The 114,366-nt window shown below is 54.8% G+C and carries 114 protein-coding genes, 1 tRNA gene and 1 pseudogene (1 of these 116 only partly in view); 62 read left to right on the top strand and 54 right to left on the bottom strand.

The window, feature by feature from the left end; genetic code table 11:
* On the bottom strand, positions 1-115 hold the 5' end (the start) of the coding sequence (locus ABSE13_RS04805) for a class I SAM-dependent methyltransferase (protein ID WP_424027359.1). The gene continues 818 nt to the left of window position 1, outside the view; 115 of the gene's 933 nt are visible here — the first part of the coding sequence; the start codon lies at positions 113-115; its stop codon lies beyond the left edge, outside the window.
* 26 nt (positions 116-141) lie between these two features.
* Between ABSE13_RS04805 and hmgA the strand changes: the two genes are divergently transcribed.
* Positions 142-1,416: a hydroxymethylglutaryl-CoA reductase (NADPH) gene (gene hmgA, locus ABSE13_RS04800; RefSeq protein WP_424027358.1), complete on the top strand. Its 1,275-nt coding sequence runs from the start codon at positions 142-144 to the stop codon at positions 1,414-1,416.
* A gap of 43 nt (positions 1,417-1,459) precedes the next feature.
* Here hmgA and rimI read toward each other — a convergent pair whose 3' ends face one another.
* Positions 1,460-1,945 carry a ribosomal protein S18-alanine N-acetyltransferase gene (gene rimI / locus ABSE13_RS04795; RefSeq protein ID WP_424027357.1) on the bottom strand — a complete coding sequence of 162 codons (486 nt, stop codon included), beginning with the start codon at positions 1,943-1,945 and terminating at the stop codon, positions 1,460-1,462.
* A 190-nt stretch (positions 1,946-2,135) separates the two neighbouring features.
* Here rimI and ABSE13_RS04790 point away from each other — a divergent pair, with 190 nt between their 5' ends.
* The 9 genes from ABSE13_RS04790 (at position 2,136) to ABSE13_RS04750 (ending at position 11,725) form a co-directional block, all read left to right on the top strand.
* Positions 2,136-3,404, top strand: coding sequence for a DUF1015 domain-containing protein (locus tag ABSE13_RS04790; RefSeq protein WP_424027356.1), 1,269 nt, complete (start codon positions 2,136-2,138; stop codon positions 3,402-3,404).
* 45 nt (positions 3,405-3,449) lie between these two features.
* Positions 3,450-4,322, top strand: coding sequence for an ATP phosphoribosyltransferase (gene hisG / locus ABSE13_RS04785; RefSeq protein WP_424027355.1), 873 nt, complete (start codon positions 3,450-3,452; stop codon positions 4,320-4,322).
* Between the two features lie 225 nt (positions 4,323-4,547).
* Entirely contained in the window at positions 4,548-5,135 is a 588-nt protein-coding gene (locus tag ABSE13_RS04780) for a hypothetical protein (RefSeq protein ID WP_424027354.1), read from the top strand.
* 1 nt (position 5,136) lies between these two features.
* Positions 5,137-6,213, top strand: a complete 1,077-nt coding sequence (locus ABSE13_RS04775) for a hypothetical protein (protein ID WP_424027353.1) — start codon at positions 5,137-5,139, stop codon at positions 6,211-6,213.
* Positions 6,207-6,719: a DUF7288 family protein gene (locus ABSE13_RS04770; protein ID WP_424027352.1), complete on the top strand. Its 513-nt coding sequence runs from the start codon at positions 6,207-6,209 to the stop codon at positions 6,717-6,719. Before ABSE13_RS04775 ends, ABSE13_RS04770 begins: the two co-directional genes overlap by 7 nt.
* Positions 6,707-7,087, top strand: coding sequence for a hypothetical protein (locus tag ABSE13_RS04765; RefSeq protein WP_424027351.1), 381 nt, complete (start codon positions 6,707-6,709; stop codon positions 7,085-7,087). Before ABSE13_RS04770 ends, ABSE13_RS04765 begins: the two co-directional genes overlap by 13 nt.
* Positions 7,088-7,118: 31 nt before the next feature.
* Entirely contained in the window at positions 7,119-7,526 is a 408-nt protein-coding gene (locus ABSE13_RS04760) for a hypothetical protein (protein WP_424027350.1), read from the top strand.
* 5 nt (positions 7,527-7,531) lie between these two features.
* Entirely contained in the window at positions 7,532-8,356 is an 825-nt protein-coding gene (locus tag ABSE13_RS04755; protein ID WP_424027349.1) for a DUF7289 family protein, read from the top strand.
* Between the two features lie 243 nt (positions 8,357-8,599).
* Entirely contained in the window at positions 8,600-11,725 is a 3,126-nt protein-coding gene (locus ABSE13_RS04750; RefSeq protein ID WP_424027348.1) for a VWA domain-containing protein, read from the top strand.
* A 64-nt stretch (positions 11,726-11,789) separates the two neighbouring features.
* On the opposite strand, the gene eif1A is transcribed toward ABSE13_RS04750, so the two are convergent.
* Both eif1A and ABSE13_RS04740 read right to left on the bottom strand, forming a co-directional pair.
* Complete coding sequence (eif1A, locus tag ABSE13_RS04745) at positions 11,790-12,098, bottom strand: translation initiation factor eIF-1A (RefSeq protein WP_424027431.1); 309 nt, start codon at positions 12,096-12,098, stop codon at positions 11,790-11,792.
* Between the two features lie 126 nt (positions 12,099-12,224).
* On the bottom strand, positions 12,225-12,956 hold the full coding sequence (locus ABSE13_RS04740) for a LysE family translocator (RefSeq protein ID WP_424027347.1): 732 nt from the start codon (positions 12,954-12,956) through the stop codon (positions 12,225-12,227).
* A gap of 49 nt (positions 12,957-13,005) precedes the next feature.
* On the opposite strand from ABSE13_RS04740, the gene ABSE13_RS04735 reads away from it, so the two are divergent.
* Positions 13,006-13,140 carry a hypothetical protein gene (locus tag ABSE13_RS04735; protein ID WP_424027346.1) on the top strand — a complete coding sequence of 45 codons (135 nt, stop codon included), beginning with the start codon at positions 13,006-13,008 and terminating at the stop codon, positions 13,138-13,140.
* A 52-nt stretch (positions 13,141-13,192) separates the two neighbouring features.
* On the opposite strand, the gene ABSE13_RS04730 is transcribed toward ABSE13_RS04735, so the two are convergent.
* The 4 genes from ABSE13_RS04730 to ABSE13_RS04715 form a co-directional block, all read right to left on the bottom strand.
* Positions 13,193-13,275 (bottom strand) — tRNA-Leu (locus ABSE13_RS04730).
* Between the two features lie 170 nt (positions 13,276-13,445).
* Positions 13,446-17,357, bottom strand: a complete 3,912-nt coding sequence (locus ABSE13_RS04725) for a DNA-directed DNA polymerase II large subunit (protein ID WP_424027345.1) — start codon at positions 17,355-17,357, stop codon at positions 13,446-13,448.
* Positions 17,358-17,504: 147 nt separating this feature from the next.
* On the bottom strand, positions 17,505-18,041 hold the full coding sequence (locus ABSE13_RS04720) for a HEAT repeat domain-containing protein (RefSeq protein WP_424027344.1): 537 nt from the start codon (positions 18,039-18,041) through the stop codon (positions 17,505-17,507).
* A gap of 71 nt (positions 18,042-18,112) precedes the next feature.
* On the bottom strand, positions 18,113-19,231 hold the full coding sequence (locus ABSE13_RS04715; RefSeq protein ID WP_424027343.1) for a DUF1646 family protein: 1,119 nt from the start codon (positions 19,229-19,231) through the stop codon (positions 18,113-18,115).
* A gap of 154 nt (positions 19,232-19,385) precedes the next feature.
* On the opposite strand from ABSE13_RS04715, the gene ABSE13_RS04710 reads away from it, so the two are divergent.
* Genes ABSE13_RS04710 through ABSE13_RS04700 form a run of 3 tightly spaced genes read left to right on the top strand, consistent with a single transcriptional unit; the run spans position 19,386 to position 21,910 of the window.
* Positions 19,386-19,616 carry a hypothetical protein gene (locus ABSE13_RS04710; RefSeq protein ID WP_424027342.1) on the top strand — a complete coding sequence of 77 codons (231 nt, stop codon included), beginning with the start codon at positions 19,386-19,388 and terminating at the stop codon, positions 19,614-19,616.
* A gap of 9 nt (positions 19,617-19,625) precedes the next feature.
* The gene (locus ABSE13_RS04705) at positions 19,626-19,946 is read left to right on the top strand and encodes a hypothetical protein (RefSeq protein ID WP_424027341.1); all 321 of its coding nucleotides are present in this window, start codon (positions 19,626-19,628) and stop codon (positions 19,944-19,946) included.
* 38 nt (positions 19,947-19,984) lie between these two features.
* Complete coding sequence (locus ABSE13_RS04700) at positions 19,985-21,910, top strand: V-type ATP synthase subunit I (protein ID WP_424027340.1); 1,926 nt, start codon at positions 19,985-19,987, stop codon at positions 21,908-21,910.
* A gap of 65 nt (positions 21,911-21,975) precedes the next feature.
* Here the strand turns inward: ABSE13_RS04700 and ABSE13_RS04695 are convergent, their stop codons facing one another.
* The 7 genes from ABSE13_RS04695 to ABSE13_RS04665 form a co-directional block, all read right to left on the bottom strand.
* Entirely contained in the window at positions 21,976-22,668 is a 693-nt protein-coding gene (locus ABSE13_RS04695; RefSeq protein WP_424027339.1) for a V-type ATP synthase subunit D, read from the bottom strand.
* A gap of 4 nt (positions 22,669-22,672) precedes the next feature.
* Complete coding sequence (locus ABSE13_RS04690) at positions 22,673-24,103, bottom strand: V-type ATP synthase subunit B (RefSeq protein ID WP_424027338.1); 1,431 nt, start codon at positions 24,101-24,103, stop codon at positions 22,673-22,675.
* Positions 24,100-25,839, bottom strand: coding sequence for a V-type ATP synthase subunit A (locus tag ABSE13_RS04685; protein ID WP_424027337.1), 1,740 nt, complete (start codon positions 25,837-25,839; stop codon positions 24,100-24,102). The genes ABSE13_RS04690 and ABSE13_RS04685 overlap by 4 nt, the downstream gene beginning before the upstream one ends.
* Before the next feature lie 5 nt (positions 25,840-25,844).
* Positions 25,845-26,165, bottom strand: a complete 321-nt coding sequence (locus tag ABSE13_RS04680; RefSeq protein ID WP_424027336.1) for a V-type ATP synthase subunit F — start codon at positions 26,163-26,165, stop codon at positions 25,845-25,847.
* Positions 26,158-27,207: an ATP synthase A1 subunit C gene (gene ahaC, locus ABSE13_RS04675; RefSeq protein WP_424027335.1), complete on the bottom strand. Its 1,050-nt coding sequence runs from the start codon at positions 27,205-27,207 to the stop codon at positions 26,158-26,160. Before ahaC ends, ABSE13_RS04680 begins: the two co-directional genes overlap by 8 nt.
* 2 nt (positions 27,208-27,209) lie before the next feature.
* Positions 27,210-27,800 carry a V-type ATP synthase subunit E gene (locus ABSE13_RS04670; RefSeq protein ID WP_424027334.1) on the bottom strand — a complete coding sequence of 197 codons (591 nt, stop codon included), beginning with the start codon at positions 27,798-27,800 and terminating at the stop codon, positions 27,210-27,212.
* Positions 27,801-27,873: 73 nt separating this feature from the next.
* Positions 27,874-28,098 carry an ATPase gene (locus ABSE13_RS04665; RefSeq protein WP_424027333.1) on the bottom strand — a complete coding sequence of 75 codons (225 nt, stop codon included), beginning with the start codon at positions 28,096-28,098 and terminating at the stop codon, positions 27,874-27,876.
* Positions 28,099-28,427: 329 nt separating this feature from the next.
* Here ABSE13_RS04665 and ABSE13_RS04660 point away from each other — a divergent pair, with 329 nt between their 5' ends.
* Entirely contained in the window at positions 28,428-28,757 is a 330-nt protein-coding gene (locus ABSE13_RS04660) for a hypothetical protein (RefSeq protein ID WP_424027332.1), read from the top strand.
* A gap of 44 nt (positions 28,758-28,801) precedes the next feature.
* Here ABSE13_RS04660 and ABSE13_RS04655 read toward each other — a convergent pair whose 3' ends face one another.
* The 7 genes from ABSE13_RS04655 to ABSE13_RS04625 form a co-directional block, all read right to left on the bottom strand.
* On the bottom strand, positions 28,802-29,548 hold the full coding sequence (locus tag ABSE13_RS04655; protein ID WP_424027331.1) for a class I SAM-dependent methyltransferase: 747 nt from the start codon (positions 29,546-29,548) through the stop codon (positions 28,802-28,804).
* A 257-nt stretch (positions 29,549-29,805) separates the two neighbouring features.
* Entirely contained in the window at positions 29,806-30,969 is a 1,164-nt protein-coding gene (locus ABSE13_RS04650) for an aconitase X (protein WP_424027330.1), read from the bottom strand.
* A 4-nt stretch (positions 30,970-30,973) separates the two neighbouring features.
* Positions 30,974-32,209: a UbiD family decarboxylase gene (locus ABSE13_RS04645; RefSeq protein WP_424027329.1), complete on the bottom strand. Its 1,236-nt coding sequence runs from the start codon at positions 32,207-32,209 to the stop codon at positions 30,974-30,976.
* A complete protein-coding gene (locus ABSE13_RS04640) occupies positions 32,202-32,756 on the bottom strand; it encodes a UbiX family flavin prenyltransferase (RefSeq protein ID WP_424027430.1) in 555 nt (184 codons plus the stop codon). Before ABSE13_RS04640 ends, ABSE13_RS04645 begins: the two co-directional genes overlap by 8 nt.
* Positions 32,757-32,850: 94 nt before the next feature.
* Positions 32,851-33,294, bottom strand: coding sequence for a hypothetical protein (locus ABSE13_RS04635; protein ID WP_424027328.1), 444 nt, complete (start codon positions 33,292-33,294; stop codon positions 32,851-32,853).
* Positions 33,295-33,322: 28 nt separating this feature from the next.
* Complete coding sequence (locus tag ABSE13_RS04630; protein WP_424027327.1) at positions 33,323-33,799, bottom strand: hypothetical protein; 477 nt, start codon at positions 33,797-33,799, stop codon at positions 33,323-33,325.
* Positions 33,800-33,963: 164 nt separating this feature from the next.
* Entirely contained in the window at positions 33,964-35,169 is a 1,206-nt protein-coding gene (locus tag ABSE13_RS04625; RefSeq protein WP_424027326.1) for an HD domain-containing protein, read from the bottom strand.
* 39 nt (positions 35,170-35,208) lie between these two features.
* Here ABSE13_RS04625 and cofD point away from each other — a divergent pair, with 39 nt between their 5' ends.
* From cofD to ABSE13_RS04605, 4 genes are all read left to right on the top strand, one after another.
* Complete coding sequence (gene cofD / locus ABSE13_RS04620) at positions 35,209-36,111, top strand: 2-phospho-L-lactate transferase (RefSeq protein ID WP_424027325.1); 903 nt, start codon at positions 35,209-35,211, stop codon at positions 36,109-36,111.
* 109 nt (positions 36,112-36,220) lie between these two features.
* On the top strand, positions 36,221-37,129 hold the full coding sequence (locus tag ABSE13_RS04615; protein ID WP_424027324.1) for a PEGA domain-containing protein: 909 nt from the start codon (positions 36,221-36,223) through the stop codon (positions 37,127-37,129).
* 179 nt (positions 37,130-37,308) lie between these two features.
* Positions 37,309-38,496, top strand: coding sequence for a HEAT repeat domain-containing protein (locus tag ABSE13_RS04610; protein ID WP_424027323.1), 1,188 nt, complete (start codon positions 37,309-37,311; stop codon positions 38,494-38,496).
* 172 nt (positions 38,497-38,668) lie between these two features.
* Positions 38,669-39,646: a cation diffusion facilitator family transporter gene (locus ABSE13_RS04605; protein WP_424027322.1), complete on the top strand. Its 978-nt coding sequence runs from the start codon at positions 38,669-38,671 to the stop codon at positions 39,644-39,646.
* A 75-nt stretch (positions 39,647-39,721) separates the two neighbouring features.
* Here the strand turns inward: ABSE13_RS04605 and ABSE13_RS04600 are convergent, their stop codons facing one another.
* Positions 39,722-40,306, bottom strand: a complete 585-nt coding sequence (locus ABSE13_RS04600) for a hypothetical protein (protein WP_424027321.1) — start codon at positions 40,304-40,306, stop codon at positions 39,722-39,724.
* A 161-nt stretch (positions 40,307-40,467) separates the two neighbouring features.
* On the opposite strand from ABSE13_RS04600, the gene ABSE13_RS04595 reads away from it, so the two are divergent.
* The gene (locus tag ABSE13_RS04595) at positions 40,468-41,568 is read left to right on the top strand and encodes a hypothetical protein (protein ID WP_424027320.1); all 1,101 of its coding nucleotides are present in this window, start codon (positions 40,468-40,470) and stop codon (positions 41,566-41,568) included.
* Positions 41,569-41,659: 91 nt separating this feature from the next.
* Here ABSE13_RS04595 and ABSE13_RS04590 read toward each other — a convergent pair whose 3' ends face one another.
* Positions 41,660-42,160, bottom strand: coding sequence for a hypothetical protein (locus ABSE13_RS04590; RefSeq protein ID WP_424027319.1), 501 nt, complete (start codon positions 42,158-42,160; stop codon positions 41,660-41,662).
* 393 nt (positions 42,161-42,553) lie between these two features.
* On the opposite strand from ABSE13_RS04590, the gene aspS reads away from it, so the two are divergent.
* Positions 42,554-43,846, top strand: coding sequence for an aspartate--tRNA(Asn) ligase (aspS, locus tag ABSE13_RS04585; protein ID WP_424027318.1), 1,293 nt, complete (start codon positions 42,554-42,556; stop codon positions 43,844-43,846).
* Positions 43,847-43,906: 60 nt separating this feature from the next.
* A complete protein-coding gene (locus ABSE13_RS04580; RefSeq protein ID WP_424027317.1) occupies positions 43,907-44,812 on the top strand; it encodes a methionine synthase in 906 nt (301 codons plus the stop codon).
* 88 nt (positions 44,813-44,900) lie between these two features.
* Here ABSE13_RS04580 and ABSE13_RS04575 read toward each other — a convergent pair whose 3' ends face one another.
* Entirely contained in the window at positions 44,901-45,536 is a 636-nt protein-coding gene (locus tag ABSE13_RS04575; protein WP_424027316.1) for an RAD55 family ATPase, read from the bottom strand.
* A 93-nt stretch (positions 45,537-45,629) separates the two neighbouring features.
* Entirely contained in the window at positions 45,630-47,171 is a 1,542-nt protein-coding gene (locus tag ABSE13_RS04570) for a class I adenylate-forming enzyme family protein (protein ID WP_424027315.1), read from the bottom strand.
* Positions 47,172-47,329: 158 nt separating this feature from the next.
* Between ABSE13_RS04570 and ABSE13_RS04565 the strand changes: the two genes are divergently transcribed.
* Entirely contained in the window at positions 47,330-47,659 is a 330-nt protein-coding gene (locus tag ABSE13_RS04565) for a hypothetical protein (RefSeq protein ID WP_424027314.1), read from the top strand.
* A 158-nt stretch (positions 47,660-47,817) separates the two neighbouring features.
* On the opposite strand, the gene ABSE13_RS04560 is transcribed toward ABSE13_RS04565, so the two are convergent.
* Positions 47,818-49,257 carry a hypothetical protein gene (locus tag ABSE13_RS04560; RefSeq protein WP_424027313.1) on the bottom strand — a complete coding sequence of 480 codons (1,440 nt, stop codon included), beginning with the start codon at positions 49,255-49,257 and terminating at the stop codon, positions 47,818-47,820.
* Positions 49,258-49,426: 169 nt separating this feature from the next.
* A complete protein-coding gene (locus tag ABSE13_RS04555; RefSeq protein ID WP_424027312.1) occupies positions 49,427-51,844 on the bottom strand; it encodes a CDC48 family AAA ATPase in 2,418 nt (805 codons plus the stop codon).
* 42 nt (positions 51,845-51,886) lie between these two features.
* On the opposite strand from ABSE13_RS04555, the gene larC reads away from it, so the two are divergent.
* Entirely contained in the window at positions 51,887-53,125 is a 1,239-nt protein-coding gene (gene larC, locus ABSE13_RS04550; RefSeq protein WP_424027311.1) for a nickel pincer cofactor biosynthesis protein LarC, read from the top strand.
* Between the two features lie 79 nt (positions 53,126-53,204).
* Here the strand turns inward: larC and ABSE13_RS04545 are convergent, their stop codons facing one another.
* The 4 genes from ABSE13_RS04545 to ABSE13_RS04530 all read right to left on the bottom strand — a co-directional run bounded on the left by ABSE13_RS04545 (position 53,205) and on the right by ABSE13_RS04530 (position 55,826).
* Entirely contained in the window at positions 53,205-53,654 is a 450-nt protein-coding gene (locus ABSE13_RS04545; protein ID WP_424027310.1) for a P-II family nitrogen regulator, read from the bottom strand.
* On the bottom strand, positions 53,651-54,007 hold the full coding sequence (locus ABSE13_RS04540) for a P-II family nitrogen regulator (RefSeq protein ID WP_424027309.1): 357 nt from the start codon (positions 54,005-54,007) through the stop codon (positions 53,651-53,653). Before ABSE13_RS04540 ends, ABSE13_RS04545 begins: the two co-directional genes overlap by 4 nt.
* Before the next feature lie 256 nt (positions 54,008-54,263).
* Complete coding sequence (locus ABSE13_RS04535) at positions 54,264-54,593, bottom strand: P-II family nitrogen regulator (RefSeq protein ID WP_424027308.1); 330 nt, start codon at positions 54,591-54,593, stop codon at positions 54,264-54,266.
* Between the two features lie 15 nt (positions 54,594-54,608).
* Positions 54,609-55,826: an ammonium transporter gene (locus ABSE13_RS04530; protein ID WP_424027307.1), complete on the bottom strand. Its 1,218-nt coding sequence runs from the start codon at positions 55,824-55,826 to the stop codon at positions 54,609-54,611.
* A gap of 594 nt (positions 55,827-56,420) precedes the next feature.
* Between ABSE13_RS04530 and radB the strand changes: the two genes are divergently transcribed.
* From radB to ABSE13_RS04515, 3 genes are all read left to right on the top strand, one after another.
* Entirely contained in the window at positions 56,421-57,098 is a 678-nt protein-coding gene (gene radB / locus ABSE13_RS04525; protein WP_424027306.1) for a DNA repair and recombination protein RadB, read from the top strand.
* Positions 57,099-57,211: 113 nt separating this feature from the next.
* On the top strand, positions 57,212-58,912 hold the full coding sequence (locus tag ABSE13_RS04520; protein WP_424027305.1) for a PAS domain S-box protein: 1,701 nt from the start codon (positions 57,212-57,214) through the stop codon (positions 58,910-58,912).
* A 145-nt stretch (positions 58,913-59,057) separates the two neighbouring features.
* On the top strand, positions 59,058-60,389 hold the full coding sequence (locus tag ABSE13_RS04515) for a PAS domain S-box protein (protein WP_424027304.1): 1,332 nt from the start codon (positions 59,058-59,060) through the stop codon (positions 60,387-60,389).
* Positions 60,390-60,451: 62 nt separating this feature from the next.
* Here the strand turns inward: ABSE13_RS04515 and dapF are convergent, their stop codons facing one another.
* Together dapF and ABSE13_RS04505 are read right to left on the bottom strand one after the other, a co-directional pair.
* On the bottom strand, positions 60,452-61,270 hold the full coding sequence (gene dapF / locus ABSE13_RS04510; protein ID WP_424027303.1) for a diaminopimelate epimerase: 819 nt from the start codon (positions 61,268-61,270) through the stop codon (positions 60,452-60,454).
* Between the two features lie 133 nt (positions 61,271-61,403).
* The gene (locus tag ABSE13_RS04505) at positions 61,404-62,366 is read right to left on the bottom strand and encodes a ribose 1,5-bisphosphate isomerase (protein WP_424027302.1); all 963 of its coding nucleotides are present in this window, start codon (positions 62,364-62,366) and stop codon (positions 61,404-61,406) included.
* A gap of 70 nt (positions 62,367-62,436) precedes the next feature.
* On the opposite strand from ABSE13_RS04505, the gene ABSE13_RS04500 reads away from it, so the two are divergent.
* The 12 genes from ABSE13_RS04500 (at position 62,437) to ABSE13_RS04445 (ending at position 73,270) form a co-directional block, all read left to right on the top strand.
* Complete coding sequence (locus ABSE13_RS04500; protein ID WP_424027301.1) at positions 62,437-63,258, top strand: HAD family hydrolase; 822 nt, start codon at positions 62,437-62,439, stop codon at positions 63,256-63,258.
* Between the two features lie 72 nt (positions 63,259-63,330).
* Complete coding sequence (gene atwA, locus ABSE13_RS04495) at positions 63,331-64,944, top strand: methyl coenzyme M reductase system, component A2 (protein WP_424027300.1); 1,614 nt, start codon at positions 63,331-63,333, stop codon at positions 64,942-64,944.
* Positions 64,945-64,952: 8 nt separating this feature from the next.
* Positions 64,953-66,482 carry a methyl-coenzyme M reductase-associated protein Mmp3 gene (mmp3, locus tag ABSE13_RS04490; RefSeq protein WP_424027299.1) on the top strand — a complete coding sequence of 510 codons (1,530 nt, stop codon included), beginning with the start codon at positions 64,953-64,955 and terminating at the stop codon, positions 66,480-66,482.
* Positions 66,479-66,937 carry a methanogenesis marker 6 protein gene (locus ABSE13_RS04485; protein ID WP_424027298.1) on the top strand — a complete coding sequence of 153 codons (459 nt, stop codon included), beginning with the start codon at positions 66,479-66,481 and terminating at the stop codon, positions 66,935-66,937. Before mmp3 ends, ABSE13_RS04485 begins: the two co-directional genes overlap by 4 nt.
* Before the next feature lies 1 nt (position 66,938).
* A complete protein-coding gene (locus ABSE13_RS04480; protein WP_424027297.1) occupies positions 66,939-67,385 on the top strand; it encodes a methanogenesis marker 5 protein in 447 nt (148 codons plus the stop codon).
* The gene (locus tag ABSE13_RS04475) at positions 67,382-68,620 is read left to right on the top strand and encodes a methanogenesis marker 15 protein (RefSeq protein ID WP_424027296.1); all 1,239 of its coding nucleotides are present in this window, start codon (positions 67,382-67,384) and stop codon (positions 68,618-68,620) included. Before ABSE13_RS04480 ends, ABSE13_RS04475 begins: the two co-directional genes overlap by 4 nt.
* The gene (locus ABSE13_RS04470) at positions 68,621-69,205 is read left to right on the top strand and encodes a methanogenesis marker 17 protein (RefSeq protein ID WP_424027295.1); all 585 of its coding nucleotides are present in this window, start codon (positions 68,621-68,623) and stop codon (positions 69,203-69,205) included.
* Complete coding sequence (locus tag ABSE13_RS04465) at positions 69,202-70,140, top strand: methanogenesis marker 7 protein (RefSeq protein ID WP_424027294.1); 939 nt, start codon at positions 69,202-69,204, stop codon at positions 70,138-70,140. Before ABSE13_RS04470 ends, ABSE13_RS04465 begins: the two co-directional genes overlap by 4 nt.
* Positions 70,140-70,652 (top strand): carboxymuconolactone decarboxylase family protein, encoded by a 513-nt coding sequence (locus ABSE13_RS04460; RefSeq protein ID WP_424027293.1) that lies wholly within the window; start codon positions 70,140-70,142, stop codon positions 70,650-70,652. Before ABSE13_RS04465 ends, ABSE13_RS04460 begins: the two co-directional genes overlap by 1 nt.
* A gap of 159 nt (positions 70,653-70,811) precedes the next feature.
* Positions 70,812-71,339, top strand: a complete 528-nt coding sequence (locus ABSE13_RS04455) for a hypothetical protein (protein ID WP_424027292.1) — start codon at positions 70,812-70,814, stop codon at positions 71,337-71,339.
* Between the two features lie 177 nt (positions 71,340-71,516).
* Complete coding sequence (locus ABSE13_RS04450) at positions 71,517-72,059, top strand: hypothetical protein (RefSeq protein ID WP_424027291.1); 543 nt, start codon at positions 71,517-71,519, stop codon at positions 72,057-72,059.
* A gap of 71 nt (positions 72,060-72,130) precedes the next feature.
* Positions 72,131-73,270, top strand: coding sequence for a transglutaminase domain-containing protein (locus ABSE13_RS04445; protein ID WP_424027290.1), 1,140 nt, complete (start codon positions 72,131-72,133; stop codon positions 73,268-73,270).
* Positions 73,271-73,316: 46 nt separating this feature from the next.
* Here the strand turns inward: ABSE13_RS04445 and ABSE13_RS04440 are convergent, their stop codons facing one another.
* Positions 73,317-73,682 carry a hypothetical protein gene (locus ABSE13_RS04440; RefSeq protein WP_424027289.1) on the bottom strand — a complete coding sequence of 122 codons (366 nt, stop codon included), beginning with the start codon at positions 73,680-73,682 and terminating at the stop codon, positions 73,317-73,319.
* Positions 73,683-74,302: 620 nt separating this feature from the next.
* On the opposite strand from ABSE13_RS04440, the gene ABSE13_RS04435 reads away from it, so the two are divergent.
* Positions 74,303-75,328, top strand: a complete 1,026-nt coding sequence (locus tag ABSE13_RS04435; protein ID WP_424027288.1) for a helix-turn-helix domain-containing protein — start codon at positions 74,303-74,305, stop codon at positions 75,326-75,328.
* Between the two features lie 9 nt (positions 75,329-75,337).
* Complete coding sequence (locus ABSE13_RS04430) at positions 75,338-75,838, top strand: PIN domain-containing protein (RefSeq protein WP_424027287.1); 501 nt, start codon at positions 75,338-75,340, stop codon at positions 75,836-75,838.
* Positions 75,839-75,849: 11 nt separating this feature from the next.
* On the opposite strand, the gene ABSE13_RS04425 is transcribed toward ABSE13_RS04430, so the two are convergent.
* The 3 genes from ABSE13_RS04425 to ABSE13_RS04415 all read right to left on the bottom strand — a co-directional run bounded on the left by ABSE13_RS04425 (position 75,850) and on the right by ABSE13_RS04415 (position 77,322).
* Positions 75,850-76,050 carry a hypothetical protein gene (locus ABSE13_RS04425; RefSeq protein ID WP_424027286.1) on the bottom strand — a complete coding sequence of 67 codons (201 nt, stop codon included), beginning with the start codon at positions 76,048-76,050 and terminating at the stop codon, positions 75,850-75,852.
* Positions 76,051-76,447: 397 nt separating this feature from the next.
* Entirely contained in the window at positions 76,448-76,807 is a 360-nt protein-coding gene (locus ABSE13_RS04420) for a hypothetical protein (RefSeq protein ID WP_424027285.1), read from the bottom strand.
* The gene (locus ABSE13_RS04415) at positions 76,804-77,322 is read right to left on the bottom strand and encodes a hypothetical protein (RefSeq protein WP_424027284.1); all 519 of its coding nucleotides are present in this window, start codon (positions 77,320-77,322) and stop codon (positions 76,804-76,806) included. The genes ABSE13_RS04420 and ABSE13_RS04415 overlap by 4 nt, the downstream gene beginning before the upstream one ends.
* Before the next feature lie 191 nt (positions 77,323-77,513).
* On the opposite strand from ABSE13_RS04415, the gene ABSE13_RS04410 reads away from it, so the two are divergent.
* The 4 genes from ABSE13_RS04410 (at position 77,514) to ABSE13_RS04395 (ending at position 82,216) form a co-directional block, all read left to right on the top strand.
* Positions 77,514-77,750 carry a hypothetical protein gene (locus ABSE13_RS04410; RefSeq protein ID WP_424027283.1) on the top strand — a complete coding sequence of 79 codons (237 nt, stop codon included), beginning with the start codon at positions 77,514-77,516 and terminating at the stop codon, positions 77,748-77,750.
* A gap of 738 nt (positions 77,751-78,488) precedes the next feature.
* Positions 78,489-78,815 carry a hypothetical protein gene (locus tag ABSE13_RS04405; RefSeq protein WP_424027282.1) on the top strand — a complete coding sequence of 109 codons (327 nt, stop codon included), beginning with the start codon at positions 78,489-78,491 and terminating at the stop codon, positions 78,813-78,815.
* 66 nt (positions 78,816-78,881) lie between these two features.
* Positions 78,882-80,717: an asparagine synthase (glutamine-hydrolyzing) gene (gene asnB / locus ABSE13_RS04400; protein ID WP_424027281.1), complete on the top strand. Its 1,836-nt coding sequence runs from the start codon at positions 78,882-78,884 to the stop codon at positions 80,715-80,717.
* A gap of 149 nt (positions 80,718-80,866) precedes the next feature.
* Entirely contained in the window at positions 80,867-82,216 is a 1,350-nt protein-coding gene (locus ABSE13_RS04395) for a mannose-1-phosphate guanylyltransferase/mannose-6-phosphate isomerase (RefSeq protein WP_424027280.1), read from the top strand.
* Between the two features lie 66 nt (positions 82,217-82,282).
* Here ABSE13_RS04395 and ABSE13_RS04390 read toward each other — a convergent pair whose 3' ends face one another.
* The 8 genes from ABSE13_RS04390 to ABSE13_RS04355 all read right to left on the bottom strand — a co-directional run bounded on the left by ABSE13_RS04390 (position 82,283) and on the right by ABSE13_RS04355 (position 90,761).
* Positions 82,283-84,121 carry a YgiQ family radical SAM protein gene (locus ABSE13_RS04390; RefSeq protein WP_424027279.1) on the bottom strand — a complete coding sequence of 613 codons (1,839 nt, stop codon included), beginning with the start codon at positions 84,119-84,121 and terminating at the stop codon, positions 82,283-82,285.
* Positions 84,122-84,162: 41 nt separating this feature from the next.
* A complete protein-coding gene (locus tag ABSE13_RS04385; protein WP_424027278.1) occupies positions 84,163-84,750 on the bottom strand; it encodes a PPC domain-containing DNA-binding protein in 588 nt (195 codons plus the stop codon).
* A 152-nt stretch (positions 84,751-84,902) separates the two neighbouring features.
* Positions 84,903-86,729 carry a DUF2207 domain-containing protein gene (locus ABSE13_RS04380; RefSeq protein ID WP_424027277.1) on the bottom strand — a complete coding sequence of 609 codons (1,827 nt, stop codon included), beginning with the start codon at positions 86,727-86,729 and terminating at the stop codon, positions 84,903-84,905.
* A gap of 13 nt (positions 86,730-86,742) precedes the next feature.
* Positions 86,743-87,312, bottom strand: a complete 570-nt coding sequence (locus tag ABSE13_RS04375; protein WP_424027429.1) for a LemA family protein — start codon at positions 87,310-87,312, stop codon at positions 86,743-86,745.
* An 86-nt stretch (positions 87,313-87,398) separates the two neighbouring features.
* Entirely contained in the window at positions 87,399-88,370 is a 972-nt protein-coding gene (locus ABSE13_RS04370) for an EF-Tu/IF-2/RF-3 family GTPase (RefSeq protein ID WP_424027276.1), read from the bottom strand.
* A gap of 165 nt (positions 88,371-88,535) precedes the next feature.
* A complete protein-coding gene (locus ABSE13_RS04365; protein WP_424027275.1) occupies positions 88,536-89,885 on the bottom strand; it encodes a hypothetical protein in 1,350 nt (449 codons plus the stop codon).
* 130 nt (positions 89,886-90,015) lie between these two features.
* On the bottom strand, positions 90,016-90,363 hold the full coding sequence (locus tag ABSE13_RS04360) for an EamA family transporter (RefSeq protein WP_424027274.1): 348 nt from the start codon (positions 90,361-90,363) through the stop codon (positions 90,016-90,018).
* On the bottom strand, positions 90,360-90,761 hold the full coding sequence (locus ABSE13_RS04355) for a DMT family transporter (RefSeq protein ID WP_424027273.1): 402 nt from the start codon (positions 90,759-90,761) through the stop codon (positions 90,360-90,362). Before ABSE13_RS04355 ends, ABSE13_RS04360 begins: the two co-directional genes overlap by 4 nt.
* Before the next feature lie 287 nt (positions 90,762-91,048).
* On the opposite strand from ABSE13_RS04355, the gene ABSE13_RS04350 reads away from it, so the two are divergent.
* Entirely contained in the window at positions 91,049-91,708 is a 660-nt protein-coding gene (locus ABSE13_RS04350) for a class I SAM-dependent methyltransferase (protein WP_424027272.1), read from the top strand.
* A gap of 44 nt (positions 91,709-91,752) precedes the next feature.
* Here ABSE13_RS04350 and ABSE13_RS04345 read toward each other — a convergent pair whose 3' ends face one another.
* From ABSE13_RS04345 to ABSE13_RS04335, 3 genes are read right to left on the bottom strand one after another with little or no spacing between them, the layout of a single operon-like run.
* A complete protein-coding gene (locus ABSE13_RS04345) occupies positions 91,753-92,505 on the bottom strand; it encodes a polyprenol monophosphomannose synthase (protein WP_424027271.1) in 753 nt (250 codons plus the stop codon).
* The gene (locus ABSE13_RS04340) at positions 92,495-93,448 is read right to left on the bottom strand and encodes a GDP-mannose 4,6-dehydratase (RefSeq protein WP_424027270.1); all 954 of its coding nucleotides are present in this window, start codon (positions 93,446-93,448) and stop codon (positions 92,495-92,497) included. The genes ABSE13_RS04345 and ABSE13_RS04340 overlap by 11 nt, the downstream gene beginning before the upstream one ends.
* Before the next feature lie 25 nt (positions 93,449-93,473).
* Entirely contained in the window at positions 93,474-94,727 is a 1,254-nt protein-coding gene (locus tag ABSE13_RS04335; protein ID WP_424027269.1) for a class I SAM-dependent methyltransferase, read from the bottom strand.
* 281 nt (positions 94,728-95,008) lie between these two features.
* Between ABSE13_RS04335 and gmd the strand changes: the two genes are divergently transcribed.
* Positions 95,009-96,058, top strand: a complete 1,050-nt coding sequence (gene gmd / locus ABSE13_RS04330; RefSeq protein WP_424027268.1) for a GDP-mannose 4,6-dehydratase — start codon at positions 95,009-95,011, stop codon at positions 96,056-96,058.
* A gap of 76 nt (positions 96,059-96,134) precedes the next feature.
* On the opposite strand, the gene ABSE13_RS04325 is transcribed toward gmd, so the two are convergent.
* The 3 genes from ABSE13_RS04325 to ABSE13_RS04315 all read right to left on the bottom strand — a co-directional run bounded on the left by ABSE13_RS04325 (position 96,135) and on the right by ABSE13_RS04315 (position 99,742).
* Positions 96,135-97,241: a GtrA family protein gene (locus ABSE13_RS04325; RefSeq protein ID WP_424027267.1), complete on the bottom strand. Its 1,107-nt coding sequence runs from the start codon at positions 97,239-97,241 to the stop codon at positions 96,135-96,137.
* A gap of 16 nt (positions 97,242-97,257) precedes the next feature.
* Complete coding sequence (locus ABSE13_RS04320) at positions 97,258-98,784, bottom strand: glycosyltransferase family 39 protein (protein WP_424027266.1); 1,527 nt, start codon at positions 98,782-98,784, stop codon at positions 97,258-97,260.
* 103 nt (positions 98,785-98,887) lie between these two features.
* The gene (locus ABSE13_RS04315) at positions 98,888-99,742 is read right to left on the bottom strand and encodes a nucleoside 2-deoxyribosyltransferase (RefSeq protein ID WP_424027265.1); all 855 of its coding nucleotides are present in this window, start codon (positions 99,740-99,742) and stop codon (positions 98,888-98,890) included.
* Between the two features lie 30 nt (positions 99,743-99,772).
* On the opposite strand from ABSE13_RS04315, the gene ABSE13_RS04310 reads away from it, so the two are divergent.
* Positions 99,773-100,264, top strand: coding sequence for a DUF367 family protein (locus ABSE13_RS04310; RefSeq protein WP_424027264.1), 492 nt, complete (start codon positions 99,773-99,775; stop codon positions 100,262-100,264).
* Positions 100,265-100,340: 76 nt separating this feature from the next.
* Here ABSE13_RS04310 and ABSE13_RS04305 read toward each other — a convergent pair whose 3' ends face one another.
* Positions 100,341-100,931 carry a DUF308 domain-containing protein gene (locus tag ABSE13_RS04305; RefSeq protein WP_424027263.1) on the bottom strand — a complete coding sequence of 197 codons (591 nt, stop codon included), beginning with the start codon at positions 100,929-100,931 and terminating at the stop codon, positions 100,341-100,343.
* 141 nt (positions 100,932-101,072) lie between these two features.
* Between ABSE13_RS04305 and ABSE13_RS04300 the strand changes: the two genes are divergently transcribed.
* The 6 genes from ABSE13_RS04300 (at position 101,073) to cgi121 (ending at position 107,372) form a co-directional block, all read left to right on the top strand.
* Entirely contained in the window at positions 101,073-102,104 is a 1,032-nt protein-coding gene (locus ABSE13_RS04300; RefSeq protein WP_424027262.1) for a type II glyceraldehyde-3-phosphate dehydrogenase, read from the top strand.
* 25 nt (positions 102,105-102,129) lie between these two features.
* Positions 102,130-103,071 carry a tyrosine--tRNA ligase gene (locus ABSE13_RS04295; RefSeq protein WP_424027261.1) on the top strand — a complete coding sequence of 314 codons (942 nt, stop codon included), beginning with the start codon at positions 102,130-102,132 and terminating at the stop codon, positions 103,069-103,071.
* A gap of 94 nt (positions 103,072-103,165) precedes the next feature.
* A complete protein-coding gene (locus ABSE13_RS04290) occupies positions 103,166-103,894 on the top strand; it encodes a serine protein kinase RIO (RefSeq protein ID WP_424027428.1) in 729 nt (242 codons plus the stop codon).
* An 80-nt stretch (positions 103,895-103,974) separates the two neighbouring features.
* Positions 103,975-104,520, top strand: coding sequence for a KH domain-containing protein (locus ABSE13_RS04285; RefSeq protein WP_424027260.1), 546 nt, complete (start codon positions 103,975-103,977; stop codon positions 104,518-104,520).
* A 152-nt stretch (positions 104,521-104,672) separates the two neighbouring features.
* Complete coding sequence (locus tag ABSE13_RS04280) at positions 104,673-106,838, top strand: ATP-dependent DNA helicase (protein ID WP_424027259.1); 2,166 nt, start codon at positions 104,673-104,675, stop codon at positions 106,836-106,838.
* Between the two features lie 3 nt (positions 106,839-106,841).
* On the top strand, positions 106,842-107,372 hold the full coding sequence (gene cgi121, locus ABSE13_RS04275; RefSeq protein ID WP_424027258.1) for a KEOPS complex subunit Cgi121: 531 nt from the start codon (positions 106,842-106,844) through the stop codon (positions 107,370-107,372).
* A 77-nt stretch (positions 107,373-107,449) separates the two neighbouring features.
* On the opposite strand, the gene ABSE13_RS04270 is transcribed toward cgi121, so the two are convergent.
* Entirely contained in the window at positions 107,450-107,956 is a 507-nt protein-coding gene (locus ABSE13_RS04270) for a MogA/MoaB family molybdenum cofactor biosynthesis protein (protein WP_424027257.1), read from the bottom strand.
* Between the two features lie 553 nt (positions 107,957-108,509).
* Here ABSE13_RS04270 and ABSE13_RS04265 point away from each other — a divergent pair.
* The 8 genes and pseudogenes from ABSE13_RS04265 to ABSE13_RS04230 all read left to right on the top strand — a co-directional run.
* Entirely contained in the window at positions 108,510-109,802 is a 1,293-nt protein-coding gene (locus ABSE13_RS04265; protein ID WP_424027256.1) for an ORC1-type DNA replication protein, read from the top strand.
* 6 nt (positions 109,803-109,808) lie between these two features.
* Complete coding sequence (locus tag ABSE13_RS04260; protein ID WP_424027255.1) at positions 109,809-110,300, top strand: Lrp/AsnC family transcriptional regulator; 492 nt, start codon at positions 109,809-109,811, stop codon at positions 110,298-110,300.
* Positions 110,301-110,309: 9 nt separating this feature from the next.
* On the top strand, positions 110,310-111,467 hold the full coding sequence (locus tag ABSE13_RS04255) for an aminotransferase class I/II-fold pyridoxal phosphate-dependent enzyme (protein ID WP_424027254.1): 1,158 nt from the start codon (positions 110,310-110,312) through the stop codon (positions 111,465-111,467).
* A 103-nt stretch (positions 111,468-111,570) separates the two neighbouring features.
* Positions 111,571-112,584, top strand: a complete 1,014-nt coding sequence (locus ABSE13_RS04250; RefSeq protein ID WP_424027253.1) for an adenylosuccinate synthetase — start codon at positions 111,571-111,573, stop codon at positions 112,582-112,584.
* Positions 112,581-112,763 (top strand): methytransferase partner Trm112, encoded by a 183-nt coding sequence (locus tag ABSE13_RS04245; protein WP_424027252.1) that lies wholly within the window; start codon positions 112,581-112,583, stop codon positions 112,761-112,763. The genes ABSE13_RS04250 and ABSE13_RS04245 overlap by 4 nt, the downstream gene beginning before the upstream one ends.
* Before the next feature lie 11 nt (positions 112,764-112,774).
* Positions 112,775-113,344, top strand: a complete 570-nt coding sequence (locus tag ABSE13_RS04240) for a DUF7524 family protein (RefSeq protein WP_424027251.1) — start codon at positions 112,775-112,777, stop codon at positions 113,342-113,344.
* A complete protein-coding gene (gene cbiB, locus ABSE13_RS04235) occupies positions 113,326-114,267 on the top strand; it encodes an adenosylcobinamide-phosphate synthase CbiB (RefSeq protein ID WP_424027250.1) in 942 nt (313 codons plus the stop codon). The genes ABSE13_RS04240 and cbiB overlap by 19 nt, the downstream gene beginning before the upstream one ends.
* A pseudogene (locus ABSE13_RS04230) lies at positions 114,264-114,366 on the top strand (pyridoxal 5'-phosphate synthase lyase subunit PdxS); the annotation flags it as partial. The gene cbiB and the pseudogene ABSE13_RS04230, both read left to right, overlap by 4 nt.

Below are 114,366 nucleotides of genomic sequence, written 5' to 3'. Positions count from 1 at the left end.
TAAGCGAGGCATCGAGCGCGCCCTCACGTATCAGCGCCTGCCTCGTCTCCTCTCCCTGCCGGGCCGGCACCCGGACGCCCCATTGCGAGACCGTCATCCTGACCACGTATATCATATCAGTATAGGTGCTAACCATTAATCATGGCTGATGATGCGGAGCGCAGCGCCGGGCAGGGCAGCGCGAAGTCAGGTCACGACAGGGACAGGGATACTATCATTCACCAACGGATCAGGGATGGGACACTGAAACTCTACGAGCTCGAGAAGGAGCTCTCTCCGATCGACGCGATCCGGGTGCGGCGCGAGTTCATCCAGGAGGAAACGGGCACAACACTCGAAAACATCGGCATCCTCTCGATCGATGTCGAACGGGTGGTCAAGCGGAACTGCGAGAACATGATCGGCGTTGTGCAGGTGCCGCTCGGGGTTGCCGGGCCGATCCTCGTCAACGGGGGCTATGCAACCGGGAATTACTGGCTCCCTCTCGCAACCACCGAGGGAGCACTCGTCGCCTCGGTCAACCGCGGGTGCAGCGCGATCACCAAAGCCGGCGGGGCGGAAGTACGGGTTCTCCACGATGGCATGACACGGGCACCGGTCTTCTCGACCGACAGTGTCGGCCACGCAGCGCAGGTCGGCGACTGGGTGAAGGTGCACCGCGAGGAGCTCAGGATAGCAGCCGAGAGCACCACCTCCCATGGGAAGCTGATGGATATTGTCACATTCGTTGCCGGGACAAGCGTCTTTGTCAGGCTCGAATTTGATACCAAAGATGCGATGGGTATGAACATGGTGACCATCGCGAGCGCCAAAGTAGCAGACCTGATTGCGCAGGGAACAGGCGCAAAGCTCATCGCCCTCTCGGGCAACATGTGCACCGATAAGAAACCCGCAGCAATCAACAACATCATGGGGCGTGGCCGGAGCGTGGTCGCAGGTGTTGCCCTCACTCACGAGCTGATCAAAGAGGTCTTCAAGACCGATGCAAAGACTATGTTTGAAGTGAACTACCGCAAGAACCTTGTCGGCTCTGCCCGGGCCGGCTCCATGGGGTTCAACGCCCATGCAGCAAATGTCACGGCTGCTATGTTCATTGCCTGCGGCCAGGACGCGGCGCACGCGATCGACGGGAGCACCTGCATCACCACGGTCGACCTCACCGAGACGGGCGTGTATGTAGCCGTTACCCTTCCCTCGCTGCCGGTCGGTACTGTTGGCGGCGGGACCGCTGTCGATACGCAGCAGGAGTGCCTGAAACTGCTCGGGGTCGCCGGCAGCGGGACACCTCCGGGGACCAATGCAAAGAAACTCGCAGAGATCATCGGAGCCGGCATCCTCGCCGGCGAACTCTCCCTTCTCGGGGCACTCGCCGCCCAGCACCTTGCCCGCGCCCACCAGCAGCTCGGAAGGGGATAATTTTTTCCCCATCCTGTAACACTTTTTTGAAATAATCCCTTGTTCAGAACCGGAACCATTTCATCATGACGAGAGCATCCTCGCCATTTGCATAATACTGGTCCATGCCAAACACCGGGCGGTACCCCATGCGCTGGTAGAACCGCTGCGCCATTGTATTGGACACCCGGACCTCCAGCTGGATACCGGTCCCGAGTTCCAGCGCAACCTGGTGCTCAAGCCGGTTTACGAGGAGTTTTCCTATGCCTTTGCGCCGGTAACGCGGGTTTACACCGAGGTTGCAGAGATGGCCGTAGATATTCTCCCCGGTATCCTCAAGAGCCCCGACGACGAAACCCTGGACAGCGCCGTCACAGACTGCAACAAAATAGGTGGAGGGGTAATATGCGAGCGCTTCGATGAAGACCGTTTGGTCCCATGGGTCGATGAAGGATTCCTTCTCGATGGCGACGATAGCCGGTATATCGGCCGGCATCGCTCTGCGGATGAGCGGTAACGGGAAGGTGGCAAGATCGTGCGGCCGGATCATCTGGGGGTCCCCTTGTGCCCTGCTGGAATATGCATGAGCACCCGGGACAAAAAATGTTTGCCCCCGGGGCAATTGGAGAGGGGGAAGAGGCTTACGGATTTGCAGGCATTCCCGTCCTGTCTTTGGATATATATGGGATCAGCCCCAACAATGAGAGCAACTTGCGTACCGTTTCGGGGCGTTGTCTCTCATGGTGAAGATCTATCGTTTTGCAGGTGTGCGGCCTGTTCCCTCGGCCGCCCCGGAGATCGCAGCAGTGCCGTACGATGTCGTGACCGCGGAAGAGGCGAGGGTGGCCATAGCAAAGAACCCGAAGAGTTTCCTCCGGGTGAGCCGGTCCGATGCCGAACTCCCCGGTATTCCCCCGCACGACGACCGGGTCTATCAGCGGGCGCACGAGAACTTCGAAGCCCTGAAGCGCGACGGGCTCATGAAACAGGACACTGAACCAGGGTTGTACCTCTACCGCGTGCAGCAGGGCGGCGACACATTCCTTGGCCTCTGCTGCTGTCTTGACGTGGACGATTACCGGAAGAACAACATCCGGCGGCACGAACAGACCCGGTACGACAAGGAGGAGGACCGGACCCGGCATATCGAAGCAGTAAAGGCCCACAACGGCCCCGTGGTGCTCCTCTACCGGAATTCCGGTGATCTCTTCTCTTCGATCGAATCACAAGTGGCAAAAAAACAACCGGTTGCCGAAGTCCGGACGGAACAGGGTATTCTCCACCAGATCTTCCGGATCACTGATCCTGACGTGCTCTCCCGGCTCGAACACCGGTTCTCCTCCGTTCCTGCCCTCTATATTGCTGATGGGCACCACAGGGCAAAGGCGTCCGTGAACCTTGCGGACCGGATCATCGCTGCGGGCAGGATCCCGGACCCGGAGGTCTGCCGGTTCATGGGCGTGATGTTTGCCCACGATCGGGTAAAGATTCACGGGTACAGCCGCCTCCTCACGGATCTTGGGAGTTATACACCGGAAACATTTCTTGAGACACTTAAAAAGTCGTTTGCAGTGCAGCCGTACGGGGCGCTGGATGGCTGCGGGTACAATATTCCCCCGAAGATTGTCCGTCCCGAACGGTATCACGTAGTCCACGTCTATCTTAGCGGGAAGTGGTATGAGTGTACCCGTCCGATCGCGCCAAGTGTCTCCCCCCTTGAAGCGCTCGATGTCGCCGTACTCCAGACGCACGTGCTCGAAGGGATGCTCGGCATCACCGATCCCCGCGGGGATACCCGGCTCCAGTACCTTGGCGGGGCACGGCCGGTCTCGGATCTCCAGAAACTGGTAGACAGCGGGGAGTTCAAACTTGCGTTCGCCATGCAGCCGGTCCGGGTGGAGACCGTCCTTTCCATAGCAGATGCCGGCGGCGTCATGCCCCCAAAGTCCACATGGTTCGAACCCAAACTGCTCAGCGGTCTTGTGATCCACACGTTCGACAAGCCGTAACTCTTCCGATCCCTTAATCGTTTTTTACAGCGTTGGTGTTATGGTATGATCACCATCGCACTCCCGAAAGGCAGCCTCGAGACCCAGACGCTCCAGCTCTTCAAGGAAGCTGACCTCGAGGTCAGGCGCACCGACCGGGACTACAACCCCCGCATTGCCGATCCCCGTATCGGCAAGATCAAGATCCTCCGCCCACAGGAGATCCCGACCTATGTCGAGAAAGGGTACTTTGATCTCGGCATCTCCGGGCTCGACTGGGTGCACGAGACGAACTCGGACGTGGTGGAAGTTGCCGACCTCTCGTACAGCAAGACCGGCGAGGGTAATGTCAAGATCGTAGTGGCAGTGCACCGCGACGAACCGATCGGGAATGTCAGCCAGATCCGGCCGGACAGCCGGGTCACAACCGAGTACCCCGAGCTCACCCGGAAGTTTTTCGAGCGGCTGAACATCCCGGTCCAGCTCTTCCACTCGTACGGGGCTTCGGAGGCAAAGGTTCCGGACCTCATGGACGTAGTCGTGGACCTGACGGAGACCGGCACAACGCTGCGCAAGAACGGGCTCAAGATCATCGGCCAGATCATGGAGTCGCATACGGTGATCATCGCCAACAAGGCGAGCTGGAGCGATCCGGAGAAGCGGCGGGAGATCGAAGAGATCAGGACGCTGCTATTCGGTGTCATTGAGGCCCGGCACAAGGTACTCCTGACTATGAATGTCCCGACCGGGTCGATGGAGGCGCTTGTTGCTGCGTTACCGGCAATGAAAAAGCCGACTGTCAGCCGGCTCCACGGGATCGATTATTACAGTATCCAGACCGTTGTACAGAAAAGTGCGGTCAACGAGCTGATCCCGAAACTCAAGCAGTGCGGGGCGGAAGATATCCTCGAGATCCCGATTTCGAAAATCGTTCCCTAATGCCAAAAATCCCAGAAATCCTTTTTATTATATGCGCGAACCGGGCACAGCCCGGGAAAACCGGGTAAATCCGGTACTTACTAATAAACATTCCCAGACCGCAATTCGTCCAGCGCGTGCCCCGATAGATGAAATCTGGATTCCGGGTCAGAAAAACACCAATATTTATATCAGGTATTCGCCAATAAGGCATTAAGGAAGAATATGCACAGATATCGTCCTTTGATGATCACCATCGCTCTCCTCTTTGCGATATGCCTTTTCAGCGCATGCGTCTCCCCTCTGGGTCCTGTAAATCAAACGCCGCAGATGCCCACGCCCAATGCATCTCCGAAAATTGACGTAGGCATTACATCAATAAATATAACACCAGATCTGAGCCCCATCAGTTTTGACGAGGCGAAAGGTAAACTGAAATCCAGTGAGTCACTGTCCTTAAATCAATTCCAAAAAGAGACAAGGATTTTGTTCATCCAAGGGGGCAATCTTGATGAATCGGGAAATGCCGAACGATGGGTTTTTGGTATTAACAAGGGGGATACCAATGAACTGAGGGTCTATGATCATTCAGGCTGGACGATCATCGCCTGGAACAATTCCATCTCTGCAGACGAGATAGATTTGGACCACGTAGTATCTCCCGCGGCCATATTTGATCAAAACAAGGATCAGATCCTCGAAAGCTCTCCTTCAACAATTACTGCCCAACGGGACATTGAACTGAGAAACGGAACCTATACACTCACCATAACTTCCGGGAGCACTTCAGAAATCCTGATGTTCAATGCAACTACAGGTGCGGCGATTGAATAATATGAGTGATGAAACAGGAAATCTCTCAATGGATTTTCTTATCGGCTTTACGATATTCCTGCTTGCGTTCATCTGGGTAGCATCCATGATTTCCGGTATCATGGTGGGTCTTCAGTCAAGTCACATAGATTATGATGCAGTTGCTTACCGGACCGGAGTAATACTTGTAGAAGATCCCGGTTGGCCGGCGTCTCCGCCATGGGAATTCTACGAGGATGCCCAAAAGTATGAAATATCCCGGTTCGGTCTTGCGATCTCAAAGGATGCCCCCGGAATCCTCTCTCAGGACAAAATCAACCGGTTCTTCTGCTCATCGTTTATTTATCCTGATGACTATCATTCCCGTGCAATTTTCGGGGATTATCCCTACAGCTTCAATATTTCTGTTACAGATATGGGAACGGGCACGGGTCAATCCATAGGAGAGGTTCTCCCTGACGGGTACGGTTATATCCGCCGGCTCGTAAAAATCAAAAGTAACAGCAATGCCACGATCGGCTCATCATATATCCTTGCGCACAAGTATAACAACACCGCCATACCCTCGGATTATAATGTCACCCACCATGAATTTTCGATTCTCATAAATAGTACCAATCTACAGGGAGAGATGAGGAATCCGGCGTACCAGATAGATCCATCGAGGGATCAGATCATGATCAATGTAACTGATCTTCGATCAACGATATTCCCGGCACCGCCCACTGCTTCAGCTTCATCAGTCAATATCCGACTGACTAGTATCAATGTCTACAAACTGGATGGGGGTACACTATCCATGGTTCGTACGTTCAATACACCGTATATCGACGGCAATAGTACGATTACAGTACCTCCTGTTGTGGTTCAGAATAATATATCCCTGATAATAAATCCCCGCGTCTTCGATATTATGCAGGCAGGTTATTCCCAGGTGTATTTTAATCTCAGTTTCGATATGCAGGATAGCTTGGGAGCTCCAATAAAAAGTTCATTTTTAAATAATTCGCTCTCAAGCCCATTTGATTACAATTACAATCCTGCAAATGTCACCCAGCCCCAGCTGAGGGACGCTGTCGTGGAGGTGGCAACGTGGTGAACGATAAGGGGCAACTGTATACCATAGAGGGGGTTGCCGCCGGGCTCATCATGCTTTTAACTGCATATATGGTCGTAGGAGGAACATCGATTTACACTCCCGGGGATGCACACATCAGTGATATGCAGCTGGAAGGGCTGGGGAGCGACGCGTTGATACTGATGGACATCGCTCCGAACAGCTCTGTGATGGAAAGCCCGCTCCAGCAGATGATCGAGAACGATTCTTATGGTGGGGGACAGTTCAGGAACATGTTCATGAATTATACCAATGCTTCCGGATACGGCCCGAAGCATGACATTCAGTTTTCTGCAAATTATACGTACGTGGTGCCCGGTACGGGTACGATCATGAGTACCGCGATCAATTCCTCGCGTAACCTGACCGGAGGAGAGCATGCGGTCCGGGTGACAAGATGGGTGATCGTGAACAAGAAACTGCCCCCGGTCGGGGGGACTCTTGAGAACCGGGCGGTACTTGTGGAGGTGCTTCTGTGGCGCGACTGAATGATGATGCCCAGTGGATCATCCTGATGGGGTTTCTGGTAAGCTTCAGCCTGTTCTTTCTGGCACTGGTCATCAACCAGTCAACGGTAGTTGGACAAACAACTGCAGAAAGTGTTATTGAATTCCCAAAAAATGATATCAGGGACATCAACCATGTGATCAAAGAACATGCTGGAATTAACGGCGCGATTGGTGACCCGGTATATCATGACATCATAAGTCTCTCTATACAACGGAAAGACGCAGTCGTCAATTATACATTAAGTACCACTTTCACACGATCATCAACAGAGGATGAGCGTAATTATTCCATGATACACTACAACAACGGGGTGACGGCTTATAGTGAAAACTGGACCTCATACTAAGTTCCCCCATACAGAGTCCGGGGTAGCGAATTTGATCGAGTACATCATGGTGAGCGGGATTCTCATGACCCTTCTTGTAGTAATGCTGCTGCTGGTGAACTCAATGTTCATGGAGACACCTGCCGACACCCTGACCTATGTCGCTTTCACGGATATCGGCAACGGCGTTTCCACCCGGATTGTTGATGTGTATGCCCTTGCACCCAGTGATGGCTCGATTACTACTAACTTTGACATCCCGGAAGATGTGGCTGGAAAGGATTATTTCGTTCTGATCGGACAGGGAGATAACCCGATAGATCAGGATGTGGAAATATCCCGGGATTTCATTGATATCCATGTTTCGCTCGCCGGTATCGGGGCATCCCGCGGGGTAGCGGGTAATACAACAGGCAGGGGATTGAACAGGATCAGTTATAATTCGGGTGGGTTTTCTTAATGGCGATGAGAAAGTACAGTTTATCAGAGAGGGGCGTTTCTGAAGCGATAGGATTCATCCTCATCTTCAGCATGGTGATCGCAGGAATAGGGTTGGTAACCCTGTATGGATATCCCATGCTCATGCAGCAACAGTCGAGTGCAAACGAACAGATCATGGAAAAGAACATGATTGTCCTGCAAAACGATGTGAAAAGTCTTGCATACAAGACCGTGCCTTACCAAGAAACATCACTTAAGGTAGAGGGGGGGTCACTGACGGTTTATAATACAACGTCCATTCCGGCGGTCTTAAAGATTGATATTACGAATTGTGGGGCCACTCAGTATGTGAGTGCGTTCCAGTCTGGCGATTTACGGTACTCATCGGAAAGTGCAGGCACCGACATATCCCTCCAGAACGGTGCTGTGGTGATGCGCCCGCAGGTTTCGCCGGGGTCCGTTAATGGATCCGTTATGCTTGCAGAGCCACGATGGTTTTATGATAACCAGACGAACACGATGGTGATCAATCTTATAGGAGTCAATAATACTGGAATCATGTCACGGACAGGCATCAGCACGGTGGACACTGCATTAGGAGAAATTAATTACACATATGTCTCGCCGGTTAATGGGCCCCTGTGTGTAGTATACACTCCTGATCCCGGTCAGGATTATTCTGTTGCCTGGGATAATTATTTCATGGAAAACCTGAACAATCCCCCGGATATCAGTGTTTCACGGAGCGGAACACCGGGTAACGGGGCACAACTCACCTATACAGTATCGATTTCCCAGCCGATGACGCTGGTCATCAAAAGATATGATGTAGTTATCAAATCACTCTGATGCATTCCCTTTTTTACGGACATCAGCACGTTCCTGATACGCTCCGGTCGGATTTCTTCTATTCAAAAATAGAGGAAGACCGGTTTCGAACGAATTTGCTTACAATACCAAGAACGGGAGGGAAACATTCAGTTTACGGAGAATTATTGGTTATTTTGAGAATGCAACAAAGATATGGGGCGTTTGGACAATACAAAATAATATATATCATAACATACTATTACCTTTTCCAAGGTTGTTGGTATGATAGTGAAACGTGAATTTTTGATCCTGCTGAGTCTTCTCCTTCTTATAGGCCCGGCGACAGCGTATTACGCCTCCAGTACCAGTTTCGCCCCAAGTGATCCAAGTACAGTCTGGATTATTGCCGATACAGGACAACAGAATGTCATCTACCTGGTTGCAACGAATGCCACATATGGCCCCGTTAAAAACGCACAGGTCTCCTTTACCATCGATAAACCCCTGTTGGGTACAATAAGTCCGGCAATAATTAGTACCGATAATCTCGGGAAGGCAAACTGTACATTCACGGTTAACAGTACTCAGCCGACAAGTGGTACAGTAACGATAACCGCAACTCTGGTTACTACAGAGGATTTGACAGGCGCGACCTATCATACTAACCTGACCTGGCAACAAAAAATTGATCATAATGTTCCCTATAATGCCGTTTTTACCTATCCCAATCAGGTGGCTCTTGAGAGTATAGTTCCGGTTCAGATAGCATTTTTCGACCGGTGGGGCAACGTTATTGATGACAAGAGACCCGGGCCCGCCCACAACGTAACCCTCCATGTAAACGGACCATCGCCACCGAATAATTGCGGTTTTACGAATTACGGGCTTGTTCACGATCAAAACCTCAACCTCAATTCAGGCGGGATCGTGAACGTCAATATCACACCTGCAACAAAACCCGGCTGGCATTACATCCTTATGGATCCTATGGGTAGTATTCCCGAACAGATGAAACTGTTCAACACGGTGGCAAATGGGGTACCGTTTAACATGACACAGTCGTTCAGCCCTGACGGCAGCCCGTATGCAACAGTCCTTGCCGACGGGACAAGCCGGTTCACGTATTATTACACCCTTACAGACAAATACGGGAACCCGACTCAGAATCAGGGGATCTTGATCAACGCCACAGACGGGAGTCAGACACTTAATTACACTATGGAAAACGGGCAGGTCTGGTCCTACTTTGGACCCAAGTCATTTACCGGTCTCTTTACGATCAACGCGACCCCGGTGGGGAATTCATCGCTGGCGCTTTCAAAGGTCGTCCGGTTTTACAATACATCTCCCCAGAACATCGATGTCTCGGCTAATCCACAAAGCATGCCAAGCCGGGATGCATCTCCAGCAATTTATTCGAATATCTCGGCAAAAATAACAGATATTATGGGCAATGGGGTTGCCGGGGAAGTGGTGACATTCACGCTGCATGGAGTGACAGACTCTCCTGTTTCTGCCAATGAGACAAAGAATGCTTCCTTTTCAAGCAGCAGTACAGTATTGACCGCAACCGCTGTTTCCGATGTAAATGGTTTTGCAACGGTGAAACTGTATCCTGCCAAATTTGCAACAACAACCGAACCGGGATATAATCAACAGGTTACCGGCACGGGTACTGTCACTGCTGACTGGGACGGCAACCAGCGAGACATACAGCTCACATGGAAGAATTACCCCTATCTCAGTGCCGTTGTTGCCGTGAACCCTCAACAGGTCAAAGTGGGTGACATTGTAAATGTCTCCATCATCCTGACGGGGGATGGCTGGGCGTTAGTACCGCCACCTGCAGATGTAGTGCTAGTAACAGATCTGTCGGGAAGTATGGGGGAGAATATGGCCCCGAGCGGAACCAAAATTACCAATGCAAAAGCTGCGCTGAAACAATTCGTGGCCCTGTCAAACGGTAAAGTGAATATCGCTCTCGCATCGTACGGGAACTCCCCCTCTCCCTCCAATGAAGCTATGCAACTGTGGAATATACAAAGTGCCAATGCAAGTGCACATCCCTTCAATCCATATGGTAGTGTTACGGATCGGGCTAGTACAAAACCCTCTAATACCGGGGCCTCAGACGCCATGATTGATCGGGACTTGACGACAAGTTCAACAAATCTCAATACCACAATTGGTAATTACAATGATCAGGCATCTACAGATATTGCCGGCGGCCTGAATGCCGGCCTCCAGGAGTTAAATACCAAGGGATATCCCGGCCACAACCAGACGATTGTCCTCATGACCGATGGTATTGCCAACATGGCTCCCATCAACGCGACATTCCCCCTGAAATCATACCAGCCGTCGGATTATAATGGAGGAACAGACACCAGTGTTATCGCAAAAACTGCCGCTATCAACATCGCAACGAACATCAAGAACCAGCATATCAAGATATATACCATAGGGTTTGGAAGCGATGCTGATACTGCGACGTTAACAGCAATTGCATCGCCGGGATGCTATTATACAGCCAGTGACGGGACCGCACTGGCTCAGGTATACACAACGATTTACGGGCAGGTTTTTACCGACGCCAGTGTGAATACCGTTACATCTCTGGACTTTGGAAATTTAATTGTCAATAACAATCCTCCTGCTGCGGGTAACTATTTCAGTTATATTGCCAACACAACTGCGCCGGGCTCGACCCTGCTGGATAAATATAACATAACACCTAATGGGGCAATCAACCAGCACCTCAGTCCGGGAACCGACCCTGTTTCAGGGTTTCCCTACGGAATCGGCCCGATCATCATCAACCAGTCGGATTACTATAACGCTAACAACCAGCAGCTCCAATTCAACATCGGAACCATCAAAGTGAACGACACATGGAAGACTGACTTCCAGTTGATGGCATTAAAAGAGGGCAATATTCAGATATTCGGCCCGGATTCAAAAATCTGCTTTACAAACGGTAATGCCGGTAATAGTTGCATGGCACTCCCCAATCTTTCGGCCTCTATTTCAATGAACCCGTTAAATCTCGGCGTATCACAGTCAACCATGACGGTAGTCGGCCTCACCCGCACGGATGGGGGACTGACCGACCTGGTTAAGAGTACGTTACCGGTTACCTGGACCACAAACTACAACGGTAAAGATCTGATTACCGAAGAGGTAAGTTATATCCATGATAACGATCCCCCGGTAAAATTCGATGTGAAGACTTTCGATCCCACTACTGGTGTAATCCCCCCAATGGCTTCAACACTGGATATGGAGACACTTCCCTCGGGCGGCTACACGATCCAAGTGCACGCCTACACGAATGATGCTACGAATACAGCAGAGGTGGGTCCCTTCTCATATACCACGGTAGGCAGATCGTTCATAAAACTCCAATAACCTTTTTTATCCGGGAAAAATACAACGCCATTGCCGGGGCATTATCACACCAGCAAAAATAAGTTCAGAGATATTTATTGCGCCGGAGCCATTCGACCTGCGGCCCGGTATACCGGTACACGATATCGCATTTCTCATCCTGGAAGTTCCACGGGATTACAATAAGGACGTCCCCTTCCCGGATCCAGACTTTCTTCTTGATCTTTCCCTTGATCCTGCCCATCCTTGTCACGCCGTCAAAACAGCGGACCCGGATATGGTTTGCCCCCATCATCAGTTCGGCACACCCGAACATCTCCCGATTGCGTTTCTGGGGCAGTTTGACCCTGATAATCTCATCGCCCGGAGGTGCTCCCGGTTTCTTCTCTGTCAGTACAACCTCTCCTGTTCCAACGGTTTTTTAAGGATTTTATGTGCTTAATTGTTGGTGCGAGAGAAAATATATTTATTCCTTCGCCGGAGATAAGGCCATGCGAATGTCTGCCGCCAGCCATTCCGCTCAGTACAGCATCCCCGCAAGAGTGAGGAGGATACTGAGTAACATGACGGCTCCGATGCAGACAATGAAGAGACCGGATATCCGGTTGATGAGGACCAGGTGCCCGGTGCTGATCCGGGACCTCACGGAACCAAGGACACCGCACAGGATAATCCACCATGCCACGGAACCTGCCAGGAAGCCGCCTACGAACTCGGCAGCAGCAACCAGCGTAGTCCCTCCGATTACAAAGCCGAAGCCGGGCAGGGTGACCATGAGGAAGATGATGGTGAGCGGATTTGCAATCGCGATCGCAACCATGGAGAGGTAGTCTTTTGCATAACTCTCGTGCGGGCTCTTGTCGCCCTCCTCCCCGGGTCGGGTGAGGAAGATCCTGATCCCGACGAGGATCAGGACGAGCCCGGCAAAGAAACGAAAGAGATCCTGCCAGGAGAGAATGAACCCGGAGATCGCGGTGAGGCCGAGGAAGGCAACCGCTGCATAGACCGCATCGGCAGTCGCAACCCCGATCCCGGAGAGGATCCCGTGGAGGCGCCCATCATTGATCGACCGCTGGATGCACATAAGGGAGAGGGGGCCGACCGGCGCTGAGAGGATGAGGCCGATGATGATTCCCTGCAGGACGAGGCTGGCATCCACGAAAAAACTCCCGGAACAGTTCGCTGTTTTACCTGTTGAGGTTCCCTCAACATCAATGTTGCATTGCGGCACCCGGCCCTGGACACGGGTCAATACACATAAATGCCAACACTTGATAATTCATGGTATCGGAGGATAAATAATGGCTGAATCCAAGATTCCGACGTGTGACAAGAACCACGAACCGACCGAGATGCGGCGGGTGTGGGCCGATGGCCATGGCGATGCGGTATACCAGTGCCCGATCTGCGGCAGGAAGTTACAGGTCAGGGAATAACTGCCGGCAGTTCCCGCTGCGCTTTTTTAAAAAGAGTATGAACAATTTCTGATGCGAGAAGCAGGAGTCGAACCTGCGAACGCCTGCGCGAATCGATCTTGAGTCGATCACCGTTGACCACTTGGTTATTCTCGCTTCCGTAGTATATTGGATTTAAGGATAGTAAAAGGCTTTGAGTGGAGAGGAAGCTCCCCTGTGAGCCTGATCGGCTCTCATTTTTAAGATCACCGGGATGATCCCTTCCTGATGCCCCGCAGTCGCAATTTGGAAAAAAGTGTAACAGGCCGTGAACCCGGATGCCACGTTCACATGAAGTCCGCAAGGCCGAGCTGCTCATGCTTCTCCTCACCGAACGTGGAAGTGATCGCGAGATCGATTACCTCGACCCGCTGCTTGGTGTACTCCGAGATCTTGTATTTCCGGCAGATCTCCCGGGACATCTCCAGGTACTTCTTCACCGAGCCCTCGTGCACGGTCGGGATGATAGGGCCGTTGCAGGGGCCCTTGCCCCGGAACTTCGTGCACTTTCCGGCGAGCGGCATCCGTCGGTAGCTCGTGTTGCACTTCGTGCACCGGAACTTCTGCTTGGAGAAGGCGGAGAGGTTGCCCATCAGGTCACGGATGAAGTGGGTGCTGAGCACCCGTTCCGCCACATCATCGGCATCCACGGCCCGGATCTTCTCGGCAAGAACGAGCTCCGCCTCGAGCTTGTCGGTCATCGTCTTCATCTGGGTGTACATCGATTCAAGCGGTCCCGCGGAGATGTCCGAGGTGTCGTGCGTGAACTGGAAGCCTTCAAGCTGCGCCGGGGTGCCGAGCCGGCGTTCGACCCGGTCGATCAGCCCGGCGATGGTCTTGGGCTCGATGAAGGTGAGTGCCCCCAGGTAGAGCTCGATCGGGTACTTTTCGCAGACGTCGACGTTGAGCGCCTCCTTGTCGATCTCAGCCGGATCGATCCGGCTCGTCAGCACCAGCGGGGCGTCCATGGAGCCACCCCGGTTCTGTGGCAGGAACGAGCGCGAGAAGTTGATCAGGCCGTCCAGGAGGAGCATGATGCAGTCCTCGTCGCCATCGCACTGCCCGGTGAAGATCCCGTTCGCCACGACCGTGTGGTCATCAGCGACCGTCAGGCAATAGACCCGCTCCTCGGGTGCCGGGACCGGCTCCGCTACCCGGATCGTGTCGGAGATCACGCACGACCCCTCGTAGACCGGCACGGCATCGCCGGGCTTGAGTTCCATTGCCTTGATCTTCCGGAGGTAACCGGTGTCCCAGCAGAGCATTGCGTGGTCGGGGGTGACCACGAGCTCCTTCCCCCGGGAGGTGACAAACCGGATCAGGTGTGCAGGCGCCCGGTGGATCGAGACCGTAGTGATCTTCTTTAAGTGTATCTGGCCGTTTGTGTCCACGGTCCGGGTATAGAACAGCCGGCCCGGGTCCGAGTAGTAGGTGCCGAGCCGGTCGAGGCCGGGCCGGCTCAAATCGAAATTCTCCAGCACGAACTTCCGGATCGGGGACTTCGTCCACGTCCGCCCGTCATAGATCTCGATACTGGTATCACCAAAGAAGCAGTTCCTGCGTTTTGCAGCATGGAAGAACGGGTGGGCATACCCCACGTTGGCCCGGGTGAACCCGACGATCCGGGCAAGAACGCCGGCGCTTGTGTGCGGGGCGAGCCCGATGACGAGATGGCCCACGAGATCAGCCGGCTTCTTAATATTGTAGAACGGTTCAAGGCCATAGCACTTGACGAGCAGGTCGTCCATAAACTGCGCCACGTTCACCATGTACTCGGCGCAGGAGTCTGATACAAGGAGGTCTTGCGGGTGCATCTCCACCACCTGCGAGCCATTCTGGAGATCGTAGCCCTTCGTGTCCTTTGTATACCCGAGCGACCGCATCTGCTCAACCGAAACCCGGACCTCGTCGGGACGGATGTGCGTGAGGGGCAGGTCGATCATATCGAACCGGGTGGTGCCGTCCTTGAAGACGAAGATGTTCTGCTTCGCCCGGAGGATCCCCTTCTCCATCGCCTCCACGGTCTTCTCCCGGGAGATCATGCCCTTGACACCCTTCACGAGCGCCACGCTGTCAGCCTTCATACCAAGCCGCTCCATTGCCTTGGCGTACTCGCCCTTTACATTCAGGGAAATCCGCTGGATGCAGGCGGCCGGGGCATTGCAGGCCGGGCACCGGTCCTGGGAGATCTCCCGCCCGCACTTCGTGCAGGTGAAGACGGCGGTCGTGTGCCCGCCGCATTCGCACCGGTTCAGGTACGTGATCTCCCCGCACTGCGAGCAGCGCCGGCGACCGACCTCGATCTCGATGATCCCGCCCTCTTTCTGGAAGTCGATCTCCGTGTCGTTTGCATCCACTTCTGCGGTATGGGCGGAGGCGGACTGGAACGAGCGCCGTGCTCCTCCGGAGTCGCCGAGCGGGAAGAGGACATGGGGCGGCGGGTTCATTTTCCGGGGTTTCGACTTCCCTGGCCTGCCCATCCTGCCACCAATCCGGGTCCCGGACCGGGATCGCATTCTCAGGCCGGAGAGGTGCATGGCAAGCGCGAGCGGGTCCGCATAGGCCGGGGCTGTCTGCCAGGAGTCCAACTTCTTCAGGTCATCGCCAAGCCCGAGGCCGGCGATGAGTGCCCGGTACGTCCGGACAAGGACCTTCCCGTTCCGGACCTCGTGCGGGAGCAGAAGCAATTCGAGCGCCTCCTTTGGGCCCGGGTCCAGCGGGAAGGTGAGAACACCTTCGGTAACAGCACCCGTTGTGGCAATCGTCTCTGCAAGCACACGGAATTGGTCGGCCGTGATATCATCCCAGAACCAGGTCCAGGCCGGGTGGAGATAGCTGCCGTCCCGTGCGAGTGCAAGCGCGTCCTCCTCGCTCTGCGGGATCTTCACGCCGTCGCCTACATCCAGCTGCCACCATTCCTCACAGTAGCCTGCGGGAATGAGCGGGTGGTTGTTTTCGAGGAATTCACCAAACGAGATCAGGAGCTCGCCGACATCGAGGATCTTCTCGATCCCCTTCTCAAGCCGCTTTGCGGTCTCCTCGTCATCGATCCGAAGCACGTCGCCGTTATAGAGCCGGACGGTTGGCCCCTCGATCGTGTCGACCGGCACGACACCGCAGGCCTTGCCCGGCCGCTCGGTCTTCATCTGGGTACCGGTGGCAAGGAATTCGCCAAGGACATAGAGGGTTGAGGGGTGCATCCCCGCAGCAGCAAACCCGGTGTTCCGCGACCTCCCGTACCGGAGCCGGAAGCCCCCTTTGCGCATCGGGTACGCAAAGACGGGCCGGCCTCCAATCAGGTCGCGGAGGTACTTGTCGAGGGGTTTAATGCCCACTGACTTATCGTCATCGCCGGCCTTTGCCCCGGCGATCAGCTTGTCGAGCCAGTCCCAGCCCTCCATCTTCATCTTCTCGACCCGGCTCTTGAGCTTCCGGGCCTTGCCGGCAATGCCTTCCCCGATGACGAGCGCCATGCCGCCCCGGACGGTATTGGTCTCCACCCGTTCAAGGTTGCGGTGGCCCGAGACCTCTTCCTGCTCGGTCGCTTCACCGTCGATACAGACCGGGCAGTTCTCGATGATGAGACGGATCTCCGCCTCGCTCGGCAGGTACTGGAGGTTCATGATCGAGTTGTACTGCCGGATCTCCTCGATGTACCGCTCCACTTCCTCCTGCCGGGGTATATAGCGGCTGATGCCCAGTTTCTGCCGGACATAGTCTCCGACCAGCACCGACAATGCCTGTGCCGTGCCACCGGCACTCCGGATAGGGCCGGCATAAAAGATCATCAGGTACGAAGTCCCGTCGTCATTCCTGCCAAGGCCGATCTTTGCGATCCCTTCCGTGGGAGCGGCCACGACGCCTTCGGTGAGGAGCGCCATCGCCACCCGGATTGCGTGGTCGAGCACCTCGTCGTTGTTCTTCTCCCCGAACTTACGGGCAACAAAATCGTCGCCGATCCGGAGCGCCACTTCCTCCCGGGACATCTGCTGCTCGAGCTCCCGGATCCGTGCCGCAACACCCTTGATATTGAGGAGCGCCTCCACCCGGTCCGCAAGGTCGCTTGCGATCGGGATCTCAACGTCCATGGTCGGGTCGAGCCCGCGGGACCGGGCCTCTTTTGCGATCGCGATTGCCCGGTGCAGCTCGTCCATGAGGGACTTCTCGTACGCCTCCATCATGGGTGAGCATATCAGCATAGGGGTACGGTTGCGCGGGAGGGGATATATCTGTTCGGTTCAGGGCGAAAGAGCAGGAGAAAACCAGGTATAGTGAAAAAAAGTGAACTTTTCCGGTATTACAACAGAACTGATGCCAGCCTGAGGAGCGGTAAGACCCTGCCCTTCTTACTCATCCTTCTCTGCATTCTCCACGATCGTCGGCACCCCGGTCTCCCCCATCTGCCAGAGCGTCAGGGTGGCACAGGACCGGATGATCTCATCGGCATCATTGAGCCGCTGCCGCAGGGGCTCGACAGCAGGCGTGCCGATCCGGCAGAGCACCTGCGACAGGAACCCCCGCAGTTCCCGGTCGTCGCTCCCCATTGCCGTGATCAGCTGCCCGATTGCCGGGATGCCGATCTCGCCGAGCGCTGCTGCCGCATAGCGCCTGAAATCCCGGCTTCCGTACTCCTGCATCGCCTCGATCAGCGGGATAATTGACGATTCGCCGATCTTCGCAAGGGCAACTGCAGCGTACCAGCGCCGGTCATTGTCCTCTGCATCCAGAAGCGCCTCAATGAGGGGTGCGATCGCAGGCGTCCCGGTCTCCTTCAGGGCCGCGATGGCCTCATGCCGCTGACCGATCAGCGGTGACCCGAGGGTTGCGATCTGCTCCCGGATCTCCTCCTCGGTCACGTTCGTCTTCCCACCGGTTTTTGCCATACCTGATACTGATCTGGACACTCCACCCTCTTTGTTTTTTCCTTTTTTATGGCAGTGTCACAAGAGGGGGATTACGCAAGGCCCAGCCAGCCGGGCACAAACAGGATGACGAAAAAGACGAGCATCAGCGCCATACCAAGGGGGATGCCGGTCCTTGCCCATTCGCTGCTGCTGATATCGAGCTTGCCGGCGGCGATGATATTGGGGATGTTGCCCGGGATCAGCATGCCGCCTGCAATCAGCAGTCCCATGAGGGCGCTCGTGATCTGCTGGGAGGCAAGTGCGGGGCTGATCTCTGCTGCGGCAAGGGTCGCATTGTCCAGCACTGCCGAAACGATGTTGATCCAGTACAGCCCTGCCGATGGGATCGCGATCACGTATTCAAGGATGAGCGGCTTGAAACCCTCACCGAGGAAGACGAGTGCCATGATGAAAAGGTAGACCTTGCCGGCCCGGAGAAAGATTTCGGGGATCGTCTCCCGGTCAATCGTGCAGGAGAGCGTGGCATCCCCTTTGTGGCTCCGGGAGAAGAGGATGACCCCGACAACACCGAGGAGGATGACTGCCGGGACAACATACCAGCCCAGCTTATCGAAGAGGTACGTGAACCCTGCATGATAAGGGGCGCCCTCGAGTTTTGCTACCACGATGGTAGTGAGCGGTTCGCCAAGCGGGGTGAGGCCGGCGCCAATGCCGATCGCAAAGCAGGCAACGACTGCGATCTCCGTCCTGGCCTTCTTCACGACCGGGAGGGCGTTGACTATCTCGACCAGAATGATCGCCGCGAGGATCGCGGAGATGATGCTTGAGACAAGGCCAAGGATGACAATAAGGCAGAAGACGATTGCCTGAAGGGAGAAACGGCCGACCAGGCCGGTGATTGCCTCCTGCATCCGGTGGTAAAAGAGATGGATCAGGAGCCCGACCACGAGTACGATCTGGACGATACCCACCGGAATCCCGAACAGGTTCGTGACATTGATCGGGGAGAGGAGCGCCTCCCCTGCGACCGCCAGACTCCAGCCGGTCTGCTCCCCGGGGATGGCGATGAACCCTGCGATCGTCAGGGCCGCAACCCCGCACACAAAGAGGAAGGCCTCGAGGTTGTGCTCTATACACTTCACCCGGAACGGGAGGATGAGGACGAGCAGGAAGATCACGAGCAGCCCGAGGTTTGCCAGCACATCCATGTCCCTCACCTTTGAAAAACCCGGCTGTATTTTGGCCGGTACCTGACAGAATTGTGGATGTCCGGAACATTAATGGATTCCTTTTGGGATTTTCCCCCACCAGCCGGTCATGCAGCACAGGAAAGTATTTAGCCTACATCCGATTACAGACCACATGAGTAACGGTACCCCGATACGGGGCCGCATGATTATGGTGCAGGATATTGAAAAAACCGTCCGGGCACTGCGGGAGGCAGCACTCGGAAACTGCCGGAAGCGGATCGCAGCGGCTGCGGAAAGACGAAAGGTGGCAAGCCCCGGTGATCCCCGGCACGGTGAGGAGGGGCCGGGCAGCAGCACCTGCTACGGCGTGACCATGATCCTGAAAAGCAGGCACAACCTATAGGTGACCGCGATGGCTGAGGAGAAAACACTGCTGCAACAGATACGCGAGAAGGAGCAGGAACTTGCAGTCGAGGTAGACAAGGTAAAGGCGGAGACTGATACCGCGATCACGGCGGCCAGGACCGAGGCAGAAGACCTGATCTGCACTGCCGACAAGGCGGGGAAGACAACTGCCGAGCAGGTGTACTGGAAGGCACGGGGAGCGACCGCGGACGAGATCGCGGATCTGAAACGGGAGGCTGAACTTGCACGGGACACCTCAGGACTTCAGAGTGAGAGGAACCTCGCGCCCGCGGTGGAGAGGATTATCCGGTACGTGAAAGGGGAATAGCCGGGCCAGCCCGGCACGGGGTTTTCATGCTCCAGGTGATGAAACGCATCCAGGTGGTCGGGCCAAAAGAGGACTTGGGCCGGGCCGTCGACATCCTCTACCGGGCGGGAACGATCCATCTCGAGAATGCCACACGGCTGGTCCCGCAGAAAGAGATTGGCCTTGTCCCGGGGGAAGTGGAGCAGGCACGGGACATTGCCGATGTGCTCAGCGCGATCGATGCGATTACCGGCACCCTGCCGGTAGTGGAAGACGACCCCGTGAGGCAGGCAGCCGTCAGCGCCACGATGGATGCCCGGTCCCACCGGGAACTCGTGTCCCGGGCACGGGAGATCATCCGGGAACTCGAAACCACCACACGGGAACTTTCTGCAAAAAAGAGCGAACTCGCCCTCTCGGTAACTGCCCTGAACCGGTATGCAAAAGTGCTGGACATCATCCACCCGATCGAGAAAGAACTACCGGCCCTCGAAGGGTTCGAGGTCACGATCCTCCTTATCCAGCAGGAGCACAGCGACGTTCTCGGATTGATCCGGCAGGAGATTGCAACGATCACCGGGGACCGGTTCGAGATGATCTCGACTACGGTAGATGCCGAAACCCTCGCCGCCATCATGGTCTTTCCCAAGTCGTATTCCGGGCAGGTGCACACATTCATCTATTCCGTGAACGTGAACGAGGTCCGGCTGCCAAAAGAGTATGCCGGCAAACCGTTCTACGAGATGTATGCCATGATCGAGGAGAGCCGGCTACGGGCTAAGGAGGAGATCCGTGCAATCGATACACAGCTCATGTCCCTCTCCTCGATATGGTACCAGGAACTCGTTGTCATAAAAAAACACCTTGAGGATGTTCATGCGGAGCTTTCGGCATATGCAAATTTCGGACTCTCGGAGTACACGTTTGTCATCATGGGCTGGATCCCGAAGAAGTACCTCAAAAAGACCAGGAAGGCCCTGCATGATGCGTTCGGGGACCGGGTGGTGATCAACGAGCTGAAGACGAGGGCAGAAGATATGGAGGACGCGCCGGTCTTTTACGACAATCCCCGGTGGGTGAAACCGTTCGAGTTTATCATGCAGCTTGTCGCCGCGCCCCGGTACCGCGAAGTCGATCCCTCCCCAATCCTCGCGATCTTCTTCCCGCTGTTCTTCGGGATCATGGTCGGCGACATCGGGTACGGCATCCTGATCCTCGCCATCGCGCTCGCGATCCGGCACCGGTATGCAGCCGTCTCGTTTGCAAAGAACCTTGCCGACATCCTGATTATCTCCTCGATCCCGACAATCTTCTTCGGTTTCCTCTTTGGGGAGTTCTTCGGCGATCTCGGGGAGACGATGGGCTGGATCCAACCGGTGACCATCATTGGGATCAGCTGGAACCGGGTGGACGCAATGATCCCGATGCTCGCCTTTGCCATCACGCTCGGCGTCATCCACGTCTTCCTCGGGCTTGCGATCGGCATCCGGAACGCGATCATCAGGAAGAGCCGCAAGCACCTTATGGAGAAGACCGGGATGCTGATGATGATCTCTGCCCTGATCCTGCTTGTCCTCATGCTCGGGGGGTTCGCTCCGGATACGCTGATCTGGCCCGTCGTACTCCTCATGGTCGTCTCCCTGCCGCTTATCCTGCTCGGTGCCGGGGTCTTTGGCACGATCGAAGTGATGAGCACGGCCGGCAACATCCTCTCGTACGCCCGGCTGATGGCGATTGGCATGGCCTCGGTGATCCTTGCAATGGTGGCAAACCGGCTCAGCGGCGCCTTCGGGATCGCGATCATCGGGATCGTCATCGCCATCATGCTCCACCTCCTCAACCTGCTGCTCGCAATGTTCAGCCCCTCGATCCATGCGGTGCGTCTGCACCTCGTGGAATTCTTCTCGAAGTTCTACGAAGGCGGCGGTGTTGTGTACCGGCCGTTCAAGAAGGAGATAAAGCCGAAAGCGCCGGTTGAGGTGTAAAATAAAAGTTTGATAAAAAATTTCCCGGGGACGGTTCGGCAGAGGAACGGGCAGCTGACAGGAGGTCAGCACTGCTGAAGAATCACAGCGTCCACGGATCCCCCCGCCGCCCGCTTCTCCTTGGCCTTCTTTTTCTTCTTCTCTAAAATACTCTTGACCTTCTTCAGCCGGAACAAATCTTCCCGCTCCCGCTCGTCAATCGCGTTCTTGATGTATTTCGCGTTCTGCTTCAGTTCCGGGATCAGGATCTGCTCGAGGGCGTTCACCCGCCGTCTGGTCATCTGGATCTCGGTCCCCAGCCGGCGCATCGCAGTCTCGGTTTCTGCGAGCTGGATCAGGAGGTCGAGCTCCGCCTCGTACCGCTCGGCCGTCTCGTCTATCCGTGCGCTCGTGGTGATGATGCCGTAGCCCCGGTCCAGCAGTTTCTGGGAGACGCGTTTCTTCTCGATCACCGGGACCGGGACACCCATGATGTTCTTCCCTCCGATATCGACCGTGATCGATCGGCGGGTAGCAAACGAAGCGGAACGGAGCGTGACCGGGTCGTCGGTAGCCTCAGCGATCAGCAGGGCGAGGTCCGCTGCCCGGGAGACCTGCTCGAGCTCGTCACGGGACTCCGAGACCGTGGAGAGGATGGCAAAGAACTCCCGGATCAGGGCATCCATCTTCTGCCGCAGGAGATCGCGGCCCTGCTCCGCGAGCCGTATCTGGGCCCGGGTCTTCATCAGCTCCATGCGGGTGGGCTTTACCTGCTCCATCGCCTCATTCCCCCGTTCCCTTCACCGGCGCCTCACCCTCCGGCCCCTGCCGTGCCGGGTGGAACTTCGCGATATGCTCCTTCTTGATCCGCTTGAGCTCATCCTCCGGCAGCGTGGCAAAGAGGTCCCAGGCAATCGAGAGAGTCTTCTCGATCGGACGATCCTCATCGCCCTGCGTGATGAACCGTCGCTCGAATCCTTCTGCGAACTTCAGGTACTTCCGGTCCAGCTCGGTCAGCGCCTCTTCCCCTACGATCGCAACGAGCCTGCGGAGGTCGCGGCCATAGGCATACGAGGCATACAGCTGATCTGCCACGCCCCGGTGGTCCTCCCGGGTCTTGCCCGGTCCTATGCCAAGATTCATCAGCCGCGAGAGGCAGGGGAGGGCATCGACCGGCGGGTCTGCGCCCCGGCGGAAGAGGTCCCGCGAGAGCACGATCTGCCCTTCGGTGATGTAACCGGTCAGGTCGGGAACCGGGTGGGTGATGTCGTCGTCCGGCATTGTCAGGATCGGGATCTGGGTAATCGAACCCGCCCTGCCCTTCAGCCGCCCGGCCCGCTCGTAGATCGAGGCAAGGTCGGTGTACATGTAGCCCGGGTATCCCCGCCGGCCGGGGACTTCTTCGCGGGCGGTCGAGATCTCGCGGAGCGCCTCGCAGTAGTTGATCATGTCGGTCAGGATCACGAGCACGTGGAGGTTGTGGGTGAAGGCGAGGAACTCGGCTACGGTCAGGCCGCACCGGGGGGCCGCCAGCCGCTCGACCGTAGGGTCGTCGGCCAGGTTCATGAAGAAGACGACACGGTCAAGCGCTCCCGTCCGCTCGAAGTCCTGCATGAAGAACGATGCCTCCTTGTGCGTGATGCCCATCGCCACGAAGACCACCGCAAATTCCTCCCCCTCGCCCCGGACCTTTGCCTGCCGGGCGATCTGGGCAGCGAGCTTGCTCGCCGGCAAGCCGGAGCCGGAGAAGATCGGAAGCTTCTGGCCCCGGACGAGCGTGTTGAGGCCGTCGATCGCCGACATGCCGGTCTGGATGAAATCGGCGGGCTTGTCCCGGGCGGAGGGGTTGATGGGCGTGCCCGCGATATCGAGCACAGCCTCGGGGATGATCTCCGGGCCATCGTCCCGTGGCTTCCCGACGCCGCTGAAGACCCGGCCCAGCATATCAAGAGAGACGCTGATCCGGGCGGGCTCACCGGTGAACCTGACAGTCGTGCCCGCTGTGTCGATGCCCCGGGTACCCTCGTAGACCTGCACCACCGCGTGGTCTTCCGAGATATCCAGCACCTGGCCGGTCCGGACTTCGCCGTCCCTGAGGGTGATCCGTACGATCTCGCCAAACGATGCCCCGGTTACCCGGGTGACGAAGATCAGCGGGCCGGAGACGTAATCGATCGTGCGGTATTCCCGGGTCAGCAGGTCAGCCTTTCTCATTTCTCCACCTCGAGGTTCGACAGGGTCACATTCACGTCGTCCAGGATCGCCCGGACCGCAGCGATATCGGCCGCATCCTTCATCCTGCCGATCGCTGCCTTGAGCGGCAGCGCCTGGACCTGCCGCAGGGAAATTCCCCGCTCCATCGCGAGGTTCACACCGGTATAATACGTGATGATCACCTTGAGCATCAGGTACTGCTTCTCGATCGGGCAGAACGAATCGGTATCGCTGTATGCGCTCTGCTGGAGGAAGTCTTCGCGGATCATCCGGGTCACATCGAGGATCGCCTTCTCGCTGTCCGGAAGGGCATCGGGGCCCACGAGCTGGACGATCTCCAGCAGTTCAACTTCCTTCTGGAGCAGGAAGATCGCCTCATCCCGCAGCTCCCGCCAGTCCCGGGCGATGGTCTTGCTGTACCACTCAGCGATGCTGTCGAGATAGAGCGAATAGCTCTTGATCCAGTTGACCGATGGGAAGTGGCGCCGGTAGGCAAGGTTTGTGTCCAGCGCCCAGAACGTCCCGACCACCCGCAGTGTGTTCTGCGTGATCGGCTCGGAGAAGTCCCCGCCCGGGGGCGAGACCGCCCCGACCACCGTGATCGAACCGTTCCGTTCACCTGAACCATAACAGATCACCCGCCCGGCCCGCTCGTAGAAGGCCGAGAGCCTCGTAGCGAGGTACGCCGGATAGCCCTCCTCACCGGGCATCTCTTCGAGCCGGCCGGAGACTTCCCGCAGCGCCTCGCCCCATCGGGAGGTCGAGTCGGCCATCACCGCCACGTCATATCCCATGTCCCGGAAGTACTCCGCGATCGTGATCCCGGTATAGATCGAGGCCTCGCGGGCGGCGACCGGCATGTTCGAGGTGTTCGCGATCAGGATCGTCCGCTCGATCAGGGGCTGTTTTGTCCGGGGATCAACGAGCTCGGGGAACTCCGCAAGCACGTCCGTCATCTCGTTGCCCCGCTCCCCGCAACCGATATAGACCACGATCTGCGTGTCCGACCACTTGGCAAGTGTCTGTTCGGAGACAGTCTTGCCGGTCCCGAATCCGCCCGGGATCATCGCGGTGCCACCCTTGGTTACCGGGAACATGCAGTCGAAGACCCGCTGCCCCGTGATCAGCGGAAGGATTGGATCGAGTTTCTTACGGTGCGGTCTGGGGATCCGGACCGGCCAGTAGTGCATCATGGACAGGTTCCGCTTGTTGTCGAGTATGCAGACTGTCTCCTCCACGGTGAACTCCCCGGCCCGGATCTCCGTCACGGTCCCGCCATCCAGAGGAGGAACAAGCACCCGGTGTTCGAACTGGAATTCACGCACGGTCCCGAGCACGTCCCCGCCGGAAACCACATCGCCGGTTTTTACCGAGGGCACAAACGCCCATTTCCGGGACCGGTCAAGCCCCGGTGCGGTGACGCCGCGGCCGATGAAGTCGCCGCTCAGGGCAAGGAGGACCGGCAACGGCCGCTGTACGCCGTCGTAAATAGAAGCAAGGAGCCCGGGCCCGAGCTCCACCGAGAGGGGCGTCTCCGTGTTCGCCACGGATTCGCCAAGGGTCAGGCCGGTCGTGTCTTCGTAAACCTGGATGACTGCATCACTCCCTTCGAGCCGGATGATTTCCCCCCTGAGAGCCTCGCTGCCCACCGTCACCACGTCATACATCTTGGAGCCTTTCATGCCCCGGACGATGATGACCGGGCCGGAGATCCGTATAATAGTTCCCGAGATCATATGCGTCACCTCTTCAGTACGATGTTGTAGCCGATCGCTTTTTTGAGCAGCCGCTCGATGTACGTCCGCCGGTCCACCTCTTTTGACTTCGAGGGTATGGGGATCACGAGCGGGCGGTGCAGCTTCTCGATCCGGTCCATGAGTTTCGGGTCGAGCGCGAGCATGTACTCCTCGTTCATGCCCACGATCCCAATCTCATCCCTCTTCAGGAGGGGCGGGATGATCGCCCCTGCCTCGGCTGCATCCTTCGCTTCGAAGACCTCCGCACCTGCAAGCCGGAACCCCGAGGCCCGGTCGCTGTCCGTCACGATGACGAACTTATACATACACGAGCTCCTCCCGGAGGTGCTCAACCGGGAAGTCCGCTGTCTTGCACCGGGAGATGATCCGGATATTCGTGATCTCGTTGTACTTCGCCCAGAAGTAGGCGATCAGGGAGGCCACGCTGAGCGGGTCCGCCCGGAAGAGCCCCACGCCTTTCTGTACAAGGAACCGCTCGAGCTGCCGCTCGATGACAGAGATCTTTCCGGTCCGGATGCCCGGCTCCTGGGTCGTACCGAGGAACCGGTACTGAGTAGTCCCGAGCGCCGCGAGCACCTCTTCACCTGAGTGCAGCCGGAGGAGGCGATCGAGCTTCTTTGCATCGAACTCCCTGCCGCCTTCGAGAAGGAAAGGACCTGCGTCCTCCGGGCTGACCTGATCATGGATCATCCGCAGGACCGTCCTGAGGTTCAGCACGTCGATCTCGATCGCGAGGATATTCCGGATCATAGCATGGTTTGCGGACGGCGCCTTCACCGTATCAAGGGCATCCCGGTAATAATACTGATCCAGCGAGCACTCGAGCACGGAAAGGTCGCCGTTCTTTGCAAAGGCCGGAAAACCTGCGGTCAGGGGCTTCGCGTAGGGGATGCGCCAGGTCGCGAGCAGATCAATCACAGCCCGGACATCCTGCTGCCGGACGAGTTCGGTCAGGGTCGCCTCGTCGAGCTCCCCGACCGGGACGAGGCAGTCAAGGATCTCCTCGTTTGTAACATGGATGTTCTTTCCGCGGAGAATCGTCTTGAGGTTCTGGACGTCCCAGCGGTGGAGGAAGATCGTGATGAACTGCTCTGCCTCCTCCTGCCGGACAAAACCGAGGATCTTCCGGAAGGTCCGGGTGAAGTTGTCCCGCAGGGCATGCTCGATACAGGGTATACCGGTATATTTTCCCCGGGCTGCAACGATATCCTCCCGGTACGGCGTCTTCTCGAGCTCGCCCAGAAGAGATTCAAGATCCGGCTGGAGGATCAGGGTATCGAGCGTGTGGTGATCCAGCAGACGGCTTTTCATGCCCCGTATCCGGGCATTGGTGTAGCCCCAGTCCATTTTTAGTCCCCCTTAAGGATCGCGTAGAGTTCGAGCTGCCGGTGCTCCCCGGTCCGCAGGAGACGGGATTCAAACGTGTTGGAAACGATCACTTCATCATCGGCAGAACATAAAACGAGGCCGCCCATGCTGGCAAGGTCGGGGACTATCTCGCAGGGCAGCTGCAGGGCAGCTGCGGTCTTCCTGCATAGCTCCCCATCCTGCGGATCGATATGGACCCTGATCATTCCCTTCTCCGCCCCAATCGCACGGACCGCCTCGCGGGCCAGGTGTTCGAAGATCGATGGGTACTCCGGGTCCTGCCGGATGCCCCCGAGCTGGCGGCGGGCCTCGGTAAAAGCCGCCTGGAAGACCTGCTGCCGGTCCCTTGTCTGGAGGGCCCGGATCTCCGCCCTGGCAAGGAAGAGTTCCTTGTTCCGCTCGATCTCTGAGGATCGTTCCGCATCGGAAATGTAGGTCTGTTCGATCTCTTTTGCCCGGCTTTTTGCCTCGGATCGTATCGATTCGGTAGTGACGTGGGCCTTCTCGCGGAGCTCCCGCTCCCTCTCCTGTGCACTCTCCTCCACGGATCTCAACAGGTTTTCGAACGCCATGGCCTCACCCGGTCCTGCCGGGTACTGCCCGGATTACTGCAGGGGAACCTCGGGAATTGTTTTTAACGCCTGCTTATTTTACCATAAGGATGATCATCGCGGCAACGACAAACCCGAGGATGACCAGCGTCTCCGGGATCGCTTCAAGGATGATGATGGACCCGACGACCTCCGGCCGTTCGGCGATCGCCCCTGCCCCGGCCGAGCCAATTCGCGACTGGGCCCACCCCGTCCCGATGGCACCACCGGCAAATGCAATCGCTGCCCCGATAGGAACTTCCCAACCAGCCACACTCATGATACAACCTAACAGAGTGCAGACATATTAAGGTATTGCGCTGGGTTCCGCCAGAAGCTGTCTTCTACCTTGTTTGCCTGCGGACCTGTAACAATGGCGGAGGGCCGTTCCCGGAACCGGTGGGAACGTATGCATCTCTTAGGGCACCGCACCGGCTATTGCATGGCCTACCCTTCTGCAAAGGGGGGGAATGAGGTCCCGTATATTCTGACGGCCCTTGTATACGATGCTGGTGTACCCTGCCTACAGTCCGGCAGCGCGCCAAAAAGTATATGGTTACACAGCGGGATTGTTCATCACCCTCATAACGGGACAGGAGGAATCAGGACATGCCGGATGTATCTCAGGCGGAGGTGGGCAGGCGGCTATACCATGTCCACCGCGAGAAGCGGATCGAGCAGGCGATGAAGCTGATGCAGCAGGGAATAGGGGTGGACTGGAAGCTCCTCTCCGAGGCGGATGTGCACCTGCTCTCGCACCTGCTCCAGTGCACGTGGAATACGATCGACCAGGAGATCTGGGACAGGATCGCGTTTATGAAGATAACAATAAAGGATGTCCGGAAGATCCTTTCGTACGGGGAGGGAGTCCAACCGGGGCGAAACCCGGAGCCGGTGCAGGTCGACGAGATCAGGAAGATCCTTCTCGCAATCGGATGATCTTCTCTTTTTCAAGAGGAGCAGGGCTGTTCCCTCAGCCGGTGTCATGCCGGTTTTTTCGTACAGAATTCGAAAACGCACCTGTTGTCAGCAATATAATGCGGGACATGATGGCGCTGGACAATCTCAGGCAAGGTAAAGCCGGCGCCGGTAAGACAGCCGGCCAGCTGCTCCCTCGTCATTATGCGTGGTGGCCCCCATTCCTCATGAGGCCTGGATGCCCCTTCCCCAACCTGCCCGAGCGTGGAACCAAAGAGAGTCCCGCCGGGCCTGAGGACAGACCACGCGTTCGCAAGATAATTATTAAATTCCTCATCATCGGCGATCACGTGGAAGACAGAGGCGGAATATACCATATCGAACTCCGCCGGCCCGGACGTGAACGTATCTGAAACGATAAAAAAGTCATTGATCTCCTCCTTGTCACGGTACAGGTCAAAACCGAGGTCGATGCTCGCCCGGTTGATATCAAAGGCGGTGATCCTCTCCCGGGGAAACCCGTCGCGGAGCAACTGCCGGACATTGTCGCCGGTGCCGCACCCGTAATCGAGGAGCCTGCCGGTCCCTTTGAGCGCACGGGAATAGAAGAAGTGGTTGTTGATCCGCGGCTGCCCGAGGATCATGAGAATGTGAGGATAGCGGACTCCCTCCCGGGTGTACTTCTCCAGGAGTGTCTGGTAATACCCCTCAGGATATACAACACCGTGGGCTTCGATCCGTTTCATGGCAATGCTGAGTTCCTCCGGGAGCGTCTTTCCCGGAGGGAACCTGAGGGATTTTTGTGCAGGCATACCGGAAGAAGAGTATGCCGGGAGAATATTCATTATTACCGTTAGCGGAGGGTACGGGTTTTACGTTCCAGTCGTACACCCCTCGCAGCTCCGCGAACCGGTACCGGCGAAGGCGGGCAGAATCAGAACGATCCTGACTGCGATTGGATGAAGGATTTTTCTTTTTTAGGATTGCCCGCCGGAAAATTTTTGAAATTCATCAGTTGTTTTGTGATTTTTTTAGAGAAAGAGCTCGCAAAAGGGAGGCGTTCCCCCACCTACTCCGTCCCCACCCGTATGCACTCTTCGATCGTCCCGATCCGGGCGACCGCGGCGCACATGTCCGGCACGTAGGCAAGGGCCTTACCACTGTTCACCATGATCGATTCGTACTGCTCCATAACGGGCGAGACCACCATGCAGGTGTCGGCAAAGACCCGGGCCCCGCTCTTCTCAATCGAATCAACCGTCCGCTGGTTCTTATCAATAACACCCTGAGCTGCAAAGACGTAGAACGGCATGGTGACAAGTTTCCCTTTGAGGAGCCGGGCGATCTCCTCCAGTTCCGCAGGGGAGCAGTGCGGGCAGCCCACCGCAACCGCTTCTACCGGGATCTCTTTGAACAGTTTCCTGATCTCGGCTGATTCGACAACGACTGTGTCGAGACCGGTGAGATCGAACGGCGTTTTCACCGCTTCCGGTGTCACGCCTTCCACGTGGTAAAGCGCAACCGCGCCGGTCGCCGCCATCGCCGCCCCGAGCCCCTTGAGCTGGTCCTTATCCGGGTTTATCCCGGAGAAGAACGGGATCCGGTTGCCCACCAGCTTGCCGGCATAGTAGCCGAGCGCACCGTAATCTGCGATACTCCAGTTGCGGGTGTCAGCCTGCACGCGGACGATCACCTGCGGTTTCCGGTTCTGTTCGAGATGGAGGCCGTAGCAGGGTGTCTTCCCCACGAGTGCGGCAGCAAGGGCGCCGGGCCCGCCCTCCCGGTTCGTCCGGGCGCCGATCACGGAGTTCGCATAACTGACCGCGGAGGACTCCGACCATGCGAGATGGTCGCCGAAATGTGTCTCGCGGAGATAGTAGGGCGTGCAGGTGCACTCGAGGCTGATACCAAGACGCTCGTATGCGGCGACCACGGCCCGCTGCTTCTGCGCAAAGTCCTCGTTCACGCCCATCTCCTGCCAGCGTTCCCGGGGCATGCCGATCGGGTTCAGCACGGCCGGGACCACGGCCTTTGCGTCAAGCGAGTTGAGCCACTGGAGGCCGTATTCGCCGATCGTCTTGTAGGAGGCCCCGCTCACTTGGGCACTTCTGATCGGCACGAGCCGTTCGGCCCCGAAGACCTTCCCGAGCGCCACGAGGAGCTCGAGCATCTGCTGCCGGGTCTGCCCCTGTTCTCCGGCAAGGATCCCTTCATCGTCCTTATCGAGAAACATCGGCTCACCACGTGGCACGCGAGAAGTCCGCCTCGCGCCCGAGCACCATCGTAGCGTCGACCCCGACTTTCACGTTCGTGCCGTCCTCGAGCTGGCACGGGTCGAGCGAGGAGCCGCGGACGCCGGTGATCACCATGATGTCCCGGTCGCCGCTCACCCGGGTTGCGATCGCGTACTCGACCTCATGGGGGTTCATGGGATCGATGTCCTCGTCCACAACAACCACATGCTTGAGCGAGGTGTGGGCGGCAAATGCCGCTATGATCGCGTTCTTGCCGTCGCCCTGCGTACTCTTTTTGATCTGGATCACCGCGTGGAGATAGCCGCAACCACCCTTCGTGAGAACGACATTTTTAACCTGTGTCACGCCGGCCACCGCTTTGTAGATCTTTGGCTCGTAGGGGCAGCCCATCAGCACCTTGTGCTCGTCACCTCCGGGCAGGATCCCGTGGTAGATAAAGTCCGGCTTGGTATACATCCCGGTGAACTCGATGATATGCTGCATGCGGACCGGGTCATAAGTCCCCGTGATGTCGACGAACGGCCCTTCCTCGGTGAGATCGCCGGTGATAAACCCTTCCAGCACGATCTCCGCATCAGGGATCAGCACGCCATTGCTGCACCGCTTCACCTTCATCTCGCCGCCCATCAGTTCTGCGGCGAACGGGAGTTCCATGCCGGTCGGCACCCGCGTGCAGCTCGCAAAGGTCACGGCCGGGTGCGTCCCGATCGTTACCGCAATAGGGAGTTTCTCACCCTTTGCAAGGGCTTTTTTAAGCATCACGTGGGTATGCCTGCCCTCGACAAGCCTGGCAGCGACCCGGTGGTCGTCCAGTACCTGCATACGGTGGATTGAGGCGTTCTCCACGCCATCCCAGCGGGAGAAGACGATGGCCGAGGTGAGGTACTTCCCGGCATCCTTCGGGTAGTGGTGCATGATGGGAATCTTTGCGAGATCGGGCTTCTTCATTGGGAGGGTGCCATCTTCAATGACCTTGCCGTTGAACTGGGCATCCGCAAGGGTTTTGACAATCTTCGTCTCGTCGATACCGAGTGCGAGGGAGAGGGAGGTCCGGCTCGCGGTGAGGTTCATCACCGCACGCGATCCTCCGATCCGGTGAAAGAAGACGAGCTTATCGGTGCCGGCAGCCATCTTCGGGGCTTCCATGTCCGCGGAGACTTCTTCCTGTACATCGACAACGAGTCCTGCCTTCCGCATCTTTTCAATGAAGTCACGCATCGTAACCGCTCCAGCGCTGTATGAGGTTGTGTTCGATCTCGAGGTGGTCGAGCACCCGGGCCACGACCATGTCGACGAGATCGTCGATCTTTTTCGGTTTGTGATAGAAGCCGGGGCTTGCGGGCATGATCGTCGCACCCGCCTCCTCGGCGGCAAGCATGTTCTTCAGGTGTATCTTCGAGAGCGGCATCTCGCGGGTGACGAGGATGCATTTCCGGTGCTCCTTGAGACAGACGTCGGCAGTGCGGGTGATCAGGTTGTCAGCATACCCGTTCGCTATGGCTGCAAGTGTCTTGGAACTGCAGGGGATCACTACCATCCCGTCGTACTTGTGTGACCCGCTCGCAATGGACGCAAAGAGCTTGTCGATGGCATGGTACTCGGCATTCAGGCCCTCGAACGATACTCCCTCGTGGGCAGCGATCTTTGCCGCCACATCCGAGACGATGACGTGGACCTTTGCATCCTTACAGAGCACCTCGAGCAGGCGGCGGGCATAGATGGCCCCGCTTGCACCTGTCACCCCGACTACGATCTCTTTTTTCATGGTTGCCATTCGCTCTCCTGTGATACCAATGTCGGACTGGTGACAAAAAGAGTTTGTGCCGGGATACTCCGGCCGACCGGTTCAACCCGGTACGTTACTTCTTCGGCGGGGCAAAGAAGCGGTACCGGACCTGCGCCTCCTCGACCTTCTTTGCGTGCGAGGGGTTGAGGTCCCGGCGCGCCTCGATCACGAGCGTGTTGAGGATGTTGTGGAGCCGCAGGGTATCGTAGTCCTTGTCCTTGTGCTCATTCAGGAAGTCCAGCAGGTCATTGGTGCTCCTGAGCACGCCGGTACTTCCGACCAGGTTGAGCCGGTTGAGTGTCAGGGCGAGATTCTTCTTTGCCACGTCCATCTTATAGGGATCGCCCCCGGCCAGGTTCAGCTCGGTGATCGCATTGAGCAGATCGGTATAGACCTTGAGCTTGTGGGTGCTCTCGTGCATCTTCGTCTCGGCGCTGCGGAGTTTCCACAGGACTGCGGCAAGGATGATGATGACAAGAACAAGGCCGCCGGTTATGACAACTGTATCTTCAAGCATGGAATTACCTCGGGCTTTCTTTGGGGGGTTACGGGTTCCTCTTCGCCGCGGTCACATCGACCTTGACCAGATTGCCGGTCATATCGATCTTATACGGCCCGGTAGTGTACATCGGAATCTGCTGGTGCGTCTCATAGCTGTACGAGCGGCCGTACCCGTAAGTGTCGGTCTGGCCGGTGTCCATGTTCGTCACATTCATCTGGAACCAGCAGTACTGCAGGTTGTCGTTGAGCGGAAGGACGTTGAAGTCGATACCCCACGAGGGGTTGTCCACATGGAACTGTTCGGTATAGAGGTCCTTTTCGCTCTGGAACGAGTAGGACTTCTGCAGGTAGTGGTCACCCAGGGAGAAGGAGGGTTGCGGCACGACAGTAGTTGCGGCTGCAGCGAAAGTGCCTGCCGGGACCGGCGTCGGAGTCGCAACGGGTGCCGGGCTCTGGGTGCATCCGGCGATCGCGACCGCTGTAATAATCAGCATAAGGGCTACGAGTACACTGTGTTGCATATGATGGAGTGTTTGGGAATGGTAATATATTATGGTTATTTGTGATTCCGGTCCATCCTGCCCGATTCTTCACCAGGGTTCCAACCGGCCCTGATCGGAAGTGCCATTGGACACTCCCGGTAACCGGAACCGATTTGAAACGCGTGTCCCGGGAGAGCGTGTCTTTAAAAAAGCGTATCCTGCCGGGTCGGTTTCCTGATGTACAGGACCTCGCAGGCCGCATCAGCCACCTGTTCCCGGAAGGCTGGCAGCGTGTACACGCCGAGCCGCCACTGCTCGCGCCGGGTTGCGTTGAGCGTGCGGACCCGTGGGGAGATCTCCTCAAAACTGGTCTCGGAATGCCGGTTCCTGACCCGGACAGCAAGGGACATCTCGCGGGGAACGGCGGGGATATCCACCAGCACCTCCTGGGGCCGGATACCGGCGAGCTCCGCGATACGCTCTGCGTACTCGCGGCTCTTCTCCAGCGGGATGCCATCCTGGTATGCCGCGCTTGAGACCTGTTCGCTGCCAACGGTAATCGCCCGCTTGTAGAGCCGGCGCTCGTAGAGCCGGGACACGATATCCCGGGATACGGCATTCTCCGAGTTCGCCAGCACATACATGCATCCTGCATCATCCAGGCGGAGGAGATGCTCCGCATCGTTCCCGCCGGTATCCTGCAAGTGCGCGAGGGCTGCCAGCTGGAACATGCTCTCACCGATCCGGCTGACATGGTGGTAGTAGACCGTAGGTCGCATCAGCGTCCTTGCGATCAGGAGCGACTCCGCAGCATTCACGCCGTTCTCATCCAGCACGGTACCTTCAGGTGTCCGGATCAGGTGCCTGATCAGGCGCTGGGCATCGACCGTGCCGTACGGTGCGCCGGTATAGTAGGCATCCCGGAGAAGGTAGTCCATCCGGTCCACATCGAAATCGCCGTGGATGATCGCCGAGAGCCGGTGCGTCCCCTTCACCACGGCACAGAGTTCCCCGGGATCGATGCCATTCTCCCTGAGCAGGCCACCGACAGTCTCCTCCAGGATCGCCCCGAGATCGTCGTGGGTACGGTGCAGGTATTTTTCCATCAGGGGCTCGCTCGCATGGGAGAATGGGCCGTGGCCGATGTCATGAAGGAGAGCAGAGGCAACGACAAGCTGCCGTTCATCATCGGCCATCTGGAACCTGCGGCAGGCAACGTCAGCAAGATACATGGTCCCAAGGGAATGCTCGAACCGGGTATGGTTTGCACCCGGGTAAACAAGGAACGAGAAGCCGAGCTGCCGTATGTAGCGGAGGCGCTGGAGTGCGGGGGCGTCCATCAGCGCCCGGGCAAAATCCTCGACCTCGATATAGCCATGGACCGGGTCCTTGATGATCTTCAGGGTCACTAAAGAATCTTCATATACATCGCATAAAAGTATTGAGTAATGATTACCTTCCTTTCGGGCGGGACCGGCACCCCGAAGCTCCTGCGGGGCATGCAGAAAGTGATGGACAGGCACGAGATCGCAGTGATCGTCAACACGGCCGAGGACATCTGGATATCGGGCAACCATATCTCGCCCGACGTGGATACAGTGATGTACCTCTTTGCCGGCATCCTCAACACGGACACCTGGTGGGGAGTCCGGAACGACACCTTCATCACGCACGACGAAGCGACCCGGCTCGGTATCGATGAATTCATCACTGTAGGAGACAAGGACAGGGCCGTGCATATTGCGCGGGCCGAGATGCTCCGCGGCGGGATGCGCTTAACGAACGTGACCACGCTGCTCTGCGAGCGGTTCGGGGTCCGCGAGACCGTGCTGCCGATGACCGACACCGAGGTGACTACGCAGGTGCAGACCGATCTCGGCCTGATCCATTTCCAGGAGTACTGGATCCGGGCCCGGGGCAAGATTGAGATCCAGAAGGTGATGCGGAGTTTCAGTGAGCCCCCGGTGGCAACACCGGAGGTGCTTGAGGCGCTTGAGGCAAGCGATGCGATCGTGATCGGACCCTCGAACCCGATCACGAGCATCTCGCCTATCCTCGACTGCGCCGGGATCAGGGAGGCGATCAAGAACAAGTTCGTGGTCGCGGTGAGCCCGTTCATCGGCAATGCTCCCGTCAGCGGCCCGGCTGGCGCGCTCATGGAGGCGGCCGGGTACGAACCGAGCGCGATCGGGACGTTCAACTGCTACGGGGGGCTGACCGACGTGTTCGTCCAGGACACCCGGGACCCGGTGGAAGTGAGCCAGTCCGTCCGGTTCGATACCCTGATGGTGGACGAAGAGAAAAGCGTGGCGCTGGCAGAGGAGATCCTGCGGCTGATCGCAAAGCACTGACAAGTGCCGGGAGATCTCGTGGTTTTGTCTCCGGGATCTGCCGGAGTACAATCTCAAAAAGTATTTCAGGATTCAATCCAGATATCCGGTCGTTACTACAGGAGCGGGAATGGTCCAGAAACTTGTTTTATTCATTCTGGTTATCAGCGTGCTTGCAACGGGGTGCATCAACCTGGCCACAGAGCAGGGAACGATTCAGTTTCTCTCCTCACCGGTAGGTGCGCAGGTCTATCTGGATAACGTGTACCATGGCAGCACCCCGACAACAGTAGTCGGTATCAGCCCGGGGAACCATACGCTCGAATACCGGTCCGCAGGGTACGAGATCTGGCATTCGGCGATCACCGTTTCCCCCGGTTCGACGACTTACATTGCCACCCTGCTCCCCGCTGCCGCACAAGCGTCCCCGGAAAGTGAGACAATAACAACTCCGGCAACAGCCTCCCCGATCCCGCTCACCGTAAATGTGGCCCAGGACCCGTTGATCATCGGCGCTTCGCAGTTGTTCACCGGAACTGCGACCCCCGGGCAGAACGTGGCCCTTACCCTCTACGGGCCGGGAAAGTACACGACCGGAGTAAACCTGATCCAGGCAAGTGTGGGCGCCGACGGGAACTGGAGGTACACCTGGAACCCGGGGACCTCCATCCTGTCGGGGACCTACACCATCGTTGTCACCGATGCCCAGAAAACCTCCACCTCGCGGGAGGAGTTTACCGTGATAGGCGGGGGGATCGTGTCTGTTGCAACAGACAGGTACTCGTACTCGCGCGGAAGCACGGTGTTCATCTCCGGCAGATGCACCACCGGGGCACAGCGGGTGGTCCTGACCCTGTACGGCCCGGGGCAGTTCGCGAACGGCGCAAACCTGGGAACACAGGCTGTCAATGGGGACAAGAGCTGGAGTTTCCCGTTCCAGACCACCCTGTCGACGCCGCTCGGGGCATATACCATTAATGTCAATGATGAGCAGAGGACTGCATCGGCATCAGCCGGGTTTAATATCCAGACCCAGTGAAGCTGGCCTGCGGGGAAGAACAGTACCGTGCGATCGCACGCTCCCTCTGGGGCGGTGTCCCGGCCATAAAAAAATCCTTTTCCAGTGCGGAATCCGCACAAAAAACCTGTAAAACCCGGTCCCGCCATCCGATACCTATTTGAAGGATTTATATACTAATATTTGTTCGGAGAAGTAATATGAGTATTATCAAGAAATTCCTCAACCTGTTCAAATCAGGGAAAGGAGAAGAGGATGAAGCGCGCCTCCATGCACAGAAGGAGCGCTACGACAATCTCCTCCGGGCCCTTACCGAAGGTGACCTCGATGCCCGCTGGGCGGCCGTCAGGTCGGTCGGCGATCTTGGCGAGCCGTTCATCGAACCGCTGATCCAGGGGCTCAAGGACGAGTACTGGATCATCCGGCGCGGTTCGGCCGATACGCTGGGCAAGATCGGGGCGCCTGCAGTAAAACCGTTGATTGGGGCGCTTGATGAACCACTCGAGGACATCCGGCAGGAAACGATCCGGGCCCTGCAGCTGATCGGGGAACCTTCCGTAGCTCCCCTTGTGCAGGCAACAAAGCACGGTCACCCGTTGATCAGGCGCGGTGCAGTCCAGGCTCTCGGCATCATGGGCGAGAGCCGTGCGGTACCGGTCCTTATCGAGGCCCTGAAGGACGCGGACGCCGGTGTCAGGTACGAGGCCACAGTCGCTCTCGGCCGTATCGGGGATCCCCGGAGCGTCGCCCCGCTCATCGACAGTCTGGACGACCCGCAGGAGCATGTGCGTGTGGCCGCCATGGCCACGCTCTGCTCCCTCGGCGCCCCGTCAATTGAGCCGCTGATCCGAGCCCTTGTGGACCAGAACGATGATGTCTGCCGCAGGGCATCGCTTGCCCTGGTCACGATCGGGGAACCGGCCATTGATGCACTGATCGCGGCATTGGGCGACCAGAACCCGGGCATCCGCAAGGGTGCTTCAGAGGTGCTTGGCCAGATCGGGAACACCCGGGCCATACCGAAGATCATCGAAGGGCTCAACGACCCAGAGCGGCTGGTCCGGATCGAATCCGTCAAGGCTCTTGCCGCACTTGGCGTCCCGGCGATCGCCCCGCTCATGCAGATCTTCCGCGAAGGCAACGGCCATATGCGGACCGGCGCAATGGAGGCACTCTGGATGCTCGGCCAGCCGGCCACGACACCCCTTATCATGGTGTTAAAGGACGACCAGAGCGATGTCCGGAAGCGGGCAGCGCTCCTGCTCGGCGAGATCGGCGACCAGAAAGCAGTGGATCACCTCACCGGCCTGCTCTCCGATGACAATGTCGCGGTCAGGAAAGAGGCGTTTGAAGCCCTCGAGATGATCAAGAACCGGACACCGTCCTGATCCGGCATCACTTTTTTTCAATATTTTTATTGCAGTCTCCGTACCCCGTATGGTGGAGCTGGTGCCGCGGTGATCAGGGGACCCGGTATGGATCCCCCGCGGACGGGCACCCATTGGCCTAAACCATGCTGCATAAGCCTTTTTTCCCCTTCCGCCCAATATTCTCACCAGCATGCCCGAGTTGTTTTCGCGCACACGGAATGTGCAGAAACGTTCTGCCGATGAGGAAAAACAGAAGACTGCCCGTCTCTCGGTCCTCTCCAACATCACCCTCGTCCTGATGAAACTTTCCGTAGGGTTCGCGGTCGGCTCCCTTGCGATCATCTCGGAGGCGATCCACTCGGGCATCGATCTCCTCGCTGCAGTGATTGCCTACATCTCGGTGAAGAAGGCGAGCGAGCCTCCTGACGATATCCACGAGTTCGGGCACGGCAAGTTCGAGGATATGTCCGGCTTTTTTGAGGCGCTGCTGATCTTTGCTGCCGCCGTGCTGATCATGTACGAGGCAGTGATGAAGCTGATCCACGGGTCGTCCGCCCTCAACACTGACCTGTTCGGGCTGTTCGGGATCGGTATCCTCGTGATGGGCATCTCTGCCGTCATCAACTTCTATGTCTCCAGCAGGTTAATGAAAGTGGCAAAGGAGACCGAGTCCATAGCCCTCGAGAGCGATGCCTGGCACCTGCGTACCGATGTCTATACCTCGGCCGGGATCATGGCCGGGCTCATCCTGATCAAGCTCACCGGCATCCTGATCCTCGACCAGCTCTTTGCCTTCGGGGTTGCCGTTATCATCATGCATGCCGCGTACGAACTGACGGTGCGATCGTTTGGCACCCTCACCGATCGCAAGCTGTCGGATGAGGAGGAGAACAGGATCAGGGAGATCCTCTGCGATCATGCTACTGATTTTGCCAACTTCCATGCCCTCCGGACCCGCCGGTCCGGGGCGGACCGGTTCATCGACCTCCATCTCGTGGTGGCAAAGGACACGACCGTGGAAGAGGCCCATGATCTCTCCGATCACCTGGAGGCCGACATCCTCCTCGAATTCCCCCGGACCAGCATCACCATCCATATCGAGCCGTGCAGCGGTACCTGCGGGGGCTGCACTTCGCTCTGCAGGCAGGGAACCACCCCGGCAAAGTGAGCATTAAAAGGGGAACGGGGGAGAGCGCTCCGCTGGCAGCCGGGAACCAGGGATACTGGCAGAAAAAGAGGGGGGTTAATCCCAGTAATATTTTACAAAAAATTTCGATTTCCGGACTTTCGGGGTGAAATATTTCAGCGCGAGCGGTACGATCAGGATCGTCACGATAACATTGCCGATCAGCCACGTAGCAAAGATGCTGCCAGTGTTCACGGGCTGGGCGAGCGCCAGCATCCAGGCACCCCAGGCTGCCCCGACAATGTTATTGACGATCACACCAAAGATGAGCACATAGGTAAGGTCGCGGGGATTCTCCAGGGCGAGATCCACCTCGAAACTCCTGACCGCCACGAGGGGAATGAGCACCTGGAGGAGGCCGGCAACCGCCCACAGGATGGCAATCTCCGGGTGCCGGGAGAAACTGTCGGAAGCAATAAGCCCGGCGCCGACAAGAGTCCCGACATAGGCCGCGATCGCGCCGTACGCACCAAACCAGAGCGTGAACAGGATCATGAACGCAACCGCAATATAGATCAGGGAGACTGAGCCACCGGCCGCGGGGAGTAATTTCACCGAGATCCATGCAAGAAACGTGTCGACAACGATGAGAATGAGCGTAAGAATGACAAAGGAATACGTGGGTTCCTGAACGTTTTTCATGTATCCACCTTTATTCCTTATTGTGCGTGTATATAAATAGCATTTATTCCGGAAAGCCGGGCGAAGAGAGAGCATGTGCCCGGGACGGCACCGTTTCTGCCCGATACATAATTTTTATGAACGTATGATGGCACTGAGTAGATAGGAGGACTGGCGATACCATGAACAAGGAACCTGCGCATCCGCCCCTCTCGGGGGAAGAACTCGGGCTGCTGGCGAAAGCATCCATGGTCATACAGGAGCGGCGGGATGCAGGGCTCGAAGGACTGGTCGGCGGCCTCGATTCGGTCATTCTCGCAACCGAGACGGGCAATCTTGTGCCGGCAGTCTTTGAACTCCTGCGGTATACCGGGCTCGCCATCCATGAGGCATTCTTCGATGCCGATTCCCAGAGTTATGTGCTTGGCCTGGCTGGTTCGGCATCGGTGATCGTCCGGTCCCGGGCCGGTGAAGGAAATCCCTTTTCCCAAGTGAACAGAGCACGGCTGTCCGGGTCCCTCCCCAACACCCGGATCGAGACCTTTGTTTTTACCACACCCAATCTTGGGAAATACGTTGAGATCCAGAAGGGGAGATGTGTCCGGTTCCTCACGGACAGCCCGCTCGAATCGGCCTCCTGCTCCTTCATCCAGACCGTCCCCTCCCCATTCACGGGAAATTCCCTCGGGTTCATCGAGTGGAAAACCGGCAAAAAGTCCTATGTCCCGCATGGGGGGACCGTGATCTCCCCGGACCTCATCAAACCTGCTTCAGCCCATCTCGGGAATATTGCCGGGCTCGACCATGCGGCGACCCGGGTCCGGGCGCAGGACCGATCATCCGCAATCCTCGAATTTCTCAATCTCACGAACTATCATTACGATTTCGGGGTGTACGTGAAATCCCTCAACTCGATCACGAGCGTGGCGAGGAGGGAGGGGGAGAACTTTGCCATGGTATTCACGTCCGGGATCACACCGTTTCCCGGCAATGGCGAGTTGGGGCCGACCGAGAAGTTCATCCGGAACTATGGCACCCGGGTTCACCATATGGCATTCCGTACAGAACGGATCGAGGCCACGGTGGACAGCCTGAAAAAGGACGGCATGGAGTTCCTGCTCGACATTGTAGGCTCCGAACAGGAAGGGCTTAAGCAGATCTTCTCCGGACCTTCACCGCACACCCTGATCGTCAACGAATATATTCAGCGGTACGGGGATTTCGACGGGTTCTTCACCAGGTCCAACGTGGAGAAATTGACCGAAGCAACCGGAAGACAGTAAACGCTGCACGGTACGGTGTACTGTCATTGCAGCATCTCAATTTTTTAACCGTTGTCCGGCGCCGTTACGAGGGGAAAAAGTGTACTGCCGGTTATGCCGGCTGGGCATTCATTGACGGGGGAATCAGGCGATTGATCACGTACTCCGGGATCTGTTTTGAGGTCCTGACCGTCATGTCGAAGTTCGCGTTGTCGCCACTCGAGCCCCGGTAGGTGAGGGTGATCTGGAAATCCGTGTCAAGGAGGGGGACGCCCGCGATGGTGATCTGGGCGTGCCGGGGACTGAGGACCCGTTCCTGGCCAACCGTCAGGTTATCCTTGGTCCCGTCAACGTCTGCGATGAGCTCATTATTGAACGAGGTGACGAGGATATGGCTGTTGCCGATCGTGACAGGCTGGCCATCCGGCAGGGTGACGTGATAGGTGGTGGTATAGGGGAATTCCGTTCCTGCCTTTGTATCCAGGACCGAGATGGTCAGGGTAAGGATTGCCAGCACGGAGATAACCACGACAAGCGCTATAATCCCGACCAGGACCTTGGTCCCGGTACTCCAGCCCCCTTTTGCCGCGGGGTTTTGTGTAACATCCGCCATAGTTCTTCTATTAAACAGGAGTCTGGTTATCTTATATGGATTGTGGAATTTTCCTGCATAAATGAAATTCTTCTGCCGTGGACTGCGGATTCCCCGGCGGGAGGAGGTATTATTAGTTGAAGATATTCTTACGAAGGTCTTTTCTGACATGAGAGTCCTTCAAGGAAACTGGCCGTAGATATTTCTGCGAAGGACTTCCCCGGCCTGAACCTCCGTTCCTGGGAGCCTCATCGAAGAAATTCTGATGAATTCCACTTCAGTCTGCTCTTCCCTTCGGGAACAGCAGAATCGAAGAACCCATTAGGTTCTTCTCAAGCCTGATGCTCCTGAGCGGAGCATCTGTTTCCCCAAAAACTCCATAATCCCCCCCGGCCCATTGTTATAGGATTTTCAATGCGCATACCCATCCAGTCAGTCACACCGGACTGCGGCCAGGCGGAGGTCTGCGGCTGGGTCCACGAGGTCAGGGACCTCGGCGGCCTCGCCTTCATGCTCATCCGCGACCGGACCGGCATCATCCAGGTGACCATACCGAAGAAGAAAGTATCGGAAGCCGTTCTTGCAGCAGTCAAAGCAGTCTCCCGCGAATCGGTAGTACGGGTCACCGGCCCGGTCAAGGCGATCGACAAGGCCCCGGGCGGCCGCGAGCTCGTGCCCGAGACGATCGAGATCATCAGCCTTGCCGAAACGCCGCTGCCGCTCGATGTCACCGAGAAGGTCATGGCCGAGATGGACACCCGGCTCGATTCACGATTTCTCGATGTGCGGAGACCCCGCGTTGCTGCGGTTTTTGAGATCCGCAGCGCCGCGCTCCACGCGATCAACCAGTACTTCCACGATGCCGGGTTCACGAATATCACCACCCCCAAGATCGTGGCCGCTGCTACCGAAGGCGGCACTGAACTCTTCCCCATCGCCTACTTCGACAAGGAGGCGTTCCTCAACCAGAGCCCGCAGCTCTACAAGCAGATGATGATGTCGGCGGGCTGCGAGAAGGTGTACGAGATCGGGCCGATCTTCCGGGCCGAGGAGCACAACACCACCAAGCACCTCAACGAGGCAACCAGTATCGATATCGAGGTCTCGTTCGCCGACCACCTCGAGGTCATGCGCATCCTCGAAGACCTAATCGTGAAAACCTACGCGTACGTAGATCAGAAATGCTCCACACAGCTCGCGAATCTCGAGATCACCGAGTTCATCCTCCCGAAAGCTCCGTTCCCCCGGCTGCCCTACACCGAGGCGATCGAGATCGCAAAGAAGAAGATCGCGGATCCGATCAAGTACGGCGACGACATCAGCCCGGCGGCCGAGCGGGCGATCGGAGCCGAGATGGGCGGTCACTACTTCATCGTGGACTGGCCCAGCGAGATCCGGCCCTACTATGCGATGCAGTACGAGAACGATCCATCGATCTGCAAGGCGTTCGACCTGATGCACCCGCGTATGGAGCTCTCGAGCGGGGCCCAGCGGGAGCACCGCTACGACAAACTGGTGAAGCAGATCGCACAGAAAGGCCTCAACCCCGAGAGTTTCGACTTCTACCTCCGCCCGTTCCGGTACGGCATGCCGCCGCACGCGGGCTGGGGCCTTGGCGCCGAGCGCCTTGTCATGACCATGCTCGGGCTCGGGAATGTCCGGGAAGCGGTCCTCTTCCCCCGCGACATGCACCGGCTGGTCCCCTGACCACGAACTATTTTTCCTTGCAAAGCAATCGATCTGTAACGAAAAAGGCCGGGATTTCTCATGTCCAAAGCATATTTTATCAATAAAGTACTGGCTACAACGGTCGTGGGCAGTTATCCCGTGGTCAAAGGTGGCGGCCTCCGGAGCCTTTTTGACCCGCTCCATTCCGCGGTCGAGACTGCGGTTGCCGACCAGATTGGGGCCGGCATCGATATCATCTCCGACGGCCAGGTCCGGGGGGACATGATCACTACCTTTGCATCGAAACTCCCGGGCGTGCGCGAACAGGAAGTGATCGGCAAGATCCAGCCCGCTTCAGGTGCAATCACGGCGGCCGACACGAAATATGCCCTCTCAAAGTTCCCGAAGGTGAAGGGGATCATCACCGGCCCCTCCACGCTCGCCCACGGGCTGCACCTCAGTACCCCCATGTACCGGAACAAGGAGGAGCTCGCGCTCGATCTCGCCGCTGCCCTCATCGTTGAGGCCCGGAGCCTCGAGGCCGCCGGCGTCACTCTTCTCCAGATCGACGAGCCGATCCTCTCGACCGGCATCGCCGATCTCGCAATCGGGAAACAGGCAGTGGAGATGATCGCATCTTCGGTCCACATCCCTGCCTGCCTGCATGTCTGCGGGAACATCGCGAACGTGATCGATGAGATCCTGAAGTACAATGTCACTGTGCTCGACTTCGAGTTCTCGAACAACCAGGCGAACCTCGACATCATCTCACGCCGGGACCTCACCGGGAAGATGCTCGGGTACGGGTGCGTGGACTCATCCTCCGAGGACATTGATGGCGTACCGGAGATACGGAAGCGGATCGAGAAGGCCGTGGAATATTTCGATCCAAAGATCCTCTTGATCGACCCGGACTGCGGCATGCGGATGCGGAGCCGGGAAGCGGCCTACTGGAAACTCAAGAACATGTGCGATGCGGCAAAGGAAGTCCGGATTGCGTTGTGATTTTTTCGATTGATATTTTTTAACATTACATTTTTTTATTTGCCCATAATTCAGTATTGAGAAACAAAAAAATCTTGAAAAAAAAAGATTACACCACTCTCGATGTTGTCGAGGCCTCGATGCCCTTATCGGTGATGATAAAAGGCAGCAGGCGTTGCGGTGCAGCCGCATCCTTGATCTTGTGTACCGCAAGCGTCCGTTCGATCTCTGACTGCTGGATCGTGGTATTATACTCGATTACCACATCTGCTGCCCGCATCAGTTTGGTCATTTCCATGGGAGTATGGATGCCGGTATAGACAATGAACATCAGATTTGCCCCGCGTTTCTTCATCTCTTCCCGGGCCAGGCGCAGGAACTTGAGGGCCCCGTCAATGCCGTACTTCACGACAATGGCAGAGAGCGAGTCCACAACGATCCTGCTGCCGGCCATCTGGGTCAGGTACATCTCGGGGTGCATCTCGACGGCATCGATCATGCCGACATCGACATCGCCGTCATTCATGAAGTAGGTGCCTTCTTCCCCGCCTTCAGCCTTCCAGAACTGCATGGCAGCAAGGTCGACCCCTGCAACCGGCGTCCCGTAAATCATGACGAGGGTGCCCTCGGGAAACCCGCCATCGAGCAGCAGGTTAAGACCTACGATACCGGTCGTCCGCTTCTTGACCCTCCCGCTGATCGGGATGTCCTGAATATGGCTTCTGGTGTCAGTCGGGGCTACCATCGGCTATGCACTTGAGAGTATTATTTAATATCTGCTTAAAAGGTTTGTGGGGATCCGGCCGGTTTTGTCGCAGAATATCCCCCCCAAATCGGATTAGGAGCGCGAATCGCCGAACTTTTGCCGGAGATCCCTGCGCAATAGTTTCCATCCATGGACCCGGGGCAGCGAGTCAACAAACAAAAATTCCCGGGGCACCTTGTATCCCGCAAGATGCTCATGGCAGTAAATGTCAAGCACCGGCCCGGTAACAGAAGCACCGGGTTTTGGCACTACGGCTGCAACAGGGACCTCCCCTCTCCGCTCATCGGGCACACCGAACACGGCCACATCCGCAATGGACGGGTGCCGGATGAGGACATTCTCCACTTCCGTGGGATAGATCTTCCAGCCGGACATGATGATCATGTCCTTCTTCCGGTCGGTGATGCAGAGGATCCCGTCCGTATCGAGGTTCCCGATATCCCCGGTCAGGAACCAGCCGTCCGGCCGGAATACATCGCGGGTCGCCTCCGGCAGGTTCCAGTACCCTTTTGCCACTGCCGGGCCACGGAGAGCAATCTCCCCGTTCTCGCCCGGCAGCAACTCCTTTTCCGGATTCTCAGTGTCCACGATCCGGAGTTCCGTATATCCTACCGCCACGCCAACGCTCTGGTAATTTTTTGTCAGGTGCGTGTATTCGGGCAGGGTGGTCGTACCTGCCCCGATCACGATCGTCTCCGAGAGACCGTACGAGTTCGCGACCGGGATATGGTAGCGGTGATCGAAAGCGGCCCAGACTGCCGGGAGGAGCTGACCGCCACCCGAGATGATCACCCGGGCGTGCCGGAGACGCTGCTCGGTGCCGGGTACTGCGTGAACGAGCGAATGGATGACCGGGGGCATACCGGCAAGCACGCTTACCTCGTACTGCTCAGCGAGCGTAAGGTAGCGTTCAAGTTCGAACCGCTCCATCATCACGTAAGTGCCCCCGGCCCGGATCACCGCAAGCCCCCACGACAGCCCGACATGCCCCATCGGGTAAATACCGAGGTACACATCCACGGGCCGGAGCCGGAGGGCATCGCGTTCGGTGTCGAGGGCTGTCATCCAGGCGCCGTGGGTGAGCATTGCTCCTTTCGGTTTTCCGGTCGTGCCCGCGGTGTACTGAATATGGCAGAGATCCTCGGTAGAGCAGTTTTCCGACCGCATATTCTCCGGGGCAGGGGGAAACGACTCCCAACTGACAGAATTCCCGCTGGCACCCCCGATGCAGATGACATGGGAGAGGCCGGGGACCCGTGCACGAATGCCACTAATCACGGCCTCTCCCTGGCAGTCCGTGATGACGGCACAGGCACCGGCATCGTTGAGCACGTGGAGGAGCTCATCGCCCCGGTACACGATATTGGTCGGTACGGCCACGACGCCAATCCGCCAGAGGGCAAAGTAGCTGATCAGGTATTCAGGCGAGCTGTCGAGATAGATGCAGACCCGGTCGCCCTTCTTCACGCCGAGATTCCGGAGACCGAGACCTATGCGATCCATCTCATCGCGGAGACGACCGTAGCTGTACGTCTCGTTCCGTGACGGACAGATGAGTGCGGGTTTGGCCGCGGGAACACTTTTTGCATCCAGGAGCGTGGTGACGTTGGACATGGGTACTGCCTTTCGCAGTAAAAAGTTGGGCGCTGATGTATATAGGTGTTCATCATGCAGAGGCAGGTGCCGGCAATGCAGGACCCCGGGTTCCGGGATATCCCATGAACATGCCAACTTATTTCTGTATCCTGCCCCGATTAATCAGTCTGAACAATATGGCAGACGAACTTCAGCAGACGCAGACACCGGCAGCCCGGCCCCCGCAGTCCCAGCAGTCCCCGCAATCCCGGGAGGGCGGCGGCCAGCGGAATGATCGCAGCCGCCGGCACCAGGGCGGGCAGAGGCACCATATCCGGAGGGATCACCCCCAGAGGCCGCCTCAGGAGAGCCCCACGCCGGCAGATGCACCAGAGAAAGAGGAAGGGATCGACGATGAGGAAGAGACCGAGAACGATCGTTCCTCCTCCCGTCAGCGGCACCACCGGGGCGGAAGGCCACCTAAAAGAGTAATCGAAGAGTGGGCGAGCGATATCTACTGCGAATAGCGGAAACAGTCCGGCCGTGCCAAAAAACGGGACCCTGGAACGGTCCTGCACTTTTTTTCCCCATTCATTTCTCCGTACAGGGACAGAACGGATCGTTGAATGTACGTGACTTCCCGGCATGTATCTTTGTTATAATCCTTGTCAGGCACCAGGTTTCACTACCGGAAAACCGGTGTAGTGGTTTGAACGCCCCGTACCGGGCCGGCGGAGAACAGGTGCCTGAGATCCCGCCAGAGACAGGTCAGCGGGCTGAGTTCCTGCCCCGGCAGGCACAGGGAAGAGACTGCGAAGCCGGTTGCATGAGCCCCGGCATCTGGCGGGTGTGTTGTGTTCACACAGGGGGAGCAGGTGGAGTTTGATCCCCGGTCCGTTACCGCAACAACCGGATGGAGATACTGGTACAGGCCGGCCCGGTCGTAGGGGTGTCTCACAAGATAATTATGGAATTCCGCGTTCCTGTTGTACTCCTGTTCGACGGACTCATTGCAGCTCGTGTTCCCGTACGTGCAGTTGCCCATATTCACCCGGAGCTCCGCGATCTTTTCATCGATCTCCTGCCGTTTGGAAAGAATGAACCCGGTCTCGTCTCCGCTTGTATAGGGAGTTGTCCCGGCTCCTATCCGTATCACGAGGGGGGTGCTGTTGAGGATCGACAGATTCTCCGGCTGGCCGTCTGTCTCGTATTTTTCCGACAGGATGAGCTTCTGTGGCACTTCCCCGACAAGGGCTGTGTACGTGGTCTCGATATACATGTAGCCGGTATCCCGGTACTGATAGCTCTCGTTCCAGACTCCTACTGCCATGTGGTGCTCGGGGATGAAGAGGAAGAGTGCCACATCGTACCCTTCCCGTGAGAGGAGCCCGGCAAGCAGCACGCTCTTGTCATCACAGTCACCGGTGCCATCGACAACCGTTTCCACCGGGAAACGCGGGGGGTTATCCGGATGGAGACCCGCGTCCTGGTCATAGGGAAGGTTCTGGACAAAAACGGTCATCAGTTCGAGGTATTCGTCGTCAGTGAGCTTGTATTCCGAGCGGACGGACCGGAATTGCTGCAGGAGGCTGGCGTACAGGGATTCCTGCCGGGGATCATTGACAAATGCCCGGTAATAGCCAGGCGCCAGTTCTTCGACCGGGCTGTCCGGAGGTGCGACTGCATACTTGATCCCGTTCCGCGCCCCCTCATACAGGGCACTACTCACGTTTGCCCGGATCGTGATGTTCTCTTCCCGGAACCGGAACGTGAATGAACTGTTGATCGTACCGGGCTGGTGGTTTTCGGCAATCGACGGGTAGATGACATCCGGAAGCGGCGTGACCGTCGGGTTCAGGAGCACCGGTGTCTGGTTGCCAGCCGACGAGTTCACTGGCACCGGGAAGCCCTGGGAGGATGGCCCAACCTGACCGGTGCCAGAGGGAAGTGCAGCGGACGGAGGGAGAACAAGGAGCAGACAGAGGAAAAGGAGGAGGATGAGGAACGCGAAGTGACCCGGGGAGCGGGGGTGGGAGACACCGGCCCTGCACCCGTACCTGCCGGAATACCGGAGGGAGGGAGCGCCGGTGGTTTTGGATGTCGCCAGTATACGGATCACAACCATCTCACCTCTGCCAGCATACCACGCCCGGAATATCCCGTTGCAGGCCATTCATGGATCATAAAGGACAGAAAGGGAATTGCGGCTTGCGGAGTTGCGCAAAAGAAAAATATGATGTTGAACCCGGTCGAACGCATAGATTGTGCTTCTCCGGCCAATCCCGGCCAAAAAATTACTGATATTCCGGTGGCTGGACCTGTTTTGGCAGCCCGCCCTTGAAGTGCTGCTGGATTTTATCGTAGTACTGCCGCAGGTTATCGTTCATAGTCGGGTGGACTTTCTTCTGGGCAGCCTCGAAGTGTTTCCTGCTCACGGTCGAGACGCCGTCACGAAGTGCGAGCATACCGGCTTCCCGGCAGAGTGACTCAAGGTCCGATCCCACGAAACCCTCCGTTACGCCGGCGAGGTCGGTGGCAAGGAGTTCCCGGGCCGGATCAGAGAAACTGATGTTTTTCTCATCGAGCATCTCCAGGAACCGCCTCCTCCGGGCACCCGGGGGAAGACCAACGCTGTCCTCCTTTGCAGGAGTCAGGCATGTTTTCACATCGTCCGCAGTGATTGTCTTGTCCCTCCCGAGATGCTCAGTCAGATCCCCGAGCGCATCTTCATTGAACCGGTCGGTTATCTGGATAATCTCATCGAACGTTGAGCCTTCAAGCGGCATGAACCGGGTGTGGATGCCGATGATCTTCTTCCGGTCCCCAGGGCCGGGTTCCCCGATGTAGACAAGCCGGTCGAACCGTCCCGCCCGCAGGAGGGCCGGGTCCACGATGTCCGGGCGGTTGGTAGCACCCATGACTACTACGTCCTTGAGTTCCTCGAGGCCGTCCATCTCGGTCAGGATCTGGTTGAGCACATTATCGGATACGTGTGAGTCGCTGCTCGTGCCCCGGGCCGGTGCGAGCGCATCGATCTCGTCAAAGAAGATGATCGAGGGGGCGACCTGCCGGGCCTTCTTGAAGACCTCGCGGACTGCCCGCTCGCTCTCACCCACCCACTTGGAGAGGAGCTGAGGCCCTCGGACCGGGATGAAATTGGCGCCGCTCTCGCTTGCAACGGCCTTTGCGATCAGGGTCTTGCCGGTGCCCGGTGGGCCGTAGAGAAGGATGCCACGCGGGGGCACAATTCCGAGATCCTCAAACTTCTGCCGGTCGGTGAGCGGGAGCTCGATCGCCTCGCGGACTTCGGTCTTGGCCGACTCGAGGCCACCCACGTTCTGCCATTTCACGTGCGAGACCTCGAGCATCACTTCGCGCATCGCGCTCGGTCCCACGTCCCGCTGGGCACTCCGGAAGTCGCTGGCATAGACCTTGAGGTTGTCCAGGACTTCTGCCGGGATCTCTTCCGCATCAAGATCCAGGTCGGGCAGGTACCGGCGCAGGGCCCGGATCGCTGCCTCGCGGGCGAGGGCGGCAAGATCGGCACCGACAAACCCATGGGTCTGCTGGGCGAGCACTTCCAGAACTACATCCTCGGAGAGCGGCATGCCCCGGGTGTGGATCTTCATGATCTCGATCCGGTCGGGTTCGCTTGGGACACCAATCTCGATCTCACGGTCGAAGCGGCCTGGTCGCCTCAGGGCGGCATCGATCGCATCGACACGGTTCGTGGCGCCAATGACAACGACCTGGCCGCGTTCCTCGAGACCGTCCATCATCGTCAGGAGCTGGGCAACTACCCGGCGTTCCACTTCCCCGGTCACTTCCTCGCGACGGGGGGCAATGGAGTCCAGCTCGTCGATGAAGATGATCGAGGGCGCATTCTCCCGGGCCTCCTCGAAGACCTCGCGGAGCCGCTGCTCGCTCTCCCCGTAATATTTCGAGATGACCTCGGGGCCGGCAATCGAGATGAAGTGCGCACCGCTCTCGCTTGCCACCGCTTTTGCGATCAGGGTCTTTCCCGTGCCAGGCGGCCCGTAGAGCAGGACACCCTTGGGCGGCTCGATCCCGAGTTTCTGGAAGAGCTCCGGGTGGCGGAGCGGCAGCTCGATCGTCTCGCGGAGCCGCTGTAGCTCGTCCTTCAGTCCCCCTATGTCCTCGTACGAGAAGCGCTTGATCCCCTCGAATCCGAGCGCTGGCTTATCAGAGAACTCGATGGAGGTATTCTTGGTGATGATGACCGCTTCCGCCGGCTCGATTTCGACGACCTTGAAAGCCACGATCTGCGGCTGGATGAAGGGCAGCCCGAGCATGATCGGCACGGAGTCGTTCTGTGCGATCGGGAAATCGATCAGACCGTTTACCACGTGCGGGTTGTTGGCAATCGGGATTTTCTTGGGCAGGTCTTCTGGGGGTGCGAGTACGATCCTTTTCGCCTCGATCTCCTCGGTGATCTTGGTGACCTTGACCGTGTCACCGATACTGACGCCGGCATTGAGCCGGGTGAAGTTGTCGATCCGGATCTTGCGCTGGTTCCAGTCCTCTACGAGGGCTCGCCAGACCTTCGCTACCGTCCGGCGCTTTCCCTCGATTGCTACAAGATCGCCGGGGGAGATCTTGAGTGCGAGCATCGTCTCGGGATCCAGACGGGCTTTTCCGCCACCCTGATCGCCGGGGTATGCGGAATCCACCCTTAATTGCACTTCAGGCATTACCTTAAAGGTCATATACGCAGGGATTTATAAGTACTGATAATGCGGGTCCTCATACTCGATCCATTCCACGGGGCGGCAGGCGACATGGTGACAGGTGCGCTGCTGGACTGCGGGGCGGACAGCGAAGTTGTCATACGTGCGATGAAAGCGGTCGTGGCAGAGCCGGCGATCACGCACGTCACCCGGGCCGGGATCCGGGCGCTCAAGATCGATACGAAAGCAACGCCGGCTCATCGGACACTCGGTGAAGTACTGAAGCGGCTGGACGAAGCTGCACCTTACGTACCGGCGCCGGCGCTCGCGATGGCCCGGCGGGTCTTCAATCGGATCAATGCTGCTGAGGAAGAGGTGCACGGGACCCATGTCCACTTCCACGAAGTCGGGGCCGATGACGCGATAGCGGATATCATCGGGGCCTGCACCGCCCTCCATACGCTCGGGGTCGATGGCGTGAAGGTCCTGCCGGTTACCGTTGGCAACGGAATTGGTACGGGTTCACATGGTACCTTCCCGATCCCGGCACCGGCAACTGCGGCAATCCTCCGGAACTCCGGGCTTGCGACGGTCTCCGGCCTCCATGTAGGTGAGCTTTGTACGCCGACCGGGGCTGCCCTCCTTGCGGAATTTGCCACGCTGGCTGTTGAGGCCCCGGTCCTGCCGGCATATACTATCAAAGCGATCGGGTACGGGGCCGGTACCCGGGACCCCCAGCACACGCCCAATGTTCTCCGGGCGATGATCGTGGAGACCATCGAATCCGCTGCTTCAGCCGGCGCGGCCGGGCTTCCTGAGGACACCGTGGACCTGCTCGAGACGAACGTGGACGACGTGAGTGGGGAGGTGATCGCCGATGCAATTACCCGGTTTATGGATGCCGGTGCACGGGATGCGAGTGCAACACCGATCGTGATGAAGAAAGGCAGGCCGGGCTTTTTGATCAAAGTGATCAGCCTGCCGGACACCAGCGCCCGGCTTGCCGAACTAATGGCACAGGAGCTCGGGACGCTGGGCATCCGTTGTATTCCGGCCGTCCACCGGTTCATCGCGGGCCGGACGATTGGCGATGTCGAGGTCGAAATTTCCGGGAAACACCGGAAACTCCCGGTAAAATATGGGTTGATGCACGGTTCGGTGTATACACTGAAGGCTGAATTCGAACCGGCCCGGGACTTTGCTGCGGAGATCGGCGTGCCGGTCCGGGACGTGCTCCGGCTCGCGGAGGAGCGGGCGTGGAACGAAGTGAGGACTAAAAAGTCCGGCAAAGACAGGTCAGAGTAACTGATCCGCCTCTTCACGCTGAGCGCCCCGGGTTCATCCGGGTCCGGGATATTTCCGGGGAAAAACCGCCCCTATCTGTTCACGACAGGGCCTTGTCGCCCTGCTCACCGGTCCTGACCCGGATCGCGCTGATCATCGGGCAGATGAAGATCCTGCCATCGCCATGCCGGCCGGTCTGGTTGACATTCACAATTGCCTGAACGATCGATCTGACATCATCATCGTATGCGATGATGACGAGCATCCGCTTTGGTAAAAACCCGAGCACAAATTCTTTCTCCAGCGGAAACAAGTCGCCGGGTATTTCTTCTCCGGAGCCGGCCTGCGCATTAGCGCCTTCAGCGCTCGTCAGCTGCATCCGGAGGTTCCGGTTCAGGGCCCCGCCCAGTTCCCGGGCACTGACCGTACCTTTCTGCTGGCCGCGACCGGTGACATACAGGAACGTGACGCCCCTGACCCCGATCGTTTCCAGGGCAGTTTTTGTCTCTTCGACCCGTTCGTCCCGGATAATAGCGATTATCTGCTTCATGCCTTTGACATTCCGCCAGCCTTACCTGCAGTTCTGATGGCAAACGAGTCTTCGACGTACGTAACAAAGATCTTGCCATCACCGATGGTTCCCTCTTCCGGGGAGTTCTTTGCACCGGTCTTCGCTTCTGTCCGGATAATCATGACCGCTTTGGCCACTTCATTGTCTGGAACCACGATCATGAGCATCTCCTTGGGGATTTCCGTGTAATGAACAGAGCCAAGGGTGATCCCCATCTCCCTGCCATGACCTGTCACGTGGAGGCGGGTCATTCCGCCGATCCCCGCACGGTCAAGTGCCGTGATCACCCGCTGTGCAGATTCCGGCCGGATCACGGCCCAGATCATCTTCATGGCAGGTACTCACCACCCTGACAGTGAGGTGATGGAGGATTCCCGGCATCCCGGCGCACTCTGATAGAACAGGCGGAGGTGCAATAATTCCTGTTCATCATAAAAGAATCCGGGACATACTACAGTGCATATCGTTTCTGGCAGTTCCTGCGCTGATATAAGTGCGACATGTAAAAGCCGGCCAGGGGGGTGGTGAACCTCCCGACCGGTATGGGAAGAGATTGATGATAGGTTCTGCTGGTCTACGTGTTTCCTGTTATACCTCCGTTTCTCCGGTGCGGATCCGGATCGCTCTTTCAACCGGGATGACAAAGATCTTCCCATCACCGATCTTCCCGGTCCGGGCAGATTCGCTGATGGTTGTAATCACTGCGTCAACATCTTTCTCTTTGACCACGATCTCGAGCTGGATCTTGGGCAGCATATCGACCGTCATCAGGCCTCCCCGGTATTCCAGGGAGATGCCTTTCTGTTCTCCCCGTCCCCTGACCTCGGTGATGGTCATGCTGATGAAGCCTTTGTCTTCCAGTGCTTTTTTGACGAATTCGAATCGTTCTGGTTTGAGGATTGCTTTAATCATTCTCATGATAGTCCCTCCGGATTAGCAGCGCTCCCCGTGCTGCGAGATGTCGAGACCGACATATTCTTCCTCTTCAGTGACCCGCAGCCCGATCGTTTTGTCGATGATGAGTGCAAGGATGTAGGTGACCACGAATGCATAGACCAGGGCTGCACCGGCACCGGCACACTGGGCCACGAACTGGTGGACATTGCCCTCGAGCAGACCGGAAGCACCGTTGACTGCTGCCGCTGCAAAGATACCGGTAGCGAGTGCGCCCCAGAGACCGCCCATTCCGTGGACTGCCCAGGCATCGAGGCTCTCGTCAACGCCCCATTTTTGGCGGAAGAGCATCAGGCCGTAGCACAGCGCACCTGCCACTGCACCAATAACGATGGAGGCCATGGGTGTTACGTATCCTGCTGCTGGCGTGATTGCTACAAGGCCAGCCACTGCACCGGAGATAAACCCAAGCGAACTCGGTTTACCGCCGACATACCAAGAGACGAGGAGCCATGTCATCGCTGCAGCTGCAGTCGCTGTGTTGGTTGTGACAAACGCGTTGACAGCAATACCGTTTGCTGCAACTGCACTGCCCGAGTTAAACCCGAACCAGCCGAACCAGAGCAGGGCCGCACCAAGGATGGACCACGGGATATTTGCCGGTTCCATAGCGTACTTACCGTACCCGACACGTTTTCCGATCACAAGGGCAAGGGCGAGTGCTGCAAACCCTGAGCTGATGTGGACAACCGTCCCGCCGGCAAAGTCGATCGCGCCGAACTGCGATGACCAGCCACCGCCCCATACCCAGTGGGCAAGAGGATCATAGACAATCGTGGTCCAGAGGGCCGCAAAGATGAGGTACGAGCTGAACTTGATCCGCTCTGCAAATCCCGACGTCACGATTGCCATGGTAACCGTCGCGAAGACGAGCTGGAAGACCATGTACAGCATTCCCGGGACGAGCGGGCTGTACGGGCCGGGATCCATGCCCACGTTATTTAGTCCGAGATACTGTAAGTTGCCGATGAACCCGTTGAGGGGACTGGTCGGATCATTTCCGAACGCAAGCGAATACCCTATCAGCACCCACTGGATGCTGACAAGCGCAAAGGCAACGAACGACAGAGTGATCATGTCGATGAAGTTTTTCTTCCGGACAAGACCACCGTAGAATAATCCCACGCCCGGCGTCATGATCATGACGAGCGCCGTTGAAGCGAGGACCCATGCTGTTGCTCCTGTGTCAATAGCCATTCATTTCACCTGTGATGAACACAATTTGAGATTCCCGCCAGACCGGGGAATGATTGGTCCCGATCCGGTGGCACTGATCATTCGAGGATTCCGGCATCAGACTGCAAGCCGCATTGCCGCGATCCGAAATCTCCCGGAAACCGATGCCTGCCTGCGTGACGAATGTCATCATTACCATCTTCCTGATCCTTTTGTAAGTTTTTGCAAATTGTAGGAAAGAATTTTCGTTCCTATATATTTAAATATTTTGTTTACGATTGCCAACAAATATTGATCAAAAAAGCCGTACATTGTATTTTTTCTGGATAAAATGAGGGGGCCACACGTTAACTCAGATAATGGATCACTTTTTTTGTAACTATTCACTTCGTTCAGTCAAGTCTTTTCACCTGCTATCTCCTCGCCTCGCGGCTCATCTTTGGCTTTAATCCAAGTCGGCGTGTTTGCACACAACGGTTATACTAAAACAGAACCGGAAGAATTGTTGTGCAAATATCCCGCCTTTATATCAAAGAGGAGGATAATAATTCTGAAGCTCAGCCTGATCAAAAGGCAACAGATACCATCACGTATTATCCGGAATGGAGACAGGAAATGAAAACCAGCAGAAAGAGCAGCGGGAATGCAGCATTGGACGAGCTGCTTGGAGGGGGTATTGAAGAGCGGACCGTCACCCAATTTTTTGGCGAGCCCGCCAGCGGTAAGAGTACATTGTGTATTATAGCATCGGTTTCTGTTCTCCGGGCCGGCCAAGCGGTAATCTATATCGATTCCGAAGGATTTTCCATCGAGCGGTTCCGGCAGATTGCCGGTGCGGATACGGAAAAACTCGCTGAACGCCTCTTCCTGTTCGAGCCGGTCGACTTCGAACACCAGGGATCCATGATCCTGGAAGTTGAGAGGATTCTCAAGGCACACAAGACCGGCCTACTCGTGATGGACTCTGCCACCGCTCTCTATCGCACCGATCTTGAGAGGGGCCGGGAAGCAATGCAGGCACTGACAAGGCAGATGATCCATCTGCTCGGGTATGCCAAACGATACGAGATCCCGGTCATCATCACCAACCAGGTCTACATGGACACCACGAAAAACATCTTCTACGGGCTGGGAGGGACCGCTCTCGAGCACCTCTCTAAGGCGATTGTCCGGCTCGAGAAGACCGAGACGCCCGGATTACGGAGGGCCCGGCTGGTCAAGCACCGTTCCCGGCCGGAAGGCTCCTCCTTTGAATATGAGATTGTCGAAGAGGGAATCCGGGCCCGACCATAGCCTGCAGATGTATGATATATTCTGGCAATCATCGCTGTCTCCACAGCATTTTTTCATAAAGATTCCGGAATTGCGATCAATATATCTTCTGGAACCGAATAATTGGATAATCCATGGCACTGAGGAGGGAAATCACTACCCGGATTATCGACCTCCTGAAGCAAAACCCTCAGGGGCTCAGCATCACTGAAATCGTCAGGAGCGGGGGTATCAACAGGAATACGGCAGGGCGTTACCTGGACAACCTGCTCATCTCCGGCCAGGTCGAGATGCGCCATTTTGGGATGGCCAAAATCTATTCGATCTCCCAGCGGTTACCGCACTCTTCAGTCCTCTCTATCTCATCAGAATACGTCATGCAGCTGGATAGTGGCCTTCGTACAGTCTTTCTCAACCTGCCCTTCCTAGATCTGATGAGTGTGAGTGAGAAAGAGATCATGGGAAAAAACATAGAATATACATCCATAGCCCTGTTCTTCGAAGAAGTATTCCCGGACCTTCTTGTACGGCTGAAGGAGGGACTTGCCGGAACGGAATTCAGAGGTGAACTTCACCTCATAAAGCAGGACATAACCTTTTTCTGCCGTATCGCCCCGACAGTTTTTAGCAGCGGGCAGAAAGGAGTCTCCGTTCTTTTCGAGGATATCACAAAGAGAAAACAGAGTGAAGAACGCCTGCAGGAGAGCGAGGCGAGACTGCGCAGCATTATCCGCGTCGCCCCTATCGGTATTGGGGTGATCGCAAACCGCATCATGCTTGAGGTGAACGACCAGTTCTGCAGGATGACCGGTTACGAAGCCGGGGTGCTTGTCGGACAATCCACCCGTATCTTTTACAGGACCGATGAACAATTCACTCTTACAGGTAGTCAGATGTGGGCCCAGATAAAGAAGACCGGGACCGCTTCCGTGGAAACCGCATGGAAAAAGAAAGATGGTGGAATCGTGGATGTCATTCTCTGTTCGACTCCCTTGAACCACGGCGATCTTTCCGCGGGATTCACGGTTACCGCTCTTGATATATCCGACCGGAAAAAAGCAGATGATGCACTGCGTGAGAACGAGGAAAAGTTCCGGACACTTTTCAATAATGCCAATGATATGATCACCCTTCACGGGTTCGATGCGGGCGGGATGCCCGGCACCTATATCGAAGTAAATGACGTAACATGCCGTAGGTTGAAGTATTCCCGCGAGGAGCTTCTCAACAAATCCCCAAAGGATATTGTGGCACCTGAATCCCTCAACATGATGGCTCAGAATGTGAGGTCACTCCGTGCCACAGGCCATGCCACATTTGAAATGATCCACCTGACGAAGGACCGGCAGAGAATCCCGGTGGAGATCAGCGCTCATCTTTTCGATTTCAAGGGAAAACCCCATGTTCTGGCCACGGTCCGGGACATTACAGACAGAAAACTGGCAGACGAAAAGATCAGGGAAAGCGAACGGCAGTACCGGCTCCTGGCTGAAAATTCGATCGATATCATCAGCCGGCAGACACCGGAATGCATCTTAACCTACGTTTCCCCGGCAGTTACACCGGTTCTGGGCTATGCCGAGGGGGAAGTGGTGGGCAGGTCCATGCTCGAGCTGATCCATCCGGAGGATCTCGAACGGGTAAAACGTGAACTTGTCGCTATTCCCACGCAGGGCATCAACACCAAGACATCGGTGTTCCGGTTTCGTCACCGGGACGGGCACTATCTTCTCTTCGAATCTTCAACAAAAATTATCCGGGATGAAAAGACCGGGCGGATCCGGGAGTTCCTGAATGTGTCCAGGGACATTACCGGAAGAAGATCCGGCGACTGAACGTAGGTATTCAGGACAGAATGTGGAATGTTGATACTACGATCCGTATGGCAGTTTTTTCCTGCAGGATCTATCCCGGCTCCAGTTTGGGCATGAAAATAAAAAATGTAACCATTAAATCTCCGGAATCCCGATTACTAAAATAATGAGTTCCCGAAAAGAGAGGGCTTCTTTGAGCGCAGAGGCCCGGCTTGAAGCTGATCTCACACGGTACCAGCTTCTTGCAGAATCATCACTGGACGGAATTATCATCACCGATTTTGAGGGGAGGATAATTACTGCAAATCATGCATCCCTCACCATGTTCGAAATCGACAGCTCATCTGCTTCCCTCCCTTTGACCATATTTGACTTTGTTGCACCGGATTCGCTGGATGCTGTCAGACGCGATTTTTCTGGTATGAGCCCGGACAGGAAAGGCATCTCACGGACATATTCCGCGATCACTGCACGGGGAAGAAAGATGTATATTGAGACCCTCGGGAACAGGATTATCTATGAAGGAGAGCCTGCCAATATCATCTCCATCCGGGATGCGACTGCCCGCCACGAAATGGAAGAAAGGCTCCGGGAGAGCGAGTACAAGTACCGCATGCTTGCGGAAAATTCTCTCGATATCATAAACGTCCATACTCCGGAACTGCGGTTAAAATATGTATCCCCCGCAGTCCGTGCAATCCTTGGATATGATCCCGAAAAACTCACGGGACATAATATGCTTGAGTTCATTCATCCCAATGACCATCCGATTATCCTGCAGGCCGTAGATACCGCATTATCCGGTGCTGATACAATCACACTGATCTTCCGTGTGAGGCATCGCGAAGGTCATTATCTCTGGTTTGAGTCAATAAGCCATATTATCCGGGGCGATAAGTCGAACACTATTATTGAAGTCTACAACGTTTCACGCGACATCACATTACGAAGAGAAGCTGAAGAGACAGCCCATAAACGGGATCGCGTCCTTCATGGATTCGCTGTGGCGTCAGGCTTTCTCCTTACTGGACGACTCGCGGATCCAATACCCCGCGTTCTGGCAACGGTTGGTGAAGCGATCGATGCAGATGCTGCCTATATTTACGAGGATCGCACCTTCCCCCCGTCAAAAAAACACCGGCCCGAGCGAAAATTCCGCTGGGATAGGCACTCATATGAGAACTCACTGCCGGAACAACACCACGAATGTGGCGAGCGGTTCTCCCGGAACTGGTCCAGAAGACTGGCTACCGGTGTCTGGGTAGCAGGACCGAAAAGCAGATTTTCCGGCCCTGAACGCCAGATGCTTGATGAAATGGGCATCCAGTCGATCCTCGTTGTCCCTATACAGGTAAATGGAATATACTGGGGTTTCATCGGTTTTTCCGATTGCACAACTGAACGCATGTGGGCAGATACCGAGATTGAAATTCTCATGACCCTGGCTTCAACCCTTGGCCTGGTTTTAGGATCGCAGCTGCACGACACGACAATATAGGATTCCGGCATCCGTGGAACTCTGATAAAAAGAGGGCGAAATCTGCTAAAAATCCTGAAAAATCAGAACGGTATACTCCCGGTAAACACCGTGGTCGCAGGACCTTCCATCTTTGCCCCGTCCTTTAAATAAATGACCAGCGGACCACCACGGGTCTCCACCTGCACGACATCTCCCGTGAGGCCGAGCCGGTGAACAATTGCCGCCGATGCCGTTGCACCGGTCCCGCAGGAGAGGGTCTCCTCCTCGACACCACGCTCGAACGTGCGGATCCGGATGCTGTCATCGCCGGTCTTCTCTACGAAATTCACGTTCGCCCCCTTTAGAAAGGAGACATGGTGCCGGATTGCCGGGGCAACCGCCGCAACATCCACGGAGTCAATGGCCTCCACCAGGATCACTGCGTGGGGGACACCGGTATTGGTCGCGTAGACATCATATTCCCCGATTCGTTCGTGGTACTCACCTGTACCGGTTGCAGGAATATCCTGCCGGTCGAACTTCGGCGTAGTCATCGTTATGGTTGCCATAAACCCGTCCTCCCGGTACCCCATTGCAACACCGATCTCCCCGGCAGGGGTCTCGACCGTACACGACTCCTTTGCGTACCCGGCATCAAACGCATACTTGGCAACGCAGCGGATTCCGTTGCCGCACATCTCCGCCTCGCTCTCATCCGGCTGGAGCAGGCGCATCTTCAGATCGCCCTGTGCGGATTTTGAAATGTATATGACCCCGTCGGCTCCGATACCGAAACGCCGGTCGCAGTAGATTGCAGCGAACTGCCCCTTCATCTCATCCGGGATGATAACGCGTTCGTATTCATCGATGATAATGAAGTCATTGCCGTTGCCATGCAGTTTGGTGAAGGGTATCTCCATATCAGGCCTCTGGTAGTTCTTTTTCCCGGAGGGTTATCATTCCCCGGGAACGGTCCTGTTATATAATTCAGCGTTCTGGTTTTCCATAAAGGCATCGGCACTTTGTGCCCGTTGGAAGTGAAAAGTTTTCCTGCTAATCATCCTGCCCGTTGTGAAGGGCAGCGGACGAATGGAACTCCCCGATATCCCAGCCAAGGTATTCCCGGATGATCACATACGCCATCTGAGGCGGGATTGCTCCCTGCTCCGTAACAATGAGATCGATATATTCCGCAGGAGTTACATCGAATGCCGGGTTGCGCACAGTAACATGGGGAAGGGTCCTTGCAATCTCGTCTGCAAGCACTTCACCCGGGGCCCGTTCCTCGATCTGGATCAGCTCCCCGACGATAGTTCGCGGCGCAAACTTGTAGGTCTCTGCGGCCACGATCACATTCACCCGCGCCTCGGCTGCCGTGTGTGCCACCTGCGATGTGCCGATCTTATTCACTACTGCCCCGTTGACGGTGACGGCGTCGGCTCCCACGATCACGAGATCTACATCGTGGATAAAGGATCGCACGGCCGAATCGACGATGAAATTCGTTTTTATACCGGCATCGTTCAGGGTCCGGATCGTGATAAGCCCCTGGTTTCTCGGGCGTACCTCCGTCGCAAACACCTCGATCTCCTTGCCGCTCCGGTGGGCCTCGATGATGCAGCCGAGCGCAACTTCAGAGTTGCAGTGCGTCAGAATTGTATCCCCATCCCGGATGTGGCGGGCACCGAAACCCGCGATCTTTTCCACGGCATGCTGTGACGACTGGATGAACTGCTCGGCTCGCTGGACAACAACGGATCTCGCCTCTTCCGTGGTCTTTACTCCGGTGAGCCCTGTCATGACAAAATGCACGGCATTCGGGAGTGATACAGCAGTCGGACGGGTTGCAACCAGTATTGCTGCGGCCTTCTCCATCTCCTGCCGGAATGCGGCATGGTACGGCGCCTGTACTGACAGGGCATGGTCCCTGAGGGCCTCGGCAGCTGCCCGGGCAATCCGCCCGGCTCCCCGGATCTCCATGCTCTTTATCTTCTCTGCGGTTTCAAATACGGACATCAGCTTCAATGAATCAATGTAAAGGGAAATACATAGAGTTTGTCACGGGAAGCGGGCGCCGGGAGGATCGATGTCGGTCGCAGTAGTCTTTGACAGTGCAGGAACGCTGCTGAATACCTATCGGGTTGCAAAGGATATTGCCAACAAAAAACTGCTCCCGGGTATCGAGACAACCACACTCACGTTCAGTTCCCCGGATCGTGTGCTCATCGTCCTCCCTGTCCATTCCAAGGATCTCATGGCAGCCGGTGGTGACAGGCTTCTCTCAGAATATCTTATCGCGAAAAATGTCAGTTTCGGTGTGAGCTGCACCCGTAAGATCATCACAGCGGAAGATATCGGGGATGTCCTTTATACCGACGAACACGCGCGGGTGAGCGATCTTCAGGAATGCATCAGGAACGTGTGGTCGATCTGTAAAGCCGAATCCGTGCTCACGCTCAACAGCGGCGCGATCATCAACATGGCAGACAGGAGCGTCGAGTTCACGATTACTGCCGGCGGCTGGCCGTTTGATGGGGCAAAAGATGTGGTTACCTCGCTCCACCGGATGGGCGTACCGATGTTCATCGCCTCCGGTGACCGGGTCACAAAACTCGAAAAGATGGCCGATCACCTCGGGATCCCGAGAGACCGGGTCTATGGTGTCGCTACCCCCACCGTCAAGGCCCAGATCGTCAACGATCTCCGGCAGGAATACGATACGGTGCTCATGGTAGGGGATGGGATCAACGATCTGGCCGCCATGCGCACTGCCGACATTGCTATCCTTACTATCCAGCAGCCGGGCGATCGCCCGGAAGAATTGTACAGGGTTGCAAACCATGTAGTGAATAACGTGAGCGATGTGGTGGGCATTGTTCAGGCTTTGCTTCAGGTCCGGAACCATTAGCGATCGTGACGGCTGAGCTGCATCATATAAAAGGTAATATGACACCTCTTTCACATTAGGTACAAGGGTATTATGAAGGCTCCATTGATCACGGTCGACAACCTCTGCATGGATTTCGATGGCGAGAGGGTTCTCAAGAATATTTCCTTTGAGATTGGCGAGGGGGAGATCCTCGGGATTATCGGCAGGAGCGGCGCCGGAAAGACGGTCCTGATGCACCTCATCCGCGGGGTTGAGCAGCCCCCGACCAGCGGGCGGATCATCTACCACGTAGCAGCATGCGGCGGATGCAGTTATATGGACGTGGGCAGTTCTGCAGGAAAGCCATGTCCCCGCTGTGGTGCAACGCTCTCACCGCTCAACGTGGACCTCTGGAACGAGACGAATGAAGAACTGAGGCGGCGTCTCATGCGCAGGACTGCGATCATGTTCCAGCGCACCTTCGCCCTTTATGGTGATGACCGCGTCATCGAAAATGTCCTTCACGCACTTGACGATATAGACTACCCCCAGGATAAGGCAATCAACAGGGCTGCGGATCTCATCGATCAGGTTAAACTATCCCACCGTATGATGCACATCGCCCGGGACCTTTCGGGTGGCGAGAAGCAGCGGGTGGTACTTGCCCGGCAGCTTGCAAAAGAGCCTTTCATGCTGTTCGCCGATGAGCCTACCGGCACGCTCGATCCCGGGACCGCAAGGGTGGTTCACGCGATGCTGATCGATGCGGCAAAGACCAATAATATGGGTATCATTGTCACCTCGCATTTTTCCCAGGTAATTGAAGATGTCGCACACCGAGCCATCCTGCTGGAGAATGGCATAATAGCAAAGATCGGCAGTCCGAAAGAGGTGATCCAGGAGTTCATGAAGGGGTGCGATGATACCGAAAAATTCGAGGAGGCTGAACTCGGGGACAAAGTTGTTGTAGCAAGGGATCTGGTCAAGCGCTACATCTCGGTGGACCGTGGTGTGGTCAAGGCGGTCAATGGTGTCTCCTTCGAGGTCTATACAAAGGAGATCTTCGGTGTCATAGGCAAGAGCGGGGCCGGCAAGACTACGCTCTCGGGTATCATCGCAGGCCTTATTGAGCCGACAAGCGGGGAGATTAACGTCCGTATCGGCGAGGAATGGATCGACATGACCAAGCCGGGCATTGAGCAACGTGGCAGGGCCACGGGGTACATCGGGCTCCTCCACCAGGAGTACGATCTCTTCCCCCACCGCACAGTCCTGGACAACCTTACCGATGCGATCGGCCTCGAGTTCCCCAAGGAACTCGCCATGCGCAAGGCTCTCGTCACCCTCAAGATGGCCGGGTTTACCGATGAGAAGAGCAAGGAGATCCTCGACCGTATGCCAAGTCAGCTTTCCGAAGGTGAGAGGCACCGTGTCGCCCTCGCTCAGGTGCTGATCCGCGAACCACGGATCGTGATCCTTGACGAACCAACAGGTACCATGGACCCGATCACCAAGATCGATGTGAAGCACTCCATCATGCACTCCCGGGAGGAGATGGATGAGACGTTCATCGTGGTCTCCCATGACATGGAATTTGTCCGGGACATCTGCGACCGGCTGGCACTCATGCGGGGCGGTAAGATCGTCCAGATTGGCAAGACCACCGACGTACTCGCGATCCTTACCGAAGAAGAACGCAAGGTCATGAGCCAGCCAACCGCATGAGGTGATTTATGGCCACCATCCACCTCAACGGAGTGAGGATGGAGGTTGCCCAGGGGGCACCACTCTCCTCAATCCTCTCAGATCACCCACAGGGTTGCGCTGTGGCGATCATCCGCCCGGCAACCCAGGAGCAGACGAGAACCGCAAACCTTGCGATCGCCACGACTGCCGGTGATATCACCATCGAGGTTACCGGGCAGGGTGCCGCATTTCTCGAGTCCCCCGCCATTATTGAGTCACTTTCCCTCCATTGGGTAGACCGGTATGCCGCGGCATTCGGGCCGTTCCCCTCAGGTATCCGTCCTTTGCGAAAACCCCACCTGTACGAACGGGGTGATGTGATCCTCGGGTGCGGGGGGTACGAGCCTCAACGATCATACCTGATCTTCTCAAAAACCCGACATTCAGCAGATCACGGGGCCGACGAAACCGGGGGCCTGATCAGCAGGGTAGTGAGCGGCAAAGGGGTACTGGACCGTTTCACCCACGGTGACCGGGTTATAAAAATTGAGCCTGTGATCAGCTGGGCTGACACCAGCCGATCATTCACGACAACCGATAGGGGACTTGTCCTCGAAGATGGCATGCAGGTCGTGACATCGCTTGAAATAGTGGCGCAGGGTTATTCACCGGACCGGATCACAACGGAAGCTGCGGGAAGCGTTGAGCACCTGCTCATCGCCTTGCAGTCCGGTAAATTCACGGTAGGGCGGGCTGCAAGCACGCATATCCTCGACCCGCACCTCACCGGAGCTGATGATGTGGAGAAGGAAGTCCGGCGCCCACGAAGGGAAGGGACGGTGACGGTGCGGAATGCCGGGAAATCGGCAGGCGGTATCTACATTTACCGGGCGGATGTCCCGAGCAGTCCCACCCACAACACAGTCGGGCAGGTAGTCCGCGGGATCGAACTTGCAAAACTGGCAAAAGAACATGACGTTCTCGTAGTGAAAGTCCATCCTGCCCGGATCGATCTTCTCGGACGACCGCTTGCGACCGCCAAGGAGATCGCAACCGCGACCGGCTTTGCCCTGAACGTTGACAAAGAGGATGGCGACCGGATCATTGTCTCCCAGGAGCCGGGCACTACGCTCGATGTTCTCAATGAGAAGAGTGTCGGTGTGACCACAGCACCGATCGACAAGGTCATCGACATTGAACTCGACGATTCCGCCGCCCCGAACAGCTGTGAAATCTTCCGGAAATTTACCGGCCTCAAGGAACATGATGCCGGCATGATGCCGGTCTTCTTCACGTTCGATGACGTGGTTCTTTTCAAGCCGGCGATAGCATCCGGTGCCAAGATAACGCCGGAGAATTTACCAAAGGACGAAGTCCCGGCCGCGGCCCTTGCCATCACCAACGATTCCCGGAAAACCGCGGGACTTGTCGGGGTCAGGCTTTCCGCGAACAAGGAGTTCGGCCCGACATCGGAGCCGTTTGAAGGGACTAATATCATCGGGCGTGTGATCGATACTCAGAAACTCAAGAAAGTGAAGGAGCGGGAAACTGTGTATATCAGGGAGGTGAAGCGGTGACGGAATATACGCCGGTCCACGTAGGCAGCGTCACCAAGTACGTGGTCGTGGAATCATTCGAGATCACTCCTGCCGATCTGGCGATCAGGGGATATGAGATCTCGAACGGGGCAATGATCAAGGAGACCTGTTTTGGCCTTGTCGTCAACGGTAAGGAGGAGGATGTCAACCGGATCGTGACTGAGCTCCGGAAGATGGATCCGGACCATATCTTTGTCAAGGACCGGGGCTTCCCCCCGGGCGATTCCCGGCGGTGCCGGGCTAACCTCGGCGGGGCACGCCCGGGATATCACGGTATGGAATACGAGATGACCGTGATCCCGTATGTCTCCCACGGGCTTGAGGAACTCAAGAAACAGGATGTTGCAACTGTCCCCGCACCGGAGAACCCGCTCGACAAAAAAGTCCTTGATATCACTATGCTGAAAAAACTGATCGATGCACAGGAGTCCTGAAATGGCAAAAGTATTCATCTATCCCGCAACGAGCCTGATCCTCTCTGACCTGGTGGCACGGCATGGCCATACCCCGCTCTCATCGGCTGTTGCAATCCGCGAACGCATCCAGACCGCAGGACTCGAGTCCCCGCCCCTCCAGATCACGCCAGAAGAACCTAAGAAGGGGCTTAAGTGGGCTGCAGTTGAGGTTCCAAGTGGCGTCCGCGGGCGCATGGCACTCTATGGCCCGATGATCGAGGAGTGCGAAGCCGCGATTATCATCAACGATGCTGACCTCGCGTTCGGGTGCATGGGCTGTGCAAGAACAAACGAATTGATCAAGTTCCTCGTGCGTCAGAAAAACATCCCCAAGCTCGATCTGTACTACCCGAAGAACGAGGAAGAAGGTGTGAAATTCGTAGCTGCAATCAAACGGTTCCTGGGAGAACTCGGGGGTAAGAAATGACACCGCCGGTACGGATCGCACAAATCTCCTGTGGCCCGGAGTACTCCGGTGTCCAGCACGAGATTGATGCCGCAGCCAGAGAAGTGAACGGCGAAATCTTCTTCCCGGATATCGCCCTTAAGGATGTTCAGCGGGACTTTGACGCTTTTGGCCTCGATGTTCGCAGCCCGGATCTCAAGCTCGCCATTGCCCGGGCAAAGGCACTTGTTGACGGAAGGGTCGAGGCAGATGCGGTCTTCATCGCTACCTGCTTCCGGTGCGCCGAAGCCGCGATCGTGAGAAACGAGCTCCGGCGTTATATCCACGAGAACTCGAAACTACCGGTCGTCAGTTATTCCTTCACCGAGCGGACTACAGCCGGCACGCTCCTGACAAGAATGGAGGCCCTGACCACTATCGCACGGCGGCGTGCCCTGCTCGCCCGCGAGACCCAGCAGGGGATCACGCTCGGCCTCGATTCCGGTTCATCGACAACGAAAGCGATCGTGATGAAGGACAACAAGATCATCGGGACCGGATGGCAGCCCACCCAGGAAGTACTGAAAAGTGCGCAGGGTGTGATCGATACCGCCCTTGCGGAAGCGGGTATCACGTTAAAGGACGTCCAGGCGATCGGTACTACGGGTTATGGGCGATTCCTTGTTGGCAAAGAGATCAAAGCGGATCTCATCCAGGAAGAACTGACGGTGAACTCGAAGGGGGCGGTCTATCTCGCGGACCGGCAGCACGGGCCGGCAACGGTGATCGATATCGGCGGTATGGATAATAAGGCGATCTCGGTGATGGATGGTATTCCAGGCGTCTTCACGATGGGAGGTATCTGCGCCGGTGCGAGCGGCAGGTTCCTTGAGATGACGGCAAAACGTCTCGGCGTGGAGATTACCGAGCTCGGCCCGCTCTCCATGAAAGGATTCGGCGGGCGGGTGCCGATGAACAGTTACTGTATCGTCTTTGGCACCCAGAGCCTTGTCAACGCTCTCGCAGCCGGGAGCACCCGGGAAGATGTCGCTGCCGCGGCCTGCCACAGCGTGGCCGAACAGGTCTTCGAGCAGCAACTGCAGGAAGTGGATATCAAGGAACCGGTGATCATGGTCGGAGGGACGTCACTCATCGAAGGGCTCGTCCATGCGATGGGCGAGCTGCTGCAGACGAAGATTGTCGTGCCTCCCCACTCCCAGTATATCGGTGCAGTCGGATCAGCATTATTGGCTTCAGGGTTCATCAGGGACGATTAGATGTTTGCCGTCGAGTACTTTGAGGTGGAATGCCCCGAACCGCTGGGAGCCGAGTACTACAAGCAGATCGCAAACGATGTACTCCTCGACCACAATCTGTTGAAGGTTGTCAGTAAGCTCCACATCTTCATTGATCCCAGGATCCCGGTCTTCATCGCAGTCGGCATCCTCAAGAAGATCACAACCGTGATCCGTGTCAGGGATTTTGCCAATGTCAACCCGCAGGAGGGCAAGATGACCCTCGTCATATCGGACGAGACGTACCTGGCGCCAACGCTCAAAATCTTCTGGGAGCGGTTTGGCAAGGAAAAGGTCGAACAGCCCGACCGGTTTACCATCGTTCTGTACGATGTGCCTGCCACTTCGGCCGAGATTGAAGAGATTGTTGTGGCCGATCCGAGCGAATCGCTCCACAAGGACCTGATCTACGCCCTCCGGTGTATTGCACCCGAGGGATTCAGGCTCAGGACCGAGATCTTCACGACCGAGAAATTTACCTTCGTGGCGAGCGAGAACACGCTCGCCGAGGATATCGGTTCGGTTGTCAAGGCGAAGTTTGCGCTGATGGGTGAGGTGCCGCCATGACACTCGTTCCGGTAACTTACAAGGGCGGGATCTTCCAGCACGACGTGGTAGTGGACCTGATCGAGGACCTCGGCGGGTACGTGGTGCAAAAACACCTCATCGCCCAGGAAGTCGTGCTCCAGTGCTTCGTGCCACGCGAGGATATTGAACTGATCCGCGAGATCTCGCGCCCTCTCTTCGGGGAAGTGACCGACTCGCCGCTGGTGGGAACGGAGATCGCGGTTGTCAGTATGAGCCTTGAGATTCACCACCTCCCTCACCCCTCATGCGACATCGCGGAATATGTGCGCCGGCTCGGCGCGAAGAGCAACATGGTCAGCCTTGCACGTGGCCCGGGCAAGAGGATTGCAAGCTTGAATGACGAGGAGCGGGACGTGATCAACGAGCACGACATCGCGGTCTACCTTCTCGGGAACTTCGAGACCTGCATCGAATACAAGATGCCCACACTCAGGCGGGGTATCGAAGTGCCGATCGTGCTCTGCGGGGGGCCTTCGATAGAAGTCCTCAAAAAGATCACTGACCCACCGTTGGACGGGTACGTCGGGAACGTGGGAAGATTTATGCGGAGGACAAAGGAGGCCGACCAGCTGGACAAGCTGGATGAGATCGTGGCCGAGGTTACCCGGGTGCTCGAGAGGAAACGCGAGGAGATTGCGAAGGATCCTCTTTCGGTAGCCCCGGCCCGGCTCATGGGCCTGATCCGGGAGAAGGTGCCTGCTATACTCGATGTAACCTCGCCAACTCCCCTCACGGTCCAGATGGCAGGGCTCCGGGTAAAGCTTCCCTACGACAGCTTTGCCGCGGACCTCAGGAAGATCGAGATTGAAGACGGGATCACCCTTGGCGATGTTGCCGACGTAGTCCCCTCACGGATGCGGGATTATATCCTTGTGCGGATCCGGCCGTTCTCGGAAACCAATACGGTGGTATGATGGCAAAGAAAGTATCAGCGTTATCGACGAAGGACCAATTCGAGGAGAAACTTGCCCGTATCGTGGAGCAGGGAGCGGATGTAACCGCTGACGAATGGATGAAAACGATCGAGGAAGAGTACGGGCGTGTGCCCCTCGTCTTCAAGAGGATGGGGGAGCGCCCGGAAGTACTCATCTCCCACCTCCTGTACAAAGGTACGGTGGCGCAGACGAGTCCCCTTGACCCGAAGTACGTGGAACTGATCAGCATGGCGGTGGGAGCGGCTCTCAAGTGCCCGCACTGTACCGGCTACCACATGCAGGCGGCACTCAAGATGGGAGCGACCCGCGATGAGATCCTTGAAGTAATTCTCCTGTCCGGTATGATCTCCAACTCGTCCGTGCTCGCCAATGCCTACCGGATCTTCGATGAGAAGATTGAGAAGTGTGTGCCGTGCGAAGTGGCCGGTGCTCCCGGGAGAAAGGGGCAGAAGAAGGCTCCTGCGAAGAAGGGAGCGAAGGGGAAGAAGTAGGCCAGGGTTCTTACCTTTTTATTCTCTTGAGATGATTAAATCTTCAGCACGAAGTACTCGGGTCTTTGATCTTAGTCTTATCTACGAGGTGATCTTATTTCTGAAGAGGAAAGAATTCGTAGAGAAATCATACACAATATAATAACACTCAACGAGGGTTTGAGACAATTTTGGATTAAAGCTGATGGCTGGGCCCCAATTGAAGCTGCTCAGTTGTTGAGCAAATCTCGACTCGATTGGCAGGTGTCGTTATCAAGATGTTTGAAACTCTGGATTGTTGATCCCGATCCGAATGACGACAGCGGCCAACTAATTCTGGCTTGGGCTCTTCTTGGAAGTCTTGTCGAAGGAACGATGAAATTGTTTTTAGCCGTCTATTACACGTCGTATGCGGCTGATATTGAGGCAATTAAAAAAAGAGGTGACTTGATAGATCCGGATAGTCTACAATTAGAACAAATGCGCCAGTATTTTAAAAAGAGCATCTGGCGCAAAGAGGATGAAGAATGGGATTTATGGATATTGAAAATTCAACAGCGGCGAAACGCAGTCCATGCTTTTAAAAACAGAGACATCGGTAATTTCGACGAATTCTTTACAGATGTGCAAAGGTATCGACAATTTCTACATTACATAAACGATCGACTTCCCTATCCAGATGATCTATACAAACCACGAGAATTTTAACAGTATCCCGTGTAAAAGACATTATTATGATCACAAGTTTCGTCGGCCCCATTCCGCTCCTACGTTGCGTGCGGAATATTACTGAGCATTTTGTTGTGGCGGCGACGAAGCGGACGGAGGCGTTGACCCAGGCGGTGCTGGGGATGGTGTTTGCGGGGAGACTCGTGTGAGTGAATAATGGTAGCAGATATGATCCTTACCCTGGAAGGGCAGCACTTCCGGAGGCAATATCTCCTTTACATCATACAAATCTCAAATGGGAACGACAACCACTTCTATATCGGGCAAACCGGCGACAATAATGCTACCACGGCCCGACCGGCATTCCGTAGACTCGCGGCTCATCTGGGCGATAGCGGGAGCAGTACAGAAAATCAGGTCTATCAATATCTGGCAGAGCATGTAATAGAATTCCCAAGCAATGACAATAAGGGTGAAAAATTTAATAAAAAAATTAAGCAGGCAGTAGAAGATTACCTTGTTCACAGTACGATCAGTATGTACGTGTACTCACTGCAGGAATTTCCACCCGGTATTGAACGTGAGGTTCATCTTGCGAATGTTCGTAAGGTAAGGCTCTTTGAAAAAATAATAATCGACCTTTTCATTAAGCATCAGAAAAAAATTGCTAATAAAAAATTATCCAAACCCCCCAGGGGGGCAGTCTGCCCTTATCCGGATATTTTTAAGCGCATCGAAAGCGATTTTAAATTGAGTTGATTGAGTTCACTTTCACAACACCCAACTCTCCTTTATAGTACAGACTCGCAAATCGAATATCAGAAGATAATATGCATCCAATCCTCCGGAAAATTCAAAATAAATATACATCCTTAGTGGATTTTCTCGATAAAAAAATTCCACTAGATTCGCGAAAAAAAATCAAATTCAGTATTCTGATTTTATTCATTATTGCTTTCATCCCGGAGGTGTACATTGTTCCCTATTATTTTGTTGTCGTTCACCCCGCTGGAGAGTCCGAAATCAACTCAGTCCTGGAGAAGGTCCAGTCGGTAAACCCTTCTGACGCAAAAGTGAATGCGATTTCCGATTGGGAAGAACAAAATTTTACCAATATTTACGGTGTCAAACCAAATTTTTCTCTGGATTTTGGAGCATTTTTACTCTATGGTGACGGTCGTTACCCTATTTACATCAATACATCCAATCAACAACCAATCAAAATACGTGCGTTTATATCCCCATTCATGAATGATCCGAACTGGATAACCTATTTCCATTGTGGAGCATGTGGGGAACTCGCAACACTTTTTAATTATATTTCGAACAAGGCACACATCGAATCGAGGATGGTGCAAACAACAGGCGAAGATCATGCGTGGGTGGAAGTCAAAATAAATGACTCTTGGACGTATTTTGATCCGACACTGGTTGAGATATTTCAGAGAAATTCTGATTACCGGAGTAAATGGTTCGGCGACCCGAAAAATTTCGAGGGTGTCTGGAGCTGGAATATATCTCGCGTCACGGTAGTTTCGACAAATGAGGATCTCACCCCGAAATATACGCAGTCGGTCAATGTCACTGTACTACTTAATTCATCAAACCTGATCAGTGTCACTAAATATGATAATGGAAAGAAAAACTGGATCGAACTTTTTTTCCGGGGCGTCACCTCGTCAGATAATCAGATTGTTGAATCGATCCCACTCGGAGAATCAAATCGCTATAAAATCCGTGCAACAAATTTTGGGAATGGATATGTTCCAATACCAAAGTTTCAGGAACAAGAAATCTTTCCAAACTCTACAGAAAATATATCAGTGAGTCTAAATCCGGATAATGGATCCTATGATATTCCTTTATTTGTAGGAATTATCGTGGTCATTGGAGGATTTCTCTTTGTAATCTGGGAGATAGTCAAAATATTGCAAAGAATAATACACAATAGGAAGAAGAATGGGGAATAAATTAATCGAGATGCTGAGAAAAAACCATGAATCGTGGTGAAAAAAATCAATTATCTGTTAATATCGAGAACAGCACACCAAGTGCCGGTATCCCGATATACCAGAACACCACTCCCCAGAATCCAATCCAGATCAGGGTGCCCATCGGACTTATCGACTGAAGAATATTATCCGGGAAAGACAACCCGCTCGTAAAATTGTGATAAATACTCAGGACCGAACTCAGGATATCCAGATTTGTCCGCATAGCGTCAATGGCAGCAAACATCTGAAATATCGCGCTCATAATCTCGAAGGGAATTCGAATTAATGCCCAGAGTTCTCTCAGGAACAGATCGGCAATTGAAACCGCTATATCCCAGATTACAAACATCAGAGCGCCCAGAATTCCTCCGCGATACATTCTCGACATGTCTTCTCCTGAAAGCAATATTCCGACTTTCTTTAAAAATTAAATTATCCTTCTTCTGCTGATCAGTTTAACACAGGGCTGATAGCGATCCCGATATTCGATGGCCGGTTGGGTGAAACCTCCCTTACTGTCAACCTCGCAAATTCCTTTCTCCCTGATCAATCGCTGCAGTTCGGGCTTGGTTACTGGCGATTGTCGGGCTTTGACCTCGCCTCTGACATCTCCCCGCTCATAATCGTGCAAGCCGGGTCCGCCGACAGGTCTTGCCCGGTGTTCTCCTGCTTTCTGTTTTTCGTACGCGATTCCGCGTCTCACATCGTTTGAAGTCATATTTCTATACCCCATTTGGCAGTCCGGTCCGGAGCTGCTCAGCCTAAGAGATCCTGTTATTATTATTTAAATTTTTCTGAGAGATCTTTTAGGAAATTGGATTATCTGTCTATTCATTAATCAGTAAATCAATCAATCAATTAATCAATTATTCAATATCGTAAAATTGTAAATTTGTACAATGAAAAAATAACCATCCCAATCACAATATTTTATATGCAATTGGATAGTTTACTTTATTGGTAATAATTTGCCAATTAGTAAACTAAAATAAGAGGGGATGGAAGGGAATGTCAATAGGTGAACGCATCAAATCGGCCAGGATCAATGCCGGGTTATCGCAGGAGGCGCTCGGGCAGAAGCTCGGCGTTACCAAGATGGCGATCTCAAAGTACGAGAACGGGACCGTCACGCCGAATTCGGGAGTTCTCATTGCGCTTTCAAAGGCGCTGGAAGTGAAGATGGATTACTTCTTCCGGGGTTCCGCGATCCGGCTCTCGAAGCCCGCGTACCGGTGCAGGAAAGCGCTGTCGCCAAAGGACGAGACGAAGATCCACGGGAAGACGGCGGACTGGCTTGAGCGGTACCTCGACCTGGAACAGATCACCGGTTCAGAGAAACCGCTCGATCTTCCGGATCCTGAATTCTGCCGCGTGTCCTCGCTGGACCAGATCGAGGAAGTTGCCGTATTCGTGCGAAAAGCATGGCAACTCAACCTCAACCCCATCGAGAACCTGATGGACGTATTGGAACAGCACGGGATCAAGGTCGGGGTCATTGCAGCGCCGGTAAAGTTCGACGCCCTCACGATGAGGTACAACGACGAACACCCGCTCATCATTGTCAACAAGACATTTCCCGGAGACCGGCAGCGCCTGAGCCTCGCCCATGAACTGGGGCACCTGCTCCTGAAGCTTGATGAAGGAATCGACGAGGAGGCGGCTGCATTCCGGTTCGCGGGTGCATTCCTGATTCCAAAAGAAACCGCGATCATGGAACTCGGGCCAAAACGAAGGATGCTGGACCTTAGGGAACTCTACGTCTTGAAACACAAGTACGGCATCAGCATGGGCGCGCTTATCTACCGGGCCGCAAACCTAAACATCATCTCGGAGGCAGCCGCAAATCGCCACTGGATCGAAATGCGTTCTCATGATTATCATAAACAAGAGCCTTGGAAACAGATCGAGCCGGAGGTCCCGACCCACTTTGAGCTGCTCCTGCTCCGAGCTTTGACCGAACACAAGATATCGCAGTCCCGGTTCGATGAACTGAGGGGAGACGATTCGCCCATCTTAGCCGTACCGTGCCAGTGAGGAATGAGAATGAGCAGAAGATCCTGTTGTATCGATGCAAATATCCTCTTCGATTTTGTTGCCGGGGATATTTTCGATACCCTGTTTCTTCTGCCCTTTGATTTTCAAACCTCCGACATCGTTGCGAGCGAAATATCCGGGTCGTATTCGGGTAGACAGCTGGCGCAGCTGGGACTCGAAATCCGGGAGCTCGATGATGCCGAAGTCCTTGAAATATTCACCCTCAAACAAGAGCACATCGAACTCTCGGTCGAAGATGTCTCGGTCTTTTTCCTGAGCCGGAAGCACAGTGCGATGATCCTGTCCAATGATGGCCCGTTGCGGGAACTTGCTGACGCCACCCGGATCGAATACCATGGCACTCTCTGGCTTCTGGAGGAGATGATTCAGAACGAGATCCTGCGGCCACAGGAATCTGCATCGGCCCTCAGACTCATGCTCGCAAAAAAACGCTGGCTCCCCCGGCCCGAATGTGAGAAATTAATCAAAAAATGGGAATCGGGAGAATAATCAGAAACATATCACTCCTGATCATTGCCTATTCCGGTTCGTCCTTCACGACCCGTCCCTCCCCCCACCACCCAGCACCCCCTCACCGAGGCCGCCCGCTTGCGAACCCCCGGATCGATCCGGAGAAACTCCGGGTCGATGAAATCATGCACGACCGTCTCGTGCGTACCGTCATCCGCGATCCGTGAAGTCACGTAGAGCCGGTAAAACATCCGGTCCTTCCCTGTTGTGTTCCGGCATCCGCCGCGTCGTCATTCACCGTCGTAGACGGACCCCTCTCCGTCGGAGAGAGTGATCCAGGAGGGCCTTTCCCGGGCCTGCCACGTGCTAAACCCCATCGGACCCCCGTTTCGGCCTCTCCAACTGACCCATATTAACACGGTCCGGGACACGCGGCCCCTCAGGCGTAAAAACCCCCGAATTCACATTGTGAACGCACGGAAACTGGCACGCATTTTTGCGAAACTGTGTCGTTCCGGCCCGGAAAAAGGGGAATCGGAGCCCTTTACGGGCTTCTTTTTCCCTATCCCTGAAATAAGGGTATACGGGGGAAATCACCGACGGAGACGAGTATCTTGTGGGTGTCCTGGTCAATCCTGCCATCCCCCCTCATGCACTCACGATTGGTTCGCCATCGCGGCCAAGTTCAATGATACCCTTCTCCATTACGCGGAAGAGCCTGAGTCCCCCGTGCCGGCTGCAGGCCCAGAGCTCACGGGACCGGCACAGCCCCGGGGGTACGAGCCGGAGCAGGGCGATCATCTCGGCGAACTGGGCTTCCATCTCCGCAAGCGATCCGTGCAGCCGCCGGCTCATCTGTACGCTGACAACGGCCGTGTACCCGGCAGCATGGATCACGAAAGTCGAGACGCTCCCCCGGCCCTGCCGGCAGAATGTGACAAAACCCCGGGCCAGCGCTACCGGCAGCGCGAAATCAATCGCTTTCTGCGATACCGGTCCCCGTCTCATGCCCTCACCCCCCGGGGAGTCGCCTCATGGATGAGACGTTCGAGCCGGTCAATACTGCGCTCCAGGCGCTCATCGAGGAGATCGATCTGTTCCCAGAGGGCCGCGACCTGCTCCCGCTGCTGTTTCTCCTCACGGTACTGCCGGGCCAGGACAGAGCAGATGAAGTCCCGGTACGAGTTCTCGTACTGCAGGTACAGGATCTCCGGGTCGGGGCTTTTGAGGCGCTGCATCATCTGGCGCATGAGTTTTTTCAGCTCATCCGATCCGGTATCCGGGGGTGTTGTGTGCAGCTCTGTTTTCCGGAACACTTCATTCGCAGGTTCCGGCGCCGGCCCATCTTTCACATGCCGGCAGGCCCAGTTCAGTTCCTCTTTTTCCTGCCCGGCACTGACCGCACCGGACTTATTCTCATCAGATTGCGATTCCTCGCAGGAAGTACCGGCAGTCCCGGCTCCTTCCGGCAGCAGGACCCCGGCGGATCCTATGGGAGTGGTTTTCTTCTCTTGTACTGTCATTTTCTTTTAGTTTTTTGTTTTTTTCATCGGCTATGCAGTCAGACGCTTCATCCGCTACGCTAACGTATCACGTGCCATGGCCGGCTCGTGGGTGCGGCCGGTGCCTCCCATGCTCCGGGTCTTACAAAAACCCTCGGGCAACGGGAAGTGCACTACGCGCCGGGTGCCGGCGGTTTATTGCGTATGCAGCTATGAGCGGTGAAACCCCATGCATCCCGGCAGCAGCCGGGAAGATCCCACAACCATTCACGGACACCACGCCATGCGGGAAGATCCCCCCGCGAACCGGACGGTTCGTCCGGCTCCTTCTCCGGTATACCCGGAAGACCGATCGGGTATCCCATCATGGCACAGAGCAGTATAACCCGGACAAGCATCATGATCACCAGTCCGCTCCGCTTTATGTAGCGGGCGGCCGGGGCCCATGATCTTCAATGCCGGAAAAATACAGAGGTCCGCGAGCATTGTGATTAAACTTAGGTTGATGAAATCAAATATATATACAAATCGGTTTAAAGAAAATATTTTGATTTATCCCAACGAATCGCGGCATGGATTTTGGCCGGATTCATGTAACCCGGAGATTCAGGGAATGAACCGCGGGAGGCGGGGGAGCGGGAACAGCATGTCAGTGGCAAGGTATGTACGATCCCGTAAGGATTTTTAAAAGATTGTGCTCTGTAGAAATCATTGGGAGTTGTTAACGCTCCAGGGGCTTCGCCCCGCCGCTGAGGCGCCCCAGTTGCGATAGTGTCGTATTACCTGTTTACAAAAAATGCGGGAGTGGTGTTTGTACAGGTAATATCGAGGCATCACATGCGCCCCCGCCCCCAACGGGGGCAGGGATGGCGCAAGGGGGGCAATCATATCTTTAAAAATAGGATTTCTCCAGAGCAAAAGATTGCTTATTCCTGCCATGAATCCCAACTTCCGGAAATACAGACGCTGACAGACGCTAATGGATAGTCAAACGACACTGAAGAAGGGTTTCGGATTGTGGCATCGGGAGATTTAATGGAAGGAGCGGTGATGGGAGCAATCAGCCAATGTTTCTTCCGGTTACCCAACCCGGAGCATAATTCCGGTGTTCCCTGATCGAACCCGCACCATCAGGGGAATTCAAAAGCCTGGTGTGGCAAGGATAATGAAGCATTTTTGAGGTAGATATGAACGACAACCGGAACGGTGACTTTCTGTATTCTAATCCGGAACAACAGAACGACAGCTCTTCGTGGTTCCGTAAGTCACTACCGGAAATCCCGGTCACATCAGCTAACCTGCTGGAATACTCAGGGGCATTCCTCGGCATAGCCGGGTGGCTGGGGGTCCGCCAGATTGGCAGCCCTGCAGCACAGGAGATCGGTTTTGTTGTCTGGATTATCAGCGGCCTCTTCCTGATCGCATGGGGGTACCATACAAAAGCCCGGGCTATTATGCTCATCAACGTTGTGAATGTGATCATGGCCGCCTCCGCGTTTGCTGCGCTTGTGTAAGACAGGAGAATCGCCCCCCCCACCCCCTCACATCCTTTTAAACCACCGGTACCCACCTTTACCATAATGTGCGGTATCGCAGGCCAGTACTGTCTTGATGGAACAGCGCCGGACGCTCAGCTGCTCGCGGAGATGTCAAAGCGGCTCGCCCATCGCGGACCTGACAGCGATGGTACCCGGATCCACGGCCCTGTCGGGCTGGTCTACCGGAGACTCGCCATCATCGACCTTTCTGAAGATGGCTGCCAGCCAATGACCAATGAGGACAGCTCGCTCTGGCTGGTCTTCAACGGTGAGATCTATAATTACATCGAACTCCGCGAAGAGCTTATCCTCAAAGGTCATCGCTTTCACTCAAAATCCGATTCCGAGGTCATCCTGCACGCGTACGAGGAATGGGGCACCGCGTGCCTGGAGCGGTTCAACGGTATGTGGGCCTTCGCTATCTGGGACGAGAGGCAAAAACAGCTCTTCTGTGCCCGCGACCGGACCGGCATCAAGCCGTTCTATTATACCAGGGTGAGCGGATCATTCCTGTTTGCGTCCGAGATCAAAGCACTCCTCGCACACCCTGAAGTGGGGAGAAGTCCCGATGATCTGACGCTCTGTACTTTCCTTGCATGGGGCGTAGCCGACCATTCAGGACGGACGATGTTCGAGGGGATCTCCCAGCTCGAGCCTGCCCATGCCATGGTTGTAACTGCTGCCGGCCCGGAACAGCCGTTCCGGTACTGGGATGTGAAGGTTAATCCTGCGATCTGTTCCGATACTTCTGATGACGAGGCCGCATCCCGGCTCCTCGCCATTCTCCGGGACGCGACCCGCATCCACCTCCGGAGCGATGTCGCGGTCGGTACCTGCCTCTCGGGGGGCATCGACTCCTCGACCCTCACGGTACTCATCAATAACCTTATCCGCGAGGAGGCCCCGGCCAGTGTCGGGACCCGGCAGAAGACCTTCTCCGCGGTCTTTTCCGACAAACGCTTCGATGAGAGCCGGTACATGGACGAGATCGTCAACGCAACCGGTGTCGAAGCCCATCGGGTCGAACCAACGCCGGGACAGCTCTGGGATGATATCGACCGGCTGGTCTATATGCAGGATGAACCCTTTGGCTCGCTCGCAATCTATGCCCAGTACTGCGTGATGCGCCTGGCAAAAGAGCACGTGAAAGTGGTACTGGATGGGCAGGGAGCCGATGAGCTCCTTGCCGGGTACCTCGCGTACCAAGGCAGTTACACCGGCATGCTCCTTCGTTCGTTCCGCTGGGGAACCGCTATTAACGAAATCACCGGCAGCCTCCGGCACCACCAGGTATTCTTTCGTTCAGCAATCCGACAACTCCTGGAGCGTAAAAAGCGAAGGAACCTCCTGAAATGTTCAGCTGAAAAAATCCCCCGGTACAATGGAAACCTGGACAGCGTGCTGTACCGCGAACTCACGTGTACAAACCTGCCTGCCCTCCTCCATTACGAGGACCGGAACTCGATGGCATTCTCGATCGAATCACGGGTCCCGTTCCTCGACTACCGGTTCGTGGAATATGTTGCATCCCTCCCGCTCAACCAGAAGATCAGAGCTGGTGTCACAAAAACTGTCCTCCGCAAAGCAATCAAAGGGATAGTACCCGAATCCATCCGCTGCCGCATGGACAAGATGGGTTTTGTAACTCCTGAAGAGGTCTGGATGCGGGAGGACCTGCGCCCGTTCGTACTTGAGGTGCTCTCATCGGATGCGTTCCGTGGCCGGCCCTACTGGGATGCGGAAGCAGTAATACAGAATTATCTGGCATTCCTTGACGGAAAATCCGCATATTCACCGGAGATCTGGCGTATTGTCTGTGCGGAGTTATGGCTCCGGAAATTCTTCGACCAGCGCAGTGCTGCCGGAACAGGAGAATAATTCTTCCTGACGGTACAGGGAATTAACCTGATCATGATGAGAATGCAGAGGATCGAATCTTATAAATGGTCAATCCCACGAGATTTATGTGACGATTCCCGGATGACCGGTACACGTCAGTACCGGACCGGACTCACTAAAGGTGTTCCATGAAATCGATCATTCTTGCCGGCGGTGTAGGGACACGGCTCTGGCCGCTCTCGCGCGAGTACTATCCCAAGCAGTTCATTCAGCTCGGCGGGCTCTCCCTGTTCCAGAAGACGTACGAGAGGGCTGTCCGCCTCTCCGGGCCGGATGACATCTTTGTTGTGACAAATGAGATCCACCGGTATCTTGTCCTTAACCAGGTCGATGAACTCGGGTACACCCTCGGCGAATCGCATCTCCTCGTAGAGATCGAAGGAAAAAACACCCTGCCTGCCATCGGGTGGGCGATGCAGCGTACCAGGAACGCCGACCGCCATGCCACGGCAGTTGTATTCCCAAGCGATCACATTCTTGGTGACAATGCACTCGACCAGATCCGTGCAGCAGAATCCATTGCAAAAAAATATCTCGTAACCTTCGGTGTAAAACCGACATCCCCCCACACGGGCTATGGATATATCCGACCGGGCAGGAAACTTTCGATTGGATATATTGTCGAAGAGTTCAAGGAGAAGCCGGACGAGAAGACCGCACAAGAGTATCTCCGCCGGGGGTACCTCTGGAACAGCGGGATATTTCTCCTCTCCACGGAATGTTTCTTTGCGGAACTGAAAAAATACCAGCCGGCGCTATATGCCACACTCTCGGAAGACCGGGATCCGGACTATCCTGGTCTTGACGCGATCTCAATCGATTATGGTCTGCTGGAGCACTCGAAAAAAGTCGCTGTTGTGCCGCTGGATGCGGAATGGAATGACCTCGGGACATTCCGGGCGCTCTACGATACGGAGGCACATGATCCCGAAGGTAATGTCGGAGGCGCCGAATACTTTTCCTCCCGCAACAATTTCGTGCATGCCCCCGGTAAGCATGTCGGTCTTATCGGCATCAACGATCTCATCGTTGTTGATACTGCGGATGCTCTCCTGATCTGCAACAACAAAGAGACCGAGCAGGTCAAGCACCTGGTGAACCGGTATAATGCCGTCAACGATCCCGTAACCAAGTTCCACCGGCAGGTCCACCGCCCATGGGGCTCTTACACGCTTCTTGAGGATACACCTGTCTATAAGATCAAGCGGGTCACCGTAAAACCCGGGGAGCGGCTCTCCCTCCAGCTTCACCATCACAGGAGTGAGCACTGGATAGTTGTCAGGGGTACCGCTGAGGTGGAGTTGAATGGGGAGACCCGGCTGCTGAGGAAGGGGGAGAGCACGTTCGTGCACAGCGGAACGATGCACCGGCTGAAGAACCCCGGCCTGATCCCGCTCGAGGTGATCGAGGTTCAGCTCGGGGAGTACCTGGAAGAAGACGATATAGTCCGGTTCGATGACGAGTACGGCCGGAAGTGAGTCTAATCTTTTCCTGTTTTACATGAAGGGGCAAAGAATGGTAGTGGAAAGATCTCCTGGCGATCCTTATTTTTTCGATCCCGGGTGTTTTCTGAGGGATTGCGGTGAGGGCCCATAATCCCCACCAATCAGGCACCGTGTCCCGCTCCCGATCAGATCCCTCCGGCCGGCAGCCTCCAGCCCTTCAATAACAAGCCTGCGGTTCCGGGGATCCCGGTACTGCAGCAGGGCCCGCTGGATCCTCTTCTCCTGTCCTCTGGGCACATGGACCGTTTCCATCGTGAACGGATTGATTCCGGTGTAGTACATGCAGGTCGAGAAGCTCATGGGTGTCGGCGTGAAGTCCTGCACCTGTTCTGTATAGAGTTGGTTGTCGCGGATATATTCTGCAAGCAGGATCATGTCAGCGATCGTGCAGCCCGGGTGCCCGGACATGAAATAGGGAAGGATATACTGCTTCCTCTGCTTGTCTTTCTGTAAGCGGGCAAACTCGTTTTGGAACTGATCGAAAACCTCCCGCCCGGGCTTGTTCATGAGCCGGGTGACATTTCCGGCAATGTGCTCAGGGGCCACCTTGAGGTGGCCGGAGACGTGATGCTCGCAGATCATCCCGAGGTAGTCCGACTGGTCGGCTACCACGAGATCGTACCGTATACCGGAACCGATGAAGACTTTTCTGACGCCAGGGATGGCACGGAGGGCAGCAAGGAGTTCGCACTGGGCCTGGTGGCTCGTCTGCAGGGTCTTGCACGCCGGGCTGCAATTCTTGTCCCTGCAGGCACCGGCCTTCTCCCAGAGTGCGCATGAGAGCCCGTACATGTTCGCGGTCGGACCTCCCACATCCTGCACGATACCCTTGAATCCCTTCATACTCGTCATCCGGGTGACTTCGCGGACAAGAGATGCGATACTCCGGCCCTGGATGATCCTGCCCTGGTGGTGGGTGAGGGCACAGAACGAGCAGCTGCCAAAACAGCCGCGATGACTGGTCACCGAGAACCGGACCGGCTCAAGGGCAGGAACGTGTTGCCGGTAAGAGGGGTGGGCCTCGCGGGAAAATGGCAAATCGTAGATATGATCAAGTTCCTGTGTTGTCAGCGGCGTTGCCGGAGGGTTCTGGATAATAACCGTCTTCGGATGTGGCTGCACAACGGGCCTGCCCCGGACCGGGTCCTGTTCGGCATAGTGCAGCGCAAAGGCCCTTGCGTATGCGGACTTATCCTGAGACACTTCAGAAAACCCGGGGATCTCAACTATACCCTGCGGCCTTAGGCTCCGCCATTCCGCAAGCTCCATTGTATACGCGGTCCCGCGGATGTCATGCAGCGATGATACGGGCTCGCCCGCACTGATCCGGCAGGCAATCTCCACCATCTGCCGCTCGGCCATGCCGAAAGCAAGAAGATCTGCAGGGGCGTCGGCGAGGATCGCCTGCCGGACCCGGTCCTGCCAGTAATCGTAGTGGGCAAACCTCCGGAGGCTGGCCTCAATGCCTCCAAGGATTACAGGTATACCCGGGAAGAGTTCCCGGACCCGGTTCGCGTAGACGATCACGGCCCGGTCAGGTCGTTTCGGGACGCCGCCCGGCGAATACACGTCATCACTCCGCCTCTTCAGGTTCGGGGTGAAGTTGTTCACCATCGAGTCGACATTGCCCGACGAGATGCCAAAGTAAAGTCGGGGCATCCCGAGCCGGGTAAAATCCGCACGGTTTTTCCAGTCCGGCTGGGCAATGATGCCGACCGTGAACCCGGCATCCCAGAGGATCCTGCCGATCAACGCGGTACCAAACGAGGGGTGATCGATATAGGCATCCCCGCTGATAAGGATGATATCAAATTGTTCAATACCCAGCTTCTTCCCTTCTTCGCGCGAGAGGGGGAGAAACGGGGGCTGCGTGATCATAAAACGGAGAAATTTAAGTACCCTTTCGGCTGTGAGACAGGTTATGTCGGGGGGCGCCGGGTCAGGTCGCGGATGATCTCCGCAAGACCGCCCGGCAGTTCGCTCTTCTCTTCTTTCTTCTCCTCGCGGGTGACCGGGCGTTGTTCTTCCTTTACCAGCGCCTGTTCGGCTTTTCCGGAGGCTTCTTCGCGGCTCTTCAGTACAGGGAGGTGAATCTGGGTCTTTTCGTCATACTCTTTCCGGGCAGAAAGACCGGTGAATTCGTAGATCACGGCCTCAACAATGAGATAGGTAACCGCCTTATCCCGCAGGCAGCCGGTCAGGGCGTGGCCGGCCCGTCCCACAGAGGCATGGTAATGGATATGCGGGCCTCCCTCACCGGGATATATCGTGCCCACACCGAAGACCTCCCATCCACCCTCGAACATCACAAAATGCGGAACCGGGGGGATGACCGGTTCCTCGGGGCCGGTAACCATCCGCCCGTTCATCAGGGCACCAAGGAAGACGATCGAACCGGCACGGACACCCTTGTCCTGGACGAACTGGCGGAGCGACACGAGCATATCCTCCCCGTCATCGATCCTCACGACAAAGATCCTGCCGAGCTGACCTTCCGTATATTGCATAAGATCAGATTCCCTTTCTGGTATTCATATGGTTTGTGCGGCTTTATATCTTCTATGACAATACGCCAGCTTTGATCTCTGTTATCCTGCCGATTCTAAAAACAACTAAAATGGCAGCGCAAAGGAGAGCCTAAGAGCCGGGGCACCCCGGCTCATCTGCCCCCGGCACCACCGCCACCAAACCCGCCGCCTCCTCCAAACCCGCCACCGCCGCCAAAACCTCCGCCGCCGGAGCCACCGTGGCTCGGTGGCGAGAAAGCAATCAGCGGGATAAAAGCGGCACTCATAGCCATGGCCCCCAGCGGAACTCCTGTATCGGCCACCCGGATATTGAGTTCTTTCATTGCCTTCTCCACGTTTGCTCCAACGCCAAGGGCGGTTCCGTAGATGAGCCAGTCGCCCCACATCGAAAGATCGGCTGGTGCGTACTTCTGGATCATGGCCATGTCTGATAGGAAACGGGTGAATGCGTCCCATTCCAGTTTCTCTTTATACCGGTCATCCTTCCAGTGACCGAACAGCGTGGATGGGGCCACAAAAGCGATTCCCGTCTGGACGAGGACCACGCCCCAGAGAACTGCTGCCGGGAAGAGGATGTACGACTGCATGGAACAGACAACGGCAAGTATCACGGTAATGCAGAACACCACGCCGGCAACCATTCCCAGCGGGGTAACATGGTCCCGGCCATCCACTATATACCGGGTGGAGAGGCTGGTGTCCACCCTGCTAGTCACATCTGTAAGGTTGCGCTGGTAACGCAGGGCGGTCTCTTCTGCACCGCTGTCGGACTGTGCCCGTTTTGCAATGGCAGCAATCTTCTCCGTGTCCAGCACGCTCTTATCAGCTACCTGATCAATGAACGTGAGAACCCTCTGCTCGTAAGTATCGAGATTTGCGGATGACAGCACCCGGATCTCCACGCCTTTGCCGTCCGCTTTCTCTGTAATCGCGATGTTCTTGCGCCTGTGGAGATCGAGCAGGGTCGCATAGTAGCCGTCCTCATCGAAATCCATCGCATCGCCCTTGAAGAGCAGGTTCACCTGCCAGGGCTTGAGATTTGTAGAGGGGATGGTACTCAGGTATGCCGGGACGGTGAATTCCTTCTCCCGACCGTAGCGGTAATAGATCAGAAGCAGAAGGAATGGAACGAGGATAACGGCAATCGTCGCGATCCCGTTCAGGAAGTAAGCTACGTAATAGGGCGCATCGTACCAGAAGCTCGCGGAACCCGTCTGTCCTTTGAGATCAGAAGACTCGGTCCGGAACCCGGGCATCCCGGCAAATGCATTGTTTGTACCCAGCAGCTCGACTGACAGGATCTCGTTCTCCGCAATATTTCCGGTAATCACGTAGGTGTCACCGGTTTTTTCTGTCTGCAGGCTCGGGGGATAGACGTAGATTTGCTGCACATCGTCTGCAGGGAGGGTGATACGGACATTATGGTAGGGGATATGCGTATCCCCGGCAAATTTCAGGTTGAGGTGGGTAGTGCTGCCGTCGTACTCGATCGGGGGGTAGAGGATATAGGTATATCCGGCGGTATAGGTACCGTCGGTATAATAATCCGGATTGAAGATGCCCACTTCGTTGGTATTGGCGAGCTGGTCAATTGCCGCCTTTCGGGAAGCGGCCTGTGCATCTCCTGCAACGTTTACAGTACCATCGTCACCTTTTGCATACCAGGTCGCACCATCAGGAGCTTCTGCCGATACGAACTGGACTGAAGAAGACGAGGGAATTGAAAAGACCAGCGGGGCGTCCCAGCTCCGGTACAGCATGCGATACTCCCCTGAGGTGTGCACATCGTAAGTGTAGTGCTCCGTCAGGGTCCCATTGCTCTGGAGGGTGACATCGTAAGAGTCCACCACCAGGTTTCCTTCAAACAGGGCCGGCGCTGCGTTTACCACGATCAGAGCGATGATCCCGATGACAAGGCCGGCCACAACAAGACCGGCAAGCTGTCGTGTCTCTCCCACGGAAATGACCTGCTCAGAACTCTATCTTGGGGGCGTTTTCGATCGCTTCTTCGAACTGAAGGTACTGCAGTTTGATGAGTCCCATGATCTTCCCTACGAAGTTTGAGGGGATCGTATCTATCATGGTGTTGTACTCCTGGCTGATGTTATTGTAGGTATAGCGCTGGCGGGCGATTTCGTCCTCAAGACCCTTTACAGAGTCCATAAGACTTGTCACCGTTCCTGAGGTCTTGAGGTCGGGATAATTTTCTGCAACAGCAAGCAGGCGGCCGAAAATGGAACGGGACTCAGCCTCGACCTTGTTCAGGTCGCCGGGTCCGGCAGTTGCAACAGCAGCCCGCATGGCGGTGACTTTCGTGAAGGTATCCTGCTCGAATTTCGCGTAACTCTTCACGGCGCCGAGAAGTTGCTCGATCATGTCCAGCCGCTTCTTCATGGCCACACGGATCTGTCCGAGGGTGGCTTCCGAGGAATTCCGCAGGCTGACGAACCGGTTATAGATTCCGACTGCCCAAATCACCAGGACGATCACTACAAGGACGATGACGCCCAGAACTATCCATCCAATAATATCTTCCAGCATTGTGCTCAGTACACTCATGATCGTTCCCAGTGATAAGGTAATTGGGAACCGGGGAGCCAGCCTTTCACGGCGCCGGAAAAAGAGGATTATTCAAGAATCAGTGAACCCACGACCCGGAGCTTGCCACCTTCAAGGTAGTGGAGTACAACCCGTGCATTGGGCGGGTAGACAAGTGCCTTCTCCATGGAGAGGGTGATGATCGGCATTCTCCAGTCTCCTTCGACAACGGTTTTTTCGAGGCGGGCCGGGAGGAACTGCATCCAGTGGCCGGCATACAGCACCATGCCTTCTTTCAAGGGTGCAGGCCAGTACTTCACCAGCTGAGCCTTACCAGTGATTGTCGTCGCATGGCGGATTGCCGGATCGTTGGTCAGGACAAAGCCGCGGTCAAGGTCTTCCGACTCAATATTTTTCAGGGCGAGACCGACGCGGTCACCGGGAATCGCGTTTTCGGCATCGTCGTCATGCTTCTGGATTGACCGGATCTGGACGGTCTTTTCCGTGGGTAAGACTTTAAGCGTATCGTGCTTCTTGATCATTCCCTGTGCAACGAAGCCCAGGACAACAACGCCGACACCTTTTACATTAAAGTGGGCATCGACGGGTACGGCACCTTTACCTGTGCTCTCATGGGCTTTCCCGTGAGCGGTCTGTTTAACAGCGATCTCGAGCATCTTCTCGCGCAGGCCAACCATATCCTCTTCAATGGTTTCGTATTGTTCGACGACCGTGCCCTTAATGAGCGGGGCAATTTGCTCCGGTGAGATGTAGTTTTTCAGGATCAGGTATCCGGCCGGTTTATTGGCACATTGGAGCATCAGCACCGATTCGCCGAACGTGGCATTAATCTCGTCCACTACAAGGATTACGCGATCCGAAATGGAGACCGCATAAAACAGCGAAGATAGCTTCTCGGGATACCGGGTCGGCTCGATGAACGTGACCGTGGCATCACCCTTCTTCAGGTTATAGAAGGTGATGTCACTCGTCGTCCCCTTCTTTCCCAAATCCTTTGCATAGTCCGGGGGAGCGAGGACTGCGACTGTGAGATTTGACATAATATTACATCAATTGACTATTCAGGGATATGAGAGTTTATATTGCCGGTTCCGTTGAACCTGATCGGTCTCCCCGGTGAAGTATAACGTTCTAAAAAACGGTGGGATAGTTCCCAATCCTGTTTTTCTGATTTATTGTGACCAGTTTTTCGGATGCTGAAGGATTCAGTCGGCCGGTGTTTTTTCCGGACCGATGCTTTTTTCGGATGATTTTCGGATCTTATCATATATTTCCATGGGACTGACAACAAACCAGAGGCATACGAACAAGGCGAAGTATTCCAGCGTGAATACCACGAGGGTGGTTATCCAGCCGGAGGATAAAACCGGATCTGTATATGTAACGGAAGTGTAGAATGCCCCGAACATCAGGGGGAACTCGAGGTATGCCATCCCCTGGAAAATAAACAACAGCACAATCTTCCGGACGTCATCTGCGGCAAGGAGACACAACAGGGGCGTGAACCAGACTATGTACTGAGGGCTTCGGACTTTTGCACAGACTACGACGAGAATAATTGAGCACAAGATCAGTTTGATCAGGAGTTTCGGGTCCCTGCCGGGAATGGTATAAGCTGCATAGAACAGTACAAGGAACCCTACACCCATGCCGATATACATGATCGCCGATACTGCATCAATGGAGATCCCGGCGTGGAAGACGTCATGTATCCACGAGTAGATCGTGAAAGTCAGGGTATTTGAGTAGTACCCCAGTTCCGACCGTATGGGAACATATATCCTGAACGTATCCGGGCTTATAAAAAATAACGGCAGGAACAGCGCTGCGGAGATCGGGATTACCACTTTTGCCACAGTGATTATTTCCTGTTTTAGGGAAGTTCTTTTGGCATTGTACAGGACGAAAAAGGGAAGGGCCAGTACAGGGAACACCTTGGTGAAAAAACCCAGCGTTGAGGCCGCATACCCTTTCACCTCATGCCGATAGATGGTAAACAGTATTGCAAGCATCAGGAGTGTGGTGGGAAATGCATCGTATTTTGTGATCACAAAATACGCAGAAGAAAAAGCACAAGTAAAGATCAGTCCGCCATGGAAAGCGGTCCGTTCATTCCACAACCGGAGCCCGATAAGATAAATGCAGACAGTAGTGACAATATCACAGAGCACCATAAGGAGCTGGAACGTGTATACAAATGCCATCACGTTCTGGAGCAGAAGTGCCGATACGATGGCAACCATCAGAGGTACGAGAACCAGGACGGGATACTGGAACTCTGGCGTAAAGGGAAACTGTCCCTGCAGGAGCATCTGGGCATGCTCGAAATAGACCCCGATATCAAATAGATCGATAAACGAATGAAATATTGCTGTTGTGACGAACGCCACCACAAATTTTGCCACGATCGCGGCAAGAATCAGGTATATAATATGGCGTTTTACGGTTATTTCATCGATATCTTCAAACCGGTTCGTCAGGAAAGTAAAGGGTACTATCCCTTTTTTCCCCTTTTTTCCCGATGTTCCATCGTCATCCGCGTTTTTCCTGCCCATGACTGCCCCCGGTCTTTCTTGTCGTTGGTACTGCATGTATGCATTTATCCCACAAATACTCTCGGAAACCTTTCCCAGAGGGACTTATCCTTGCAAAGAAGAGGCGTATTGACGGGGTATATGAAGAGAATTACAGGTTGAACAACAATACGCCTATCGTGATGATAATGACCCCGATGACTTTGTTGCGGGTGAACGATTCCCTCAGGACAAAGTATGCTAAAATGGGGATGCAGATGTAGGTCAGAGAATTTAAGGCAAAAAAAACCTTCATATCGAGTCCTTTCATCGCATAAATGGATAAAAAGGCTACGAAAGCAAAAATTCCGTACCCGATAACGGACAGGGGATGGGTATAGAGCCTGCCACCGGATTCCGAGACGCGGGTTGCTGCAATTTTCAACAGCAGATGTCCGATGCTCGTTAAAACCACGACCACCAGTGTCACCAGGTAATACATCATGAACGGGTCTGTCATGAGAGGACCTCCTTATCCCGTGCAAGGTAAAATACCCCGACGGTGATGACGGACAGGCCGGCAATATTCATCAGTGAGATGGATTCGTGAAACAGGAGGAATGCTGCCAGGAGGACAATAAAGCTGACAAGGCTCCTGAACGGGTACGCAAACGAGAGCGGGTAGTACCGCAGGGCGTACTGCCAGACAATTACCTGCACGCCCATCCCTCCCAGGATCAGAAAATAGATGATAATATACAAAGGTACCCCAAAAAAAGCGTCGTAGGGCGTGGATTCTGCTGCGTATTTTGTGCAGATTGCTCCAAATGCCTGGATCAAAATTGAGAGAATCAGGAGATTCAGGTGAAGTTTCGTATGGATCTGTTCTTTGAATGAATGCCAATGGTTGGTCAGCATAAAAATACCAGAGCGCGTGATTTACAATATTCCCATTTCATCGTATTTCAATATTTATTCAAGAAGTAAAAACAGATTCTCATATCAGAGTACCGGAGGAATTCATTGAGAATACCTGCCTGGGAGTAACACGTTAAAGTATGTATGCTGTTTCCGGGTTTTGACGTTTGCTTCCATGAATCGCCGGCAAAGCAATGAGATGTCATCAGGCAATCCCTGACGGTCATTCCAACCGAATTATTAATACATCCTTAACCGAATGTGTAATGCAATCTCCTTGGTGACCGATGAAAGAATGGGATGAATACTGGGCAAAAGCGCCAAAAACGCACAACCGCGTTTATGACGGGATTGCTGTTTTTTACCGGAAATACATAATCAAACCCTATCTCAGGCGCTATTTTTCCCGCTATTTCCCAGGCCGGCCGGCCATCCTGCATGCAGGCTGTGGCGGGGGCCAGGTCGAAGAGGGAATCATCGACCCTGTTTCCGTTATAGGTCTGGATATCTCAGCCAATGCCTTGTCGCTCTATAAAAAAAATCATCCCGGATCAAACCTGATTCTCGGGGATATCATGTCAACCGGTTTTAAGGATGAGTCCCTGGACGGAATATACAACCTGGGTGTTATGGAGCATTTCAGTGAGGAGGAGATCGATCATATCCTGTGTGAATTCCGCCGGGTACTGAAAAAAGAGGGAAGAATCATATTATTCTGGCCGCCGAGATACGGAGCCACGGTTATTGTCCTCGGGGGAGTACATTTCTTTTATAATTCAGTGCTGGGCAAAAAGGTCCGGCTGCACCCTCCGGAGCCCAGTCTTATCAGATCCAGGAGCCATGTAAAAACCATGGTGAACCAGGCAGGGTTCAGGCTGCTGTCATATGACTTCGGCATTGGGGATCTCTTCACGTATGCAGTAGTTGTCCTGGAAAAGGCGGGCTGATCCGGTTTATATTAAAAAGCGGTTGTCCGTCAGATTCCTGAAAATCAGGATTTGGCACTGGCGGAGACAACCAGGTATTTCCTGCTGTTAAACTGGATATTCCAGGCCATACTCAACATAAAACCCAGCCATTGGACCATATCGCGGAACCGAAGTTTTGAATGTCCATAGGTTCTCGGGGGAAGGGCAATTGGTATTTCCTTTATCCTGAACCCGTTCAGATTCAGAATGGTGAGACTCTCGAAAAAGAAGGAGTAGCCTTTACTCGAGATCTGCCTGAATACTTCAGGGGGGATGTGATCCAGACGGTATAATCTGAACGCGCCGGTTGCATCATAGGGCATTTTTAACAAGAGGGTTGTGAGAATATGCCCCGTCCTTGTTATACATCTCCGCCACAGGTTCCATCCGCTCAGGCTGTCATCAAGGATGTGCCGTGATCCGACAACCACATCATATTCATCAGCGAATTCCAATAAATCCGGAATATTCTCCGGTGAATGGGTGAAATCGCAGTCCATGGTAACCAGGTGCGTGTACCCATGGGAGTATCCCCACTCAATCCCGTCAAGATGGGCACTCCCGATACCCAGTTTTCCCGGTCGGTGCATCACCAGTACCCACGGGACATTTTTTGCCAGTTCATCAAGGACATCTCCGGTTCCGTCAGGGGAGTTATCGTCAACAAACAGGACGTCCATAGGTAGACCGGTCCGGGCCAGATCCTGGCACATTTTTTTTACATTCTCGCGTTCATTGTAGGTCGGCAGCATGACCAGAATTTTTTTATCGTCCATTGTGTTCCCCTGCAGATTCAACAAGTAATTTCACCATCTCATAAAAAGTAACGGATCGTTTCCAGCCGGTCATTCTCACCAGTTTTTCCGGGTTGCCCACGAACGCAACCGCAGGACGGGTAATAATCTCTTGTCTTTCCATCACGGATTCCCGCCAGTCCAGCCCGAGAGTATCAAAAGCAGTCCTGACAAAATCCTCCACCGTATGCTTCTCACCGGTAGCTATGATAAAATCATCTGCTGACGGAAGGTTCAGGATCCTGTACATCGCGTCGACATAATCCGGTGCATATCCCCAGTCCACTTCCACGGACAGGTCGCCCAGAACGAGCCGGTATTCCGGGTCTTTTTTGCACCTGACTGCAGCCTGGACAATCTTGCGGGAGACGAACTGTTCACCCCGCAAAGGGGATTCGTGATTATAAAGGATCCCAACTGAAGCGAAGACCAGGTGGACTGACCGGTACATCCGGCACAGATACAGCCCGGATGCCTTGGTTATTCCGTAAATGCCGAGGGGATTGATGAGGGTGTTTTCATCCTGTGGCTCATTTTTGGGCCTTCCGAAAATATGAGACGAGGCCGCGTAGAACAGCCGGGTTTTGGGAGAGAATAGCCGGACTGCCTCCAGAAAATTAAAAAGGGACACGACATTGACCTCGTAGCTCTGGTTGAACAGCGTTACGGCATTGGTAATCGGATCCTCTGAAGATTGGTGGATCGCGGCAAGATGATAAATTTCATCCGGATGGATCTTCTTGATGAGCGCAGAAACCTGCTGGAAATTTCCGATATCAATAGATCGTTGATCTCCCCAGGTTTCACAGTTTGTGAAAACGCGGTTTCGCCCTAGTCCGAGAACCTGGTATTTTTTTCCGTCAAGAAGCTGATACAGGAGGGTTCCGTCTTGCCCGGTTGCCCCAACAATGATAGCACGTGGCATTTTTTGGATCCTTTCTGCCTGGCCTCTAGACTACTTCTACTTCCGGTAAGGGGAAGATGAACTTCCCGCCATCCTTTAAGAAACGGGACTCCCTCTCGATAAATTCGTGTTTGAAATGCCACGGGAGGGGTAAAAAGTAGTCGGGCTTCAATTTCCTTGCCTCTTCTTCCGAGATGATCGGGATGTTGGTACCCGGGGTCCTGCTGCCCCACTTTTCGGGATTCCTTTCTGCGGCTGCCGTAATAAGCGAAGAGTCGATGTTGAAGTACTGGAGAAGGACATTGCCTTTCGTGGATGCCCCGTATACGAATATTTTTTTGCCCTTGTCTTTTTCCGTTCGTAAGAGCGTTTTCAGATGTGTCTTGATCTTTTCGACCCGTGTACAGAACTCACGATATGGTTTCTCTGAATCCAGTTTCAGGTCCTGTTCAGACCTGATGACCGTATCCAATGCAGCGCTGTTCCGGGAAAGTTCAGAATCGGCATGAGTGACATATATTTTGAAACTTCCTCCGTTAGTGTCATTGAGCTCAATATCAATGGCCTTCAAATTATTCTGTCTTAGCATCCAGTCAATCTGATGGAAGGCGTAATATTCCAGATGTTCATGACAGATCGTATCGAATGAGTTCATCGCGAGCATGGCCGGCAGGTAACTCTGTTCGAGGATCCATACTCCATCCCTATGGAGGATCTGCCGGATATTATTGACGAATTCCATTGGTTTTTCCAGGTCATAGAACATAGCGATGGATGTGATGATCTTTGCCTTGTCATGGGGAAATACCGATTTAAAATTGGACGCAGTAAAAAAATCGCTGACCAAACGTATTTCACCGGAATAATATTTCTTGTATTGTTCCCCACCCGGATCCATCCCGATCCGCCGTATGTCATCCCGTGAATAACTTTTGAGAAGCGTTCCGTCATTGCTGCCGATATCGAGGACGATATCGTTTTTCTCCAGATGGACAATCTTCTGGGCTTTACCGGTAATGTCAGCAAGGTGAACACTCATTGTTTTATTGATACCGGAACGATACCCGTATCCGCAGGTATACATTTCCAGCGGCGGGACAGAATGCTTAAGCTGGACCAGCCCACAGGCATCAGGATTTTGCGAGTTATCGCATTTGACCAGAACGAGCGGGGCACGGGGGGGATCGGGATCGTCTTTTCCGGGGAACCTCCCGGACAATGCCTGATTGCCCAAATCTATGACGGTGATAAATTGATCATTTCCGCATATGCGGCATTTTTTTATCTCGCTGATATGCATTATTTCACCAGAATTGTTCTCAACTGTCTAACATTATTCGATGCCGGATGTAATAAACCAAAGCCAGATCTCCTGCCCTGCCGCTTCTGATAAGCACTCCGACAGGCGACAGTAATGTCCCGGGGATTGACACGCCGGCCGGTTACAAAAATTATATCATTTTAAAAAAGAATCAATTCTGGAGAATTTTGAAGAATTCTGGAAAATCTGCTGGGTGAGAACACTATTTACCAGACTGGGAGAGGACCATTTCTGGTATACAACAGGGAGAAGGGGATCGTATGTCAATAAAAAAGGCGTTGATTACGGGAATTACCGGGCAGGATGGTTCGTACCTTGCCGATTTCCTGTTAAGCAAAGGGTACGAAGTGCATGGGATCATCCGGAGATCTTCATCGTTCAACCGGCAGCGGCTCGAGCATCTGTACGTTGATCCAAGGGATCCCCATGCCCGGCTGTTCCTCCATTACGGGGATCTCTCCGATTCTGAGGCCATGTCCCACATCCTGTACAACATCAAGCCGGATGAGGTGTACAACCTGGGGGCCCAGAGCCATGTCAGGGTAAGTTTCGATATGCCGGAATATACGGCAAACACTACGGCCCTCGGTTTGACCCGGCTCCTGGAGATTGCCCGCAGGAGCAACCAGAAGATACGAATTTACCAGGCATCATCCAGTGAGATGTTTGGATCCACACCACCGCCGCAGAGCGAGAATACCACGTTCAGCCCGCGAAGCCCTTACGCCTGCGCCAAATTGTACGCATACTGGATGGTGAAAAATTACCGGGAGGGATATAACCTGTTCGCATCGAATGGTATCCTGTTCAACCACGAGTCCCCACGGAGGGGAGAGACGTTCGTAACCCGTAAGATTACCTACAGTATCTCAAGGATCCTCACCGGGAAAGATCAGTTCCTGTATCTCGGGAACCTTGACGCAAAAAGGGACTGGGGGTATGCACCGGAGTATGTCGAGGCGATGTGGAGGATACTCCAGCAGGACTGCGCCGATGATTTTGTCATCGGGACCGGGGAGTCACATTCCGTGAGGGAATTCCTTGAACAGGCCTTTGCCTACACGGACCTTAATGTCGAAACGTACGTGAAGATAGACCCGGCATATTTCCGGCCCACGGAAGTCGAAGTCCTCATCGCAGATCCGCGTAAAGCGGAGAAGCAGCTCGGGTGGAAACCAAAGATCAAATTCAATGACCTGGTAAAAATAATGGTGGACGCAGATATGCGTGCTGGAGGACTGGAACCGCTGGGCGAAGGAGACAGGATCCTCGACAAGAAGTTTCCCGGAAGGTTCTGGACTGCAGACTGAAGTTCTCCTTTTTTAAATCCATTAAAAACGTTCAGGAACCACCGGGACGAGGATAGTAGGATAAACGGGAGTCCGATTATTTCCTTCCCCAGGTCAGACGGCGATTGAGGAGGAAATTCCAGCTGAACGCAATAAGGATTCCAACCAGCTGGGCGAGCAGGTAATATATCCCAAACCAGCGGGTCAGAACATAGAAAATTCCAAGATTAATTGCAACGCCACCGGCAGACACCACATTGAACGCAATCAGCCGGTGCCACCTGCTGGATAATTCCCGGTTTTCCGAAGAGCTGAAGGTCCAGATATCATTCCAGACGAAGTTATTCAGAATCGCCAGCTCAGTTGCGATAAAGCTGGCCAGCAAATCCTCGGAATGGGCATATTGTACCAGGAAGTACAGGATGCCGAGGTTGACAACTATTCCGGATATCCCGACTATCCCGAACCGGAAGACCTTTGTCCATTCCCGCCACGCAGCACTCCGGTGATGGGCGAATGAATACAGGGTGATATCTACGATCTGTTGTGCATATTCGATAATCGTTTTAATCTTCAGTTTGCTGGCCCCGGTTTCCCGGTCACTGAATTCAAAGGGGATTTCCTTATCTTTTTCCCAGGTTCCCTTCCCCAGCACTTCGAGAAGGATCTTGTATCCCCGCGGTTTCAGCTGTGCTCCTGAGACCACGCTTTTCCTGATGGCGAAAAACCCACTTACCGGGTCGGTAATATCGGGAAAGAGAAGCCGTCCCAGAAACGTCGCACCAAGGGAGATCACCCGGCGTTTCAGCGGCCATTTCCGGATGCCACCCCCTTCCATATACCTGCTGCCGATAACAACTTCGTTACCTGACTGGATCTCCTCATACATTTTCTGGATGAGTTCGGGCGGATGGGAAAAATCTGCATCGATCACAACAAAAGTATCCGAAGATGCGTGCGTGAACCCATCCGCAACCGACTGCGAGAGTCCATGATCGGCAGTCCTTACGAGCAGGTTCACATTTGGCATCGACAGTTTCAGATCATTGACAATCGCGATGGTGGCATCCGGAGAGTTATCGTCCACAACAAGGATTTCACCTTTAATCCCGGTGCGTTTGAAGACGGCATTCACTTCCGTTACAATATTCCTGATATTCGCCTCTTCCTTGAAGGTGGGAATGATTACCGTCAGATCGTACATTTTTCATCCCGATAATTCAGGCTGATACCCTCAGCGCGATCGTCGATTCCGGTCCGTAGGGCCTGGTATTATTGTTCAACCATGCAATTGCATCACCATTCGGGTTTGCGGACATGATGTCGCCGGTAATGACGTAATAAATCGTATTGTTGGTCTTACGGGCTGCGATCCCACCAAGATCAGCTGCAGTGTCGGCCGTGTATTCAAATGTCTGATCAGATGAGTTTGAGTAATAATAATTGAACGGCTGGTAAATGTATCCCGGAACTAACACAACAAAATCCCCGGGGTGTGTCGCCAGCTGAACCTGGCCTGCAAACCCTCTCCAGTCATCCTTTGTATAGCCGGAATACATATTCACAAGGACGGGTGTACCCAGAATCACGACAAGCACCATCAGCCCGTACACGACGCCCCGGTTGTGGAATAATTTCCAGACCGGTTTGTACGAGAGTCCGATTCCGATAAAAACGATGGGAGCAAGGAAGATGAGGTACCGGGGCTCCATCGGAATCTTGTACGAGAGGAAATAGCTGATAACAAACGTCAGTACGGTAAGCGATACGAGAAACAGCCCTTTGTTCTTATCAATCAGAAACGCCTGGCAGATCCCTATGATAAACAGGATCAGAAACAGGATCATAACAATATCGGAAAAGCCGGAGATCTGCTGGAAGGTCTCACTTATGATACCAAGGCCCTGAATACCGTATGTCGGGGCAGAGGCCGTCCTCTTGGCGAAGAGTTGTATTGTTACAAGGATGAGCGGGAGGCAGATTACAACGAATACTGCTCCTGCGATTATCATCGGTTTTATTGACCCGATGTCCGTTCTCAATGAAGGGAACTTCACTGCAAGGGCATAGAGAACCAGTGCCCCGATTATGACCAGGGCATAGAAATGGGACCAGAATGCAAGGGCTGAAAGGACACCGAACAACACCCAGTCCTTTATATCGTCGGTTTTAAGAGCCCTGAGGAAGAAGATCATCGCAAATATGACGAAGAAAAGCATGACCGAGTATGCCCGTGCTTCCTGCGAGTAATAAATAAGGAACGGCGAGAACGCGCAGGCTGCCGCAGCAATAATACCGACATTGCGATCAACAAACTCTTTTCCCACGAGATACACAAGCGGTATGGTAAGACCGCCAAGCAGTGCCGGAATAAACCTGAGGATCGTTTCGTTATTCCCAAGAGAGAGCATCATATGCTCCATCCAGTAAAACAATGGCGGGTTAAATTCTCCCCCGACAGTAGCCTGCCAGATCCCGGGCAGCGACATTGAAGCAAATGTGTAGGTGGAAGCTTCATCGAGCCAGAGGGAGTTGAAGCCAAGATGATAAAAACGCAGGAAAAAACCCAGGAGGGTCAGGCCGAGGAGAAGCTGGGCATACCTGCTGTTACTTATTACATTTTTTATATTCTCAACAGTGACATCCCGGAACGAGAGGCACGGGGACACAACCCCATTATCCAGATCGCAGATATCCTCTCCGGATGATCGTTTCCGGTTTTCCCGATCCTCGCGTTTTTTCGTCATAACAACCATGTACTATTTCGCAAATATTCTCATATAGTTATTGCAGAGTGTTTTTTCTGATAATACTTCGACGATTTGAAAAACGGGAGTGAATTCCTGCGTTTTATGGAACGCACGTTTTCAGCGGGGATTGTATTGCTCCAATGAGCGCTTCGCTGCTGTTTACTACAGTTGCCGATTGTTCAAGCATGAGGTTCACTTTTTCGTTGATGCCTACGCTACGGAAATCGGTCCTGAGTGCAATTACCCGTTTTCCCAGTGCGAATGCGTACCCCATCTCCCAGGCAGTACCGGAATCGGCATCAGCACCATCAATAACTGCAACAATAATATCTGCATCCTCAAGGGCTTTTTTATTGGCGGAAAACAGGTTTTCCTGCTCATCTTTTTTCCGTGTGTCTGAATCGTCACCGGTCTCCTGCGGCAAGTATACCTCGAACAAATTTTTCCGCAACAGATCCGCTAACCGGGAATTGTAGAAGCGTTCAGATTCCGAAAAGAGAGGTGCAGCAAGGTATATTCTGTACTGAGCAAAGACAAGCGTATCGATCGCAGGAATCCGGGGAAAGCGGGAAAGAAAAACGCCCCGTCCTTTTCGTTTGGGGAGTTCATTGCCCCGGCTGCCATACCAGGTACTGGTGACACCGCACGTGGGCGAGGAATTGACACCAATAATACAAAGAGGAGGTCCGTGTTTCGAAATAATTTTTTCAACCTGAGCTTCCAGTTCATCCATCAGCCTGAAAAATGCGGGTGTGTCCAGTCGTTCGAGAAATGTTCCGGGGGGCCTGTCTGGTCCCAGAAAGAGGGTTTCGGGACACGGCAATGGGATCATTTCGATACCAAACGCATCACACCGGGTTTTCGTGCGCTCGAAAGCCTCAAGATCAGAAGGTTTCGTAATCCCTTCCGCCCGGAGCGCCGGGTTGAGTATGCAGGGACTGCAGAGCACGTACATTATTACAGTGTGTGCACGCACAGATGATCAATGATCCCTCTGTACTCCTATCGGGACAACAGCTGTGATCCCCGTAAATGTACGGTCAAGAAGCTGGAAAAGGCCGGGTTCCTGAAGATCTTTTCCAAGATCTCCCAGATCCCGCGCAATACTCTGCTGCTCGATCCCACTGCCGAGCAGGCACTCTCCCCCGCGGACAGGTTTGTCAAATCCATAACTGTGCTGGACTGCTCGTGGGTAGTTCTGGATACCGGCGCCGTAAGATCCTGGCGGATCCGCAGGGCACTCCCGTTCCTGATGGCGGCAAATCCCGTCAATTTCGGCAAGCCCTGTAAATTATCCTCAGTTGAGGCTCTTGCCGCTGCACTGTATATTGTTGGCGAGAAAGAGCGGGCCGCAGAACTACTTTCAAAAGTCCACTGGGGTATCCGGTTTCTCGAAGTGAACGAAGAACCCCTCAGACTCTATGCAGAGGCAAAAGATAGTACGGAAGTTGTAAAAATCCAGAATTTATTCCTGTGAACCAAACGATCTTCAGAATGGATAGTTACGAAATTTTCTGCTATTGTAAAAATCGATATGAATTATTCAGATTGTGTCAGGGAAGGACAATGGTATTTTGTCCGTCGGCAGGTGAATGTACCACCCATTTCATCGAGGCTCCCGCAACAATACAAAGAACCCCGATAACCCAGGCATAGACACCCCAGATCTTCACAAGGGCTATAGTAGAGAGCTCTGGAAACAGCGCTATCAGTATGCTTAGGAACAAGGTGAGCATGCCAAAAAGGACAATAACGAGGCGTGTTTTCCATGCATCTGAGAGCGAGCATCCCACAATGATGAGAAGTACGCTGTTGATGATCGCGACAAAAGCCATGATGATGATGAGAGAGGTCTGGATAAGTCCCGGTATCATGATGGCTATCGAGGCAACAACAAGGGACAGGATGCCTGCAAAGAAGATCGGGAACTGGTATACAAGATCCTGCTTTACCGAGATGGAGAATATGATCATGATCACACCGACTGCGAGGGCAAGGATGCCAAAGAGTGGAATAAGCAGATCAAGGAACATAGGTGTCCAGAAGAAGGCATCAACACCGGATAAAAAAATGATGATACCTATAATGGAAATCTGCCACCACCGTACCGGTGTATCCGATACGTCCAGGGAGGGTAAATTCATATAATTGTTGTTCTTTCCCGAGACCATTTAAATATATGTTAAACAACGATGAAAGCCATATTTCTGAGGGGGCTGGTGTTTATCCGGAACGTCCCTGACATTCAGCATAGTTTTTTCTTTCCAAACGCAATGTACGATTGTATGATCAAGGTTGCCATCAACGGGTATGGTACCATCGGTAAGCGCGTGGCCGATGCGGTTGCTGCCCAGAAGGACATGAAAGTGATCGGGGTGTCAAAGACGCGCCCGAATGCGGAGGCATTTGTGGCAAAACAGCGGGGATACCCGCTGTATATAGCGGACATCTCCAAAAAAGCGGCTTTTGAAAAAGCAGGCCTCACGGTAGCGGGATCTGTCGAGGAAATGTGCCGGGCCGCGGATATTGTGGTGGATGCCACACCGGGCGATGTCGGCGCTACGAACAAACCGCTCTATGAAAAAATCGGCGTCAGGGCACTCTGGCAGGGCGGGGAAGAGCACGAACTGGCCGGCTTCTCCTTCAATTCCTCATGCAACTACAAGGACGCGATCGGAAGGCAGTTTGTACGGGTCGTATCCTGCAACACAACGGGACTGTGCCGCATCATCCACGAGATCGACAGGGAGTTTGGTGTTGCCCATGTCCACGCAATCATGGTCAGACGGGGATCCGATCCGGGCGAGATTAAAAAAGGCCCCATTGACGCGATAGTCCTCGATCCAGTCAGCGTTCCCAGCCATCACGGACCTGATGTCCTGAGCGTGCTGCCTCATATCTCGATAATCACCATGGCAATGATCGTTCCGACAACGATGATGCATATGCACGCGATCAGGATCACGACAAAGAAGACGGTGACCCGGGACAGGGTCATCGAGCTCATCAACGACCACCCCCGCCTTGGCCTAATCAAGAAGACCGCTGGTATCAGGAGCACTGCCGAGCTCAAGGAATTTGCCATGGACCTCGGGAGACCACGTTCCGATCTCTACGAGAACTGCATTTTCGAGGATTCTATCTATGCAAAGGACAACGAGCTCTGCTTCTTCCAGGCGATCCACCAGGAAGCTGACGTTGTCGTAGAGAATGTCGATGCAATCCGGGCGATGATGAGTGCAGAAAAAGACGGAAACAGATCCATTGCAACAACCAACGCCGCACTGAATTTCAAAACTATCCAGAATAACCATTAACACCCATCATCACCTATTATTTTCAATGGACGCATACGAGCGGGTTTGCCGGAACACCGTCGAAATCATCACTGAAGATGATCTCCAGGCGCTTCTTGCACAACCGCAAAAAAAGGTTTATGCCGGGTATGAGCCCAGCGGTGAGATCCATCTCGGGCACCTGGTGACGATCAACAAGCTTGTGGATCTCCAGGTGGTGGGTTTTGAGGTCACCGTACTGCTTGCTGATCTCCATGCCTTCCTCAACCGCAAAGGAACTATGGAGAAAGTGCACGAGCTCGCGGAATACAATCGGCGCTGTTTCGAGGGGCTTGGGTTGAAGAACGTCCGGTACGTGCTCGGATCCGATCTTCAGCTCAACCGGGAGTACGAGCTGCTCGTGCTCCAGCTCTCCCAGCAGATCACCCTGAACCGGGCAACCCGGAGCATGGACGAAGTGGGACGCCAGATGGATCACCCGACGGTCTCCCAGATGGTATATCCAATAATGCAGATGGCCGACATCGCCATGCTCGGAGTGGATGCTGCGGTCGGCGGTATTGACCAGCGCAAGATCCATATGCTTGCACGTGAGCATCTGGTCAATTTCGGGTATAAAGCACCGGTCTGCATCCACACGCCCATCCTGAACGGGCTTGACGGTAAGAAGATGTCCTCGTCTCAGGGAAATTACATTTCGGTCGCAGACAGTGAGGAAGATATCAAGAAGAAGTGCCAGAAAGCATTCTGTCCCCCGGAAATTGCGGAGAACCCGATCCTCCAGATCTTCCAGCACCACATCTTCCCCCGTCTCCCCGGGATCACCATCCGCCGCCCGGAAAAATTCGGCGGGGACCGTGAGTTTGCGAACTATACTGAACTGGAAGCAGCATACGGCAAGGCAGAGATCCACCCGCTCGATCTCAAGAAAGCGTGCGGGGAGTCACTTGCGGAGATCCTTGCACCTGTCCGAGAGTATATCAGTTAAGCAGCATATCCTGTACCTGCCGGTGACTCTTGCCGTGAGAAAAGAAACCAACATTGATAAACAACTCGATCAGTTCGATCAGCGCCTCGAAGAGATGGGTGTCCGCATCCGGGATGCCGACCAGCTCAAGGTGAAAGAGGATGTTTTCGACGATATCACCCTCCTTTCACTCTACAAACTTGTGCATAAGAAATGGTTCTCGGTCATTGGGGGATCAATAAGCACCGGTAAAGAGGCAAACGTTTTTTATGGGGAGCGGGACGGCACTGCCATCGCCATCAAGATCTACCGGATCCGGACGGCGAATTTCACCACAATGAGTTCCTATATTGTGGGGGACCGCCGGTTTTCCCATGTAAAAAAGGCAAAGAAGGAGCTCATCTTTGCCTGGACCAAGAAAGAGTTTTCAAACCTTGTACGTGCACGGGAGGCAGGCATTGCGGTACCGGAGCCCCTCGTCTGGAACCGGAACATCCTGATCATGTCTTTCATTGGGGAAGGGGAGATTCCCTATCCCCAGCTGCGGAACGCCGATATCGCCGATCCTGATGCCGTGTATGCCCGGATCCTCAGGTATATCGATGTACTTTATAAAAAGGCCGAACTGGTTCATGCTGATCTGAGCGAGTTCAATATATTGTACGGCGATCAACCATATCTCATAGATATGGGCCAGTCAGTCACTTGCGATCACCCCCGCGCCCTCCCGTTTCTCATGAGGGATATCAGGAACATCAACCGGTTTTTCAGCAGCCGTTGCGATGTACAGAGCGATGTCGATATTTTCAATGCCGTGACTGGCCTGAATACAGCAGAACCATGATACCTGAGCATTCCATGCTGAGGGATATAAGGTAACTCCGCAAGGGATTCGCGGATATCTAACCAGAGGTGAAGCAAACGATGATGCAGGAAGTAAAAATTTCCGGAACACGCGTTGGTGTCCTGATCGGGAAAAGCGGCGCAACAAAAAAAGAGCTTGAAACGAAGACGCACACCACGATAACCATTGACAGCAAGGAGGGAACGGTCAAGGTCGAGGCAACAGATGAAAATACCGTCCCGCTGCTGAGGGCCGTAGAGATCATCAATGCCATCAACCGGGGGTTTTCCCCGGAACGTGCATTTGAGATGATCGAGGATGAGGATCTCCTCCTTGAAGTGATCGATCTTGGCGGTATGGCAGACAGTCCCAAACAACTTGACCGGCTCAGAGGTAGAATCATCGGCAAGGACGGTCGCGCACGGGAGCAGATCGAGGATATGACCGATGTTGAAATATCCGTATTCGGTAAAACCGTCGCCCTGATCGGGTACCCTGAGCAGCTCAAGACCGCCCGGGCTGCAGTCGATATGCTTATCGAAGGGGTTCCCCATGAGAATGTCTTTGCCTTCCTTGACCGGAAAAAGAAAGAGTCAAAGCAGGATCTGATTAGTTATTACTACTGAGGCCCATTCTGGATAAAATCGCAAACCCACATATATGTGTTTTGCTACATTTCCTGTGGAAAATATGTCGTTTTATAAGTTAGTATTGCCCAAACGGACATGATTACCAGCGAATTTCAGTGGAATTAAAGGGGTTTGCAAAGTGGTGTACTATGCAGATTGAGAGCCTGCCCATTCCGGATAATCTGAAACAACGGTACCTCGCAGCGGGAATCCGGGAGCTGTATCCGCCACAGGCCGATTGTGTGAACCAAGGAATGTTTTCCGGGAAAAACCTTCTTGTTTCAATCCCCACTGCGAGCGGCAAGACGCTGGTTGCCGAGATGGCAATGCACGATCATATCTCGAAGAGGGGCAAATGCCTCTATATCGTGCCTCTGAAAGCACTGGCGAGCGAGAAATTCGATGAGTTCAGCACCAAAGGTGTCCGCGTGGGCATTGCCACGGGCGATTTTGACCGGCGGGACGACATGCTGGGCAGGAATGATATCATCGTTGCTACGAGCGAAAAAGTGGATTCCCTGCTGCGTAACAAAGCCAGATGGATTAGCGATATCACCCTGCTGGTAATCGATGAGGTTCACCTGATCGATTCTCCGAACCGAGGTCCGACACTCGAGATGGTGATTGCAAAGATGCGGTACCGCAACCCGTCTATGCAGGTAATAGGACTCTCTGCCACCATTGGCAACCCTGCGATGCTTGCAGGATGGCTGGATGCCGCACTCGTCACCAGTACCTGGCGACCGGTCGATCTCCGCCAGGGTGTGTTCTGTACTGACCGAATCCATTTCCGTGAGGGGGAACGCAAGGTAAAACAGGTATCAAAAAACTACGATGACCTCAACCTCTGTCTCGATACCATTGCAGAAGGGGGGCAGTGCCTTGTCTTTGTCTCATCGCGCCGCAATGCTGAGGCGTTTGCAAAACGGGCTGCCGGCGCAATAAAAGATGAGGACCCTCTGCTCAAAGAGTATGCTACACAGCTCGAGGGCATGGCTGATACAGAGATGGGGAAGAATCTCGCGCTGTGCGTATCCCGCGGTGCAGCATTCCACCATGCCGGCCTGAGCCGCCAGGAGCGGGGCGTTGTCGAGGAGGGTTTCCGGAAAGGGCTGATCAAATGCATCTCCTCCACCCCAACGCTCGCGGCCGGGCTTAACCTCCCTGCACGCCGGGTGATAATCCGGGATTACCTCCGGTTCACCGCAGGTGAGGGGATGCAGCCGATCCCGGCAAGCGAGTACCACCAGATGGCGGGGAGGGCTGGACGGCCCCGGCTGGATCCCTACGGAGAGGCAGTACTCATCGCGAAGGATGAGGGCCAGATCGAGGAGCTGTTCGAATGCTATATAGAGGCCGCGGCAGAGGAGGTCCACTCCAAAATTGCCGAACCGAATGCACTATACACACACGTACTCTCTCTTATCGCTTCGGGATTTGCCGGAACACGTGGGGAACTCACAACATTCATGAACAGGAGTTTCTATGTTCACGAGCACCGGCAAGGCCGCCTGATGCAGAAATCCGTGGATGCTGCGCTCAAATTCCTGGTCGCCTCCGATATGATCCTCGAAATCGGCGATAACCTGGGATCGACCGAGTTCGGGACCATGGTTTCGCGATTGTATATCGATCCACGGAGTGCCGCCCTGATCGTTTCCAACCTCCGGAAACGTACCGATTACACAGACATCGGCCTCCTTCACCTGATCTGCAGCACGCCGGACATGCCCAAGCTCTATGTCCGGAATACGGACCGGCCTGCACTGGACCGTATGCTCGAAACAAACGAGTCCGATCTCTGGCTTGCGATGCCGGATGAGGAGGAGGACATGGAGGGGTATTACCGGGCACTCAAGACAGCGATGCTCCTTGGTGACTGGACCGATGAAATGCCCGATGCAAAGATTTGCGAGCGCTACTCGGTAGGGCCGGGAGACATCTATGGCATGGTGGAGAGTGTGAACTGGCTGCTGCATGCGAGTCAGGAGCTCTCCCGCATGTTTGCCCCGGGTTTCAACCCGTCAATCCGCGAGTTCGAGATCTGTATGAAGAACGGGATCCGGCGTGAGCTCCTCCCACTGGTGAAACTCCGGGGTATCGGGCGGGTCCGTGCAAGACGTCTTTTTAACAACAGCATCACTTCTCCGGATGCTGTACTCTCAGCGGGGATTGAGACCGTGACGAGAATAATCGGACGCGGAATCGCAGAACAGATATTTGCCCAGCTGGAGGAGTCCAGAAACCCCACCACCACACCTGCTGCTGGAGAGGATAATATAGCCGGGCAGTCAACTCTCTCCCGGTTCAGGTGACACATGAAGGGACATGTCCAGCAAGGTGAAATCCGAACGGCCCGGTGCATGATTGATGACAGGCACACATTTCTTGAGCGTCTCAAGAGCATTAGCCGGGAATACAGCACCAATATCATCTGCTTCAATGCCGACATGCTTGCAGGCAGAGTGCATGCTGAACTCGCAGTCCGTCTTGCCCGGCGTTCCTGGATGGGGGAGTGTGCCATTGCCAACACATTTGAGATGGAAGCACTCCTGTACGCGGCCGGGTCGCGCCAGTGCAATGTGGCTTCCCGGTTTGGCATCAATGATGGGGAAAATCATCTCTTCATCTGTTGCAATCCCGGTGGGAACGAGCGGGTATGGGCTGCACTCTCTCCCTTCCTTGAGTACGTTGATACTGAGAGGTTTGAAATCACTGATCAGAATAAACGGGAACGACTTATCGATCTGTTCAGTATAACACCGCTGGAGCTGGGATCCCTTGACACGGGTACTACTATTACGGATCTGATCCTGGAACGGGTTGCACTCCTGCAGGTACTCCGTTGAATGGACCTGTATTATCACAATAATCAAAATTTTTTTCGCTAACCCCACACAAATTTTTCCGGGGTACCCCACCCTTTTTATTTAAGCATATTTGCATGAGACAACGTGTGAGCAATTGCAGGTACAATCAGTTCTTTTGTTGCGAGAATGACAGCGGGAGTAGATCCAGGAATGCAGAAAACAGCCACTCCAGAAGATGTGCCTGCAACAGCACGGGATAACATAGATGAGATCCCTACCTGCCCGAAACTTTTTATCCGGAATAATTCCCCAAAACCATCAATCTTCTTTTCAAGAAGGGGAGTGATCGCTTCGATCGTACAATCATCATGCGTGAGGCCGGTCCCACCATTGAAAATGATGCAGTTTGCTTTTTTCATTGCGATAAACCATTCATCACGGATTTTCTCCAGATTGTCAGGAACGATCGTATAGTAAGTGACAGGAATAGAATTTTCTTTGAGAATTTCAGATATGGCTTTTCCGCTGGAATCGTTTTCCTGCACTCTCGTACTGGATACTGTTATGATAGCTGCATTGATCTCAATCGTTCGTACATGGGCATGATTCATAATAAGAAACATGTTATCACCGATATATTTAGAGAATTCCGTAGCTTAATATGAACCGGTATTTTATTGTTACAAAATACCGGGGGGCCCTTCATTTCGCATGGAAATATTTTCTCACCGATCTTTTTTTCCATCCGAACTTTCAAATCCAATAAAATCTGTTCGAATTTGAAAATCTTTTTAAAGCATACATTATCAATTAATTTATATACAATTAAAAACATAATTACAAATGGCTTTCCTGAAAAATAAAAAAAATAACAAGGGTATCCTTGTACCAGTTCCACACGAAACAAAGGGGTCGGGCCCTTCACTCTCCTTCACTTTGATATAAAATTTTGTTCAGTTAATTAGCGACATTCATGGTAATCATTTCATAAAAACAATATCTGAAAAAGTCGGGGAAAATAAAAAATAACAAAAACAAAATAATAAAATTTGTCGGTATTTTAAGAATTTAGTTGTTTTAAACAGTCTCTCCACAAGAAATGAAGGGGTTTGTAGTCCGGATGAACCGATCGTTTTTTAGTCTCGTCGCACTAATTCTCAGCTCCACAGTGTAACCATGCCCGATACAGAAGATCCCTCAACAGGACTATTTAAAAAATACCTTATCAACAACCGGATATTCAAGGACAGGGAGGTTCTGAGACATTCTTATCGTCCCCAAATCCTGCCTCATCGTAAGCCTCAGATAGATGAAGTGGCCTCCATTCTTGCCCCGTCTCTCAGGAATGAGACCCCCTCAAATATCCTTATTTACGGTAAGACCGGTACCGGAAAAACAGCTTGTGTCCGGTATGTCGGTTCTGAACTGGAAAAGGCCAGTAGCAATATGGGAACTATCTGCAGGATTGTCCATCTGAATTGCGAAGTCATTGATACGCAGTACCGGGTACTTGCCCAGATTGCAAAATGCCTTGATGTCGTTGATGATGTATCCAGTGATAAAACCCGGACACATATCCCGATGACCGGGTGGCCTACCGACCAGGTATATGCCGAGCTGAAAAATCAGCTTGAGGCCGGTGGGGGAGTCCTCGTCATTGTACTGGACGAAATAGACAAACTTGTCAAGAAGAGCGGCGACGATACGCTTTACAATCTTACGCGAATCAACACGGATCTCAAAAATTCCAAGGTCAGCATTATCGGCATCTCCAACGACCTGAGTTTCAAGGATTTCCTCGATCCACGGGTCCTGTCCTCTCTCTCGGAAGAAGAGATTGTTTTCCCGCCATACAATGCACCCCAGCTGGTTGATATCCTTGCCCAGCGTGCAGACGGAGCATTCATGCCCGGTGCACTGGCAGAAGGAGTCATTCCCCTGTGTTCCGCTCTTGCCGCTCAGGAACACGGGGACGCCCGGCGGGCACTTGACCTGTTCAGGATCTCCGGAGAACTCGCCGATCGCGACGATTCGACGCAGGTCAGTGAAGAACATGTCAAGCAGGCTCAGGCAAAGATCGAAACTGACAGTATGATAGAATGCATTGCGACCCTTCCCACTCAGAGCAAGCTGATCCTTTACTCTATGCTTATCTTGGAGCAGCTGGGCCAGAATATCTTTACGAGCGGGGAAGTCTCACGCATATATCAGGATATTGCCCCGTCCGTCCAGCTTGACGTACTCACCCACCGCCGGATTACCGATCTGATCTCTGAGCTGAACATGCTTGGTGTGATCAACACGCGGGTTGTGAGCCGCGGGCGCTATGGCAGGACAAAAGAGATGTGGTTCGATGCGAACACGGGGAAGATCCGCGAAGTTGTACTCAAGGATCCGCGTCTGAACGAACTCAAAGATCTTGACGTGTCCCAGATGGAAGCAAAATGGATGAAGACCTGGTTCAGGTGATACAGGATGGATGAAAAGGACCTCGACCTCCTCCGTATTCTTGAGGAGAACAGCCGGCTGTCAGCAGATGAGATTGCAACGATGACAAACCTTGGGAAAGCCGAGGTTGAAGACCGTATCCGTGCACTCGAAACAACCCAGGTGATCAAACGTTATTCAACGGTCATCAACTGGGAGAAGGCAGGAAACGGGGAAGTCTCAGCTATCATCGAACTCAAGGTCAGCCCCGAACGCGATTTCGGGTACGACCGGATTGCTGAGCGGCTTTCGCGGTTCAGGCAGGTCAGGAGCCTGCGACTTATTACCGGTACGTATGATCTCCAGCTGATCGTCACCGGTAAAAACATGCAGGAAGTCTCGCGTTTTGTCTCAGAACATGTGGCTCCCATGGACCGGATCCGCGAGACCGCGACACACATTATCATGAAGTCATATAAGGAAAACGGCAACGCCTTCTTTGAGCAGCCGGAAACGGAACGTCTTCCCTATTGCCCGTAAGGTGTCATCATGCGCAATTTCACCTCGTTACGTGCACAGGAGATTCCTCCTTCAGGAATCCGGAAGTTCTTCGATCTTGTACTCACCATGGAGGATGTGATATCCCTTGGTGTCGGCGAACCGGATTTCCGCACCCCCTGGAATATCTGTGAATCAAGCATCTATTCGATTGAGCAGGGTGTAACCTCCTATACCTCCAACAAAGGGCTTCAGACGCTGCGTGATACACTCTCCCGCTACCTTGCACAGCATTACAATCTGAACTACAACAGCGATCAGGAGATTATCATCACCAGCGGCGTATCGGAAGCCCTGGACATTGCCATCAGGGCCATCGTTGATCCGGGTGATGAGGTCCTGGTAGCCCAGCCGGGATATGTCTCGTATGGCCCGTGCGTCACGCTTGCGGGGGGCAAACCAGTGCCGGTCCGGTGCGTGGAAAAGGACCACTTCAAACTGAATCCGGATACCCTCGCCGAGCAGATCACCAGCAAATCGAAGGCGCTGATCATAAACTTCCCGAACAATCCCACCGGAGGAGTTATGACAGAGAGCGACCTGAAAGCGGTTGCAGACCTGATAATCGATCACGATCTCCTGCTCATCAGTGACGAAGTCTACGCCGAACTCACGTACGAGACCCACCACTGTGCTGCCGCAACGGTCAGCGCTCTCCGGGAGCGGACGATCACCCTCAACGGGTTCTCCAAAGCCTATGCGATGACTGGCTGGCGGATCGGCTATCTCTGCGCCCCGAAGGAGCTCTGCGATGCCGCCCTGAAGATTCACCAGTACGTTATGCTCTGTGCACCGGTGATGGGCCAAGTCGGGGCACTCGAGGCACTCCGATCCGCTGAGGAAGAGAAGAACAGCATGGTCAACGAATATCGCCTGAGGCGAAACATGTTCGTTGCAGGTCTCAACCGCATCGGTCTTCCCTGCCATGTTCCTGAAGGCGCATTCTATGCCTTCCCCTCCGTGGAAAAGACCGGTCTTTCCGATGTGGAATTTGCCGAGCGCCTTCTCAAGGAGCAGCGGGTGGCGGTGGTACCGGGCAGCGTCTTTGGGTCCGGTGGCGAAGGACACCTGAGGTGCGCCTATGCGGTATCCCGGAAAGAGCTTAACGAGGCATTGCTGAGGATGGAAGCATTCCTCAGCACCCTTTGATCCCATTGATCACAATCAACAACTGTTTTTTCGTTTCCCCTCCTGCTGCGGCGGGCGGGGGATAGTTTATTGTGGAACTCGACCAATACTACATGATACTTCAATGAGCTGTACTATCATCGTTGGTGGATTTTTTGGGGATGAAGGAAAGGGCAAGGTTGTTGCCCATATTGCCTATAAGGACAAACCCGTAATCATCTCCCGCGGCGGTGTGGGTCCGAATGCCGGACACACTGTCCAGGTCGGAGACCACAAATATGGTGTCCGCATGGTCCCGTCCGGTTTTGTATATAAAGACGCGAAACTCTGCATCGGCAGCGGTGTTCTGGTCGACCCGAGAGTCCTGAAGCAGGAAGTTGAGATGCTGGGCGTCAAAGGGCGGGTCTTTGTCGACAAGCGCTGCGGTATCATTACTGAAGATCATATTGCCCGTGATAAGGGGAGTGCCCACCTTGCCAAAAAGATCGGGAGTACCGGTTCGGGATGCGGGCCGGCAAATTCTGACCGTGTAATGAGACTCTCCCCGCAGGCAAAGGATGTGCCGGAACTTGCAGAATACCTGCTCGATGTTCCCAAGGCGATTGACGATGAACTGAAAAAGAACAATTCTGTTCTGCTCGAGGGCACCCAGGGCTTTGGCATTTCACTGTATTATGGGACCTACCCCTTTGTAACAAGCAAGGATACCTCAGCGTCGCAGATTGCTGCAGACAATGGTGTTGGACCGACGAAGATCGACGACGTCATCGTGGTCTTCAAGGCCTACCCGACCCGCGTTGGCGAGGGCCCTTTCAGCACCGAAATGTCGCTCGAAAAGTCGGACGCCATGGGAATCCAGGAGTTCGGCACCGTCACCCACCGCCAGCGCCGTGTTGGCGGGTGGGATGGAGACATGGCACGGTATTCCTCCATGATCAACGGGTGCACTCAGGCAGCCCTCACCGGCATAGACAACGTCGATAAAGCTTGCTTTGGTGCTACTGAGTATGCAAAACTGACCAAAAAGGCAAAGGACTTCATCAAACAGGCCGAGGAAGACATCGGCAGCCCGGTGACCATTATCTCTACTGGTCCCGAAGTGACCCAGATCATCGATTTGAGGGATGAACTGGCATGAAACACTCTCTCATGGATATCCTCTGCTGCCCGGTATGTAAAGGGGATCTCGTACTTCATGTAGATACAGAGAACGATAAGGAGATTCTCGAAGGTAGTCTGAACTGTGCTGCCTGTGGCGTGGACTATCCCATCCACGAGGGAATTCCCAATCTCCTGCCACCCACCCACAAATCATAAGAGGCAAAGGCATGGATCTCCCGTTACCTGTTATGATGCTGGTGTCTGCCGGTAACAGGGAAAATGAAAGTACCTACGAAGTGTACCTCAACCGCAGCGGAATCAACTCCATTGATCTGCCCCGGGAGAAGATTGTTGCTGAGATCGGGGGAAACCTGCGGATACGTTTTTTGAACCGTGGAGCGCCAATCCATATTACCATCACCTCCTCAAACGCCGGCATGTACTCCGAGTTTTTCCACGAGAACATGTATGTTGTTGACGATTCGGTACTCACCATCCCTATCAGGAAGGAAAGCCAGGAAGGCCTCTTTGATCTGGAGATCATCTCCGGGTACGGGGTAATGAAGTCCCATCTGCCGGTAATGGTCATCCAGCCGGTAAGCCTCCGGGCCACGTCTCCGGAAGAGTTCCCCCTCCAGCCTGTGGCCCGCGGCCGGCCCCATCTCCTGATGATAATGATGGGTATTGCGCTCATCATGTACTGCACCTGGCTCTATACAAAAACTGAATTCCTCAATATTGCCTCATTCATCACCCTTATCATCGGGGCGCTCTACACATGGTACCGCCAGCAGTAACACTCGCAGCAGTCGTTCTCTTTTGTGCGCTTGTCGTGGACCGGCTGATCGGCGATCCACACTCCCGGTATCATCCGGTGGCCCTTCTGGGATCCTTTATCGGGCTCTGGGGAAGACCGGCATACTATCCTGTCGGACTCCAGCGGATTGCTGGTATCCTGTTATGGGCACTTACGGTCTTCCTCTTCACCCTGCCGTTCATCCTTTTCACCGTACTGGCGCCGTGGTATATCTACCTCCTTGTGGCGCCATTCCTGCTGAAATGCTGTTTTGCGTGGCGCTCACTTGAAGAGCACACCCTTGCGGTGGTATCAGCCTTAAACGAAGGCGTGGAGACCGGCAGGGAGAAAGTCCGGTTGCTGGTATCCCGGGATACAGCGGATCTCACCCGTGATCACATCCTCTCGGCCGGGTACGAGTCCATGACCGAAAACCTCACAGACAGCATCATTGCGCCGCTCTTCTGGTTCTCCCTCTTCGGTCTTGCTGGTGCGGCAGCCTGCCGGGCAATCAACACCCTGGATGCGATGCTCGGATATCGTGATGAACGTGAGCGGATCGGCTGGTGGCCTGCGCGCACAGATGATATTCTCAATTATATCCCGGCGCGCATCACTGTCCTGCTCCTGCTTATCTGGTTTACAACACGTGGGACGTTTTCTCAGGCATGGCAGGTAATGCGCCGCGACGGCCGCAAGCGCCCCGGGTTCAATGGCGGAATTGTAATGGCTGCAATGGCAGGCGGGACTGGTATCCGGTTTGAGAAGCCGGGGGTTTATACGATTGGCGATGGCGAACGGACTCTCGACGAGGGAGGTCCGGATATCCTCACAGCAACCCGGGCCGTTACCCTTATGTATGCAATATTTGCCTGTTGCGTACTGTTTTTATTGGGAGCGCCGATCAATAATATTGGCATATGAAACTGGAAGAACTGAGATTTGGCACTGAGCTTCTCAAGCGCGGCTTTGCATCCATGCAGAAGGGGGGCGTCATTATGGATGTAGTGAATGCCGAACAGG

The sequence above is a fragment of the Methanoregula sp. genome (assembly GCF_049518935.1).
Classification (GTDB): domain Archaea; phylum Halobacteriota; class Methanomicrobia; order Methanomicrobiales; family Methanospirillaceae; genus Methanoregula.
Note: the sequence above shows the minus strand (reverse complement) of the source record. Positions and strands in the feature narration are given on the sequence as shown.

Excerpts from the sequence above, each read along its gene's own strand:
- dapF (WP_424027303.1), bottom strand. The coding sequence starts at position 61,270 with ATGGAGATACCCTTCACCAAACTGCATGGCAACGGCAATGACTTCATT.
- ABSE13_RS04290 (WP_424027428.1), top strand. The coding sequence starts at position 103,166 with ATGGGTGTCCGCATCCGGGATGCCGACCAGCTCAAGGTGAAAGAGGAT.
- cbiB (WP_424027250.1), top strand. The coding sequence starts at position 113,326 with ATGGTACCGCCAGCAGTAACACTCGCAGCAGTCGTTCTCTTTTGTGCG.
- ABSE13_RS04590 (WP_424027319.1), bottom strand. The coding sequence starts at position 42,160 with ATGGCGGATGTTACACAAAACCCCGCGGCAAAAGGGGGCTGGAGTACC.
- ABSE13_RS04695 (WP_424027339.1), bottom strand. The coding sequence starts at position 22,668 with ATGGAGCAGGTAAAGCCCACCCGCATGGAGCTGATGAAGACCCGGGCC.
- ABSE13_RS04500 (WP_424027301.1), top strand. The coding sequence starts at position 62,437 with ATGTCGGTCGCAGTAGTCTTTGACAGTGCAGGAACGCTGCTGAATACC.
- ABSE13_RS04285 (WP_424027260.1), top strand. The coding sequence starts at position 103,975 with ATGATGCAGGAAGTAAAAATTTCCGGAACACGCGTTGGTGTCCTGATC.
- ABSE13_RS04690 (WP_424027338.1), bottom strand. The coding sequence starts at position 24,103 with ATGAGAAAGGCTGACCTGCTGACCCGGGAATACCGCACGATCGATTAC.
- ABSE13_RS04575 (WP_424027316.1), bottom strand. The coding sequence starts at position 45,536 with ATGGTAGCCCCGACTGACACCAGAAGCCATATTCAGGACATCCCGATC.
- ABSE13_RS04600 (WP_424027321.1), bottom strand. The coding sequence starts at position 40,306 with ATGAAAAACGTTCAGGAACCCACGTATTCCTTTGTCATTCTTACGCTC.
- ABSE13_RS04420 (WP_424027285.1), bottom strand. The coding sequence starts at position 76,807 with ATGAGACGGGGACCGGTATCGCAGAAAGCGATTGATTTCGCGCTGCCG.
- ABSE13_RS04645 (WP_424027329.1), bottom strand. The coding sequence starts at position 32,209 with ATGCGTGACTTCATTGAAAAGATGCGGAAGGCAGGACTCGTTGTCGAT.
- ahaC (WP_424027335.1), bottom strand. The coding sequence starts at position 27,207 with ATGGACTGGGGCTACACCAATGCCCGGATACGGGGCATGAAAAGCCGT.
- ABSE13_RS04670 (WP_424027334.1), bottom strand. The coding sequence starts at position 27,800 with ATGGCGTTCGAAAACCTGTTGAGATCCGTGGAGGAGAGTGCACAGGAG.
- ABSE13_RS04650 (WP_424027330.1), bottom strand. The coding sequence starts at position 30,969 with ATGTTTCTCGATAAGGACGATGAAGGGATCCTTGCCGGAGAACAGGGG.
- ABSE13_RS04385 (WP_424027278.1), bottom strand. The coding sequence starts at position 84,750 with ATGCAATATACGGAAGGTCAGCTCGGCAGGATCTTTGTCGTGAGGATC.
- ABSE13_RS04705 (WP_424027341.1), top strand. The coding sequence starts at position 19,626 with ATGGCTGAGGAGAAAACACTGCTGCAACAGATACGCGAGAAGGAGCAG.
- ABSE13_RS04425 (WP_424027286.1), bottom strand. The coding sequence starts at position 76,050 with ATGTTTTACCGGCTCTACGTGACTTCACGGATCGCGGATGACGGTACG.
- ABSE13_RS04710 (WP_424027342.1), top strand. The coding sequence starts at position 19,386 with ATGAGTAACGGTACCCCGATACGGGGCCGCATGATTATGGTGCAGGAT.
- ABSE13_RS04680 (WP_424027336.1), bottom strand. The coding sequence starts at position 26,165 with ATGTATAAGTTCGTCATCGTGACGGACAGCGACCGGGCCTCGGGGTTC.
- ABSE13_RS04475 (WP_424027296.1), top strand. The coding sequence starts at position 67,382 with ATGACACCGCCGGTACGGATCGCACAAATCTCCTGTGGCCCGGAGTAC.
- ABSE13_RS04725 (WP_424027345.1), bottom strand. The coding sequence starts at position 17,357 with ATGCTGATATGCTCACCCATGATGGAGGCGTACGAGAAGTCCCTCATG.
- hmgA (WP_424027358.1), top strand. The coding sequence starts at position 142 with ATGGCTGATGATGCGGAGCGCAGCGCCGGGCAGGGCAGCGCGAAGTCA.
- ABSE13_RS04305 (WP_424027263.1), bottom strand. The coding sequence starts at position 100,931 with ATGAATTTACCCTCCCTGGACGTATCGGATACACCGGTACGGTGGTGG.
- ABSE13_RS04545 (WP_424027310.1), bottom strand. The coding sequence starts at position 53,654 with ATGAAGCAGATAATCGCTATTATCCGGGACGAACGGGTCGAAGAGACA.
- ABSE13_RS04295 (WP_424027261.1), top strand. The coding sequence starts at position 102,130 with ATGGACGCATACGAGCGGGTTTGCCGGAACACCGTCGAAATCATCACT.
- ABSE13_RS04685 (WP_424027337.1), bottom strand. The coding sequence starts at position 25,839 with ATGATCTCGGGAACTATTATACGGATCTCCGGCCCGGTCATCATCGTC.
- ABSE13_RS04260 (WP_424027255.1), top strand. The coding sequence starts at position 109,809 with ATGGATGAAAAGGACCTCGACCTCCTCCGTATTCTTGAGGAGAACAGC.
- ABSE13_RS04315 (WP_424027265.1), bottom strand. The coding sequence starts at position 99,742 with ATGTACGTGCTCTGCAGTCCCTGCATACTCAACCCGGCGCTCCGGGCG.
- ABSE13_RS04775 (WP_424027353.1), top strand. The coding sequence starts at position 5,137 with ATGAGTGATGAAACAGGAAATCTCTCAATGGATTTTCTTATCGGCTTT.
- ABSE13_RS04580 (WP_424027317.1), top strand. The coding sequence starts at position 43,907 with ATGTCCAAAGCATATTTTATCAATAAAGTACTGGCTACAACGGTCGTG.
- ABSE13_RS04700 (WP_424027340.1), top strand. The coding sequence starts at position 19,985 with ATGAAACGCATCCAGGTGGTCGGGCCAAAAGAGGACTTGGGCCGGGCC.
- ABSE13_RS04395 (WP_424027280.1), top strand. The coding sequence starts at position 80,867 with ATGAAATCGATCATTCTTGCCGGCGGTGTAGGGACACGGCTCTGGCCG.
- ABSE13_RS04515 (WP_424027304.1), top strand. The coding sequence starts at position 59,058 with ATGAGTTCCCGAAAAGAGAGGGCTTCTTTGAGCGCAGAGGCCCGGCTT.
- larC (WP_424027311.1), top strand. The coding sequence starts at position 51,887 with ATGCGGGTCCTCATACTCGATCCATTCCACGGGGCGGCAGGCGACATG.
- mmp3 (WP_424027299.1), top strand. The coding sequence starts at position 64,953 with ATGGCCACCATCCACCTCAACGGAGTGAGGATGGAGGTTGCCCAGGGG.
- ABSE13_RS04480 (WP_424027297.1), top strand. The coding sequence starts at position 66,939 with ATGGCAAAAGTATTCATCTATCCCGCAACGAGCCTGATCCTCTCTGAC.
- ABSE13_RS04720 (WP_424027344.1), bottom strand. The coding sequence starts at position 18,041 with ATGGCAAAAACCGGTGGGAAGACGAACGTGACCGAGGAGGAGATCCGG.
- gmd (WP_424027268.1), top strand. The coding sequence starts at position 95,009 with ATGTCAATAAAAAAGGCGTTGATTACGGGAATTACCGGGCAGGATGGT.
- ABSE13_RS04635 (WP_424027328.1), bottom strand. The coding sequence starts at position 33,294 with ATGCTTGAAGATACAGTTGTCATAACCGGCGGCCTTGTTCTTGTCATC.
- ABSE13_RS04390 (WP_424027279.1), bottom strand. The coding sequence starts at position 84,121 with ATGATCACGCAGCCCCCGTTTCTCCCCCTCTCGCGCGAAGAAGGGAAG.
- ABSE13_RS04540 (WP_424027309.1), bottom strand. The coding sequence starts at position 54,007 with ATGAAGATGATCTGGGCCGTGATCCGGCCGGAATCTGCACAGCGGGTG.
- ABSE13_RS04300 (WP_424027262.1), top strand. The coding sequence starts at position 101,073 with ATGATCAAGGTTGCCATCAACGGGTATGGTACCATCGGTAAGCGCGTG.
- ABSE13_RS04535 (WP_424027308.1), bottom strand. The coding sequence starts at position 54,593 with ATGAGAATGATTAAAGCAATCCTCAAACCAGAACGATTCGAATTCGTC.
- ABSE13_RS04265 (WP_424027256.1), top strand. The coding sequence starts at position 108,510 with ATGCCCGATACAGAAGATCCCTCAACAGGACTATTTAAAAAATACCTT.
- ABSE13_RS04325 (WP_424027267.1), bottom strand. The coding sequence starts at position 97,241 with ATGTACGATCTGACGGTAATCATTCCCACCTTCAAGGAAGAGGCGAAT.
- ABSE13_RS04410 (WP_424027283.1), top strand. The coding sequence starts at position 77,514 with ATGAGCGGTGAAACCCCATGCATCCCGGCAGCAGCCGGGAAGATCCCA.
- ABSE13_RS04715 (WP_424027343.1), bottom strand. The coding sequence starts at position 19,231 with ATGGATGTGCTGGCAAACCTCGGGCTGCTCGTGATCTTCCTGCTCGTC.
- ABSE13_RS04755 (WP_424027349.1), top strand. The coding sequence starts at position 7,532 with ATGAGAAAGTACAGTTTATCAGAGAGGGGCGTTTCTGAAGCGATAGGA.
- ABSE13_RS04780 (WP_424027354.1), top strand. The coding sequence starts at position 4,548 with ATGATCACCATCGCTCTCCTCTTTGCGATATGCCTTTTCAGCGCATGC.
- ABSE13_RS04615 (WP_424027324.1), top strand. The coding sequence starts at position 36,221 with ATGGTCCAGAAACTTGTTTTATTCATTCTGGTTATCAGCGTGCTTGCA.
- ABSE13_RS04610 (WP_424027323.1), top strand. The coding sequence starts at position 37,309 with ATGAGTATTATCAAGAAATTCCTCAACCTGTTCAAATCAGGGAAAGGA.
- asnB (WP_424027281.1), top strand. The coding sequence starts at position 78,882 with ATGTGCGGTATCGCAGGCCAGTACTGTCTTGATGGAACAGCGCCGGAC.
- hisG (WP_424027355.1), top strand. The coding sequence starts at position 3,450 with ATGATCACCATCGCACTCCCGAAAGGCAGCCTCGAGACCCAGACGCTC.
- ABSE13_RS04240 (WP_424027251.1), top strand. The coding sequence starts at position 112,775 with ATGGATCTCCCGTTACCTGTTATGATGCTGGTGTCTGCCGGTAACAGG.
- ABSE13_RS04605 (WP_424027322.1), top strand. The coding sequence starts at position 38,669 with ATGCCCGAGTTGTTTTCGCGCACACGGAATGTGCAGAAACGTTCTGCC.
- ABSE13_RS04365 (WP_424027275.1), bottom strand. The coding sequence starts at position 89,885 with ATGGGCAGGAAAAACGCGGATGACGATGGAACATCGGGAAAAAAGGGG.
- ABSE13_RS04790 (WP_424027356.1), top strand. The coding sequence starts at position 2,136 with ATGGTGAAGATCTATCGTTTTGCAGGTGTGCGGCCTGTTCCCTCGGCC.
- rimI (WP_424027357.1), bottom strand. The coding sequence starts at position 1,945 with ATGATCCGGCCGCACGATCTTGCCACCTTCCCGTTACCGCTCATCCGC.
- ABSE13_RS04505 (WP_424027302.1), bottom strand. The coding sequence starts at position 62,366 with ATGTCCGTATTTGAAACCGCAGAGAAGATAAAGAGCATGGAGATCCGG.
- ABSE13_RS04430 (WP_424027287.1), top strand. The coding sequence starts at position 75,338 with ATGAGCAGAAGATCCTGTTGTATCGATGCAAATATCCTCTTCGATTTT.
- ABSE13_RS04355 (WP_424027273.1), bottom strand. The coding sequence starts at position 90,761 with ATGCTGACCAACCATTGGCATTCATTCAAAGAACAGATCCATACGAAA.
- ABSE13_RS04280 (WP_424027259.1), top strand. The coding sequence starts at position 104,673 with ATGCAGATTGAGAGCCTGCCCATTCCGGATAATCTGAAACAACGGTAC.
- ABSE13_RS04415 (WP_424027284.1), bottom strand. The coding sequence starts at position 77,322 with ATGACAGTACAAGAGAAGAAAACCACTCCCATAGGATCCGCCGGGGTC.
- ABSE13_RS04310 (WP_424027264.1), top strand. The coding sequence starts at position 99,773 with ATGATCCCTCTGTACTCCTATCGGGACAACAGCTGTGATCCCCGTAAA.
- ABSE13_RS04560 (WP_424027313.1), bottom strand. The coding sequence starts at position 49,257 with ATGGTTGTGATCCGTATACTGGCGACATCCAAAACCACCGGCGCTCCC.
- ABSE13_RS04435 (WP_424027288.1), top strand. The coding sequence starts at position 74,303 with ATGTCAATAGGTGAACGCATCAAATCGGCCAGGATCAATGCCGGGTTA.
- ABSE13_RS04255 (WP_424027254.1), top strand. The coding sequence starts at position 110,310 with ATGCGCAATTTCACCTCGTTACGTGCACAGGAGATTCCTCCTTCAGGA.
- ABSE13_RS04335 (WP_424027269.1), bottom strand. The coding sequence starts at position 94,727 with ATGCATATCAGCGAGATAAAAAAATGCCGCATATGCGGAAATGATCAA.
- ABSE13_RS04340 (WP_424027270.1), bottom strand. The coding sequence starts at position 93,448 with ATGCCACGTGCTATCATTGTTGGGGCAACCGGGCAAGACGGAACCCTC.
- ABSE13_RS04450 (WP_424027291.1), top strand. The coding sequence starts at position 71,517 with ATGGTAGCAGATATGATCCTTACCCTGGAAGGGCAGCACTTCCGGAGG.
- ABSE13_RS04665 (WP_424027333.1), bottom strand. The coding sequence starts at position 28,098 with ATGAGTGTGGCTGGTTGGGAAGTTCCTATCGGGGCAGCGATTGCATTT.
- ABSE13_RS04405 (WP_424027282.1), top strand. The coding sequence starts at position 78,489 with ATGAACGACAACCGGAACGGTGACTTTCTGTATTCTAATCCGGAACAA.
- ABSE13_RS04440 (WP_424027289.1), bottom strand. The coding sequence starts at position 73,682 with ATGTCGAGAATGTATCGCGGAGGAATTCTGGGCGCTCTGATGTTTGTA.
- ABSE13_RS04555 (WP_424027312.1), bottom strand. The coding sequence starts at position 51,844 with ATGCCTGAAGTGCAATTAAGGGTGGATTCCGCATACCCCGGCGATCAG.
- ABSE13_RS04350 (WP_424027272.1), top strand. The coding sequence starts at position 91,049 with ATGAAAGAATGGGATGAATACTGGGCAAAAGCGCCAAAAACGCACAAC.
- ABSE13_RS04345 (WP_424027271.1), bottom strand. The coding sequence starts at position 92,505 with ATGGACGATAAAAAAATTCTGGTCATGCTGCCGACCTACAATGAACGC.
- ABSE13_RS04470 (WP_424027295.1), top strand. The coding sequence starts at position 68,621 with ATGTTTGCCGTCGAGTACTTTGAGGTGGAATGCCCCGAACCGCTGGGA.
- ABSE13_RS04630 (WP_424027327.1), bottom strand. The coding sequence starts at position 33,799 with ATGCAACACAGTGTACTCGTAGCCCTTATGCTGATTATTACAGCGGTC.
- ABSE13_RS04735 (WP_424027346.1), top strand. The coding sequence starts at position 13,006 with ATGGCTGAATCCAAGATTCCGACGTGTGACAAGAACCACGAACCGACC.
- ABSE13_RS04565 (WP_424027314.1), top strand. The coding sequence starts at position 47,330 with ATGGCAGACGAACTTCAGCAGACGCAGACACCGGCAGCCCGGCCCCCG.
- ABSE13_RS04655 (WP_424027331.1), bottom strand. The coding sequence starts at position 29,548 with ATGCCTGCACAAAAATCCCTCAGGTTCCCTCCGGGAAAGACGCTCCCG.
- ABSE13_RS04375 (WP_424027429.1), bottom strand. The coding sequence starts at position 87,312 with ATGCTGGAAGATATTATTGGATGGATAGTTCTGGGCGTCATCGTCCTT.
- ABSE13_RS04360 (WP_424027274.1), bottom strand. The coding sequence starts at position 90,363 with ATGACAGACCCGTTCATGATGTATTACCTGGTGACACTGGTGGTCGTG.
- ABSE13_RS04445 (WP_424027290.1), top strand. The coding sequence starts at position 72,131 with ATGCATCCAATCCTCCGGAAAATTCAAAATAAATATACATCCTTAGTG.
- ABSE13_RS04640 (WP_424027430.1), bottom strand. The coding sequence starts at position 32,756 with ATGAAAAAAGAGATCGTAGTCGGGGTGACAGGTGCAAGCGGGGCCATC.
- ABSE13_RS04270 (WP_424027257.1), bottom strand. The coding sequence starts at position 107,956 with ATGTTTCTTATTATGAATCATGCCCATGTACGAACGATTGAGATCAAT.
- ABSE13_RS04465 (WP_424027294.1), top strand. The coding sequence starts at position 69,202 with ATGACACTCGTTCCGGTAACTTACAAGGGCGGGATCTTCCAGCACGAC.
- ABSE13_RS04250 (WP_424027253.1), top strand. The coding sequence starts at position 111,571 with ATGAGCTGTACTATCATCGTTGGTGGATTTTTTGGGGATGAAGGAAAG.
- cofD (WP_424027325.1), top strand. The coding sequence starts at position 35,209 with ATGATTACCTTCCTTTCGGGCGGGACCGGCACCCCGAAGCTCCTGCGG.
- ABSE13_RS04595 (WP_424027320.1), top strand. The coding sequence starts at position 40,468 with ATGAACAAGGAACCTGCGCATCCGCCCCTCTCGGGGGAAGAACTCGGG.
- ABSE13_RS04370 (WP_424027276.1), bottom strand. The coding sequence starts at position 88,370 with ATGTCAAATCTCACAGTCGCAGTCCTCGCTCCCCCGGACTATGCAAAG.
- ABSE13_RS04750 (WP_424027348.1), top strand. The coding sequence starts at position 8,600 with ATGATAGTGAAACGTGAATTTTTGATCCTGCTGAGTCTTCTCCTTCTT.
- cgi121 (WP_424027258.1), top strand. The coding sequence starts at position 106,842 with ATGAAGGGACATGTCCAGCAAGGTGAAATCCGAACGGCCCGGTGCATG.
- ABSE13_RS04245 (WP_424027252.1), top strand. The coding sequence starts at position 112,581 with ATGAAACACTCTCTCATGGATATCCTCTGCTGCCCGGTATGTAAAGGG.
- ABSE13_RS04660 (WP_424027332.1), top strand. The coding sequence starts at position 28,428 with ATGCCGGATGTATCTCAGGCGGAGGTGGGCAGGCGGCTATACCATGTC.
- aspS (WP_424027318.1), top strand. The coding sequence starts at position 42,554 with ATGCGCATACCCATCCAGTCAGTCACACCGGACTGCGGCCAGGCGGAG.
- ABSE13_RS04520 (WP_424027305.1), top strand. The coding sequence starts at position 57,212 with ATGGCACTGAGGAGGGAAATCACTACCCGGATTATCGACCTCCTGAAG.
- ABSE13_RS04530 (WP_424027307.1), bottom strand. The coding sequence starts at position 55,826 with ATGGCTATTGACACAGGAGCAACAGCATGGGTCCTCGCTTCAACGGCG.
- ABSE13_RS04570 (WP_424027315.1), bottom strand. The coding sequence starts at position 47,171 with ATGTCCAACGTCACCACGCTCCTGGATGCAAAAAGTGTTCCCGCGGCC.
- radB (WP_424027306.1), top strand. The coding sequence starts at position 56,421 with ATGAAAACCAGCAGAAAGAGCAGCGGGAATGCAGCATTGGACGAGCTG.
- atwA (WP_424027300.1), top strand. The coding sequence starts at position 63,331 with ATGAAGGCTCCATTGATCACGGTCGACAACCTCTGCATGGATTTCGAT.
- ABSE13_RS04320 (WP_424027266.1), bottom strand. The coding sequence starts at position 98,784 with ATGACGAAAAAACGCGAGGATCGGGAAAACCGGAAACGATCATCCGGA.
- ABSE13_RS04460 (WP_424027293.1), top strand. The coding sequence starts at position 70,140 with ATGGCAAAGAAAGTATCAGCGTTATCGACGAAGGACCAATTCGAGGAG.